Origin of the sequence: Nonomuraea sp. NPDC050022 (assembly GCF_044460705.1) — a bacterium.
Classification (GTDB): domain Bacteria; phylum Actinomycetota; class Actinomycetes; order Streptosporangiales; family Streptosporangiaceae; genus Nonomuraea.
Genome location: NZ_JBITKE010000018.1, coordinates 1 through 111,516, shown reverse-complemented (window position 1 = coordinate 111,516; position 111,516 = coordinate 1). Strand labels below are relative to the sequence as shown.

The 111,516-nt window shown below is 68.8% G+C and carries 111 protein-coding genes and 5 pseudogenes (1 of these 116 only partly in view); 62 read left to right on the top strand and 54 right to left on the bottom strand.

Going from position 1 to position 111,516, the window contains the following annotated elements:
- Nucleotides 1-419 carry the 5' portion of a TetR/AcrR family transcriptional regulator gene (locus tag ACIBO2_RS52220; RefSeq protein WP_397304783.1) on the bottom strand. The gene continues 319 nt to the left of window position 1, outside the view, so 419 of the gene's 738 nt are visible here — the first part of the coding sequence; its start codon is at nucleotides 417-419; its stop codon lies off the left edge, out of view.
- A gap of 327 nt (nucleotides 420-746) precedes the next feature.
- Between ACIBO2_RS52220 and ACIBO2_RS52215 the strand changes: the two genes are divergently transcribed.
- The 5 genes from ACIBO2_RS52215 (at nucleotide 747) to ACIBO2_RS52195 (ending at nucleotide 6,221) form a co-directional block, all read left to right on the top strand.
- Nucleotides 747-2,198, top strand: coding sequence for a serine hydrolase domain-containing protein (locus tag ACIBO2_RS52215; RefSeq protein ID WP_358548074.1), 1,452 nt, complete (start codon nucleotides 747-749; stop codon nucleotides 2,196-2,198).
- A gap of 177 nt (nucleotides 2,199-2,375) precedes the next feature.
- Entirely contained in the window at nucleotides 2,376-2,765 is a 390-nt protein-coding gene (locus ACIBO2_RS52210; protein WP_358548069.1) for a hypothetical protein, read from the top strand.
- Between the two features lie 608 nt (nucleotides 2,766-3,373).
- Entirely contained in the window at nucleotides 3,374-3,919 is a 546-nt protein-coding gene (locus ACIBO2_RS52205) for a GrpB family protein (protein ID WP_397304781.1), read from the top strand.
- 588 nt (nucleotides 3,920-4,507) lie between these two features.
- Nucleotides 4,508-5,335 (top strand): helix-turn-helix domain-containing protein, encoded by an 828-nt coding sequence (locus tag ACIBO2_RS52200; protein ID WP_358548063.1) that lies wholly within the window; start codon nucleotides 4,508-4,510, stop codon nucleotides 5,333-5,335.
- Between the two features lie 451 nt (nucleotides 5,336-5,786).
- Entirely contained in the window at nucleotides 5,787-6,221 is a 435-nt protein-coding gene (locus ACIBO2_RS52195) for an ester cyclase (protein WP_358548060.1), read from the top strand.
- 57 nt (nucleotides 6,222-6,278) lie between these two features.
- On the opposite strand, the gene ACIBO2_RS52190 is transcribed toward ACIBO2_RS52195, so the two are convergent.
- Nucleotides 6,279-6,542 carry a hypothetical protein gene (locus ACIBO2_RS52190; RefSeq protein WP_358548057.1) on the bottom strand — a complete coding sequence of 88 codons (264 nt, stop codon included), beginning with the start codon at nucleotides 6,540-6,542 and terminating at the stop codon, nucleotides 6,279-6,281.
- A 222-nt stretch (nucleotides 6,543-6,764) separates the two neighbouring features.
- On the opposite strand from ACIBO2_RS52190, the gene ACIBO2_RS52185 reads away from it, so the two are divergent.
- From ACIBO2_RS52185 to ACIBO2_RS52155, 7 genes are all read left to right on the top strand, one after another.
- On the top strand, nucleotides 6,765-6,998 hold the full coding sequence (locus ACIBO2_RS52185) for a winged helix-turn-helix domain-containing protein (protein ID WP_357955340.1): 234 nt from the start codon (nucleotides 6,765-6,767) through the stop codon (nucleotides 6,996-6,998).
- 5 nt (nucleotides 6,999-7,003) lie between these two features.
- A complete protein-coding gene (locus ACIBO2_RS52180; protein WP_358548412.1) occupies nucleotides 7,004-7,474 on the top strand; it encodes a Clp protease N-terminal domain-containing protein in 471 nt (156 codons plus the stop codon).
- Between the two features lie 238 nt (nucleotides 7,475-7,712).
- A complete protein-coding gene (locus tag ACIBO2_RS52175) occupies nucleotides 7,713-8,615 on the top strand; it encodes an ABC transporter ATP-binding protein (RefSeq protein ID WP_358548054.1) in 903 nt (300 codons plus the stop codon).
- Nucleotides 8,612-9,457: an ABC transporter permease gene (locus ACIBO2_RS52170; protein ID WP_397304780.1), complete on the top strand. Its 846-nt coding sequence runs from the start codon at nucleotides 8,612-8,614 to the stop codon at nucleotides 9,455-9,457. Before ACIBO2_RS52175 ends, ACIBO2_RS52170 begins: the two co-directional genes overlap by 4 nt.
- 248 nt (nucleotides 9,458-9,705) lie before the next feature.
- The gene (locus ACIBO2_RS52165; protein ID WP_397304779.1) at nucleotides 9,706-10,431 is read left to right on the top strand and encodes an SDR family NAD(P)-dependent oxidoreductase; all 726 of its coding nucleotides are present in this window, start codon (nucleotides 9,706-9,708) and stop codon (nucleotides 10,429-10,431) included.
- A 75-nt stretch (nucleotides 10,432-10,506) separates the two neighbouring features.
- On the top strand, nucleotides 10,507-11,376 hold the full coding sequence (locus ACIBO2_RS52160; protein ID WP_397304778.1) for an ABC transporter substrate-binding protein: 870 nt from the start codon (nucleotides 10,507-10,509) through the stop codon (nucleotides 11,374-11,376).
- A gap of 117 nt (nucleotides 11,377-11,493) precedes the next feature.
- Nucleotides 11,494-12,891 carry a hypothetical protein gene (locus tag ACIBO2_RS52155; RefSeq protein ID WP_397304777.1) on the top strand — a complete coding sequence of 466 codons (1,398 nt, stop codon included), beginning with the start codon at nucleotides 11,494-11,496 and terminating at the stop codon, nucleotides 12,889-12,891.
- An 18-nt stretch (nucleotides 12,892-12,909) separates the two neighbouring features.
- On the opposite strand, the gene ACIBO2_RS52150 is transcribed toward ACIBO2_RS52155, so the two are convergent.
- On the bottom strand, nucleotides 12,910-13,869 hold the full coding sequence (locus ACIBO2_RS52150; RefSeq protein WP_397304776.1) for a helix-turn-helix transcriptional regulator: 960 nt from the start codon (nucleotides 13,867-13,869) through the stop codon (nucleotides 12,910-12,912).
- Nucleotides 13,870-13,931: 62 nt separating this feature from the next.
- Here ACIBO2_RS52150 and ACIBO2_RS52145 point away from each other — a divergent pair, with 62 nt between their 5' ends.
- The 8 genes from ACIBO2_RS52145 (at nucleotide 13,932) to ACIBO2_RS52110 (ending at nucleotide 21,237) form a co-directional block, all read left to right on the top strand.
- The gene (locus tag ACIBO2_RS52145) at nucleotides 13,932-15,047 is read left to right on the top strand and encodes an epoxide hydrolase family protein (RefSeq protein ID WP_397304775.1); all 1,116 of its coding nucleotides are present in this window, start codon (nucleotides 13,932-13,934) and stop codon (nucleotides 15,045-15,047) included.
- 134 nt (nucleotides 15,048-15,181) lie between these two features.
- Nucleotides 15,182-15,586, top strand: a complete 405-nt coding sequence (locus ACIBO2_RS52140) for a GntR family transcriptional regulator (RefSeq protein ID WP_358548033.1) — start codon at nucleotides 15,182-15,184, stop codon at nucleotides 15,584-15,586.
- Entirely contained in the window at nucleotides 15,583-16,473 is an 891-nt protein-coding gene (locus ACIBO2_RS52135) for an ABC transporter ATP-binding protein (RefSeq protein WP_358548030.1), read from the top strand. Before ACIBO2_RS52140 ends, ACIBO2_RS52135 begins: the two co-directional genes overlap by 4 nt.
- Nucleotides 16,470-17,519, top strand: a complete 1,050-nt coding sequence (locus ACIBO2_RS52130; RefSeq protein ID WP_397304774.1) for an ABC transporter permease — start codon at nucleotides 16,470-16,472, stop codon at nucleotides 17,517-17,519. The genes ACIBO2_RS52135 and ACIBO2_RS52130 overlap by 4 nt, the downstream gene beginning before the upstream one ends.
- Nucleotides 17,516-18,934: a S41 family peptidase gene (locus tag ACIBO2_RS52125; protein ID WP_358548025.1), complete on the top strand. Its 1,419-nt coding sequence runs from the start codon at nucleotides 17,516-17,518 to the stop codon at nucleotides 18,932-18,934. The genes ACIBO2_RS52130 and ACIBO2_RS52125 overlap by 4 nt, the downstream gene beginning before the upstream one ends.
- 12 nt (nucleotides 18,935-18,946) lie before the next feature.
- Complete coding sequence (locus ACIBO2_RS52120; protein WP_397304773.1) at nucleotides 18,947-20,101, top strand: alpha/beta hydrolase family protein; 1,155 nt, start codon at nucleotides 18,947-18,949, stop codon at nucleotides 20,099-20,101.
- A 156-nt stretch (nucleotides 20,102-20,257) separates the two neighbouring features.
- Nucleotides 20,258-20,452: a hypothetical protein gene (locus ACIBO2_RS52115; protein WP_397304772.1), complete on the top strand. Its 195-nt coding sequence runs from the start codon at nucleotides 20,258-20,260 to the stop codon at nucleotides 20,450-20,452.
- On the top strand, nucleotides 20,419-21,237 hold the full coding sequence (locus ACIBO2_RS52110) for an MATE family efflux transporter (RefSeq protein WP_397304771.1): 819 nt from the start codon (nucleotides 20,419-20,421) through the stop codon (nucleotides 21,235-21,237). Before ACIBO2_RS52115 ends, ACIBO2_RS52110 begins: the two co-directional genes overlap by 34 nt.
- Before the next feature lie 16 nt (nucleotides 21,238-21,253).
- Here ACIBO2_RS52110 and ACIBO2_RS52105 read toward each other — a convergent pair whose 3' ends face one another.
- A complete protein-coding gene (locus ACIBO2_RS52105) occupies nucleotides 21,254-21,856 on the bottom strand; it encodes a TetR/AcrR family transcriptional regulator (RefSeq protein ID WP_397304770.1) in 603 nt (200 codons plus the stop codon).
- Nucleotides 21,857-21,974: 118 nt separating this feature from the next.
- Between ACIBO2_RS52105 and ACIBO2_RS52100 the strand changes: the two genes are divergently transcribed.
- Genes ACIBO2_RS52100 through ACIBO2_RS52090 form a run of 3 tightly spaced genes read left to right on the top strand, consistent with a single transcriptional unit; the run spans nucleotide 21,975 to nucleotide 24,168 of the window.
- On the top strand, nucleotides 21,975-22,367 hold the full coding sequence (locus ACIBO2_RS52100; RefSeq protein ID WP_357955352.1) for a GntR family transcriptional regulator: 393 nt from the start codon (nucleotides 21,975-21,977) through the stop codon (nucleotides 22,365-22,367).
- Complete coding sequence (locus ACIBO2_RS52095) at nucleotides 22,364-23,209, top strand: ABC transporter ATP-binding protein (RefSeq protein ID WP_358548011.1); 846 nt, start codon at nucleotides 22,364-22,366, stop codon at nucleotides 23,207-23,209. The genes ACIBO2_RS52100 and ACIBO2_RS52095 overlap by 4 nt, the downstream gene beginning before the upstream one ends.
- A complete protein-coding gene (locus ACIBO2_RS52090; protein ID WP_358548009.1) occupies nucleotides 23,206-24,168 on the top strand; it encodes a hypothetical protein in 963 nt (320 codons plus the stop codon). Before ACIBO2_RS52095 ends, ACIBO2_RS52090 begins: the two co-directional genes overlap by 4 nt.
- Nucleotides 24,169-24,181: 13 nt before the next feature.
- Here ACIBO2_RS52090 and ACIBO2_RS52085 read toward each other — a convergent pair whose 3' ends face one another.
- Nucleotides 24,182-25,300 carry an FAD-dependent oxidoreductase gene (locus tag ACIBO2_RS52085; RefSeq protein WP_397304769.1) on the bottom strand — a complete coding sequence of 373 codons (1,119 nt, stop codon included), beginning with the start codon at nucleotides 25,298-25,300 and terminating at the stop codon, nucleotides 24,182-24,184.
- 53 nt (nucleotides 25,301-25,353) lie between these two features.
- Here ACIBO2_RS52085 and ACIBO2_RS52080 point away from each other — a divergent pair, with 53 nt between their 5' ends.
- The 3 genes and pseudogenes from ACIBO2_RS52080 (at nucleotide 25,354) to ACIBO2_RS52070 (ending at nucleotide 26,976) form a co-directional block, all read left to right on the top strand.
- Complete coding sequence (locus tag ACIBO2_RS52080; protein ID WP_358548004.1) at nucleotides 25,354-26,046, top strand: TetR/AcrR family transcriptional regulator C-terminal domain-containing protein; 693 nt, start codon at nucleotides 25,354-25,356, stop codon at nucleotides 26,044-26,046.
- A 140-nt stretch (nucleotides 26,047-26,186) separates the two neighbouring features.
- Nucleotides 26,187-26,561: pseudogene (locus ACIBO2_RS52075) on the top strand (histidine kinase dimerization/phospho-acceptor domain-containing protein); the annotation flags it as partial.
- 166 nt (nucleotides 26,562-26,727) lie between these two features.
- Entirely contained in the window at nucleotides 26,728-26,976 is a 249-nt protein-coding gene (locus ACIBO2_RS52070; protein ID WP_358548410.1) for an ATP-binding protein, read from the top strand.
- Here the strand turns inward: ACIBO2_RS52070 and ACIBO2_RS52065 are convergent.
- From ACIBO2_RS52065 to ACIBO2_RS52055, 3 genes are all read right to left on the bottom strand, one after another.
- Nucleotides 26,954-28,201 (bottom strand): serine hydrolase domain-containing protein, encoded by a 1,248-nt coding sequence (locus ACIBO2_RS52065; protein ID WP_358548001.1) that lies wholly within the window; start codon nucleotides 28,199-28,201, stop codon nucleotides 26,954-26,956. The genes ACIBO2_RS52070 and ACIBO2_RS52065 overlap by 23 nt on opposite strands.
- Nucleotides 28,202-28,364: 163 nt before the next feature.
- Complete coding sequence (locus ACIBO2_RS52060; RefSeq protein WP_397304768.1) at nucleotides 28,365-28,655, bottom strand: hypothetical protein; 291 nt, start codon at nucleotides 28,653-28,655, stop codon at nucleotides 28,365-28,367.
- Entirely contained in the window at nucleotides 28,652-29,008 is a 357-nt protein-coding gene (locus ACIBO2_RS52055; protein WP_358547996.1) for a VOC family protein, read from the bottom strand. Before ACIBO2_RS52055 ends, ACIBO2_RS52060 begins: the two co-directional genes overlap by 4 nt.
- Nucleotides 29,009-29,186: 178 nt before the next feature.
- On the opposite strand from ACIBO2_RS52055, the gene ACIBO2_RS52050 reads away from it, so the two are divergent.
- Nucleotides 29,187-32,000 (top strand): ATP-binding protein, encoded by a 2,814-nt coding sequence (locus ACIBO2_RS52050; protein WP_397304767.1) that lies wholly within the window; start codon nucleotides 29,187-29,189, stop codon nucleotides 31,998-32,000.
- 688 nt (nucleotides 32,001-32,688) lie between these two features.
- Here ACIBO2_RS52050 and ACIBO2_RS52045 read toward each other — a convergent pair.
- Nucleotides 32,689-33,006, bottom strand: a complete 318-nt coding sequence (locus ACIBO2_RS52045; protein ID WP_397304847.1) for an STAS domain-containing protein — start codon at nucleotides 33,004-33,006, stop codon at nucleotides 32,689-32,691.
- Between ACIBO2_RS52045 and ACIBO2_RS52040 the strand changes: the two genes are divergently transcribed.
- A complete protein-coding gene (locus ACIBO2_RS52040; protein WP_397304851.1) occupies nucleotides 32,998-33,252 on the top strand; it encodes a hypothetical protein in 255 nt (84 codons plus the stop codon). The two genes, ACIBO2_RS52045 and ACIBO2_RS52040, sit on opposite strands and share 9 nt — an antisense overlap.
- 219 nt (nucleotides 33,253-33,471) lie before the next feature.
- On the opposite strand, the gene ACIBO2_RS52035 is transcribed toward ACIBO2_RS52040, so the two are convergent.
- Entirely contained in the window at nucleotides 33,472-34,137 is a 666-nt protein-coding gene (locus ACIBO2_RS52035) for an NAD(P)-dependent oxidoreductase (RefSeq protein WP_397304765.1), read from the bottom strand.
- A gap of 192 nt (nucleotides 34,138-34,329) precedes the next feature.
- Nucleotides 34,330-35,046: a DsbA family oxidoreductase gene (locus ACIBO2_RS52030; RefSeq protein ID WP_358547986.1), complete on the bottom strand. Its 717-nt coding sequence runs from the start codon at nucleotides 35,044-35,046 to the stop codon at nucleotides 34,330-34,332.
- A gap of 105 nt (nucleotides 35,047-35,151) precedes the next feature.
- On the opposite strand from ACIBO2_RS52030, the gene ACIBO2_RS52025 reads away from it, so the two are divergent.
- Nucleotides 35,152-35,565, top strand: coding sequence for a winged helix-turn-helix transcriptional regulator (locus ACIBO2_RS52025; RefSeq protein ID WP_397304764.1), 414 nt, complete (start codon nucleotides 35,152-35,154; stop codon nucleotides 35,563-35,565).
- Nucleotides 35,566-35,586: 21 nt separating this feature from the next.
- Here ACIBO2_RS52025 and ACIBO2_RS52020 read toward each other — a convergent pair whose 3' ends face one another.
- The gene (locus ACIBO2_RS52020; RefSeq protein WP_397304763.1) at nucleotides 35,587-36,525 is read right to left on the bottom strand and encodes an oxidoreductase; all 939 of its coding nucleotides are present in this window, start codon (nucleotides 36,523-36,525) and stop codon (nucleotides 35,587-35,589) included.
- Nucleotides 36,526-36,546: 21 nt separating this feature from the next.
- Between ACIBO2_RS52020 and ACIBO2_RS52015 the strand changes: the two genes are divergently transcribed.
- On the top strand, nucleotides 36,547-37,116 hold the full coding sequence (locus tag ACIBO2_RS52015) for a TetR family transcriptional regulator (protein WP_358547977.1): 570 nt from the start codon (nucleotides 36,547-36,549) through the stop codon (nucleotides 37,114-37,116).
- Nucleotides 37,117-37,241: 125 nt separating this feature from the next.
- On the opposite strand, the gene ACIBO2_RS52010 is transcribed toward ACIBO2_RS52015, so the two are convergent.
- Complete coding sequence (locus ACIBO2_RS52010) at nucleotides 37,242-37,826, bottom strand: TetR/AcrR family transcriptional regulator (RefSeq protein WP_358547974.1); 585 nt, start codon at nucleotides 37,824-37,826, stop codon at nucleotides 37,242-37,244.
- 140 nt (nucleotides 37,827-37,966) lie between these two features.
- Here ACIBO2_RS52010 and ACIBO2_RS52005 point away from each other — a divergent pair, with 140 nt between their 5' ends.
- The 4 genes from ACIBO2_RS52005 to ACIBO2_RS51990 all read left to right on the top strand — a co-directional run bounded on the left by ACIBO2_RS52005 (nucleotide 37,967) and on the right by ACIBO2_RS51990 (nucleotide 40,489).
- Nucleotides 37,967-38,431, top strand: a complete 465-nt coding sequence (locus tag ACIBO2_RS52005; RefSeq protein WP_358548408.1) for a nuclear transport factor 2 family protein — start codon at nucleotides 37,967-37,969, stop codon at nucleotides 38,429-38,431.
- A 26-nt stretch (nucleotides 38,432-38,457) separates the two neighbouring features.
- On the top strand, nucleotides 38,458-38,634 hold the full coding sequence (locus tag ACIBO2_RS52000; protein ID WP_358547972.1) for a hypothetical protein: 177 nt from the start codon (nucleotides 38,458-38,460) through the stop codon (nucleotides 38,632-38,634).
- Nucleotides 38,631-39,080: a carbonic anhydrase gene (locus ACIBO2_RS51995; RefSeq protein WP_397304762.1), complete on the top strand. Its 450-nt coding sequence runs from the start codon at nucleotides 38,631-38,633 to the stop codon at nucleotides 39,078-39,080. Before ACIBO2_RS52000 ends, ACIBO2_RS51995 begins: the two co-directional genes overlap by 4 nt.
- Before the next feature lie 473 nt (nucleotides 39,081-39,553).
- Entirely contained in the window at nucleotides 39,554-40,489 is a 936-nt protein-coding gene (locus ACIBO2_RS51990) for a tyrosine-type recombinase/integrase (RefSeq protein ID WP_397304761.1), read from the top strand.
- Between the two features lie 179 nt (nucleotides 40,490-40,668).
- Here ACIBO2_RS51990 and ACIBO2_RS51985 read toward each other — a convergent pair whose 3' ends face one another.
- On the bottom strand, nucleotides 40,669-42,975 hold the full coding sequence (locus tag ACIBO2_RS51985) for a ricin-type beta-trefoil lectin domain protein (protein ID WP_397304760.1): 2,307 nt from the start codon (nucleotides 42,973-42,975) through the stop codon (nucleotides 40,669-40,671).
- 84 nt (nucleotides 42,976-43,059) lie between these two features.
- Between ACIBO2_RS51985 and ACIBO2_RS51980 the strand changes: the two genes are divergently transcribed.
- Nucleotides 43,060-43,287: a hypothetical protein gene (locus ACIBO2_RS51980; RefSeq protein WP_358547964.1), complete on the top strand. Its 228-nt coding sequence runs from the start codon at nucleotides 43,060-43,062 to the stop codon at nucleotides 43,285-43,287.
- On the opposite strand, the gene ACIBO2_RS51975 is transcribed toward ACIBO2_RS51980, so the two are convergent.
- Nucleotides 43,272-43,859 carry a Tn3 family transposase gene (locus ACIBO2_RS51975; protein ID WP_397304846.1) on the bottom strand — a complete coding sequence of 196 codons (588 nt, stop codon included), beginning with the start codon at nucleotides 43,857-43,859 and terminating at the stop codon, nucleotides 43,272-43,274. The two genes, ACIBO2_RS51980 and ACIBO2_RS51975, sit on opposite strands and share 16 nt — an antisense overlap.
- A 23-nt stretch (nucleotides 43,860-43,882) precedes the next feature.
- On the bottom strand, nucleotides 43,883-44,791 hold the full coding sequence (locus ACIBO2_RS51970) for a Tn3 family transposase (RefSeq protein WP_397304759.1): 909 nt from the start codon (nucleotides 44,789-44,791) through the stop codon (nucleotides 43,883-43,885).
- 200 nt (nucleotides 44,792-44,991) lie between these two features.
- On the opposite strand from ACIBO2_RS51970, the gene ACIBO2_RS51965 reads away from it, so the two are divergent.
- The 3 genes from ACIBO2_RS51965 to ACIBO2_RS51955 are packed head-to-tail and all read left to right on the top strand — an operon-like array spanning nucleotide 44,992 to nucleotide 47,472.
- Nucleotides 44,992-45,645: a VanZ family protein gene (locus ACIBO2_RS51965; protein ID WP_358547955.1), complete on the top strand. Its 654-nt coding sequence runs from the start codon at nucleotides 44,992-44,994 to the stop codon at nucleotides 45,643-45,645.
- A gap of 26 nt (nucleotides 45,646-45,671) precedes the next feature.
- Nucleotides 45,672-46,367: a response regulator transcription factor gene (locus tag ACIBO2_RS51960; protein ID WP_358547952.1), complete on the top strand. Its 696-nt coding sequence runs from the start codon at nucleotides 45,672-45,674 to the stop codon at nucleotides 46,365-46,367.
- Between the two features lie 10 nt (nucleotides 46,368-46,377).
- Nucleotides 46,378-47,472 carry a sensor histidine kinase gene (locus ACIBO2_RS51955; RefSeq protein WP_397304758.1) on the top strand — a complete coding sequence of 365 codons (1,095 nt, stop codon included), beginning with the start codon at nucleotides 46,378-46,380 and terminating at the stop codon, nucleotides 47,470-47,472.
- Nucleotides 47,473-47,578: 106 nt separating this feature from the next.
- Here ACIBO2_RS51955 and ACIBO2_RS51950 read toward each other — a convergent pair whose 3' ends face one another.
- The 10 genes from ACIBO2_RS51950 to ACIBO2_RS51905 form a co-directional block, all read right to left on the bottom strand.
- Nucleotides 47,579-48,814, bottom strand: coding sequence for a hypothetical protein (locus ACIBO2_RS51950; protein ID WP_397304757.1), 1,236 nt, complete (start codon nucleotides 48,812-48,814; stop codon nucleotides 47,579-47,581).
- A 152-nt stretch (nucleotides 48,815-48,966) separates the two neighbouring features.
- Complete coding sequence (locus tag ACIBO2_RS51945; RefSeq protein ID WP_397304756.1) at nucleotides 48,967-49,638, bottom strand: nucleotidyltransferase domain-containing protein; 672 nt, start codon at nucleotides 49,636-49,638, stop codon at nucleotides 48,967-48,969.
- 226 nt (nucleotides 49,639-49,864) lie between these two features.
- Nucleotides 49,865-50,773: an IS30 family transposase gene (locus tag ACIBO2_RS51940; RefSeq protein ID WP_397304755.1), complete on the bottom strand. Its 909-nt coding sequence runs from the start codon at nucleotides 50,771-50,773 to the stop codon at nucleotides 49,865-49,867.
- Entirely contained in the window at nucleotides 50,761-51,900 is a 1,140-nt protein-coding gene (locus ACIBO2_RS51935; protein ID WP_397304754.1) for a beta-galactosidase, read from the bottom strand. Before ACIBO2_RS51935 ends, ACIBO2_RS51940 begins: the two co-directional genes overlap by 13 nt.
- Before the next feature lie 130 nt (nucleotides 51,901-52,030).
- Complete coding sequence (locus ACIBO2_RS51930) at nucleotides 52,031-52,246, bottom strand: hypothetical protein (RefSeq protein WP_397304753.1); 216 nt, start codon at nucleotides 52,244-52,246, stop codon at nucleotides 52,031-52,033.
- Nucleotides 52,216-53,526 (bottom strand): NAD-dependent epimerase/dehydratase family protein, encoded by a 1,311-nt coding sequence (locus ACIBO2_RS51925; protein WP_397304752.1) that lies wholly within the window; start codon nucleotides 53,524-53,526, stop codon nucleotides 52,216-52,218. The genes ACIBO2_RS51930 and ACIBO2_RS51925 overlap by 31 nt, the downstream gene beginning before the upstream one ends.
- Before the next feature lie 5 nt (nucleotides 53,527-53,531).
- On the bottom strand, nucleotides 53,532-55,748 hold the full coding sequence (locus tag ACIBO2_RS51920) for a glycoside hydrolase family 3 C-terminal domain-containing protein (RefSeq protein ID WP_358547933.1): 2,217 nt from the start codon (nucleotides 55,746-55,748) through the stop codon (nucleotides 53,532-53,534).
- On the bottom strand, nucleotides 55,745-56,626 hold the full coding sequence (locus tag ACIBO2_RS51915) for an alpha/beta hydrolase fold domain-containing protein (RefSeq protein ID WP_358547930.1): 882 nt from the start codon (nucleotides 56,624-56,626) through the stop codon (nucleotides 55,745-55,747). Before ACIBO2_RS51915 ends, ACIBO2_RS51920 begins: the two co-directional genes overlap by 4 nt.
- Nucleotides 56,623-59,106 (bottom strand): family 78 glycoside hydrolase catalytic domain, encoded by a 2,484-nt coding sequence (locus ACIBO2_RS51910; protein ID WP_397304751.1) that lies wholly within the window; start codon nucleotides 59,104-59,106, stop codon nucleotides 56,623-56,625. Before ACIBO2_RS51910 ends, ACIBO2_RS51915 begins: the two co-directional genes overlap by 4 nt.
- Nucleotides 59,107-59,153: 47 nt before the next feature.
- Complete coding sequence (locus tag ACIBO2_RS51905) at nucleotides 59,154-60,413, bottom strand: MFS transporter (protein ID WP_397304845.1); 1,260 nt, start codon at nucleotides 60,411-60,413, stop codon at nucleotides 59,154-59,156.
- Nucleotides 60,414-60,612: 199 nt separating this feature from the next.
- On the opposite strand from ACIBO2_RS51905, the gene ACIBO2_RS51900 reads away from it, so the two are divergent.
- The 3 genes and pseudogenes from ACIBO2_RS51900 to ACIBO2_RS51890 all read left to right on the top strand — a co-directional run bounded on the left by ACIBO2_RS51900 (nucleotide 60,613) and on the right by ACIBO2_RS51890 (nucleotide 62,892).
- Nucleotides 60,613-61,797 (top strand): family 1 glycosylhydrolase, encoded by a 1,185-nt coding sequence (locus ACIBO2_RS51900; RefSeq protein ID WP_358547924.1) that lies wholly within the window; start codon nucleotides 60,613-60,615, stop codon nucleotides 61,795-61,797.
- 84 nt (nucleotides 61,798-61,881) lie between these two features.
- Nucleotides 61,882-62,040 (top strand): annotated as a pseudogene (locus ACIBO2_RS51895) (LacI family DNA-binding transcriptional regulator); the annotation flags it as partial.
- A gap of 60 nt (nucleotides 62,041-62,100) precedes the next feature.
- Entirely contained in the window at nucleotides 62,101-62,892 is a 792-nt protein-coding gene (locus ACIBO2_RS51890) for a LacI family DNA-binding transcriptional regulator (protein ID WP_397304844.1), read from the top strand.
- Between the two features lie 18 nt (nucleotides 62,893-62,910).
- On the opposite strand, the gene ACIBO2_RS51885 is transcribed toward ACIBO2_RS51890, so the two are convergent.
- Nucleotides 62,911-63,090, bottom strand: coding sequence for a hypothetical protein (locus ACIBO2_RS51885; protein ID WP_358547918.1), 180 nt, complete (start codon nucleotides 63,088-63,090; stop codon nucleotides 62,911-62,913).
- Between ACIBO2_RS51885 and ACIBO2_RS51880 the strand changes: the two genes are divergently transcribed.
- Nucleotides 63,085-63,897 (top strand): hypothetical protein, encoded by an 813-nt coding sequence (locus tag ACIBO2_RS51880; protein WP_358547915.1) that lies wholly within the window; start codon nucleotides 63,085-63,087, stop codon nucleotides 63,895-63,897. The two genes, ACIBO2_RS51885 and ACIBO2_RS51880, sit on opposite strands and share 6 nt — an antisense overlap.
- Nucleotides 63,898-64,183: 286 nt before the next feature.
- Here ACIBO2_RS51880 and ACIBO2_RS51875 read toward each other — a convergent pair whose 3' ends face one another.
- A complete protein-coding gene (locus tag ACIBO2_RS51875) occupies nucleotides 64,184-64,498 on the bottom strand; it encodes a hypothetical protein (protein WP_397304750.1) in 315 nt (104 codons plus the stop codon).
- Nucleotides 64,499-64,679: 181 nt separating this feature from the next.
- Between ACIBO2_RS51875 and ACIBO2_RS51870 the strand changes: the two genes are divergently transcribed.
- Both ACIBO2_RS51870 and ACIBO2_RS51865 read left to right on the top strand, forming a co-directional pair.
- The gene (locus ACIBO2_RS51870) at nucleotides 64,680-64,991 is read left to right on the top strand and encodes a hypothetical protein (protein ID WP_397304749.1); all 312 of its coding nucleotides are present in this window, start codon (nucleotides 64,680-64,682) and stop codon (nucleotides 64,989-64,991) included.
- An 88-nt stretch (nucleotides 64,992-65,079) separates the two neighbouring features.
- Nucleotides 65,080-65,268: a hypothetical protein gene (locus ACIBO2_RS51865; protein WP_397304748.1), complete on the top strand. Its 189-nt coding sequence runs from the start codon at nucleotides 65,080-65,082 to the stop codon at nucleotides 65,266-65,268.
- A 284-nt stretch (nucleotides 65,269-65,552) separates the two neighbouring features.
- Here the strand turns inward: ACIBO2_RS51865 and ACIBO2_RS51860 are convergent, their stop codons facing one another.
- Both ACIBO2_RS51860 and ACIBO2_RS51855 read right to left on the bottom strand, forming a co-directional pair.
- Nucleotides 65,553-66,836 carry a hypothetical protein gene (locus ACIBO2_RS51860; RefSeq protein ID WP_397304747.1) on the bottom strand — a complete coding sequence of 428 codons (1,284 nt, stop codon included), beginning with the start codon at nucleotides 66,834-66,836 and terminating at the stop codon, nucleotides 65,553-65,555.
- Nucleotides 66,837-67,343: 507 nt separating this feature from the next.
- Nucleotides 67,344-68,012: an SMI1/KNR4 family protein gene (locus tag ACIBO2_RS51855; protein WP_358547903.1), complete on the bottom strand. Its 669-nt coding sequence runs from the start codon at nucleotides 68,010-68,012 to the stop codon at nucleotides 67,344-67,346.
- A 679-nt stretch (nucleotides 68,013-68,691) separates the two neighbouring features.
- On the opposite strand from ACIBO2_RS51855, the gene ACIBO2_RS51850 reads away from it, so the two are divergent.
- The gene (locus ACIBO2_RS51850; RefSeq protein WP_397304746.1) at nucleotides 68,692-69,285 is read left to right on the top strand and encodes a CAP domain-containing protein; all 594 of its coding nucleotides are present in this window, start codon (nucleotides 68,692-68,694) and stop codon (nucleotides 69,283-69,285) included.
- A gap of 200 nt (nucleotides 69,286-69,485) precedes the next feature.
- Here ACIBO2_RS51850 and ACIBO2_RS51845 read toward each other — a convergent pair whose 3' ends face one another.
- Both ACIBO2_RS51845 and ACIBO2_RS51840 read right to left on the bottom strand, forming a co-directional pair.
- Nucleotides 69,486-69,770 (bottom strand): DUF4193 domain-containing protein, encoded by a 285-nt coding sequence (locus ACIBO2_RS51845; RefSeq protein ID WP_397304745.1) that lies wholly within the window; start codon nucleotides 69,768-69,770, stop codon nucleotides 69,486-69,488.
- Nucleotides 69,771-69,937: 167 nt separating this feature from the next.
- A complete protein-coding gene (locus tag ACIBO2_RS51840) occupies nucleotides 69,938-70,090 on the bottom strand; it encodes a hypothetical protein (protein WP_358547892.1) in 153 nt (50 codons plus the stop codon).
- Nucleotides 70,091-70,640: 550 nt separating this feature from the next.
- On the opposite strand from ACIBO2_RS51840, the gene ACIBO2_RS51835 reads away from it, so the two are divergent.
- The gene (locus ACIBO2_RS51835) at nucleotides 70,641-72,704 is read left to right on the top strand and encodes an NACHT domain-containing protein (protein WP_397304744.1); all 2,064 of its coding nucleotides are present in this window, start codon (nucleotides 70,641-70,643) and stop codon (nucleotides 72,702-72,704) included.
- A 149-nt stretch (nucleotides 72,705-72,853) separates the two neighbouring features.
- Here ACIBO2_RS51835 and ACIBO2_RS51830 read toward each other — a convergent pair whose 3' ends face one another.
- Together ACIBO2_RS51830 and ACIBO2_RS51825 are read right to left on the bottom strand one after the other, a co-directional pair.
- Entirely contained in the window at nucleotides 72,854-73,576 is a 723-nt protein-coding gene (locus tag ACIBO2_RS51830; RefSeq protein WP_358434570.1) for a tyrosine-type recombinase/integrase, read from the bottom strand.
- A 539-nt stretch (nucleotides 73,577-74,115) separates the two neighbouring features.
- On the bottom strand, nucleotides 74,116-74,757 hold the full coding sequence (locus ACIBO2_RS51825) for a TetR/AcrR family transcriptional regulator (RefSeq protein ID WP_358547885.1): 642 nt from the start codon (nucleotides 74,755-74,757) through the stop codon (nucleotides 74,116-74,118).
- Between the two features lie 92 nt (nucleotides 74,758-74,849).
- On the opposite strand from ACIBO2_RS51825, the gene ACIBO2_RS51820 reads away from it, so the two are divergent.
- Nucleotides 74,850-75,083 carry a hypothetical protein gene (locus tag ACIBO2_RS51820; protein WP_358547882.1) on the top strand — a complete coding sequence of 78 codons (234 nt, stop codon included), beginning with the start codon at nucleotides 74,850-74,852 and terminating at the stop codon, nucleotides 75,081-75,083.
- Nucleotides 75,080-76,708, top strand: a complete 1,629-nt coding sequence (locus tag ACIBO2_RS51815; protein WP_358547879.1) for a carboxylesterase family protein — start codon at nucleotides 75,080-75,082, stop codon at nucleotides 76,706-76,708. Before ACIBO2_RS51820 ends, ACIBO2_RS51815 begins: the two co-directional genes overlap by 4 nt.
- Before the next feature lie 54 nt (nucleotides 76,709-76,762).
- Here ACIBO2_RS51815 and ACIBO2_RS51810 read toward each other — a convergent pair whose 3' ends face one another.
- The gene (locus ACIBO2_RS51810; RefSeq protein WP_397304743.1) at nucleotides 76,763-78,949 is read right to left on the bottom strand and encodes a Tn3 family transposase; all 2,187 of its coding nucleotides are present in this window, start codon (nucleotides 78,947-78,949) and stop codon (nucleotides 76,763-76,765) included.
- Nucleotides 78,950-80,000: 1,051 nt separating this feature from the next.
- On the opposite strand from ACIBO2_RS51810, the gene ACIBO2_RS51805 reads away from it, so the two are divergent.
- From ACIBO2_RS51805 to ACIBO2_RS51790, 4 genes are all read left to right on the top strand, one after another.
- Nucleotides 80,001-80,189 carry a DUF6229 family protein gene (locus ACIBO2_RS51805; protein WP_225302757.1) on the top strand — a complete coding sequence of 63 codons (189 nt, stop codon included), beginning with the start codon at nucleotides 80,001-80,003 and terminating at the stop codon, nucleotides 80,187-80,189.
- A 55-nt stretch (nucleotides 80,190-80,244) separates the two neighbouring features.
- The gene (locus ACIBO2_RS51800) at nucleotides 80,245-80,436 is read left to right on the top strand and encodes a DUF6229 family protein (RefSeq protein WP_225302756.1); all 192 of its coding nucleotides are present in this window, start codon (nucleotides 80,245-80,247) and stop codon (nucleotides 80,434-80,436) included.
- 18 nt (nucleotides 80,437-80,454) lie between these two features.
- Nucleotides 80,455-83,331 carry a type 2 lanthipeptide synthetase LanM family protein gene (locus tag ACIBO2_RS51795; protein ID WP_397304742.1) on the top strand — a complete coding sequence of 959 codons (2,877 nt, stop codon included), beginning with the start codon at nucleotides 80,455-80,457 and terminating at the stop codon, nucleotides 83,329-83,331.
- 164 nt (nucleotides 83,332-83,495) lie between these two features.
- Complete coding sequence (locus ACIBO2_RS51790) at nucleotides 83,496-85,283, top strand: ABC transporter ATP-binding protein (protein WP_358547870.1); 1,788 nt, start codon at nucleotides 83,496-83,498, stop codon at nucleotides 85,281-85,283.
- 234 nt (nucleotides 85,284-85,517) lie between these two features.
- Here ACIBO2_RS51790 and ACIBO2_RS51785 read toward each other — a convergent pair.
- From ACIBO2_RS51785 to ACIBO2_RS51755, 7 genes and pseudogenes are all read right to left on the bottom strand, one after another.
- A pseudogene (locus ACIBO2_RS51785) lies at nucleotides 85,518-86,483 on the bottom strand (NAD(P)/FAD-dependent oxidoreductase).
- Between the two features lie 62 nt (nucleotides 86,484-86,545).
- Nucleotides 86,546-87,823 (bottom strand): MFS transporter, encoded by a 1,278-nt coding sequence (locus ACIBO2_RS51780; protein ID WP_397304741.1) that lies wholly within the window; start codon nucleotides 87,821-87,823, stop codon nucleotides 86,546-86,548.
- 124 nt (nucleotides 87,824-87,947) lie between these two features.
- Nucleotides 87,948-88,481, bottom strand: coding sequence for a DinB family protein (locus tag ACIBO2_RS51775; RefSeq protein WP_397304740.1), 534 nt, complete (start codon nucleotides 88,479-88,481; stop codon nucleotides 87,948-87,950).
- Between the two features lie 3 nt (nucleotides 88,482-88,484).
- Complete coding sequence (locus ACIBO2_RS51770; protein WP_397304738.1) at nucleotides 88,485-89,009, bottom strand: universal stress protein; 525 nt, start codon at nucleotides 89,007-89,009, stop codon at nucleotides 88,485-88,487.
- 235 nt (nucleotides 89,010-89,244) lie between these two features.
- Nucleotides 89,245-91,998: a pyruvate dehydrogenase (acetyl-transferring), homodimeric type gene (gene aceE, locus ACIBO2_RS51765; RefSeq protein WP_397304737.1), complete on the bottom strand. Its 2,754-nt coding sequence runs from the start codon at nucleotides 91,996-91,998 to the stop codon at nucleotides 89,245-89,247.
- Nucleotides 91,999-92,281: 283 nt separating this feature from the next.
- Nucleotides 92,282-92,737: a hypothetical protein gene (locus ACIBO2_RS51760; protein ID WP_358547859.1), complete on the bottom strand. Its 456-nt coding sequence runs from the start codon at nucleotides 92,735-92,737 to the stop codon at nucleotides 92,282-92,284.
- On the bottom strand, nucleotides 92,734-93,480 hold the full coding sequence (locus tag ACIBO2_RS51755) for a helix-turn-helix transcriptional regulator (protein ID WP_397304735.1): 747 nt from the start codon (nucleotides 93,478-93,480) through the stop codon (nucleotides 92,734-92,736). Before ACIBO2_RS51755 ends, ACIBO2_RS51760 begins: the two co-directional genes overlap by 4 nt.
- A gap of 77 nt (nucleotides 93,481-93,557) precedes the next feature.
- Between ACIBO2_RS51755 and fdxA the strand changes: the two genes are divergently transcribed.
- The 4 genes from fdxA (at nucleotide 93,558) to ACIBO2_RS51735 (ending at nucleotide 95,544) form a co-directional block, all read left to right on the top strand.
- Entirely contained in the window at nucleotides 93,558-93,899 is a 342-nt protein-coding gene (gene fdxA / locus ACIBO2_RS51750; RefSeq protein ID WP_358547852.1) for a ferredoxin, read from the top strand.
- 100 nt (nucleotides 93,900-93,999) lie between these two features.
- Nucleotides 94,000-94,512, top strand: a complete 513-nt coding sequence (locus tag ACIBO2_RS51745; RefSeq protein WP_397304734.1) for a glyceraldehyde 3-phosphate dehydrogenase NAD-binding domain-containing protein — start codon at nucleotides 94,000-94,002, stop codon at nucleotides 94,510-94,512.
- Nucleotides 94,512-95,003, top strand: coding sequence for a hypothetical protein (locus tag ACIBO2_RS51740; RefSeq protein ID WP_397304733.1), 492 nt, complete (start codon nucleotides 94,512-94,514; stop codon nucleotides 95,001-95,003). Before ACIBO2_RS51745 ends, ACIBO2_RS51740 begins: the two co-directional genes overlap by 1 nt.
- Before the next feature lie 208 nt (nucleotides 95,004-95,211).
- Nucleotides 95,212-95,544: a cupin domain-containing protein gene (locus ACIBO2_RS51735; protein WP_397304842.1), complete on the top strand. Its 333-nt coding sequence runs from the start codon at nucleotides 95,212-95,214 to the stop codon at nucleotides 95,542-95,544.
- A 157-nt stretch (nucleotides 95,545-95,701) separates the two neighbouring features.
- Here ACIBO2_RS51735 and ACIBO2_RS51730 read toward each other — a convergent pair whose 3' ends face one another.
- Nucleotides 95,702-96,838 carry a helix-turn-helix domain-containing protein gene (locus ACIBO2_RS51730; RefSeq protein WP_358547843.1) on the bottom strand — a complete coding sequence of 379 codons (1,137 nt, stop codon included), beginning with the start codon at nucleotides 96,836-96,838 and terminating at the stop codon, nucleotides 95,702-95,704.
- 858 nt (nucleotides 96,839-97,696) lie between these two features.
- On the opposite strand from ACIBO2_RS51730, the gene ACIBO2_RS51725 reads away from it, so the two are divergent.
- The 3 genes and pseudogenes from ACIBO2_RS51725 to ACIBO2_RS51715 form a co-directional block, all read left to right on the top strand.
- Nucleotides 97,697-98,032, top strand: a complete 336-nt coding sequence (locus ACIBO2_RS51725) for a TraR/DksA C4-type zinc finger protein (RefSeq protein ID WP_358547840.1) — start codon at nucleotides 97,697-97,699, stop codon at nucleotides 98,030-98,032.
- Nucleotides 98,008-98,718: an STAS domain-containing protein gene (locus tag ACIBO2_RS51720; protein ID WP_397304732.1), complete on the top strand. Its 711-nt coding sequence runs from the start codon at nucleotides 98,008-98,010 to the stop codon at nucleotides 98,716-98,718. Before ACIBO2_RS51725 ends, ACIBO2_RS51720 begins: the two co-directional genes overlap by 25 nt.
- 157 nt (nucleotides 98,719-98,875) lie before the next feature.
- A pseudogene (locus ACIBO2_RS51715) lies at nucleotides 98,876-100,324 on the top strand (universal stress protein); the annotation flags it as partial.
- 93 nt (nucleotides 100,325-100,417) lie between these two features.
- Here ACIBO2_RS51715 and ACIBO2_RS51710 read toward each other — a convergent pair.
- From ACIBO2_RS51710 to ACIBO2_RS51685, 6 genes and pseudogenes are all read right to left on the bottom strand, one after another.
- Nucleotides 100,418-100,819, bottom strand: a pseudogene (locus ACIBO2_RS51710) (aconitase family protein); the annotation flags it as partial.
- 176 nt (nucleotides 100,820-100,995) lie between these two features.
- Entirely contained in the window at nucleotides 100,996-101,358 is a 363-nt protein-coding gene (locus tag ACIBO2_RS51705; RefSeq protein ID WP_358547836.1) for a DUF488 family protein, read from the bottom strand.
- A gap of 63 nt (nucleotides 101,359-101,421) precedes the next feature.
- Nucleotides 101,422-102,663, bottom strand: coding sequence for an NAD(P)/FAD-dependent oxidoreductase (locus ACIBO2_RS51700; protein ID WP_397304731.1), 1,242 nt, complete (start codon nucleotides 102,661-102,663; stop codon nucleotides 101,422-101,424).
- Nucleotides 102,653-103,780, bottom strand: coding sequence for a transaldolase (gene tal / locus ACIBO2_RS51695; protein WP_397304730.1), 1,128 nt, complete (start codon nucleotides 103,778-103,780; stop codon nucleotides 102,653-102,655). Before tal ends, ACIBO2_RS51700 begins: the two co-directional genes overlap by 11 nt.
- A 174-nt stretch (nucleotides 103,781-103,954) precedes the next feature.
- Nucleotides 103,955-104,872, bottom strand: a complete 918-nt coding sequence (locus ACIBO2_RS51690; protein ID WP_358547829.1) for a slipin family protein — start codon at nucleotides 104,870-104,872, stop codon at nucleotides 103,955-103,957.
- A gap of 77 nt (nucleotides 104,873-104,949) precedes the next feature.
- The gene (locus tag ACIBO2_RS51685; RefSeq protein ID WP_358547826.1) at nucleotides 104,950-105,240 is read right to left on the bottom strand and encodes a DUF3040 domain-containing protein; all 291 of its coding nucleotides are present in this window, start codon (nucleotides 105,238-105,240) and stop codon (nucleotides 104,950-104,952) included.
- Nucleotides 105,241-105,427: 187 nt separating this feature from the next.
- Between ACIBO2_RS51685 and ACIBO2_RS51680 the strand changes: the two genes are divergently transcribed.
- The 3 genes from ACIBO2_RS51680 to ctaD all read left to right on the top strand — a co-directional run bounded on the left by ACIBO2_RS51680 (nucleotide 105,428) and on the right by ctaD (nucleotide 108,559).
- Nucleotides 105,428-105,943, top strand: coding sequence for a MarR family winged helix-turn-helix transcriptional regulator (locus ACIBO2_RS51680; protein ID WP_358547824.1), 516 nt, complete (start codon nucleotides 105,428-105,430; stop codon nucleotides 105,941-105,943).
- A 292-nt stretch (nucleotides 105,944-106,235) separates the two neighbouring features.
- On the top strand, nucleotides 106,236-106,913 hold the full coding sequence (locus ACIBO2_RS51675; RefSeq protein WP_358547821.1) for a hemerythrin domain-containing protein: 678 nt from the start codon (nucleotides 106,236-106,238) through the stop codon (nucleotides 106,911-106,913).
- A 5-nt stretch (nucleotides 106,914-106,918) separates the two neighbouring features.
- Entirely contained in the window at nucleotides 106,919-108,559 is a 1,641-nt protein-coding gene (ctaD, locus tag ACIBO2_RS51670; RefSeq protein ID WP_358547818.1) for a cytochrome c oxidase subunit I, read from the top strand.
- An 84-nt stretch (nucleotides 108,560-108,643) separates the two neighbouring features.
- Here ctaD and ACIBO2_RS51665 read toward each other — a convergent pair whose 3' ends face one another.
- From ACIBO2_RS51665 to ACIBO2_RS51645, 5 genes are all read right to left on the bottom strand, one after another.
- A complete protein-coding gene (locus tag ACIBO2_RS51665) occupies nucleotides 108,644-108,775 on the bottom strand; it encodes a hypothetical protein (protein ID WP_358547816.1) in 132 nt (43 codons plus the stop codon).
- On the bottom strand, nucleotides 108,772-108,900 hold the full coding sequence (locus tag ACIBO2_RS51660; protein ID WP_358547814.1) for a DUF6245 family protein: 129 nt from the start codon (nucleotides 108,898-108,900) through the stop codon (nucleotides 108,772-108,774). The genes ACIBO2_RS51665 and ACIBO2_RS51660 overlap by 4 nt, the downstream gene beginning before the upstream one ends.
- 400 nt (nucleotides 108,901-109,300) lie before the next feature.
- Nucleotides 109,301-110,026, bottom strand: coding sequence for a Tn3 family transposase (locus ACIBO2_RS51655; protein ID WP_397304729.1), 726 nt, complete (start codon nucleotides 110,024-110,026; stop codon nucleotides 109,301-109,303).
- Nucleotides 110,023-110,229 carry a hypothetical protein gene (locus tag ACIBO2_RS51650; protein WP_397304728.1) on the bottom strand — a complete coding sequence of 69 codons (207 nt, stop codon included), beginning with the start codon at nucleotides 110,227-110,229 and terminating at the stop codon, nucleotides 110,023-110,025. The genes ACIBO2_RS51655 and ACIBO2_RS51650 overlap by 4 nt, the downstream gene beginning before the upstream one ends.
- A 266-nt stretch (nucleotides 110,230-110,495) precedes the next feature.
- A complete protein-coding gene (locus tag ACIBO2_RS51645) occupies nucleotides 110,496-110,954 on the bottom strand; it encodes a MerR family transcriptional regulator (protein ID WP_397304727.1) in 459 nt (152 codons plus the stop codon).
- Nucleotides 110,955-111,516 lie beyond the last annotated feature (562 nt).

The window sequence follows — 111,516 nt, the reverse complement described above, 5'->3', positions numbered from 1 at the left end:
AGGGCGAGCATGCGCTCCGACTGCCGCATCAGATTGGGCCCGAGGTAGGCGAGCCCGATCTGGCCGAGCACGGAGGCGACCCAGGGATGACGCAGCACCATCGAGCGCAGGCTGTGGGCGGATTCGGTGACGGCCGCCCGCCAGCGTGCGGGGTCGGCGGCGGGCACCCGTACCTCGCCGTAGATCTCGTCCACGACCAGCTCGATCAGCTCGTCCTTGTTGGCCACGTGCCGATAGAGAGATGTGGCTCCGGCGCCGAGCCGGACGCCGAGGCTGCGCATGCTCAGGGCGTCGATGCCCTCGGCGTCCAGCAGTTGGATGGCCTCGGACACGATCCGGTCGCGACTAAGCGACGGCTGCTCCCGCTTGGGACGCGGGCGAGCCCATACCGAGGGGATGGGCTGCTTCTCGGCTGGCATACAGGTCTCCTCGTTGCGGGACGCCCATGGTAGCGTACGGCGTTCGCAGCATGCGTACAGCGATCCCCTTCTGTGAGCATCGAAGGCTCGCCCCAAGTGCGTCGTGCGCCGAGAACGCGCACGTGCGCTACACGTTCGCTGGTAACCGCCAAGCTGCGCGGCCGCACGGCTGGATCGCCGCACCGCTGCGCTGCTACACAGCCGCGCCGCCGCCGGGTGGTGCCTCACGTCTGCTGACCGTCTCGGCCGTAGCAGCGTGCGCGGTTGCGTACATCGATCCACTATGCGTACAGTGTGCGCATCGGGGAACAGCGTACAGGAGGAAGCATGGCGACGAACGTGCAGTGGACCGAGCAGGGTGGCTGGACGGCCAGCGGCGACTGGGGAAGTGCCGGCTCGCAGGGGCAGACCTTTGACCTGGCCCGCTGGCAGGCGCGCTTCGACGAGCTGCGCCGGCGGCACCACGTGCCGGGCGCGTCACTGGCGGTGCTGGTCAACGGGCGGGTGCACGAGCTGGCGAGCGGCGTGCTGCACCGGGGCACCGGCGTGGAGGTGACGACTGACTCGGTGTTCCTGTCCGGCTCGATCGCCAAGGTCTACACGGCCACTCTGGTAATGCGGCTGATCGACGAGGGCCGGCTGACGCTGGACACCCGGGTGGCCGACGTCTTGCCCGAGTTCGCTACCCCCGACCCCGTCGCCACCCGGACGATCACCGTCCGCCAGCTCCTGTCGCACACCGGCGGCGTCACCAACGACTTCAATTACGACGGCGGGCGCGGCGACGACTGCCTGGCCCGCTACGTCGAGGCCGCCCGGGACGTGCCGCTGGACTGCCCGCCCGGCACCGCGATCTCCTACGGCGGGCTCGGCTACATCGTGCTGGGCCGCCTCATCGAGGTCCTCACCGGCCGCACCTGGGACCAGGCCCTCAAGGACCTGCTGTTCACCCCGCTCGGCCTGGAGCGCTCGATGACGCTGCCGGAGGAGGCGCTGCGCTTCCCGACCGCGATGAGCCACCTGGGCGAACCCGGCGCCGACCCCGACCCGGCCCCCGCCTGGGACCTCATGCCGCGCTCGGCCGGCCCCGCCGGCCGCGTCATCACCTCCGCCGGCGACATGGCCCGCCTGGCCGCCATGCATCTGGCCGGCGGCGGCCCGGTGCTGTCGGCCGAGGCGGTCGCCGCCATGCAGCGCCGCGAGACCGACGTGCCCGACAAGTGGACCGTCTCCGCCGACGGCTGGGGGCTCGGCTGGACCCTCTACGACTGGAACGGCGTGCCCGGCTACGGTCACGACGGCGCCGCCATCGGCCAGTACGCCTACCTGCGCGTCGTCCCGCACGCCGGCCTCGCCCTGGTCCTGCTGACCAACGGCGGCAGCGCCCGGCTCCTGTACGCCGACCTGTTCCGCGACCTGCTCGCCGAGCTCGCCGGCGTCACCATGCCCGCCCCCTTCGGCCCGCCCGCCGAACCCCCTACCGTGGACGTCACCCCGCTGCTCGGCACGTACCGGCGCGCCGGCGTCGTCATCACCATCAGCCAGGACAGCAGAGGCGCCGGTGACGGCCTGCGCATGCGTTACGAGTTCGTGGACGACATGAAGGACATGTCCCCGCCCCTGGACATGGAACTCCTCCCGGTGACCCAGACCGTCTTCGCGGCCACGGGGGCGGGCCCATCCTTCAGCGAGGACTACATGCCCGTCGTCTTCTCCACCCTGGCCGATGGCACGGCCTGCGTGTACGTCGGCATGCGCGCCACCCCCAAGATCGCCTGACGCCGGCGAGGCGGCATACGACCCGGCGGAGGTGATGCGGGCCACCGGACAGCCCGCTCATCCTCGCCGAGCACCCTCCGCGTTGGGCTCTCACCCGCTGCCTGGAGCACTACGCCCGACGTCGGTCTCGCGGGAGCGGCCGTACTCCACCGGGGTGGAGTCCACGCCCCATACACAGTGTCATACCCGCAACTGCTCACCCCCGAGGAGAAGCTCGCCGACGCGAAGAAGCTGTTGAGCCTTCCGCGTATCGTCGTGATCTGCGGCTCCACCCGCTTCATGGCCGAGATGAACGAGGCCGATCTGCGGGAGACCAAAGCCGGAAAGATTGTCGTCAAACCGGGCTGTGACATGAAGTCGCCGCACGAACTTCGGTCCGATCCTGTCGAGGCTGAGGCGCTAAAGGTTCGACTCGACGATCTGCACCGGGCGAAGATCCGGCTCGCTGATGAGTTGCTCGTAGTCGGCGACTACATCGGAGACAGCACCCGAGCCGAAATCGCCTACGCCCGGTCGCTGGGCAAGCCCGTGCGGTTCACGCACCCCGAAGTCGACCCTGACGCCTGACCGCCCGCTGCCGCCTCGACAACCAGGGCCGGCAGCCCGCCGCCTGACCGTCTCGCGGAGGCTTCGGCCGCCGCCCACCCCACACCCTCCGCAGGCATCCCTTGGAATTGATTATCTAGGTAGCACCGAGCGCCGTGAATTCTTCGCCCAAGCCGACTTTCTGAGCCTCGTTCAGGAGTTCGCCCAGCCGGTGCCACTTGTCGTGACGTGCTGGGACAGGACCGGCAACGCGGGACTCGGTTAGTCATGGGGCCTTTGCTCCGGAAGCTGTCGCCGAAGCGCAGGTGGAAGGCGTAGAAGCTGTGCACCACCGAAAGGTTGTGCGCGGCGCCTAGCCAGCCGCCACCATCGGCTTGCCAGTCTTGGGATTGACCGACCCGGCAGGGTAGCCCGCCTCGCGTCGCCGCTGCCGCTGCGGATTGCGCTCCGATCGCAACCACCCCACCGATGTGGCGGCCTCGGCCTCGGTGGCGTGTTCCCAGCCGACGTCAACCGCCCACAGCAGCCTTCTCTGCACCTTGTCGAGCTGAGCTTGTTGGCGGGTTGGGTGTGGGCCTTCGTGTGCTGGCCTCGGTGGTGGAGGTTCGGGAGGCTTGTAGGTTTCTCGTATGCCTGATCAGCGTGTGGAGATCGTTGAGTACGACCCGCAATGGCCTGCGAGGTTCGCCGACCAGCAAGGCAAGGTGTCGGCGGTGCTTGCTCAGTGGCTGGCCGCTCCGGTCGAGCACGTTGGCTCGACCTCGGTTCCGGGGCTTGGGGCCAAGCCGGTCATCGACATGCTGGCGCCGGTCCGCTCGCTGGCAGAGGCGCAGGATGCGGTGTGCGTGCTCGAGGCGGACGGCTGGTTGTTCTGGCCGGACGATCCCTGCCGTCACTATCGGCTGTGGTTCCTGCGCCCCAGGCCGGAAGCCAGAACTCACCATCTGCATCTGATCGAGCATGATCACCCAAATGCTCGCGCGTTGCTCGGCTTCCGAGACGCCCTGCGAGCCGACCAAGAACTGCGACAGGAATACGAACTGTTGAAGCTGGACCTCGCCGACCAGCACCACGACAACCGCAACGCCTACTCCAACGCCAAGAGCGCGTTCATCGAACGAGCACTGCGCGAAATAGGCATCGAGCCGCCGGCGCGGACCAGGCTGCGGGAATAGAACGCCGAGTCGACTCGCTCCGGGCGGACCTGCGCAGATCACGCCCGGCATCCCGAGGTCGACTGGAGCGACCCGGGCCAGGCTGCGGTGTGATCCCGTTTCTGCCGCAGGAAGGCGAGAGTGAGGTCGATGCTTCTCCGAGCCAGCCCTCGTGCTGAGTTCGGCTAACCGCGCGCTGGTCGAAATGTTCCTCGAACCCGAGGTACGCGCCTCGGTCGCCTTCGCCGTCGTTGGATGCTGTCGGCGGTTTCGAGGAACGGTGTCGCGGGCGCTTCCGCTGGGCCAGGCTCATCGGCGTACGTCCAAACCTGCGGACGTGGGCTCCTTACGCAGACGGATGGTCGATATGAGCTGTGGTGAGCACGGACCAAGTCTGGCCCAGCCAGCAACCAGACCGCGGCAACCGAGTCCGGGCGATACCCCGACGCTGTCCGGCAGAATCGACTGGGATTTATCGACCGGAGTTGTCGGATCTGGGCCGCGTTGTTCGTAGCTAGGGTGAGCGGTCGCCCACAAGGGCGCTGTCACGACCAGCTGTCACGACCAGCTGTCACGACCAGCTGTCACGACCAAGGGAGATGCCGAGCGATGCTGCAGCACCCACGGGCCAAGGTCCACCGCATGTTCGAGCTCGTCGAGCCGATCGCCACCGTCACCTTCTCCGAGGTGGTGAACGAGGCGTTCCTGGCCCTCGGTATGCGCAACTACTGGGACGGGTATTTCGCGGGCCGGGCCGCGCCGCTGGGGCCGGCACCGGCCGCGGTGGTGCACGCGGTCTTCTACAACTTCGCCGATGGCGAGGTGGCGCGCCACATCCCATGGGTGTGGGGGAAGGTCAGCCCGGAGGAGGCGATCGCCGTGCGCGAGCGGGGTAGCGCCGCCGCGCTGCGGCAGATGATCGGGGAGCTCGCCGACTCCCCTGGTCTGGTGCGGGTCGCCGACCTCGCCACCCGGGCAGCGGTCAGCGCGCCGGCCGAGGGTCGAGCGCTGTACGCCGGGCTCCAGGCGCTCGACGTGCCCGAGGAGCCAGTGGCCAGGCTATGGCACGCGGCGACGCTGTTGCGGGAGCATCGCGGGGACGGCCACAACGCCGCCCTTCTCGCCCACGGCATCGGCGGCACCGAGGCCCACGTCCTCATGGCTCTTTCCCTCGGGATGAGGGCGGAGGAGTTCGGCCGGATCCACCACCTGCCCAAGGCACAGCTGGCCGCCGTCGTCGATAGGCTGCGTGGCCGCGGCCTCGTGGACGCCGCCGGCGGGTTCACCGACGCCGGCCGGGAGACCAGGGAGCGGATCGATGCCCTCACCGACGAGCTGGCAGCGCCGGCGTACGACGTGCTCAGTGCGGACGAGCTCGACGAGCTGGTCACGGAGCTCGAGCCGATCGCCGCCGCGGTATGGGCCGTCGACAAGTGAGCGGGCATCATGCGGCAGCGACGGCCACACCCCCAGCACGGCCACCGAGGTGAGCAGGTCGTTGCGCGGGATCATCCGCTGGCCGCCATGAACGCCGAGGCGTAGCGACGACCGCTGTTCCTGGCGTCCTACCCTGTCAGCATCTGGGTGACGATGACGTAGAGCGCCCAGACCGACAGCCCGGCCATGATGATGATCTCGCGCCAGCCGAGGCCGGGCCTGGCCTGGATGGCGTACGACATGGTGATGCTGGGCGCCGCCGGCGCGGGGCGGTGTCGCGAGCCGCCCCGTCGGCGGTGAAGGGTGGCGCCAGGATCGGGGAAGCGGATCATCACAGCCGGCCGGCATCGGCGTCACACTCCGAGGGGCTATCTCGTCGGTAGGTATCGAGGCGCCGGTTTCATCGCCAGGCGTCCATGACCGCATGATCTCGATCCAAGGAGAAGGCGACGTGTCCACAGCTCAGGAAGCACGCAACAAGGAGACGTACCACCGCTTCCACGAGGCCATCAACAGCGGCGATCTGGAGGTCATCTCAAAGGCGATCGACGAGCTCATTCACCCGGACGGGCGCTTCCACACGGCGGAGCGGACCGCCGTGAACGCGGTGCAGGCGCAAAAGCGCATCTGGGAGGTCCTCCTGCGCGCGTATCCCGACATCCGTATAACGCTCGAGGACCTGATCGCCGAGGAAGACAAGATCGTCGCTCGGCAGACGGTCACCGGGACCAATTCCGGTGAATACCGGAGCATGCCCCCGACCGGCAAATCCGTCACCTACCACGAGATCTTCATCATCCGCTTCGCCGACGGCCAGATCACCGACATCTGGGGAGTCGTCGACCTCTACTCACAGCTGCGGCAACTCGGCCTCATCCCGGCATAGCGCGCCCACCGCCAGAAGGCCCGGGGACAACCGCCGAGCCGAGAGCCCGGACCGTCCTCAGCTCATGAAGACGACCTGGATGAGTACGGCGACCGCCGCCCCGGCCCCCATGACGGTGCCCACGACCGCGAAGGGGAATTCTTCGGTTCGCCGGTTCCTGACGTACCCGGACAAGCCACTGGCGAACTGGGCGGCGAACGCGCAGGCGGCGGCCCCCAGAACCCCGAGAACGCTCGTACCGCCCAGTTTGTCGGCGAAGACGGTGTAGTACAGGAGCTCGAAGGTGATGACCACGCCGGCCGCGGGCAGCCCCCAGGTCAACCAGAGATTGTCGGGGGCCTGGGGGCGGCGCGGTGCGTTGGCTGGGTACGGAGCTCTGCTGTCGCGTCGGCGATCCCGTTTCCGCGGGCGTCTCTTGCTGCTGTTGCTCCCCACCCCCGGTCAACGAACCCGATGATCGCGAGGTTCCACGAGCTGCCCGCGGCCTGAGACTCTAAGCAACCGATGTTGACTATCTACGGCTAGTCAACTACGGTTGCTTATATGCCGGTCGAAGACGTACCCGTTCCCAAGGATCCCGCCGACTCGCTGGCGGCCGTCGTGGCGCTGCGGCTCTTGGCCGATCGGCTGGAGGACGCCGCCGTGGAGCAGGCCATGCGCGCGGGCTGGAGCTGGCCGGATGTCGCCGAGGCCCTCGGCGTCACCCGCCAGGCGGTGCACAAGAAGCACGTCAAGCGGCTCATCGCCGCCGGAGTCGCGCTGAGGAGACGACAGTGAGTGCGATGGATCACTACATCAACGCGATCATGGAGCGGGGAGCGGCGGAGGCACAAGAGGATGGGTCCTCGGCGATCGAGGCCCACCATCTTCTGCTGGCGATCGCGGCCGACGAAGGCACCGCCGCCCACCGCGTCCTGGCCGCTGCCGGGCTCGGGCGGCAGGCGATCCGGGACGCGCTCGACAGGGAGTTCGAGCACAGCCTGAGTGCGGTCGGCGTGAGCGTCGCCGCCTTCGACCTCCCCAAGCCCGCCGCCGCCCCCGAGCCGCCGAAGCTCGGCGCTTCGGCGCGGCTCGCGATCGAACGCGGCTTCACCGCCGCCACCGGCAAGAAGGACCTGCGGCCGGCGCATCTGCTGCTCGGCGTCCTGGACACCGGGATCGGCACGGTCCCCCGCGCGCTCGCCCTGGCCGGTCTGGACCGGGTGGATCTGATGGCGCGCGCTCGGGAGGCGCTCGCCGGAAACAGCTGGTAGAGCCGGAAACAGCTGGTAGACCGGCCCACCGCTTCGCCAACTGAACGGTTGCGGCCAGGCGTTCCTTGACGCCACCTGATTCTCATTCCCTTTCCCTATGCCCCGGCCTGGTCCGCGGCCGCCCGCGCAGCGAAGCGGGCCGCTCGGCTCAGGCCGTGATCAGGCATGCCCTCGCAACGCCTCACACCGGCATGTGCGGCGAGGCCGAGGCGCTCAATGCACGAAGAAAGGTCATCTCATGACGACGAGCGACAAGGTCGTGCTCGACGTCGGCGGGCTGCGCATGCGCTACGGCTCGGTCGACGTCCTGCACGACGTCACCTTCCACGCCCGCCACGGCGAGGTGCTGGCCCTGCTGGGCCCGAACGGCGCCGGCAAGACCACCACGATCGAGATCCTGGAGGGCTTCCGCACCCGCTCACAGGGCCAGGTCAAGGTGCTCGGCACCGACCCCGCGGACGGCGACGAGCGGTGGCGGGCCCGGCTCGGGGTTGTGCTGCAGTCCTGGCGCGATCACGGCAAATGGCGCGTACGCGAGTTCCTAACCCACCTCGGCACCTACTACGCCCCGTACACCACCCCGCGCATACAGCGGCCCTGGCACCCCGACGAGCTGATCGAGGCGGTCGGCCTGACCGAGCACGCCGGCAAGAAGCTCAGGACGCTGTCCGGCGGACAGCGGCGCAGGCTGGACGTGGCGATCGGCCTGGTGGGCCGTCCGGAGCTGCTGTTCCTCGACGAGCCCACCGCCTCGTTCGACCCGCAGGCCAGACGCGAGTTCCACGATCTGGTACGACGCGTCGTCGGCACCGGCGAGACCACAGTCCTGCTCACCACCCACGATCTGGACGAGGCCGAGAAGCTGGCCGACCGCATCCTCGTACTCAACGGCGGGCGGATCATCGCCGACGGCACGGCCGGCGAACTCGCCCAGCGGATCACCGGTGAGGACGAGGTGCGCTGGCTGCGCGGCGGGCAGCGTTTCACGGAGCGGAGCACCGACTCGACCAAGCTCGCCCGCGAGCTGTTCGCCCGATACGGCGACGACATCCACGAGCTCGAAGTCCACCGTGCCTCGCTGGAACAGACCTACCTCTCCCTGGTCCGCCAGGCCGAATCTCCCCAGGAGGCCACCCGATGAACCCGGCCACGACCGTACTGCGCACCGGCTGGACTCGTGGCCGCATCGAGCTGCGGCAGTCGTTCACCAATGGCGCCGATCTGTTCTCCCACTTCCTCTGGCCCGGACTGATGGTGGCCACCATGTTCTTCATCCGGGACCTGCCCTTCGGATCCAGCGGGCTCCTGCTAGGAATGCTGGCGCTGCCGAGCATCCTGGGCATGAACGCCGCGACCGGCATGATCAGCATGAGCCAGCAGCTCACCGCCGACCGCGAGGACGGCACTCTGCTGCGTGCCAAGGCGACCCCGCACGGGATGCCCGCCTATCTCATCGGCAAGGTGATCTCGGTCGCCGGCGGTCTCTTAGCCGATCTGGTCATCTTCCTGGTGCCCGCCATGCTCCTCGTCGAGGGCCTGCGGATCGGCCCCGGTTCCTGGCCCACCCTGGCCTGGACGCTGGTGCTCGGCCTGGTCGCGACCCTGCCGCTCGGCGCGGTCCTGGGCTCGGTGTTCACCAGCGCACGCGCCCAAGGGCTCATCCAGCTACCGTTCCTGGCCGTGATCGGCATCTCCGGCATCTTCTACCCGATCACCGCGCTGCCCGAATGGCTGCAATGGATCGCCCAGACCTTCCCCATCTACTGGATGGGCCTGGGCATGCGGTCAGCCCTGCTGCCGGACTCGGCGGCGGCCATCGAGATCGGCCAATCCTGGCGACACCTGGAGACCGTCGGCGTACTCGGTGCCTGGGCGGTGCTCGGCCTGCTCCTGGCGCCGGTGGTGCTGCGCCGGATGGCACGCGGCGAGTCCGGCTCAACCATGACGGCACGCCGCGAGCGCGCCCTGCAGCGGGTCGGATGACGCCATGACCGGCAACCGACCGAAGCGATAGAACCCCATGTGACCGGGTATGCGGAGCTCATGGGGGAGCACAGCGAAGTCGAGCCGTTAGGCGACCACGGATAGCTCGCGCGCATCCGCCTCTTCGGAGCGATCCCCTTTTGACAGACCCCCGCCATCGACGATGTACGACTCCGGGCGGTCATGCCGACGCCCGCGATTGAGCAGGAGGTGGGCCCGTGACTGGGGTGACCAGCAGGGTGGCATTGGTGACAGGGTCCAGCAGCGGAATCGGCGCGGCCACCGCGCGCCTTCTGGCCGAGCGAGGGATGCGCGTGGTGGTCAACTACCTCCGCAGCGGCGCGGCAGCCGAGGAGATCGTGGCCGGCATCGAGGCCGCGGGCGGCCAGGCCATGGCCGTGCAGGCCGACGTACGCGAGGCGGCGGCGGTCGAGAGCCTGACCGAGCGGGTACGGGCGGCATGGGGCGGCATCGACGTGCTCGTGCACAACGCTCTCACCCCGTACGCGATCAAGCCGTTCCAGGACATGACGTGGGAAGAGCTGGGCGGCAAGCTCGACGACGAGATGCGCGCGGCGTACGTGATCACCAAAGCCGTCCTGCCCTCCATGACCGAACAGGGCTGGGGACGCATCGTCTACATCGGTACCGGCCTCAGCCACCGGCCCCGGAAGAACATGATCGCACTGGGCACGGCCAAGGCCGCGCTGGTGCAGTTCGCCCGCTACCTCGCCCAGGAGCTGGGCCCGCGGGGCATTACGGTCAACGTCGTCGAGCCCGGCCCGGTGGAGGACACCCGCATCGCGGCCAAGGCGCTTGACGAGGAGCAGAAGAGGCAGCAATTGGCCGCCACTCCCCTGGGCCGCCTGGCACAGACAAGCGACGTCGCCCAAGTGGTCGCCTTCTACGCCGGCGAGGACAACGGCTTCATGACCGGCACGACGGCCGCGGTCGACGGCGGGATGTCCATGTAGTTGACCCCCTCGGTCCGGCCGGCATCCGGTACACCGTCACGGCACGCGCGGTGACACGATCAAGGAAAGACGTCCATGGACACGATCGATCTCACCTTCGTCGGGCGGGGTCTGCACGAGGAACTGGCCGCCTACATCGCCGACCAGCAGGACTACTATGCCGACGAGGGCGTCCACGTCGCGCTGCGTGACGGCTGCGCCTGGGACAACGAGCGGGTGCGCCACGGCGCCACCATCGGGCTCGGCCGGGCACTGCTGACCCGGCTGGCCGATGGCATCCCCTGGGTCGCACTCAACGTCAACACCCACCGCCCGCTGTTCTGGTTCCTCGCCCGCTCCGGCCTGACCTGTCTGGCCGACCTGGCCGGCCGGCGGCTGGCGATACACGCCCCCCACACCGCACCTGGCTGCTTCGCCCGGATCGTCCTGCGCCAGGCCGGCCTCGACCCGGACCGCGACATCCAGACCATTGTCCGCCCGCCCGGCGACTACGGCATGGACCTGCGCCGGCTGCGTGACGGAACGATCGACGCCGCCTTGGTCGGCACCACCATGGCGCCGGAGGCGGTAGCCGCCGAGAACGGCTGGCAGGTGCTGGCCTGGATCGGCGACCACTTCCAGATCCCCACCGTGGGCGTGGCCGTCGATCCCACCTACGTCCAGCCTGACGACCCCGCGGTCCAGGCGGTCGTACGAGCCCACCGGCGCGCCCTGGAGACGATCCGCACCGAACCCGACATCACGCTGCGGCACATAAGGACGTTCATCGGCCGACACACCGCGGACGAAGTCCGGGCCCACTACGAGACGTTCATCGCACCGTATTTCAACCCTGACGGCCAAGTCGACCTCGACGTCGGCGCCACCGCGATCACCGCGGTCGCCGCCGAACTCGGCATCCCCGCCACCGTCACCGCGGCCGAGTTCTACCGCACCGCACCCTAGGAGCCCGGCGCCGGCTCACCTGGGCGAAGCAGGCGCGACCGCGTGGTGGGAATGGTCGCTGTCCGCCCTATAGTTCATGACCGCCGACCGTGCTCATGATCGACGATTGAGGGCCGAATGATCATCTACACCCACGGCGTCCGCGTCCTGAAGCTCGACGAGTGCCGCGTGCGGCTCCGCGTGTTCCTGGCCGACTACGATCCGTCCCAGTCTCACAGCGATCTTCTTCCTCAGGGGCGGATCTTCTTCTTCGGCGTGTTGTGGCAGGCCGCTGACGGGGAGGCGGGACGACGGCGCGGCCCGCTCAACGGCCGCGTCGCGCTTGAAGACACCCTCGACCTGGACTGGGTCGAAGCGAACGCAGGCCGCTTCATTGAGAGCGTGGAGAGAGTCAGTGCCCGGAACCTCCCTCCTGGCGATGAGCTCGCCAGCCTGTACGAAACCCACTACACGGAACTCGATCGGCGCCTCCACCGGTGGCACGAACGATGGGAACACGAGGACCTGCTCATCCAAGCCGACTACGACGTAGTTGTCACCGACAAGCGCTGGCTGGAGCCGCTCCGCGAGGGGCAGGGAATGGGCACCGGCTTCGCGTCATGGGGCCGGACGGTGGCGGGCGGTCAGTTGGTACGTCTCGGCCTGATCCTCAAGGACCAGGGCGACAGGGAAGGGGCGGCGCACGCGTTCCGGCGCGCGACCACCGTCGACGACCCCGAGGCCAGGGTACGGGCGCTGCTGGCCCTTGACGATCTCGACACCGATCTCGACGCCCTGCGCTTCGACGACCAGATCGCCCACGAGGCGAGGGCCGCCTTGGAGCTCTGCGTCCGGCTCTCCGGGGAGGGCCGGTACGCGGACGCGCGGGCCGCGTACCTGATCGGGCAGAAGTTCGGAACGCCGGAGTTCATGGGCGAGGCCCGAAGGCGCGCGGGAATGGTGTCCCCGGCCGAGCGCGCGCATCGGCTCATGCGTGAGGGTGACCGCCCCGGGGCGCTGAACGAATTAAGGCGGGCGTACGACGGCGGAGACGAGGTGATCGACTTCGCCGTGGCCCTGCTCGACGGCGACTTCGAGACCGCGGACGCGACGTGGGCCGGCGGCGACCTCGACCGCACCCGCATGGCGCTGATCGCCGCCGACCTGGTGTTCGTCCATGCCCGCGAGGGTCACGACGACATGGTGGCCGCCCTGCTGGAATTGCGTGTGACGGCCGAACTCGGGTCGACGATGTGGCGGTACGTGCTCGAAAGCGAGAACGCCTACCCGCAGGAGGTCGCCGCCGCCATCGGTGAGCGCCTGATGCGGATGACGATGGCCATGCATTTGCCCGAGGACGTGCGGTGCATCGCGGAAACGGCCGGTGCCCAGTTCCCGGAGTTGGCGGCAGCTGCTTACGCCGAGCTCGGCGATCACTATGCGACCTTTGGCGGACCCGAGGACGAGGCCGAGGCCCGGGCCTTGGCCGTCTACTGGACGGGCGCGGCCGAGGAGACGAAGTTTCCCGGAGGTTGAGCGGACACGGCAAAGCTGTCAGCCAGTCGCTCGTGCGTACCGGTCGGCGAGACGGCGCAGGTGCGTGCGGAGTTCCGGTGGCCCGGTGACGTCGAAGTCCGCGTCGAGCAGGCCCAGGTAGACGCCGAGGGTCTCGACCGTGTCCGCGCCGGTGTGCAGGACGCAGGTGCGTTCGTCGACGCGTTCCACTGTTCCGACCGCCGGGCTGATCCGATCGGCGATGACCTCGGCCGGCGCGTGCACGGTGACCCGCGCCCGGTAACGCCAGGCGGCGGCGGACACCCGGCGTGACACGTATGCGGCGACGTCGTCGTCGGGCAGGTCGCGCGGGGTGAAGCGGGGGCCGGTCGGGGTGCGGGGCCGGATCCGGTCGACGCGGAAGGTACGCCAGTCGTCCCGTTCGACGTCCCAGGCCAGCAGGTACCAGCGGCGTCCCCAGTTGACCAGCCGGTACGGCTCGACAGTGCGCTCAGTGGCCGCACCGGCATGGTCGTGGTAGTCGAACCGGAGCCGTTCCCGATCGCGGCAGACCGCGCTCAACGTGGTCAGGATCGACGGGTCGACGCTGGGACCGGGGTCGTCCCGGGGCACCGGCACGGTGTAGGTCTGCAGGGTGTTGACCCGGCGCCGCAGCCGTGACGGCAGCACCTGCTCCAGCTTGGCCAGCGCCCGCAAGGACGCCTCCTCGATCCCCGCGATGGCGCCACTCGTCGCGGTCCGCAGGCCGACCGTGACGGCGACCGCTTCCTCGTCGTCGAGCAGCAGCGGCGGCAGCGCGGCGCCGGCGCCGAGCCGGTAGCCGCCGGTGGCGCCGCGCGTGGCCAGCACTGGATAGCCGAGGCCGCGCAGGCGCTCCACGTCGGTCCGCACGGTCCGCCCGCTCACCCCGAGGCGCTCGGCAAGTTCGGTTCCGGTCCAGTCGCGTGGGGTTTGCAGGAGGGAGAGCAGCCGCAGGAGGCGGGCCGAGGTTTCCAACATTCCTCAAGGATCCCCGACAATTAGGAGCGATGTCTTCCTAATGGCCCGGCAGAGTCGATGACATGAACGAGATCCGCGATTTCCGCATCGACATCCCGCAGGCCGACCTGGACGATCTGACCGAGCGCCTGGCCAGGGTCCGCTGGGCCGACGAGCTGCCCGACGCCGGCAGCGACTACGGCGTCTCACTGCAGTACCTGCGAGGCCTTGTCCAGCGCTGGCGCGACGGCTACGACTGGCGCGCGTGGGAGGCGAAGCTCAACGCGTACCCGCAGTTCACCACCACCATCGACGGGCAGAACGTGCACTTCCTGCACGTCCGCTCACCCGAGCCGGACGCCACGCCATTGCTGCTCACGCACGGCTGGCCGACCACCATCGTGGAGTACCTCGATGTCATCGGCCCGCTGAGCGACCCCCGAGCCCACGGCGGCGACCCGGCCGACGCCTTCCACCTGGTGATCCCCTCGGTGCCCGGTTTCGGCTTCTCCGGCCCCACCACCGAGCGGGGCTGGAACCGGTACCGGATCGCGAAGGCGTGGGCCGAGCTGATGCGCCGGCTCGGCTACGAGCGCTACGGCGCGCACGGCAACGACGGCGGCTCGCTCATCTCCCCCGAAGTGGGCCGGAACGACCCCGAGCACGTCATCGGCGTGCACGTCACCCAGGTCTTCTCCTTCCCCTCCGGCGACCCGGCCGAGCTGGCCGACCTGTCGGAGGAGGACCAGAAGAAGGTCCAGTTCCTGCGGTGGTGGCTGGAGAACGGCGGCGCCTACGACAAGCTGCAGTCCACCGCGCCGCAGACCCTGGCACACGCGCTGGCCGACTCGCCGGTCGGGCAACTGGGCTGGAACGCGCAGTTGCTCGGCCCCAACCTCGACCCGGACTACGTCCTGACCAACACGATGATCTACTGGCTCACCAACACCGCCGCGTCATCGGCGCGCCTCTACTACGAGGACTTCCACGCGGAAGGCAAGCCGGCCGAACCCACGACCGTGCCGCTCGGGCTGGCGAACTTCGCCTGGGACTTCCAGTCGATCCGCCCCTTCGCCGAACGCGACCACAAGAACATCGTGTCCTGGAACGTCTACGACACCGGCAGCCACTTCGCCGCACACGACGCCCCCGACCTGCTGATCGACGACATCCGCGGCTTCTTCCGCCAACTCCGCTGACCCCGGTCGGACCGGTCCGGGGGATGTCATCGCGAAGTGGTACGACATCGGCCGTTCTCCACACCGCGTACCGAGACGGCGATCCTTATGATCCTTTAACATGTAGGAGTCTAAAGTACTAGCAGGCTAGATAAATGGAGAAGCCAGTGATCGAGTTCCATCTGGACGGCAGGTCGGGTGTTTCGCCGTACCTGCAGTTGGTCCAGCAGGTACGGCATGCGCTACGGCTCGGACTGTTGCGCGAGGGCGACCAACTACCGACCGTCAAGGAGGTGGTGGCGCACCTGGCGATCAACGCCAACACCGTCCTGAAGGCCTACCGGGAGCTCGAGCACGAGGGCCTGGTGGCCGCCCGGCCAGGGGTGGGGACGTTCGTGACGGCGACGCTCACCGACACCTCCCTGGCCGCGCACGGCCCGCTGCGGATGGAACTGCGGCGCTGGCTGGCCAAGGCCCGCCGGGCCGGCCTCGACGAGGAAAGCATCGAGGCCCTCTTCATGACCACCTTTCGGACCACCGCTCAGGAGGACATAGCGTGAACGCTGTCCTGCAGGCTCAGGGACTGGGCAAGAGATACGGCAAGCGCTGGGCGCTGCGCGAGTGCACCATCGACATCCCGGCGGGCCACGTCGTCGGACTGGTGGGGCCCAACGGGGCCGGTAAGACCACGCTGCTGAAGCTGGCCGGCGGCCAGCTGGAGCCGACGGCGGGCGGCATCACCGTGCTCGGCGGTCGGCCCGCGGCCACGCCCGCGCAGCTGGCCAGAGTCGGCTTCGTCGCCCAGGACACCCCTGTCTACGCGGCACTGACCGTCGCCGATCACCTGCGGTTAGGGACACGGCTCAACCCTCGCTGGGACGCCACCATGGCGCGGGAGCGTATCGCGCGACTCGGTCTCGATCCCGGCCATCGGGCGGGCAAGCTGTCCGGCGGGCAGCGCGCTCAGCTCGCCCTCACCCTGGGCCTGGCCAAGCGACCTGAACTGCTGATCCTGGACGAGCCGGTCGCCTCGCTCGACCCGCTGGCCCGCCGCGAGTTCCTGCAGAGCCTGATGGAGGCCACGGTCGAGCACAAGTTCAGCGTGCTGCTCTCCTCCCACCTGGTCTCCGACCTGGAACGCGTCTGCGACTTCCTGATCGTGCTCGTCGACTCCCGCGTCCAGGTCGCCGGGGAGGTCGACGAGCTGCTGGCCACCCATCACCGGCTTGTCGGCCCACGCCGCGATCCCGACCGGCTCCCCGCCGACCAGCAAGTCATCTCCGCGCGCCACACCGACCGGCAGAGCACGTTCATCATCCGTACCGACGCCCCGATCCACGACCCCGCCTGGACGGTCAGCCAGCTCAGCCTTGAGGACCTCGTCCTGGCCTACATGGAGAAGCGCACCGCCGAGAACCGGCACGTCGCCCTGGAGGTGCAGCGATGATCTGGCTGACCTGGCGCCAGCTACGCGGCTCGGCCGCGATGTTGGCCGCGCTGCTCGTCATCCTCGCCACCGCCCTGGCTCTGACCGGCCCGGACCTGGCCTCCGACTACTCCACCGGTATCGCCGCTTGCGTTCAGGACGACACCTGCGGCCGCTTCTACGACCGGTTCTTCGGCGCGCACGACATGCCCTTCATGGCCGTCAGCCTCGTCGTGCTGCTCCTGCCCGCTGTCGTCGGGCTCTTCTGGGGAGCACCGTTGATCACCCGCGAGCTGGAGACCGGCACGCACCTGCTGGTGTGGAACCAGACTGTCACTCGCGGCCGCTGGCTGGCGGTCAAGCTCGCGTTGACCGGCCTGGTCGCCATGGCCGCCGCCGGCCTGTGCGGCCTCGCGGTGACCTGGTGGTCCGATCCCCTGGACAAGTCGGCCCCGGGCGACCTGGCTTTGATGGCTCCCCTGGTGTTCGGCGCGCGCGGCATCGCCCCGATGGGGTACGCCGCGTTCGCCTTCGTCCTGGGCGTGACCGTGGGCATGCTGGTGCGCCGCACACTGCCCGCGATGGCCCTGACGCTGGCCGTCTTCGCCGCGATCCAGCTCGCTATGCCGCTGCTGGTTCGGCCCCACCTGATGCCCCCGGTCACGGGGACCTTCGAGCTCAGCGAGACGAACGTGGACGGCATCGGCATAAACCGGGATCAAGGCGGACAAGTGGAGCTTCGCCTGAATGCGGCTATTCCCGGCCACGCGGGCGCCTGGGTCCTGTCCAGCGGTCTCGTCGATCCCTCCGGACGTCCGACTGCCGGCCCAGAGCCCGGAATAGGCATCGTCAAGATCTCGACGACGTCGGGACCCTGCGCACCGTCGTCGTCGACAATGGGCGCCTGCCCGACGGAGATCAACCGGCTCGGCTACCGGCAGCAGGCGACCTACCAGCCCCTCGACCGCTTCTGGCCCTTCCAGTGGATCGAGACCGGGATCTACGCTCTGCTCACCCTCGGCCTCACCTGGCTCTCCTTCTGGTGGATCCGCAGGCGCCTGTCATGACCGCCGTCAAGATCGCGACCGCCGGGCTCGCCCTCCTGCTGGCGGCGGCCTGCACGGCGCCGGCGCCACCGCGCAGCCAGGCGAGCACGGCGGCCAGTACGGTCTGCGCGGCGCCCCAGGGACCCCCCGGGGCGGAGACGGCCACCACGGTCGACATCATCGAGCAGGCCTACTTCTGCATCCTCGGCAATTACTACAGCGGCCCCACCCTCGACGCCCGCGCGCTGCTGGCCGCCGGATTCGTCGCACTGACCCAAGAGCTCAACCGCAACGGCCGCGACCTGCCCGAGGCCACCATGCCCGCGCTGACCGGCGACCGCAAAGCCGACTGGACCGCCTTCGAGACCGCCTACCGCAAGGTCACCGACCGGGTCCCCGACCTCCGCGACAAGCTGGCGATCGTCACCCTCGAGGCCATCGTGGCCGCCCTCGGCGACAACCACGCCCGCTGGACACACGGCGTCAAGCGGCCGCCCGACTACTACGACGGCGACGGCTACGGCCTGGGCCTTTTCGCGAACATCGAAGGCCCGCAGGTGGACGGCAATCCCGGCGTCGCCCTGCCCCCGCTGTTCGTCACCACCGTGCAGGGCGGCGCGGCGCAGGCCGCCGGACTGCGCCCTGGCGACATCATCGAATCGATCAACGGATCGGCGCCCTTCATCGACGGCAAGCCCAGCCCCGCGATCGCCGCCCTCTACCCGCAATACCCCGAAGCGCGCCCGGTCCGGCTGCGGCTCCTGCGCCAGAGCACCGGCCGCCGCTGGAGCATGACGCTCAAGCCCGGCCTCTACCAACGGGACCTGGCCGCCCTGCAAGTGGTGCAGTCCAAACTGCTGGACGACAGCATCGCCTACGTACGGCTGCGCGGGTTCGCCCCCGACTCCGCGGACCGGGTACTCAAAGCGATCTCCAGGCTGCGCACCGGCCGCACCCTCACCGGCGTCGTACTGGACGTGCGCGGCAACGGCGGCGGCAGCCCCACCGAGGCGACCCGGCTGGTGAGCGCGTTCGGCCACGGCAAGGTCACCGCCTACCAGTGCACCGTGGACGGCAAGTGCGAGACCTCGCGGACCGACGACACCGTCGAGCTGGTCAACCTGCCGCTGGTGGTGCTCACCGACCGCGGCTGCGCCTCGGCGTGTGAGCATTTCAGCTCCGCGGTCAAGGACCATCGCCTTGGCCGGCTGGTCGGCACCAGAACCGCCGGAGTCATCTCCGGCCCGGCGCAGTCACACCTGCTCGGCAACAACACCCTGCTGGGCTTCCCCGCCAGGCACCACCTGGGGCCTGATCGCGAGGTGATCGACCGGATCGGCGTACCGCCCGATCACTACGTGCCCCTGAGCCCCGAGGACGCGGCCGCCGGGCGTGACCCCGCCCTGGCCAAGGCCCTGACCTTGCTGCACACCTGAACGGACCTCGCGATGAGACACCTTTTGGCAGTCGCCGCGGCACTGACCGTCCTGGCCACGTCCGCCTGCACGGCACCCGTCCCACCCCGTTCCGCCGCCCCCTCGGCCACACCGACCGGCCCCGCCACCCTGCCCGCCCCCACCGGCGCCCACCCGGTCGGCACCACCGCCCTGTATCTGAAGGACACCTCCCGCCCCGATCCGTGGAACCTCGACGTCGACGCCAGGGAGCTCAAGGTCACCCTGTGGTATCCGGCCAAGCAGCGGGACGGGAAGCGTGCGCCGTACATGACACCGAAGGAATCGGAGCTCGCCATAAGGCGCTATGGGGTCGGGGGCGTCCCGGACGACACGCTGAGCAAGACCCGCACGAACGCCATCAAAGACGCGAAACTCGCAGGGGAAAAGCTGCCGCTGGTGGTGCTGTCCCCCGGTTTCACCAACCCGATGAGCACGCTCACGTCGCTGGCCGAGGACCTGGCCAGCCGAGGGTACGTCGTGGTCGGCATCGACCACACCTACGAAAGCTACGCCACGACCCTGGCCGACGGGCGGGTCGCCGAATGCCTAGCCTGTGACAGCGACACCGACCCGGGCTTCGGCACGGGAGTGGTCGCGGGCCGGGCGGCCGACGTCTCCTTCGTACTCGACCAGTTGCCCGCGAAATGGGACGGCTCCAGCGTGATCGACCGCTCCAGAATCGCCATGGTCGGCCAGTCGATCGGCGGGGCCGGCGCCATGGCCGCCATGCTCAAGGACCCCCGCGTGCGGGCCGGAATCGACATGGACGGCACCACCTACGCCCGGATCCCCAAGAGCGGGTTCACCCGGCCGTTCATGTTCCTGGGCTCGGCGCAGCACGTCCCCGGTGGCCGCGACACCTCCTGGGACCGCGACTGGAAGCTGCTGACCGGGTGGAAGCGCTGGCTCGTGGTGACCGGCGCGGAACACTCGACCTTCACCGACGCCTCGCTGCTGGCGGGCGCCCTCGGCGTCAAGCCCGCCTACGGCGTTCCGCCTGCGGCGCGCGCCGCCGAGCTCACCCGCACATACGTGGCGGCCTTCCTCGACCAGCACCTGAAGTCCAAGCGGCAGCCCCTCCTGGACAAGCCGTCATCGCGCTACCCCGAGGTCAAATTCTGCCCCGCGACCTGCGCTCAATCCTGAGGCCTGGCACGTCCGCCGAAGCCATCGCGAGTTCTCGACCGGCTGTGCCCGTGCAGGACGTACAGGCTAATTCCGTCACCCCTGCCGGTTTCTTGTAGCATCCCTCGGCGGGCAATCGAGCCGCGGCACGGCAAGGGCGGCCGGATGGGAGTCCCGATGCAGAGCATCACGAAGAACCGGCAGCCGCTGAAGACGCTTCGGGCGATGATCGAGCGGGCCTATGGGACCGCCCGGGTGCCCGACGGCGACGACTTCGCCGAGGAGATCACACACGGCTGGTTCAACGTGGTGTATCGCATTCGGCTTCGTGACGAACCGTGCTGGTGCAGATCGCCCTCGATCCGCTGCTGATCTTCGTCTGCGGCCTGGGTGTCGCCGGCGCGGCTCTCGGCACGGTCGGTGGCCAGGCCGTGTCGGCCGGCATGGCGCTCTGGTTCTTCTTCCTCCAGCGCGCTCGGCCGTACCGGATCCGGCCGGCCGACCTGCGCCCGCACCCGGCGACGATCGGGGCCGTGCTCGCGGTGGGCGCCCCCTCCTTCCTCGCCGGCTTCGGTGCCACGTTGCTGGCAGCCCTGATCAACACGACTCTCGCCGCGAGCGGCGCGGTCGCTCTGGCCGCCTACGCGGTGTGCGCGCGGCTGCAGACCTTCGTGTTCACGCCGCAGATCGGCATCACCCAAGGGATCCAGCCGATCGTCGGCTACAACGCCGGCCGCCGGCTGACCGGCCGCGTCAACCGGACTCTCACGCTGGCCATGCGCGGCACCGTCAGCTACGGGGCGACGACCGCGACGCTCATCGCCCTGCTCGCGCGGCCGCTCGTAGGGCTGTTCATCAGTGATCCACACACCACGTCCGTCACGGTCGACGCGCTGCGCGTCATCGCGATCGGATTCGTCTTCGCCGGCGTCCCGCCGCTGATCTCCGCCTACTTCCAGTCCCTCGGCCGAGCCACGCCGTCGTACCTGATCTCGATCGGCACGCTCGTGATCATCAAGGCGCCGCTCGTCCTGGCGCTCGGGACGCGCGGGCCCACCGGAATCTGGATCAGCCTGCCGATCGGTGAAGTGATCTCGGTCGTGGCCGCCGCCGGCCTTTTGTGGAGGTTCGGCCGGCCCAAGACGCTGACGGCTTGAGTCGCGGCGCAGCCGGTCATCGGGGCACTTCGACCAGGAGCATCTCGCTGAGCCGCCGCCGGAAGCGGGCACCCATGTCCACGCTGGCCGGGTCGAGGAGCCACTGCACCTGCAGACCGTCGATCAACGCGATGAGATCCGATTCGGCGCCCGCGATGCTCATCCCCGGCCGCACGAGTCCTCGGGAGTGGAGTTCCACGAGCGCATCGCGAATATCCCGGCGGATGTGCGTATATCGGTCGACGAAGTACGCGTGCGCCGGATGCTCCGGATCAGCGGCCTCGACCGACAGCACGGCGTACAGGCTCACAAGCTCTGGGACTGTCGCGTTGTAGTCCACCAATCGCGCGAGCCGGGAGAAATAGTCCAGGCCATCCGCCGTCGCGTCGAATCCGGCGAAGAACAACTCGCCGTTGACTCGATCCCGTTCTTCCAGCACAGCGGCCAGGAGCGCTTCCTTCGTCGGAAAGTGATGCGCCAGGCCCATCCGTGACACCCCGCAGTCCGCGGCGATCCGCACCATGCTCGCGTTGCGGTACCCGACCGAGGCGAACTTGGCGAACGCGGCCTCGACGATCTCAGCACGCCGCCGTCGCCCCTTCGGATAGCCCGCTCTCATCGATCGACCCCCCTAGCTGCATGTGGGCAGCACCATCGAAGATATCGCCCCCAGGTTGACAACAGACGGTCGAATCCAACACCCTTTCACTATTCGAATAGTGAAAGGGTGCTTTCGGTTGATCGAGTTCAACCTGGACCGCGGCTCGGGGGTTTCGACGTACCTGCAGCTCGTTCACCAGGTCAAACAGGCGCTCCGGCTCGGTACGCTGCGGCCCGGCGACCAGTTGCCGACCGCTCGCGAGGTGGTCGAGACCTTGGCCATCAACCCCAACACCGTGCTCAAGGCGTACCGGGAACTGGAGCGCGAAGGGCTGGTCGAGGGACGCCCGGGGATGGGGACGTTCGTCCGGCAGGGCATCGCGGGTGCGACGCTCGCCGAGCACACGCGGCTGCGGCGCGGCCTGGAGGCGTGGGTGCGCGAGGCCCGCGGGGCCGGGCTTGATCAGGAAGACCTGCGGGCGCTGTTCAATGTGGTCCTGGCCGACGTCGCCAAGGAGGGCGTGGCATGAGTCCCGGACTGGAGGCCACCGGCCTGGGAGTCCGCTATCGCCGTACGTGGGCGTTGCGCGACTGTTCGCTGTCCGTGCCCACGGGACGTGTGGCGGCGCTCGTCGGGCCCAACGGCGCGGGCAAGACCACGCTCATGCACGCGGCCGTCGGCCTGCTGCGACCCGCGCGGGGAAGCGTCCGCGTGGCCGGCGAGGCGGCGTTCGTGGCGCAGGACAAGCCGCTGTACGACAACTTCACCGTCGCCGAGATGCTCACCTTCGGCCGCCGCATGAACACCCGCTGGGACGCCGCCGCCGCTGCCGACCGGCTCGCCGGGCTGGGCATCCCGCTGGAGCGGAAGGTGAGCGGCCTGTCGGGCGGGCAGCAGGCGCAGGTGGCGGTCACGCTGGCGCTGGCCTGCCGACCTGACCTGCTGGTGCTGGACGAACCGCTGGCCAATCTCGACCCCTTGGCCCGCCACGAGGTGATGCGCTCGATCATGGCGGAGGTGGCCGAGCGGGAGCTGACCGTACTGCTGTCCTCGCACGTCGTCTCCGACCTGGAGGAGACGTGCGACTGGCTGATCGTGCTGAACGGAGGCCGGCTGCAGGTCAGCGGTGACATCGAGGACCTGCTCGACGGGCATCTCGTGCTCACCGGGCCGGAGGAGGCGTCGGCGGCGGGGACGCGGGTGGTGGGCGCGAGCCGTACCGGCAGGCAGGTCAGCATGTTGATCAGGGGCGCGCCCCCGCTCGATCCGCGCTGGCAGGCGCGGCGCCCGGGGCTGGAAGAGCTCGTCATGGGCTACCTGCGCAGCCCCGAGTCGGCGGCGCTGCCGGGCCTGACGGGGGTGGGCGCGTGATCTGGGTGACGTGGCGCCAGCACCGGGCACAGCTCCTCGTGACGGCGGGCTTCCTGGCGCTGCTGGGAATACTGCTGCTGGGCTCGGCGCTGGAGGCGAGCCGGTACGTGGCCGAGCACGCCCCGCCCGGCTGCCCGGGGCCCGCTGTGGCGTGCGGAGACCTGGCGGTGGCCCTCGGGCAGCGTTACGACGCGGCCTACTCGGTGTTCGGCTGGATGCCGCTGGTGGCGCCGGCACTGATCGGGGCGTTCTGGGGCGCGCCGCTGCTGGGCCGTGAGTACGAGCGCGGCACCCACCGCCTGGCCTGGACCCAGTCCGTGCCCGTGTGGCGGTGGCTGGCGGTCAAGCTGTCGATCCTGGGCGGGGCGGTGGTGGCGGGTGGGCTGCTGCTGTCGCTCATGGTCAGCCTGTGGCGGCCGGTGTTCAGGGCGGGGGTCGACTCCACGTTCGGCAACATCGGCGTGTTCAACATGGTCGGGGTGGAGCCGGCGGCGTGGTGGCTGTACGCCTTCGCGCTCGGCACCGCCGCCGGCACCCTGTTCCGGCGTACGCTGCCCGCGATGGCACTGGTCGTGGCCGTGGTGGTGGTCACGATGGTCACGCTGTTCAAACTGAGCGACTTCTACGCCGAGCCGGCGCGTACCGAGTTGTCCGGCACGGTGCTGCTGGACGATCCCGACGCCCGGCTGGTGAGCGCCGCCTGGGTGGAGCCGTCCGGGAGAGAGGTCGCCGAGCCGGTCGGCAGCGGCTGCCCGCGGCGGGTGGATGTGGGGCAGAGCGACAAGAACGCCAGGGCGTGGCAGGCGTGCCTGTTCGGCAAGGGTTACCGGTACGCGGTCTACTACCATCCGTCGTCCAGGTTCTGGCGCTTCCAGTGGACCGAGGCGGCGATCCTGACGCTCGCGTCGGCGGCCCTCGGCGGTCTGGCCGTACGCCGCACCCTGCGCCGCCCCGGCTGACAGGCATCCTCCGTCAGGATGGCTGGACTTGGTCGAAGAGGGCGAGGGCTTCGGCGGGGTCCGGGCTCACGAGGCGTTCCAGACCGGCCGTCGTGATCTTCGCCCACTTGCCGGCCCGTGCCCACATCTGTTCCTCGAAGGCGCGGACGACCTCGTCCAGGTCGCCGGGGGCGGCGGCGATGGACTCGGCGAGTTCGGCGCCTTCCAGCATTGCGAGGTTCGCGCCGACCCCCAAGGGGGGCATCAGGTGGGCGGCGTCGCCCAGCAGCGTCACCCCGGGGACGTGGTCCCAGGTGTGGGAGACGGGCAGGACGTAGAAGGGGCGGTGGACGAAAGCGGTACCGTGGCGGAGGAGGTCGAGGACGGGAGCGGCCCAGCCGTCGAACAGAGCCAGCAGGCTCGATCGCATGGCCTCGACGTCGGCCGGGTCCAGGCCCGCGTACCAGTCCAGCGGCGCGCGGAACTTGGTGTAGACCTTGACGTGGCCGCCGCTGTTGCGCTGGGCGACGAGGGAGCGGTTCACGCCGTACACGGCCACCGAACCGTCGCCGATCAACCGGGCGAGGTCGGGGTGGCGGGTGTCGATGTCGTCCAGGGAGGTCTCGACCGAGCTGACGCCGGTGTAGTGCGGCGTCACCGGCGAGAGCGCCGGGCGGACCCGGGACCAGGCGCCGTCCGCGCCGACCACGAGGTCGAACCTCTCCTGTCGCCCGTCCGCGAAATGGACCAGCACGCCATCCCGGGTCCCCGGCACCACCTCCGTCACGCCCCGCCCCCACTGAACCTCCATGGGGCCGAGCAGCAGGTCACGGAGTTGCCCGCGGTCGATCTCGGGATTGGCCCGCTCATCCGGACCGGGTCGCCAGTCGCGCAGGACGGTCCCGTCCGTGTCCAGGATGCGCATGGCCTGCCCCTCGGGACGGGACAGCGCCTGGTACTCCCCCAGCAGCCCCGCCTTGTCCAGTGCACGCTGGCCCAGCCCTTCGTGCAGGTCCAGCGTGCCGCCCGGAGGACGGGCGTCGGGGGCGGGATCGCGTTCGAAGACGGTGGCGGGGTGATCGTGGCGGTGCAGGACGCGGGCGAAGGTAAGGCCGGCGGGGCCTCCCCCAATCACGGCGATACGATGGCTCATGTCGATACACTGTATTTGATGGATACAGCGTATCGCAACAGTACGATGTACCCATGACTGTGTGGGACCGGCCGGAGCCGCCGACACGACCCGTGCCGCTCGACCGGGAGCGAATCGTCGCCGCCGCCATCGCGCTGGCGGACGAGGGTGGGCTGGAGGCGGTGTCGTTGCGTAAGGTCGCCGCCCGGCTGGATGCCGGCCCGATGCGGCTGTACGGATACATCTCCACCAAGGAGGAGCTGTTCGACCTCATGGTGGACGAGGTGCACGCCGAGATCCTCCCCGAGGAGCAGCCCGCTGACTGGCGGGAGGCGCTGCGCGTCCGAGCCCACCGCACCAGGCAGGCAACCCGCCGTCACGAATGGCTGGCCGACCTGCTCGGCGGCCGTCCGGCCCTGGGCCCGAACGCCCTCGCCGTGACGGAGGCCACGCTGGCCGCCCTCGACGGCCTCGCCGACGTCGACACCGTCAGGCGCGCTGTGGAGACCGTCAGCGCCTACTTCACCGGCGCGATCAGGCGCGAGATCGCGGACGTGCGGGCCGAGCGCGCCACGGGCCTGTCCAAGCGCGACTGGCAGCGCGCCTCCGGCCCGCATGTGCGCAGGATGCTGGCCACGGGCCGCTTCCCGACGCTGGCCAAGGCCGTGCGCGACGGCACGGAGGTGGACGCCGAGACGTCCTTCGCGACCGGCCTGGAGTGGGTCCTGGACGCCGTGGCCGCCAAACTCGCCCCGCCGCCGGCGTGAAGCTCAGGCTGGGCGCCCGCATAGGTGGTCAGCTCGGAGTTCCGCTGCCCTTGCAGACCGCGCGGGCCAGGCTCGCGCTGCTGCAGACCGCCCTCGTACTGACCGCCGGCGCCGCGCTGACCGGGCTGACCTACCTGCTGATGCGGCGCCGCGCGCTCTTCACCTACCTGGACCCGACCGGCTCCGACCCACCGGAGGTCAAGGACCTCACCGAGCGGGTCCCGGTCACCACCCCGGCCGACGAGCTGTCGGCGCTGGCGGGCACGGTCAACGACATGCTGGACCGCATACAGCGCGGCATCGCCGAGCGCGACCGGATCCTGGACAGCCAGCGGCTGTTCACCGCCAACGCCGCCCACGAGCTGCGTACCCCGCTGACCACCGCCCGCGCCGCGATCGATGTCACCCTCGACGGACACCCCAGCCGCGCCGAGCTGCTCGCGATGGCCGGCGACGTACGCGACGCCGTCGAGCACATGCGACGCGTCCTGAACGGGCTGCTGCTGCTGGCCCGCAGCCAAGCCGGCCTGGCGGCGCGGCAACCGGCCGACCTGACCGCCATCGCGGCCACCGCCCTCGACGCCGTCCAAGCGCGAGCGGCGGCCGCCGGCATAACGGTGCGGCCCCGGCTCCGGCCGGCAGATCCCGCCCGAAGAGGCCGAGACGCTGCTGGAACCGTTCGTGCACGGGCAAGGCACCCGCGTCCGCACCCACGGCCTGGGGCTGGGACTGACGATCGTCCGCGCGATCACCCTCGCCCACCAGGGACGCATCGCGGTCACCGCCCGCAGCGGCGGCGGCCTCGACATCACCATCGACCTCCCGCGCGACCCGACGGCGACGGCGGATCGACCGGCACGATGGCGCGATGCGGTCCTTCGCGTGTCGGCCCGGCCGTGGCCGCGCGTCAGCCGCCGCCTGGTGGGTTGACCGGCGCGCCGGTGACGGCCGCAGCCTCCCGCAGGCAGATGTCCAGCAGCGGCACGCCATCGCAGTTGGTGAGGATGACGCCGACCCAGCCGGTGTCCCGGTAGATGCTCCAGTTGGCGCCGATGCCACCGGCCCCGCCGCCGCGCCCGATCACCCACTGGCCGTTGATGATGCTGATCGGCATCGTGTACGCCCCGTACGAGGTGGGCTCCGGGCCGGGGAGCTTGGCCCCGGCGAACAAGTCGGCGTAGGGCCGCTCCAGCACTGTGCCGTCGCGCAGCGCTTCGGCGAACCGGACCAGGTCCGGCGCGGTGGCGAAGCCGTCGCCCGAGGCGTAACCGATGAAGGCGCGGCCCGGATTCCTGCCTTGTGTGTTCGGGTCCAGGCTGCCCTTGTCCAGGTTGCGGACGGCGTCCACCAGGCTGCCGTCGGCTTGCAGCATGTACGGGTGCGCGATGTGCTTGTCGGTGAGCCACTGCTCCCTGGTGTAGAACGCCGAGCCGCTCATGCCGGAGCGCCCGAAGACATGCTGATGCACGTAATCCCAGAACGTCATGCCGGACACCGCCTCCACGATCAGCGCCGCCATGGCCAGGCCGACGCCGCCGCCGGGAAGGTGGCCGTTGGACCCCGCGCCGGGGACCCCCACCAGCGTCGCCTGCCGGGCCCACTGCTCCTTGTACTCGTGCACCTCCTCCCGGCTGTGGAAGACGCGTTGCCAGTCCGGCATCGGGGCGTCCAGCCCGGAGGTGCTGGTGAGCAGGTGGTGGATGGTCACCTTCTCGGCGATCTCCTTGGGAAAGCCCGTCAGGTGTTCGCCCACCGGGTCCGACAGAGCCACCCTGCCCTGCTGCACCAACTGCAAGACGGCCACCGATAAGAAAGGCTGGCTCCCCGAAGAGAGGTTGAACGCCACGTCCTCGTGATTGCGAATCCCCTTCTCCTTGTCGGCCATGCCGTAGCTGCGCGACAGCACCGTCCGGCCCTGGTACGCCAGCAGCACCACGCCGGAGAACTTGCCCTCGGCGGCCAGCTTCGCCACGTACCGGTCGTAGGCCCCGCCGGGCCGGGTATCCGGTGGGATCCGATCGTCCCCGGACGGGTCGGCGTGGCTGGGCTGGGCGCCTACCAACGGCGCGCCGGCCGCCACCAAGCCGGCGGCGGCGAGCCCGCCCCATTTGACAAGCCGCCGCCGGTCGATGCCACCTACCGAATCGCAGTCCATGATCACAATCCTTCCCGGTCGACGAACCTGGCGCTGACAGTGATGCGCTGTGGTCGACGTCCACTGAAGACGAATCACTGTTGCGGTGGCGTATGCGATTTTTGATACGCCCGCGATACAGCGGCGCGTTCGCGTACCCGGCAAGGACGACACAACGGAGGGATCAGAATTGGACGTTGGTCATCGTGTACCACGTCGGAACGAATGTCAGCAGGACCACTGCGCCCAGGACCGCGAACGACCTGAGTGCGCGTGAGGTGGTGAGGATCGCGGGTGCGATGGGCCTCAGGGGCGCCGCCGCGTACAGAGCTCCGTCGTACAGCAGCACTTTGCCGAAACCGCTGCCGGCGAAGAAGAAGCCGAACAGCGCTTGAAGTGACCAGAGTGCGCCGTTGAGCGTGAACCTCATTCCGCGCCCCTTGGGCTGCTGCTCAATGTCGACGTCGGCGTTCATCGGTCCTCAAGCAGTCCGAGGACGTTGCCGTCGAGGTCGGTGACGGTGGCCACCAGACGGCCGCCGCCGACGTCGTGCAGGGGCTCCCTCACGACGGCCCCCGCGGCGGTCACCTGGGCCAGCTTCGCCTCGAGGTCCGGCACGTGCCAGTAGGCCACCGGCGAGGTCATGCCCTGGGGTCCACCGCCCGGCACCAGCCCGATGTGCTGGCCCTCGGCCTCGAAGCCGACGTAGTAGGAGGAGTCGCTCTGTGGCGCGATACCGAGCAGGGCCGCGTACACCGCCTTGGCCTTCGCCAGGTCGGACACGGGGTGCAGCACGGTCTTGATGCCTTGCGTGGAAGAGCCGGTCATGGTCGCTCCTGTAGTCGTGGGTCATATCGACCCGCTGTGTGCGTGTGCACAGCCTCTCCTCCGGCCTGGCCGGTCCACATCCGTGGTGACCACGGAACCGCACACGGATCGACGGCACGGATCGCGTACGGCGGTCATCACGGAAGGGAGCACGGAAGGGATGCGGCAAACTTGCACAGTGGCGACAGAAGTGGAGACCTCGCCTCGGGAAGCCGAGGTGCTGGAACTGGTCGGAGCCCATCTCAGCAACGCCGAGATCGCGGCACGGCTGTGCATCTCGGTACGTACGGTGGAGAGCCATGTCTCCTCGCTGCTGCGCAAGCTGGAGGTGCCGGATCGGCGGGCGCTCGCCCAGCGCGCCCCCCAGCCGGCCGGCACGGGCCCGGCTCAACCGGCACCGGTGCTGCCGGACCCGCTGACCTCGTTCATCGGCCGGGTGAGTGAGCGGGCCGTGCTGAGCGAGCAGATCAGGACACACCGCCAGGTGACCGCGCTCGGCCCCGGCGGAGTGGGCAAGACCCGGCTCGCGCTGGCGGTGGCCACGCAGGCGGCCGGCGATTACGGCGACGGGGTGTGGTTCGTCGACCTGGTCCCGGTCACCGATCCGGGCATGATCGCGACCGCGGTCGCCGGGGCGCTCGGCCTCGGTGAGCCGCCCGGCCGCGACATGAGCGCGTCCGTGGTCGCCGCGCTGGCCGACCGCCATGCGCTGCTGGTCCTGGACAACTGCGAGCATGTGGCGGACGGGGTCGCGCTGTTCCTGGAGCGGCTGCTGGTGGCCTGCCCGCGCTTGACGGTGCTGGCGACCAGCCGGACGCGGCTGATGGTGCCGTTCGAACGGGTGTATCCGGTTCCGCCGCTGTCGCTGACCGTCGATGGCGGGTCGGACGCGGTCGCGCTGTTCATGGAACGGGCGGCGGCGGCCGGCCGGCCGCTCGACCCGCCGCCGCTCGACCAGGTCGTCTCGATCTGCGAGCGGCTGGACGGCATGGCGCTGGCGATCGAACTGGCCGCCGCCCGGTATCCCGCGCTCGGGCTGGACGGTATCGCCGCCGCTCTGTCCCACCCGCTCCGGATGCTCACCGGTGGCTCCCGCGCCGACGAACGGCACCGTTCGGTACGCGCCGCGCTCGACTGGAGCCATGCCCTGCTGGAGCCGGCCGACCGGGCGCTGCTGCGCCGGGTGTCGGTGTTCGTGGCGCCGTTCACCGCGGCCGCCGCGGCCGAGGTGACCGGGTCCGAGGAGGGCCTCGTCGCCGACGGGCTGGCCCGGCTGACCGAACAGAGCCTGCTGACGGTGACGGCGTCCCCCGGCGGGACCGAGTACCGCGCGCTGGAGACCATCCGCCAGTACGGCATGGAACGGCTCGCCGAGGCCGGCGAGCTGGTCGACGCTCGATCGCGGCACCTTCGCTGGTGCCTGACCAGAGCCGCCGGGCTGGAGACGGTACGAGCGGACTGGCGGGCCCGGTTCGACCTGGTGGCCGACGACCTCCGCGCGGCCCTGGCGTGGGCGGCCGACCTGCCGGAGCAGCGCGCGGACGCGTACCAGCTCGCCCGGCACCTGGCGGAACTGACCTTCACCCGCAACCTCGTCGGAGAGTCCCAGCGGCACTATGAGCAGGCGGCCGCGCTCGCGACCGACCCCACCGCCACCGCGTCGTTGCTGCGGCAGGCCTCAGCCGTGGCAGGCTGCCGGACGATCGGTGATGACATGTACCGTCTGCGCCGCGCGGCCGCGGACGCCGCCCGCGCCGGCGGTGACACCGCCGGCGCCGCCGCGGACCTGGCGAGCGCCGCCACCATCGCATTCCGGTTCTCGCCCACGTTCTTGCGGCTCCCGCCCCGGGAGGAGGCGCTCGCGCTGATCGCCGAGGCGCGAGAGTCGGCCGGCGACGATCCGGCCGCGCGGGCCGCGGTCGCATTGGCCGAGGCCGCGGTGGTCGCCGACGCGTTCGGCGCCGCCCAAGGGCCGCCCGGCAATGCCGTACCGGAGACGATCGCGCGCGCCGAACGCGCGGTCGAGCTCGCCCGCCGGACCGGCGACCCACTCGCCGAGTCGGCCGCGCTCGACGCGCTCACCGGCGCTCAGAGCTGGGCCGGCGACACGTTCGCCACCGCGACTACGGCCCGGCGCCGGATCACGATCCTGTCCTCCCTGCCGATCACGCCGGCCGGTACCCACGAGCTGATCGACGCGCTCGGCATCGTCGCCGAGGCTGATCTCGGCACCGGGGAGGTGCCAGGCGCCCGCCGATGGGCGCGCCAACTGGCCGACCACCCATCGCTGGCGGAGGCCGGTGACCGCGCCACCTGCCGGCTGCTGATGGTCGACGCGCTGGCGGGCAACGTCGACGAGGTGCTCACCGGCGGCGTCCGGTTCCTCGACTCGTGGCGGCGGGCAGGCAGCTCCGCCTGGTCGCTCCTTCGCCCGGCGGTGGCCGGGGTGGCGATGATCCACGGCCTCCGCGGTGATCAGGACGCCCGGCGCGAATGGCAGGAGATCCTGGATCGGCTCGACACCCCACCGGAGCGTGCTTACGGCTACGGGGCGGTCTTCGACGCGATACTTCAGCTGCACCGCGGTCAGGCGGCGGAGGCGCTGGAGCGGCTGGCCCCCGAGCCCAGGCAGGTGTGGAAGTGGGTCACCTGGATCTGGCACCACTGGTATGTCGCGCTGCGTGCCGAGGCCGCCGTGCTGGCCGGAACCCCCGACGCTCGCGACCGTGCGGTCGAGGCCCGGACCATCGTGGCCGGCAACCCAATCTCCGCCGCCATCGTGGAGCGAGCCGAAGCCCTGCTCAACGGCGATCAAAAGGCGTTGCTGGCCACAGCGGACGCGTTTGACACGGCCGGCTGTCGCTACCAGTCCGCACGGACCATGGTGCTCGCCGGCGGCCGGCATGCCGAGCGCGGCGCGGCGCTGCTCGCCGACCTGGGCCTCGCCCCGATGGCCCCAGCTCTGCCTCCGGGTTCCCGCACCAGAAGCTGACTGGCATGTACATGCTGTCCTTTACGGGCAACGCGCCCAACGAGCGGCTGCGGCGCCGAGGTCGGCGCTCTGGTGGCGCGCAACCGCATCCCCTGGCCAGCACCGCGCTGCAGGAGATCGTGCGCTTCGTCGGGGTGCACGCCGTCGGCCGCGTGCCGGCCGAGACCGCGTTTGACCGGCACGGTGACGGCCTACGGAGCCAGAGCGCTGAACTCCTCGGATGCCGCGTCGTCGCCGCTGGGCCAGCACGGGGTGTCTGTAGTCCTGGGGAAATTTTGGTCGGATATCGCTGACCTGCACTGATGCGCGGGTCCCTCTGATGACCCGGCAAGGGAAAGCCTCGTTTCGGGAATAGCCGGTACATGTACCCGGGCCGTATCAAGTGGGTTGAGGTCGTCGAGCAGGCCCGTCTGGCCAGCACCGCTTACGAGGGCGGAGTGACACTGCGGCAGTGCCTCTACCCGCCTCGCCGTCGCCGAGGTCATCCCGAACACGGCGGCGGCCTACCGCAAGCTCATCGCGGTGAGGAAGCAGGCCACGACGCCAGTTGGCTGGGTGCCGAGGCGGTGGGTCCGGGTGGCTGGCTACTTGGAACGGAATCCGGCGTTCAGCGGGGTTCTCCCGCGCGAGTGAGCCCCTGCCGTTGCGGCCGGAGCAATCCTGGTCGTGACGGCCAGGAACGGGGTGGTCAGCCGCCTGCTTCCAGCGGCTTGGGCGAGGGCCCCGAGGCGGGTGTCACGGCCCGTGTCACGGTCACGGTCTGGATGGCCTGTTCGAGTGACGGTGCTATCTGGAATGTGGTGCGCAGGCTGGTGATCGACAGGATGCGTTCCAGCGGGGCCGGCACCTGCGCCAGTACCAGGCCGGCCTGCTGCCGGCGGCTTTGCTGCAGCAGCAGGACCAGGACGCCGATGCCCGTGGAGTCGCAGAAGGTCACGCCGCTCAGGTCCACTACCAGCGCGCTGGACGGTGCCGCCTGCCAGGGATCTTTGACCTGGTGGTGCAGCAGGCCGGCGTGTTGGTGGTCGAGTTCGCCGGTCGCTCGGCCGCGATGTGGTCCTTGTGCACGGCGATGGAGACGGTGAAGCGCTCGGTGGAGCCGTGGTCCTCGGTCACGGGACGTTTTTCTCGAAAAACAGGGGTCCGTTTCAACGGCCGGCGTCGGGCGGGCCTGGCTGTCGTGGAATTGTCGTGGCGGCCCGGCGTTTCGGGCGCGGCTGGTCCTGATGGTGTGGTTCACCCGGTGAAGTGAGGACAGATCTCGCGCTGGGTGTAGCGGCCGGGCACGCCCTGGCCAGCGGCGGTCCAGAACGGCTCGGAGTCGCGGAAGTGGCCGCCGAGAGTGTGGCAGGACAGGCCCGGGTGTTCGGTGCGCAGCTGGGCCAGCGCGGGGCGGCGGTGAGCAGTGGCCTGGACGTGAGGCGGAGGGTTCCTGCTGATGAGGGGACCACCCGCGGCCTGGCGGGGCAGGTCAGCCGCGGGTGTTCCAGACCAGGGGCGCTTTGCGGGTCCATGTGTCGTCCTCGATCGTCTGGACGAGGAACTGGGCGAGGTCGGCGCGGTTGATCCGTGCGCCGGGCTTTTCGGTGCCCGCCTCGGCGGCCCGCACCGGGCCACCGGCGGGCTTGTCGGTCAGGGTTACGGCGCGGGCCAGGGTCCAGTCGATGCCGGACGAGGCGCGGATGACCTGGTCGACGCCGGTGTGGTCCGCGAAGCCTGCCTTGATGTTCGACAGCTTGATGAATGCCTTGACCAGCGGGTTGAGCCGGGCCCAGTCGTCGCCCGCGCCCTGCGTGGACGTCAGAACGATGCGGCGGATGCCCTGCTCGGCCATGACGGTGAGAGTGTGGCGGGCGGCGGCGGTCATGAACATCGGCGGGCTGACCGGCTTGGCCCAAGGGTTGTCGGAGGCGCGGCCGTTGTTCAGCACGCTGATCACCGCCTCGGTGCCTTCGGCAGCCCGGCGGATGTCGTCGATGTTCGCGGGGCTGCCCTGGATCAGCTCGACGCCGGCCGGTGCCTGCACCTTGTCGGGGTTGCGGACGAGGGCGCGGACGCGGTGGCCGCGCTGAGCCGCGTACGCCAGCACGTGAGCGCCGGTGCGGCCGCTGCCGCCGAAGACGAGGAGGTCACTCATGGTGATCAAATGCCTTTCGCGCAGTTCAGGGGTGGATCAGGCAGCCAGCCGACCGGTCAGGGCAGAGCCCAGGCGGCGCGCCTCGTCGTGCGACATGAGGGTTCTGAGCCTTTCCAGCGTCGGATGGTGGGTGTCGTGGTGCTGAGCCGTCGCGGACGGCGGATGTCCGCGGCTGCCTGAGGGCAGCCGGGATCAGGCGCGCTCGGGGACGGCACAGCCGTCCGGTCCGCAGACTGGGGCATCGCCGGCGTGGTCGGCGAGGGTGAGGGGGTGGCTGTCGTCCCACACCTTGCGCAGCAGCTCAAGGAGGCTGTCGCTGTCCTGGGCGCCGGGCACGCCGTAGCGGTCGTCGACGACGATGAACGGCGCGCCGGTCGCCCCCAAGCGCTGGGCGCGGGCCGCGTCGTCGCGGACCTGCCGGCGGTAGCGGCGCTCGGTGAGGGCCTGGCGGGTCTGCTCGCGGTCCAGGCCGAGCTCGTCGGAGAGCCCCAGGAGGTCGTCCAGGGAGAAGACCGGCTCGGCCCTGCCGAAGTAGGTGGTAAAGATCGCGTCCCAGGCCTCGCGGTTCTTGCCCTGGGCGCTGGCATGGGCGAGGAACTCGTGCGCCAGATCGGTGTTGCCGACCTGGTTGTCCAGCACCTGGTACGGGGTCAGCCCCTCGCTCTCGGCGAGCCTCTCGATCCGCCGGGTCGAGGTCTCGGCCTGGCTGCCGCCCATACCGTGCCGGCGGAGCAGGGCCTCGCGGACGGAGAAGGTGTCCCCCTCGGGGAAGCCGCTGCTGAGCGGGAACGAGTGGTGGACCAGTTCCACCTCGTCCGCGTGCTCAAACCGCTCGATGGCCTTGGCCACCCGGTGGTTCCCCAGGCCGCACCAGGGGCAGGTCACCTCGGCCCAAATAGCCACCTTCATCACGCACCTCCATTTCTTACAACTTGTGCGTAACGCCATGATGGACCAGCATGGAAAGCGATACAAAAGGCACACCGGTGTGCGTGCCGGAGAGGAATGTGCGTCATGGAGACAGCCGACGGAGCAGAGGTGACGGCAGCAGCGGCGGTCGGACCGTGCGCGGCCATCCCTGCCGAGCACATGGCCTTCATCCGCCAGACCCTCGACCGCGTCGGCGACAAGTGGAGCCTGCTGATCATCGCGGTCCTGGAGTCCGGACCGCTGCGCTACACCGACCTGCAACGCCAGGTCCCCGGCATCTCCCAGCGCATGCTCAGCCTCACCCTGCGCCAGCTCCAGCAGGACGGCCTGATCACCCGCACCGCCTACGCCGAGGTCCCCCCGCGCGTCGAGTACACCCTCGCCCCGCTCGGCCGCGACCTACACCAGATCGTCACCTCGCTGATCGGCTGGGCCGCCGACCACCACGACGAGATCCGGGCCAATCGCGAGCGCGCCGCCGAGGCTCCGGGCTCCTGACCGGTCGGCGCCGGGTGCCGCTCATGCCGAGGCGGGGAAGGCGTAGGAGACGCCGGTCAGGTCTTCGGACACTTCCCACAACCGGCCCGCGGTGGTCGGGTCCTCGGCGTTGGGGTCGGGGCGCACGACGGTGGGGCGGCCGCGCAATTCCCGCCAGCCGTCGGGGCCGTACAGCTGCCCGCCCTCGACGCCGGCCGCGGTCGCCGCATACAGCTGGGGTAGCACACCCTGTTCGACGTCCTGGGCGAAGAACCGGTGGACCAGGGCGCCGGCCAGCTTCATCCAACCGGTCGGGCCGCTGGTCTGCAGGCCGGTGGCCGAGACGCCGGGATGCGCGAGCACGCTGGTGACACGGCTGCCGGCCGAGCGCAGGCGCCGGTCGAGTTCGAGACCGAACAGGACGTTGGCGAACTTCGACTGGTCGTAGAACTCCACGCGCGCGTACTTCTTCGCGCCGGACAGGTCGTCGAAGTGGATGAATCCGCCGTGGTGCACGATGGAGGTGACGGTGACCACGCAGGGATCCCGGCCGTGCTGGAGCAGGTCCAGCAGCAGTCCGGTCAGGGCGAAGTGGCCCAGGTGATTGGCGGCGAACTGCGACTCATGACCCTGCGGGCTGAGACTGCGGGGCGGTGCCATCACCCCGGCGTTGTTGACCAGGACGTCGATACGGAGGCCGTCGGCGTGGGCGGCGGAGGCGAAGGCCGCGACCGAGTCCAGGTCGGCCAGGTCCAGGCAGCGCACCTCAAGGTCGGCATCCGGCTGGGCGGCCGTGATCCCTGCGGCGGCTGCCCGGCCCCGGTCCAGGTTGCGCATGGCCATCACCACGTGAGCGCCGCGCCGGGCGAGCTGCCGGGTGGTGGCCAGGCCGAGGCCGCTGTTGGCGCCGGTGACCACGAAGGTCCGGCCCGTCTGATCCGGAATGCTCTCGGCAGTCCATGCTTGAGCGCTCACATTCATACGACGCGCAAGCGCCGACTGGTGCGCGACGAGCTGGCCGAGGCCGCCTTCGCGCTACTGGCCTCGCAGGGGTTCGAGGAGACGACCGTCGACCAGATCGTCGCGGCGGTGGGCATGTCGCGGCGTACGTTCTCGCGCTACTTCCAGTCCAAGGAAGACGTGGTGGTCCACAAGCTCGCCGAAGCCGGTACTCAGCTGTGCGCGGAGCTGCGTGCCCGCCCCGCCAGCGAGCCGCCCGCTGCTGCACTGCGCCAGGCCCTGAGGGTGTTCACCCACATCGGCGGGGACGATCCCGCCAAGGCGCTGCGCATCGCCCAGCTGATCCTCGGCACTCCGGCCCTGCTGGCCCGGCTCTTGGAGCGGCAGTCCCACTGGCAGCAGGAGATGGCCGGCATCCTCGCCCAACGCGCCAGAACGGACGCCGAAGCCGGCCTGTATCCGTCCCTTGCCGCCGGGCTCACGCTCACCGCGTTCCAGACCGCGCTGCGCAGCTGGGCGGATGGCGACGGGGCCCAGAGCCTGGATGCGCTGATCGATCAGGTCTTTGCACCGCTCGCCTCGGCAATCGACCGCATCGCCGCCAAGCGCTGACAGCAGCCGAGTCCGCGGGCCGGGTCGTTTCATAGGTAGTCACCTATGAAACAAACCCCTTGCCGGGCTCCCCTATCGCCACTGCCGCCAACCCGGGCGGCTTGAGCGCCACCCTCAGCTACTTGTCATCGCCGCAGTTCTGGGAGATCAGGGCCGGGATGCGCGTGTATCAGGAGGCACGCAGCGTCTCGTGCCTGGTGTGCGATTTCGGGTGTGCCGAAGATTGCTGCGGTGGTGATCGCTCCTTCGGCGAGGAGCGCGAGCTGATCGGCCAGTTTGGCGGGCCGCCCAGATGCCGTCACGAGCCGGGCGAGGTAGTCGTGGAAGGCCCTCTTGTGGTGCTGGGCCTGCTCGGCGATCTCGGGCGAGACCGCGCCCAGCTCGCCGAAGGAGTTGATGAAGGCGCATCCGCGGTAATCCGGCTCACAGAACCACTTGTGCAGCCAGTCGAACACCGCGGCGATCCGCTCCTCGGGCGTCGGCTGCGCCTCGACGTAGTTGGCGAGAGCCCGCTGCCACCGTGAATCCCGCTGCTGCAGGAATTCCAGCACGAGCGCTTCCTTGGAGGGGAACAGCTGGTAGAGGCGCTTGAGAGACACCCCGGAGGCGTTTCGTACCGCATCCATCCCGACCGCCTGGATGCCCCGGCTGTAGAACAGCTCCTGGGCTGCGTCGAGCACCCGTTCCCGTGCCGCTTCCCGATCCACCATCTGTGCCCCCTTGCGCGGAGAACCAACGTTCTCTACTCTAGCAGGTAGTCGAGAGAACGAACGTTCTCCGATGTTTCCAGGGCTCACCGTACCTGCGGTGAGTCCCCAGAGTTCGAAGGAGTTGAGTCGACATGGCTGACATGACCCGCCCGCCGGTGCCGCCGTTCACCCGGGAGACCGCCATCCAAAAGGCCCGATTGGCCGAGGACGCGTGGAACACCCGCGACCCACAGAAGGTGTCGCTGGGCTACACGGTGGACTCCCGCTGGCGCAACCGCTCGGAGTTCGCCACGGGCCGAGACGAGATCGTCGCGTTGCTGACCCGCAAGTGGAACACCGAGCTCGACTACCGGCTGATCAAGGAGCTGTGGGCCTACGACGGCAACCGCATCGCCGTGCGCTTCGCCTACGAGCACCGCGACGACGCCGGGAACTGGTACCGCTCCTACGGTAACGAGAACTGGGAATACGACGAGCACGGCCTGATGCACACCCGCCACGCCTCCATCAACACCCTCCCCATCGCCGAATCCGAGCGCAAGTACTTCTGGCCGCTGGGCCGCCGTCCCGACGACCACCCCGGCCTCAGCGATCTCGGCTTCTGAGGACGCACCACCGAAGGGAGTGGCCCATGCGAGACCTCGCCGCGGGCGTTGCGCGTTTTCAGCGGGATGTTCTCCCGGCCAAGGTAGACCTGTTCGCCCACTTGGCCACGAACCACACGCCGCACACGCTGTTCATCGGCTGCTCGGACGCTCGCGTCGTCCCCGAGCTGATCACAGGGAGCGAGCCGGGGACCTTTTCGTGATCCGAACCGCCGGCAACCTCGTCCCCGCCTACCACCCCGGCGCCGACGGAGTGGCGGCCAGCATCGAGTACGCCGTCGCCGTCCTGGGCGTGTCCGACATCGTCGTCTGCGGTCATTCCGCCTGCGGCGCGATGACCGCTTTGGCCGACGACCACGACCTCACCGCCCTGCCGGCCGTCGCCCACTGGCTGCGACACGCGGACGCCTCCCTGGCCCGTGCGGCGCGCGCAGCCAGTGCCGAGCCCGGGGCCGGGGAGGACAAGGTGAGCGTTCTGGTACGGAGCAACGTGATCGCCCAGCTCGCGAACCTGGCGACGCATCCTTGCGTCGGCCGGGGCCTGGCGGCGAAGACGCTCACGCTGCGTGGCTGGGTCTACGACATTGCCACCGGCGCGGTCGACCAACTCGACCCCGGCACGGGCTCATCCGCCGCCCTCGCGGCCTGAGCCGCCCTGCCCCTCTTCTCCAGGCCGCCGTCCGGCGGTCTGGTCACCCGACCGTTCGAGTCCACTGTGCCCGCCGTGGTGCGGGCCGGCACGTAGGAAAGGAACACCTCATGGTGCACGCCCAGTTCGACCCCGCTGCTCGCCAGGCATGGCAGCGCTCCGTCGACACCGAACAGCGCGACATCACACGGCTGCGTCAGTTCATACGAAGCTGGCCGCAGACGCGATGACATCACCCAGCCAGGGGAGGTCCTCTGCGCGTATCCAGGGGTGGGAGCCGATTGCGCCGGCGGAGCAATCGCCCAGGCGGTGGGCGGCGTGAGGGGCCAGGGCGCGACGGGTTCTCAGATAACTGTTGTTATCTGGCAAGATAGTGATCACGGGCGTAGCGCGAGCTGGGCGGTCGTCGTCCAGCGCGCACGCTTCGTTTCCCGGTTATCTGGCAACCTGGCGGATCAGGGAGGGCGACCCCGGTGGATCCGGTCATCGTCGAGCAGCTCGGCCGCGCCCACCCGCTCGCGGCACACCTGAACGACTTCCTTACCGACCTGGCCAACGCCGGCGCCTCCGCCCACACCCGGCGCGCCTACCGCGGCGACCTGATCGCCTTCGCCGCCCACCACGGCGAGGAGATCGGCGAGCTGACCGCGACGCCGATCCGCGCCTACCTGGCCGAGCTCGCCGATCTGGCGCCGGCCAGCCGAAAGCGTAAGCGCGCCGCCATCGCTTCCTTTTGCAAGTGGGCGGTCCGCCACGACCTCCTGGCCGCCAACCCGATGGGCCGGATCGACACCGTCAAGGTGCCAAAAAATCTGCCGCGCCCGGCGGCGGCTGCCGATGTCGCCAAGGTCCTGGCCGTGATCTGCTCGCGGCGGCCGCGTAAGGATCTGCCGCTGGACCGGCTGCGCGATCGGGTGCTGTTCGAGACCGCTTACGTGTGCGGAGCCCGCGCCTCGGAGGTGTGCGGCCTGCATGTCGAGGACCTCGACCTGCGCCTGGACGACGAACACGTGCGCATCTGCGGCAAGGGCGGCAGCGTGCGTACTGTGCTGCTCGACGACCGCGGCTACGTCAGCCTGCTCAAGCTCTACCTGACCCGCGCCGGCTACGCCGCCGGACCGCTGTTCCGCGCCTCCATCAACGGCGCCGCCGGGCCGCTGTCCTACGACGCCGCCCACCACCGCTGGCAGACCTACTGCACCATCGCACGTGTCGAGATCGACATCCACCAACTCCGGCATGCCCACGCCACCGAGCTCATCAACGCCGGGGTGTCCATCGAGGCCGTTCGCCGCCGCCTGGGCCACGCCTCCACCGAGACGACGCAGCTGTACACGCTGCTGGACGACAAGGTCGCCGACACTGAGATCCGCGCTGCCCGTCGGCGCCGCGACCAAGCAACACGCTGAGTAACCTGCCTCGCCGCGGCGAAGATCCTTTCCACATCTCACCCAAGATCATCCTCGCCGCCAGCGGCTGTTCCTAGGTATCAACCCCCGGGGTATCCTCACGGCGGCGGCCAGGCAACCTCGGAGGTCGATGTCGGTGCGGCCGAGCAGCATGGCGATAGCCGTACCCCCGCGCGGGATCAGGTCTTGACCAGGCCGATCTGGGCCGACCCGCCAGCGTACGCCCCGGCGTGCACTCCCTGGTACCAGCCGAGCCCTTGGTTGCAGAGCGCTGGCGTGAGAGCGCAGCCGGACGTCGAGGACTGTTCGCTGATCCAGATCTTCGGGGGGTAGTAAACGCTGGTGCATTGCACGGACAGCTGGAAGTCCCCGCGCAGGAGCGTGTTCTCCAGGTCGCCGGCCGTGACCCGGTAGACGCCGGGGGCCATGTCCACCCAGCTGCTCTGGTATGGGCCGACGGTGAAGGTATACGGGGGTCTTTGGACGCTCACGCAATTCCCCTGCACCTGCACGTCGTCGGGCGTCTGATTAGTGAAGGTGAACCGGCTGTAGCCGTAGGAGCCGAACCAGTCCACCTGGTCCGTGGTCATGGGAAAGGCCCAGCCCGCGGCCGACAGGAAGAAGTCCGACTGCCGCACGCCGTTGTCCCAGACGTCCTGCTGCATGGCCTGGGAGCCCGGATACTCCTGCGGATTGCCGATGGCCGCGATCCAGTACAGGACCCCTTGCGAGTCGTACCACTGTGCGTAGCCAGGGATGTCGCTCGGGTGGTAACCGTTCGACGACGTGTAGATCTGGTACTTCGACGGCAGCAGCATCTGCATGACGGAGGCTTTGTAACCCGGGGTCGCGGCCTTGACCGCGTCCGCTGTCGTGGTCGGGCCCCAGTACAGCGAGTCGCCCCCGCTCGGCTTCTCCGTCAACTGGAAGACGCTCTGCATCTTTCCCCAGTCCTGCAGGATCGCGAGCTCCATGTCGCCCATGGAGCTCAGCACGGCGGTGTAGTTCTTGTTCAGCTCGTTCCAGAGTTCGGAGACTGTCACCTGGAACGGGTCGGGCGAGATGCTGCCGGAACCGTCGGACGAGGCGGCCAGGGCGACGCTGACGCCCATCTCCATCAGGTTCGCCGCGACCGCGAACCCATCCCCGGCGGCGCTCAGCCCGGTGTAGAGCAGGCCCTCGAAGACCGCAAGGATAACTCCGCCGACGATCGGCTCGTTCGTCCCCTCGCTGATCCCCGCGTCGGAGATGAGCTCCTGGGTGAGCTGGTCGTTGTTGGTGAACAGGGCGAGCTGGAATTCCTGGTAGTTGGCGAACAGGTCGCGGGTGGCGTCGGCGTACTGGATCTCGGTGGTGAGCTGGTGCCGAACCGCGTCCCAGGAATCCTGCGAGATGCCTTCGGGCGGCTGCGTCCATGTCGCGATCTGGTAGCCGTAGTCGGAAAGGGTGCGGTCGAGGTTGCAGTACTCAGCGCGCAGCGAGGTGACGCCGAGCCCTTGGCAGATAGCGGTGTACGCCTGGGCCTCCTCGCCGGTGAATTCCAGGAACGGTACCAGGGGCTGCGTCAGGACCGCGTCCAAAGGCGCGGAAGGGACGGCGTACCACGTGTAGGCCGCGCTGGAGGTGCCCGGCGCCGCCAGGACGGGGTCTCCGTCGGTCAGGACTCCCGGGCCCCCGGTCATGCCGGAGGGGACCAGGCAGTTCGCGGATGAGGCGTTGCGGATCTCGTTCGGCGTGTAAAGGTCCCAGTATCCCGTCATACCGTCCGGGTACGCGTCCACGTCCGTGTAGTTGCCGCCGCCGTCGAAGGGCGAGCCCAGCGCCAGGATGAGACCGCCGCCCTGCCGGCTCAGAATGCGCCCGTCCTGCGTAACCTGCCACAGCTCATTGTTCCCGACGCCGGTGCCCAGCGGCCATACGATCACCTGGGCGCCGGGAGTGGTCGAGCCCCCCTTAACGTTGAGCACGCAGGTGTTGCCGTCGGCGTCCTGGAGCGCGCTCTGGAAATAGACCCACCTGGGCTTCATGATCGTGACCGGCGGAGCCGTCGATGCCAGGAGCGTCCAGTGCTGCTGCCCCCACGGATCGGCGCCTGAGGGCGAGGCCAGAGCGAGTGTCCCTCTCCCCCACCCGTAGCGATCGGGCGCGGAGAGCACCTCGCCGTTCACTGACTGGTTCTCGATGTATCCGTCGTCGGTGATGGTCCAGAGCTGACACGGGTAAGAGGGGTCGCCCTCCTGCTGGGTCACGAGCAGGCTCTGGGTCTCGTCCCACGTGATCGCGCACGCGTTCAATTGGCTGATGATGTGCCCGTCGGCGGTCATCGTCCACAGTTGGCTCTGGCTTGTCTCCTGCGGGTAGAGGATGATGGGCGCTCCGGGCGCCGTGGCGTCCCCCTCGATCGCGAGCACATAGGGCTGCACAGAAGTGTTCGGCTGGATCCGGCTGGCGATGTAGAACACCGACCCCGGCGGAGGTGCCACCATCGTCTTCCTCCCGACATCACATCCCGTATATCGGGTGACCTACCGCACGTCTGCTTTGCCCTAACGGTCCACAGGGTCAAGAAGTTGCCCGCGCGCCCGCGGCCCGGTCAGTGGCCGTCTTCGCCACCCATATCGGTTCCGCGCTCGCTCGACATCGAGGTCGACCTGCATCAGGTGCGCTCGGCAGATATCGCCGCCCTCATACCAGGCCTCGCCCGAACCGGCCGCACCGTGGCGTTGCACGACGAGAACATGGCCTTCGCCTGCGGCGTGCTCCAGCTCCTGACCCTGATGACCTACATCAGCCCCTGAGCGATCACATCAGACTCGCGTCCGCCGTCAGCCGCAACGGCCGCCAGCCGCCAGCCGCCACCGTCCAGCTTGGCCAGCTCCGCCTCCACGTCCACGGTGATCACGCCGAAGAAGTTGACGTTCTCGCTGTGTGCCGGGGAGATGTGGGCCAGCAGTTCGTCGGGAATGTCCCGGCCAGCCGCCCGCAGCTGCCGTACGGCCAGGGAGTAGTACTCGGTTGTCCACGCGATGACAGAGTTGGTCAAAACGGTCAAACACCACGCCTGGTCCGTCTGATCGGCCAAGGCTGGCTTGGTGATGGCGCCCTGCTGGGCGTAGTGCAGGTCCCGCCGCAGCGCGTGCAGGCTCTCGCCTTTGTTCAGCTGGCGGGCGATCTTGCGGCGGTAGGCCGGGTCAGACAGATACTTCGCCGCGTGCAGCGTACGGCGCAGCATGCCCCATTCCTTCAACGCCGCGGCCAGGGTGTTCTGCCGGGAGGCGGCCGACCATTTGCCCACCACCAGCGAGGCGGTGGCCTGGCCGTATTTCAGCGACCCGGCCATGCGCAGCAGGTCGGGCCAGCACTCGGCGATGAGGTCTTCGTTCCAGCGGGCGCTCAGCAGGGGGCCAGCGTGCGGGTAGCGCTGACCGTGTCCGTGGGCGTCTCGTCCCGGATCAGGGTGATCTTGCCGAGGTCGCGGATGCGCGGGGAGAGCAGCTTGCCCACCAGGTCGAACAGGGCAAAGTTGATTAAGGTGACGCCGTGGGTATCGGTCGCGTGTTCGAACAGCGGTAGGTCGGTGGCGTTGCCCAGGAAGTCGTCCAGCACAAAGTGCGCCTCGCGGGCGTTCGGCACGATGATTTTCGTGCCGAACGTGGAGTGCTGGTCGGACACGTGCGTGTAGGAAGACAGCACCTGGCCGCCGTGGATGGTCATGTCCCGGGCGGTCGTGCTCTTGCCGCGCACTGGGAAGCGCTGGCCGTCTGAGCTGGACATGGTGCCGCCGCCGAACACCTTCGACAGATCCAGCCCGTGGTGGTGGTTGACGATGCAGGTGTTGGCCTCGCGCAGTGTCTCCTCCCGCACGTACCACTCCTGCGTCCAGCGCAGCACGTCGTACGGGATGCCGCAGGCCTCCGCCATCCTGGCCAACCCCAAATTCGTCGCGTTGGCGATCAAGACGCTGAGGATGTTGCGCTTGAGATCGGCCGAGCGGGCCTGCTTGCGGCCTCCGGCGTGAGTGAAGCAGTCCAGGAAATGCGTGCGCACATCCAGCTCGATCAGCAGCGAGGCGATCGGCGCGAACGGCAGCATCCCGGCCAACTCGGCCTTCAGTTCCTTGGCCTCGGCCGGCACGTTGGCCTGCCCTGGCCCTTCACCGTCCGTCATCCGGCCGCGCCGGCCACGGCGCTCGCCGAGTACGTCACCGCGCCCACCCTGGCCGTCGCCCGCTCTCATCCCGCACCGTAGCCGCCGACGCCTGTCACCCTGCCGCGCGGCGGCGTCATCGCCGCCGGTCACCATCGAGACGCGCATCTCCGCCCGGCAGCTGCGCGCGATCGAAGATGCGGGGGTCGACATCGACAGGGCGCCCCAGCTGGATCGAGCCGGCCAGGCGTGTATCGCGGATGTATGGAAAACCGCATACGCCACCGCAACGGCCCTCCGGCTTCGATGAACGCATGAACTCCCTGTCAGCACAGTCCCGCCGTAGGCGCAGGATCGTGCTCCTGAGTCTGGCGATCCTCGGCCTGGCGTGCGCCGCGTTCGTGGTGCGGCGGCCGCTCATGATGTCCGCTCCGCGGTGCATGGCCGGGCGGTGGCACGGCTGCTTCGACACCGAGAACGGTGTGGTGCTCATGACGCTGGTCGCGCTGCCGTTGGCCGCGCTGGTGGTGTGGGCTCTGGCGCGCCGCCGGTGTGCCGCCGGCCTCCCCTCGGCGTGGCGGATGTCGCTGGCCGAGGTGGGCCTGGTCTACGGGACGGTGCCGTTCGTATGGATGACCATGATGCCGGGTCCGGGCGCCGGCATCGTCCCCGGCCGGGTGAGCCTGGTCCCGCTGCGAGACCTGCTCACGATGGGATTTTTCGGGATCGGCGCCAACCTGCTGATCTTCGCGGCGCTGGGGTTCTTCGCTCCGATGCGTTTCGCGGCGCTGGCGTCCGTGCCACGAATCCTGGCGCTCGGGGCGAGCTGCTCGGTCCTGGTCGAAACCGCACAGTACGTTCTGCGGCTGGACCGGGTGTCCTCGGTGGATGACGTACTGGTCAACGCCGCCGGCGCCGCCCTGGCCGCGCTGGCGGCGCGCCCCTGGTGGCGCACCACGGCGGAGGTGCCGTCGGACCAGTCTCGCCCCGTGCCGGCACCGGCAGGCTGAGCCCAGTGTGGTCATAGTCTTCAGGCATGCGCGTACTGATCGTCGAGGACGAACCCCATCTGGCAGAAGCCGTCCGTGACGGTCTGCGACTGGAGGCGATCGCCGCCGACATCGCCGGCGACGGCGACACCGCGCTGGAAATGCTGGGCATCAACGCCTACGACATCGCGGTCCTTGACCGCGACATCCCGGGCCCCTCCGGCGACGAGATCGCCACCCGCATCGTCGCCTCCGGCAGCGGCATGCCCATCCTCATGCTCACCGCCGCCGACCGGATCGACGACAAGGCCTCAGGGTTCGAACTCGGCGCCGACGACTACCTCACGAAGCCCTTCGAGCTCCAAGAGCTGGTGCTCCGTATCAGGGCGCTCGACCGCAGGCGCGCCCACAGCAGGCCACCCGTGCGGGAGATCGCGGGTCTGCGTGTGGATCCGTTCCGCCGCGAGGTCTACCGCGACGGCCGCTACGTCGCGCTCACCCGGAAGCAGTTCGCCGTACTCGAGGTTCTCGTCGCCGCCGAAGGGGGTGTCGTCAGCGCCGAAGAACTCTTGGCGCGGGCATGGGACGAGAACGCCGACCCGTTCACCAACGCCGTGCGCATCACTGTGTCGGCACTGCGCAAACGGCTCGGCGAACCCGGGATCATCGCGACGGTTGCCGGGGCCGGCTACCGCATCGACACAGCACCCGACACCGCACGCGAGGGAGGAGGCCGTGAATAGGGCGCCTGGCTTGAGTGTCCGCCTCAAACTCACCCTCAGCTACGCCGGATTCCTCATGCTCGCGGGTGTCCTGCTGCTCGCCACCGTGTGGGTGTTCCTCCTGCGCTACGTACCCGACCCACCACGTGGAAGTCTCGCCCCCAACCCACTCGGATCCCACATACCACTCCTTCGAAATCCCACCCGCGACGACCTCCTGCGGGCCTTCGCTCCGCGGGCGGCCCAAGCGCTGGTGTTCCTGCTGGTGTTCGGGCTCGCGGGAGGGTGGATTCTCGCCGGCCGCATGCTCGCACCACTCACGCAGATCACCGATGCGGTACGGATGGCCGCGAACGGGTCGCTGTCCCACCGGATTCGCATGAAGGGCCGCCAGGACGAATTCCGTGAACACTCCGACGCGTTCGACTCGATGCTCGAACAACTCGAGTCTCACGTCGCCGAGCAGCAGAGGTTCGCCGCGAACGCCTCCCACGAACTGCGTACCCCGCTGGCGATCTCGCGGACGATGCTCGACGTCGCCCGCAAGGACCCCACTCAGGACCGGAACGAACTCATCGAACGCCTGCACGCCGCCAACACGCGGGCGATCGACCTCACCGAGGCCCTCCTGCTGCTCAGCCGCGGCGGCCGCGGAAATTTCACCCGCGTGAGCGTCGACCTCTCCCTCATCGCCGAAGAAGCCGCCGAAACGCTGCTCCCCCTCGCCGAACAGCGCCGGATCACGCTGGATGTCACCGGCGAGGCCGCCCAGACCAGCGGCTCCGCCGAGCTCCTGTCGCGGATGGTGACGAACCTTGTCCAGAACGCCATCGTCCACAACCTCCCCGCCGACGGCGCCGTGACAGTCCACACCGAGGCGCACGGCGACACGAGCGTGCTGCGGGTCGAGAACACGGGTCGCCCGCTCCCACCGGAGCTCATACCGACCCTCATCGAACCGTTCCAGCGCGGAACAGAACGCGTACGCACCGACGAGCACGCCGGCGTCGGCCTCGGCCTGGCCATCGTGCACACCATCGTCCGCGCCCACGACGGGACCCTCGACCTCGCCCCCGGCCCCAACGGCGGTCTCTTGGTCACGGTCCGGCTTCCCGGCACGCCGTAGGATCGCGTTCGGGCCGGCGCCGTTCTCGGCGATCAGGTCGAGTTCCGGCAGTGGAGAAGGGCCCGTGCCTGATCGGATGGCGCAGCCCCGGGGCGCTGGCCAGACCTCAGCCCGCGCGCAGCTCCGCCGCGACCGCCCGCTCCCGCAGCTGGGTGGCCTCCGCCCGAGCCGCCTCCAGCTGAACACGGGCGTCCTCCAGCCGAGCCCGCTCCAGCCGTAGCTCCCCTCGCAACCGATCCCGCTCCTCCACCGCGCCCTGCGCCGTCTCGCGCGCCTGGGCGATCTCCGCGGCGGCCAGTTCCCGAGCCTTCGCCGCGTCGTTCAGGGCGACGGCGCGGTCTCGTTGCGCCTCGGCCGCGGCACGTTCTGCGCTCTCCGCTCGGGCGACGGCCCGTTCCCGCTCCTGTCCGGCCGCCTCCGCCCTGGCCTCGGCCGCGGCCAAGTCCCGCTCGGCCAGCTGCCTGGCCCGCCTGGCTTCCGCCGCCTCCTCACGTGCGCGATCACTCTCCGCCCGCGCCGCCGCCGCCTCCTTCCGGGCCTGTTCGGCTCGCGCCTGCCCGTCCTTTTCCGCCCGTACGGCGCGGGCTTCGGCTTCCTTCCGCACCTGTACGACCTGCGCCTGCGCCTCCTTCTCGGCGCGTACCACCCGAGCCTCTGCCGCTGTCTCAGCCCGTACGGCCTGCGCTTGCGCTTCAGCGGCCCGCTCATCGGCGGCCTCGACCCGCTCCGCCAGCTCCTGGAGCGCCTGATCCCTGGCCCGCTCGGTCAGCTCCGCCCGCCGTACCGCCTCATCGGCCTGCCGCTCGGCCAGATCGGCCCGGCGCCCGGCCTCCTCGGCCGACTGCAGAGCCTGCCGCTCGGTGCTGGCCGCCTCCCGCAGCGCGGCCAGTGCCTGCTCGCGAGCCCGCTCACCGTCAGCCTGCGCCGTATCCCGCTCGGCCTCGGCCTCCTCCACGCGCAGCCGCATCACGCCGGCCTCCCTGCGCGCGTGCTCGGCGGCCTCTCGCGACAGCCGTACCTGCTCGAATGCCTGCTCCCGCTCGGTACGCGCGATGGCGACCCGCGTGTGCGCCTCAGCCTGTACGGCGCTCAGCTTCGCCTCGACCCCGGCCGGACTCAGTTCCTGGGCCAGCGCCCTGGCCAGTGGCTCGATGGCGGCGGCCAGCCCGTTCTCCATCCGGTCGTACAGTTGCTCGGCCCGCGCCAGCGCCCCCTCCAGCCCGGGGGTCGCGCGCCGCATCTCCCGCTCACGCTTGGCGGCGGCCTGGCAGTCGCCCTCAGGGCAGTACGCCTTGGGCCGCCCCCTCCCCCGCCGCTGCTCGATCGGGGCACCACAGTGCAAACACGGCGTAACCACTGTGGCTTCTGTGCTGATCTGTCGAGCGCTGCCCTGCCGCTCGCCCTGTGTATCCGGGATGGTCACTGGTCTTGCCTTCTCATGTGAAGTGGCGGATTTCGCGGAACGAGACGTCGGCTGCGGCCTTACGCGCAGAATCACGCGATTTCACGACGCCGCACGTCATCAGGCCCATCGGGCCCATCGGGCGCGTCTGGTGCGTCTGACGCAAGGCGCTCGCGCCAGAGATGCGTGGTGTGCTCGATCTCCAGCGCCTCCGCCAGCCAGCGCCGCTCCCCCTCGCCCAACAGCGGCAGGACCGCCTCGAAGTCGGCCTCGTCCTTCGGCCGCAGTCCCTTGGACTTGTAGAGCAATTGCACCTCCGGGACGATCCTCCGGAAACCATCCTGCTCGACGGTCAACCCGGCCGGCGGGCGGCGGATCCGAGGATCACGCCGGAAGATCCATTCCTCGTCGTCGGCCTCGTCCAGCATGAGCTGGAACCGCCAGGGGCCGTCCGGATGCTCGCGTACCCAGATGTCGTGCGCCTGTTCGGGCAACACCTCGCCAAGCGCCCATGGCCGCAGCGTCTGGGGCACGACCGCGGCGTGTACGTCCCAGCCGTCCAGCAGCCGCCGCACCGCGAGTTGGTCCCGGCGCAGCAGCGCGATATCGACGTCCCCGTGCTCGCGGTACGCATGACCCACGGCCAGCTCGATGGCGTAGCCGCCGGCCACCCACCACGGCGCCGCCAGCCCGCGCATCAGCGTGACTACCTCGCCAAGCGGCGCGGCCTCCCAGGGACCCCACGGTGTCTCGATCCTCATCATCGGCACATCATGCGCTATCACCGCCTCCGTCGTCAGCGCTCGTGGCGCTGCGCCACGCCAACGGCATGCCCGGTTCCACTTGGCGTGCGCGGCTTCTAGGGAGACCGGACTTCACGCGGTCATCCTCTCCGCTTCGGATGCGAGCCCCGCACATTACGTCCGCCCATCTCAGTCGTCACGCTCAGACTCTAGCATTTTCGATTTTCTAGAAATTCAAATTCAATAATTAAGATCTGTTGCGTCGCGACGAATCTTGGCAACTTGCGAGAAGGTGAAATTCCCGCAAGTTTCGGCTGACTGGATCTCCCCGGGCGCCGGGCACGGCCCGGTCCTCGACCTCGGCGGGCCGGTCGGAGATCATCACCATCTCCTGCACGAATCGGTGCTGCCGCTGGCCGGGCTGCCGGTGGGGCTTGCGGCGGGTCCGGCCGGTTCGCAGCGCGCTCTGGACCTCGCGTTTGAGCCCGCCGCGGGCCTGGAAGTAGAGCGCTTGGTAGATCGTCTCGTGACTCACGCGCATGCTCTCGTCGTCGGGGAAGTCCTTGACGAGCCTGCGGGAGATCTGCTCGGGAGACAACTTCCGTTCCAGACCGTGTTCGACCTGCTCCCGTAACGCGGTGTGTTCTACCAGCTTGGACGGCTTCGGCCAGGTTCGTCTGGCGGCGGCGGCCTGGTGGGCTTGATACGGCAGGTAGACGCCCTCGACCGAGCGGCCGCTGACCTCGCGGGAGACCGTCGACTTGTGCTTGCCCAGCCGCGCGGCGATCTCGGTGACGGACTGCTTGTTGATCAACCCGTCGGCGATCGCCAGCCGGTCCTGCAGTGACAGGTACCGGCTGCTGATCGCAGCAGCTTCGGCCTCTTTGATCATGGAGGTCTTGTATCGGGTCCCCGAACTCGAGTCCACGACCGTCCCGTCGGGGTAGGCCCGCGTCCCGTTGGACTTACGGACGCCCCGATGCCAGTCCTGCGCGGTACGCGGGTGGATCCCCACCTCGCGCGCGGCGCGAGCCGAGGACCAGCCCTCACCGACGAGCTGAAGGAACCGCTGTTTGGCCTCCTGCTTGCCCCGCGCTTCCAGCACCCCGGCCTCGACCAGGACCCGCCGGGCGGCTGCGTGACTCAGGCCGGCCATCTTCGCCAGGCGTCAACGCCGAAGAACGATACCCCCACGGCGCGGTGCCCACCGACGGCGGCGAACATCTGGGCCATGCCCTCAGCATCGGCCCGCAGTTCCGGCACGAACAGGCGGTCTCGGCGGGAGCGGTACGCGGCGAAGACGGGCTCGGCATCCTTCACGTACGCGTCGACGGCGAGGAAGTGCAAGGACGGTGCCAAGGCCTCCCAGATCGCGGCGACAGGCATGACTGGCCCGCCGCTCGGGTACTGTCCGGGTCGCTTCCCGCCCGCCAGCGCCACCGTGCCATCGAGCACGCTGTCGGCGTCGAGCCAGGCGTTCACGAACAGGGGGACGTCGTATTCTGCCGCCCCGGCGGCGGCGACGACCTCGGTATATGTAGCGAAGGCTGCGGCCATGAAGGCCTCGTCCACGCGGTCGCCAGGGGGGAAGAGCTCCGCCCAGGTACCCTCTCGGCGAGCGCCCACGCCTAGCCATTCGGCATGGATTGGGGCGCTCTCGTCCCCGGCGATCGCCTCGATGACCGTAGCGGGGACCGGCGCTGCGAATGCGCGCTCCGCGCCCGCGCTGCGATCCCGGCAGTCGCCCAACAGGCCGATCTCGTTCTCCACCTGGACGGCGATCACGGTCCTATCGGCGTCCACCTCGCGGATATGGCGCAGCAACGCCGCGAACGCGCGCGCGTCGGCGTCGCGCGCTGCCATCCCGAACGGCGTGACCTGCTCGACCCTCGACCCGTCTGACAGCTCACTTCTCGGGAACCGCGCCACGTCGGTCTTGACCCACGCGGGCACATAGGTCGAGACAGCGTTCTTCCACGATCCAAACCAAAGCGGGATGAGTCGAAGGCCCCGCTCGCGCGCCGCGCCGATCATCCGGTCGAGAAGCGTGAAGTCGAACGTGCCCTCAGACGGCTCGAGCAGGTCCCACGCCACCGGTGCGAGGACGGTGTTAGCGCCGAGTTCCTGCACCGTCGTGAACGAGGCCTCAATGGCGGGGATGCTGCTCGAACTCGAGTTATGCACCTCTGCTCCGATGACCGGGAAAGGCTTACCTTCGACGGCGAGGTAGCCACCAGCCCACGACCCGGCGCTCCCAGTGTTCTCGCGCGCTATCGCGCTCAACCAGGCCGGGCCCAGTTTCGGATGGCGTTCGAGCGTTTCCCGGACTCGATGATTCGATCGACATGAAGGGCTCCCTAGAAGGTCAGCGGATGGGGCCGGATGCGGAGGACGACGGCTCCCGCGAGGTTCATTAGGACGGCTGCGCGAACCGAGCGGATCGCGTTGAGGCGGAGTAGAGCTGGGCGAAGAACGGGTTGCGCTCAGCCTGGCGCTCGTAACCGGCGCTGTCGCGCGTGCAGTCCGGGCACCAGTGGCCGCCGGCGAGGATGAGGAACGGGCTGGCGGCGAAGATGTGCCCGAAGGCGCAGCTCCAGATCAGGGGCTCGCGCGGCTGTCCCTGCTGCACGGAAGGCGACACGAGTTCGCCGCCGCGGAACTGTGCGCGCGCACGTAGTCGTCGCGATCCCAGTCGCTGGCCGCCGTGTTCTCATCGAACCCGTGGTCGAGGTACGACGGAGTGCGTGAAGGCTCCGGCACAACAAACGTCATCCAGTCGCCGATCGCCCGCCACTCCTCGAGCGAACCGAAGTGCGCTCGGATGGCGGCCTCATCGTGGTGGGCGATCGCGTGCATCGTCCCGCGGGGCTTTCGGGTGAGCGGGCGCATGACGAGGTTCTTCACCATCCACCCTGGCACGCGACCGGCCGACCGCACGGAGTCCGGGAGCGTCGCGACAGCTCGCTCAAGAGCCTGATTGAACGTGTCCCGCCGGAACGGAACGAGATCATTGAGCCGGTCGCTGTCGGTGTACCAGTGGCCGTGGAAGTTGCGGGTGGCGAACCAGTTGCGGTTGTACCAGCCACGCACGTCGGCGACGCCGAGGGCACCGCTGATCGCGGTCTGCAGTCGCCAGTTCGTCAGCCGCCACTCCTCCCCGCCGCCGATGTTGTAGATGCTGCCCCAGAACTCCTCGGGCAGGTCGCGTTCGGCGATGCCAACGAGCAGTCGTGCCGAGTCCTCGGCGGTCGTCCACTCCATGACGCCGCCCAGGGTGGAGTGGGTCATGATCGGGTCACGGAGGGCGAGCATCCCCGGGTGGAAGATGCCGGTCTGGCGCAACCATGCCCACTTGGGCAGCCCTGACTCGATCAGCAGCTTGTCGGCGACGACCTTCGTCTGCCCGTACTCGTCGAACTGCGACACACGGATCGGGTCGCCGACCCGGCCCCAGTGGGTCGGCGGCGTGCGGTCGCCGGTCTCGGCCACCGAGCCGATGCCCACGACCCCGACCGACCCTGGGTCGGGCAGAGCCGCCACCGCGCGGATGATGTTCTGCATGCTGCCGATGTTCACGCGCTGCGCGAGTTCGGGATGCTGGTCGGCGAGCGGTGAGACGACGGCGCCGACGTGGAGGATCAGGTCGACATCGCGGATGGCGCGCTGCACGTCTGCGAGGTTCAGCAGATCGCCCCAGAAGACTTCGAGGTTCTCCATGTCGGCGAACTCGTCGAGGATGGCCCGGTCCAGCTCGGTGTCCAGCGCGAACGCGACGACGCGCATCCGGTCACCACGCTCACGGAACTCGCGGAGCGCGGCGCGCCCCCAGTTGCCGGTTGCCCCGGTGAGGAGGACGCGGGTCCTCGTGAACCTCGGAAACCGCGCCTCCGATTCGTGACTTCCCCGCACGCCGACTAGACCTCAGCGGGCTGTCGGCTCAGAGCGATCAGCATGTCGAGGGTCTCGTCGGGCAGACCGACGCCGGGGAACCGTGCGAACTGGTCCATCGGCATGGAATCGACCATCCGCAGCATGTCCGCTCCCGCTTCGGCCGCCTCGCGCTGCTCAGGGGTGGCGTTGGCGAGCATCCCCTCCATGAGCGCGGGCCCGACAACCGGGTGGGCGAAGAACTCCTTCACCGTCGAGGTGCGAGTCAGCTCCGGAGGTGCTTCCGTGTCGCCTTCCAGCTCGACCTCGACGCGCGCGACGATGTCCGTCGCGGAGCGGCCGATCTCGACCCCGTAGCTGCCGGGTTCCACCCACCAGCGGTGGCCTCCGGCGTCCCAGAATCGGAACGTCGTCCGATCCAGTTCGAGGTCGATTCTCGTCGACTCTCCGGGCTCCAGAGTCACCTTGGCGAACGCACCCAGCTCACGAACGGGTCGCCGGACGCGCGATGCGGGCGGTGCGACGTACACCTGCACGACGTCGGCACCGGCGACGGAGCCGGTGTTCGTGACTGTGACGTGGACCACGGCACCATCGGCCCCGGACGCTTCGACGCTCAGATCGCTGACGTCGAATGTGGTGTATGACAGGCCGTGGCCGAACGGATAGCGCGCGCCCTGCCCGGAGGTTACGTGCGCCCGGTAGCCGACGAAGACACCCTCGCCATACCGCACGACTTCCTGCTCGCCTGGGAAGTTGAAGTACGACGGCGCGTCAGCGAGCGCCACCGGGATGGTCTCCGCAAGGCGCCCCGACGGGTTGGTGACGCCCGTGACCACGTCCGTGATCGCCCCGCCGATCGCCTGTCCGAGCGTCCAGCCCTCGACGATGGCGTCGACGGAGTCGTGCCACGGTTCGAGGCTGACCACTCCGCCGTTGGCGAGCACCACGACGGTCCGAGGTGCGACGGCGGCGACGGCCTGGATGAGTTCCACCTGTCCTGCCGGCAGTTGCAGATCTACTCGGTCGAACCCCTCCGACTGCTCGCTCTCCCAGAGCCCTGCGAAGACGATCGCGACGTCCGCGTCGCGGGCAATGTCTCGTGCCTCCTGCAGCTGTTCCTCGTCGGTGCCGGCGGAGGTGTAACCGGTGGCGAATGCGACGTCGCCGAACACAGTCCGCAGTTCCTCAAGCGGGATGTCGACCCGTGTCGGATTCACATGGGAGGACCCACCGCCCTGGAACTGCGATTCAACAGCCAGCGCACCCAGGACGGCAAGCTTGGTCCCCGGCTTCAGCGGAAGCGTGCTGTTCTCATTTCGGAGGAGAACGACGGACTCGGCTGCAGCCCGCCGCGCGAGCTGGTGATGAGTCTCGATATCGAAGGACGCACCTCGCTCGGCGGTCCGCTCGATCAGCTGCCGGAGCCTCTCGATGCTGACATCGATGACGTCCTCGCTGAGTCGGCCTTCCCTCACGGCGGTGACGATGTCCCTGGTTCCCGCGCCGTTGCTCGAGGGCATCTCCAGATCGAGCCCGGCGGCGAGTGCGACTACCCGGTCCTTGATCGCGCCCCAGTCGGAGACCACGAGGCCGTCGAAGCCCCACTCATCGCGCAGCAGGTCGGTCAGCAACCAGCGGTTCTCGGAGGAGTAAACACCATTGATGGCGTTGTACGAGCTCATCACCGTCCACGGGGTCGCTTCCGTCACGATCCGTTCGAAGACCGCCAAGTAGAGTTCCCGGAGAGTGCGCTCGTCCACTTCGGCGCTGACGCGCATGCGGTCGGTCTCTTGATTGTTGACGGCGAAGTGCTTCACAGAGGCTGCGACGCCTTGGCTCTGGACGCCTTTCACCCACTCTGCGCCCAGTACGCCGGCGAGCAGCGGATCCTCGGAGAAATACTCGAAGTTGCGGCCGCCGAGAGGTGAACGCTTGAGGTTGACCGCGGGGCCCAGAAGCACCTGTACGTCGCGCGCCCGGGCCTCGCGCCCGAGCGCGACGCCGATTTCACGGACGAGCTGCGGGTTCCAGCTGGAGGCGATCGCCGATCCGGTCGGGAAACATGTCGCCGGTTCGCTGTCGTAGACGCCGAGGTTGTCACCGGTCCGGCCCTGCCTGCGCACACCGTGCGGCCCGTCGCTCAAAACGATTGCGGGAAGACCTGCCGCGGCGGTGGAGCCGGTGAAGTCCTGGCCGCCGAGCGCCGACGCGCGTTCCTCGATGCTGTAGTGGTCGCTCATTGGACTGCTCCTCTGGTCGTCTGTGTCACAGGTTGCTGAATAAGATGCGCTGTGCGGGTGAGCCAGCCGCTGATCGTTGCCATTCCGGTGGCGAAGTAGCCGGATTCCGGTCGGTTGAGAAAGCCGTGCGGCGCCTCTGCGACGATCTCGTAGTCGACCGGGACGTTGAAGCGGTCGAGCTCGGCGGCGAAGGCGCCGCCGGAAGCGCGGAGCGAATCGCGGTCGGCGTCCACGAGAAGGCTCCGTGGGAACCCACTGAGGTCGTGACCACCAGGGAATGCGGTGGCGTCGGCCATTGCTTCTCGCCTTCCCGTGTAGTTGCGGTTCATGCGCTCGACCGTTTGAGGTCTGAACTGGGCGATCGCGTGTCGTCCGCGGATCCTGGCTCGGAGCTCATCCGGGATGGAAGGCAGGGCGGCATGGAAGGTGCCATAGGCCAAGACCAAAGCGGCCGGACCGGGCCTGTTCTCGCGGATGAGCCGGAGAGTGGCCGCGGCGGCCAGGCAGGCGCCCGCGCTTGCTCCGCCGAGAATGATCCGCCCATCCATTGCCTCGGAACGGATGCTGTCGACGGCATCCAGAACGTCCTCCAGCGGGATCGGGAATCGTATCCCTTCCAAGACCCCTGGCTTCGTCTTGCGGATGGAACTCCATCGGGGAACTCGTCGGTAGTCGACGGCGACGACCGGTCGCCCGGTCGCAGCGAGGGCCAGGGCTGGCGCGTGCGACTCCGGCTGATCGAGGCCGCCGAAGGAGAACGCTCCCCCATGCAGCCACACCAACGGATCGGCTCCTGCTACCGGTGTCTCGGGTCGGTAGCGGCGAATCGGTATCGGGCCGTGGCGACCTCGAACGACGTCATTCTCGATTGCGGTCACGCCGGCACGCTCGCCCTCGTGACAGCCTGCTCGAGGTCCTCCCGGAGCTCGGGGGCTGCGCCGGGGATGTATTGCAGGAGGAGCTCCAGGGTCATGCCGGCGGCTTCCGGCGCGTTGCCGTCGATAGGGATTCCGGGCAGATGCTTGGCGAAGACTTCGGCCAGGCTCCGCCACACGATCGGGTCTGCGGCGAGGACTTTGCGTGCGGTGTCCATCGAGTACTCGGGACGCTCGGCCCCCGGGGCGCTGTATCGCCATGAGTGCGTGCCGGCTTCGACGGTGACCTCCGCCGCCTCCGGGTGGAGGGGAAGCCGCACGAGTGCTTCCGTCGCGTGAGGAACGGTCACGTCCACCGTCATGACGCCCTCTTCGATGCGCCACGTCACGGCGACCTCGCCGTGTACGGTCACGTGACAAGCCGAGGCATGGGTGAGACCGCCGCCGGGCTGCGGTGCGATCAGGAGGCGCCGGTAACCGGGCTCCGCGGCCTGAATGCCGCCGACGACCCGATGCAGCCACGAGCACACCGCGCCGAATGCGTAGTGATTCAGAGAGGTCATCCCCGACGGGTTGATGGTGCCGTCCGGACGGATGGAGTCCCACCGTTCCCAGATCGTCGTCGCACCCATGGTGACCGGGTAGAGGAAGGAGGGACATCGGGTCTCGGTGAGCAGCGCGTACGCTTCCGCGAGATGTCCGGTGCTGGAAAGCGCGTCGGTGACCATGGGCGTTCCTGCGAACCCGGTCGAGATGGTGAAGCCTGCTTTGGCGACCAACCGGGCGAGCTCGTCGCCGGCGTGCTGACGCTGGTCCTCATCGAGGAGGCCGAAGCAGATCGCCAGTGCGTACGCTGTCGCGGTCTCGTTCGTCACACGACCGGCGGCAGTCACGTACTCGCGTCGGAAGGCGGCGCGAACGCGGTCGGCGAGAGCCGCGAAGTGGCGTGCGTCGTCGTCCTCTCCGAGGATCGCAGCCGTCTCCGCCATCTCCCGGGTGGTCTTTGCGAGGTATGCGGATGCAACCAGGTGGCGGTCGGTCTTGCCGCCGGCCGGGTTGTCCATCGGCGCGTCAGGGTCGAGCCAGTCGCCGTACTGGAAGCCGCTGGACCACAAGCCGTTCTCGTCAAGAACGGCCTCGACGCTGCGGATGAAGGTCGTCATCGACGGATAGGCGCGACGGAGTATCCCTTGGTCGCCGTACTCCTGATAGAGAGCCCACGGCAGGCTCACTGCGACGTCGCTCCACAGCGCGGTCGGCGGCGACGGGGTAGAGAGGATGTCCGGAACAACCCACGGGACATATCCCTTTTCGGCCTGTTCGGCGGCAAGGTCGTCCAGCCAGGAGCCGATGACCGCGCGCACGTCGTAGAGGTACGCTGCGGTCGGACCGAATGCGTTCAGGTCGCCGGTCCATCCCAGACGCTCATCGCGCTGCGGACAGTCGGTGGGGACGCCGACGAAGTTGTCACGCATCGACCACACGGCGTTCTGATGCATGCGGTTGATCAGCTCGTTGGAGGTTTCGAACCAGCCGGTACGGCGCATGTCGCTGTGCACGACGACCGCGCGCAGATCCTCGTCTCGAAGCTCCCCCGGCCACCCGTCGACCTCGGCATAGCGGAAGCCGTGGAAGGTGAATCGCGGTTCGAAGGTCTCGGGCCCGCCGCCGGCCGCGGTGAAGGTATCCGTCGCCTTCGCTGTACGCAACGTCTCGGTGTCGAGTTCACCCTCGGTCAGGGTCTCCGCATGTCGCAGCGTGATCGTGTCGCCTTCCGAAGCTCTCACCGTGAAGCGGACCCAACCGGAGATGTTCTGGCCGAAGTCGACGATCGTCCGACCGGACGGGCTCTTGGTGATCTCGACCGGGGCAAGCTGCTCCACGCGACGGATCGGGTCGGCGGTGCGGTCGAACAGTGCTTCCGACGGCCATTCGAACGTTTCCACCTTCGACCAAGCGGAGTCGTCGAATCCCGGCTCGGACCACCCATTCGGTTCGAGCCGGGCGTCCACGCTTTCACCGTCGTAAATCGATGATGAGAGGATCGCGCCGGTCGAGGCACGGAAGTCCTCGTCGGTGACGACGAGCTGCGAGCCGTTGGCGTACTCGATGGTGAGTTCAGCCCAGAGGGCGGGGCGTTCGCTGTAGTGGTTGCGCTTGTTCTCCCAACCGAGCCGCCCGAGCGCCCAGCCGTCGCCGACGATCGCGCCCAAGACGTTCTCGCCAGGCGTGATGAGATCCGTCACGTCGTGGGTGCTCACGGCGAGCCTGTTCCGGTAGGAGGTCCAGCCAGGCGCCAGGACCTCGTCTCCGACGCGGTTGCCGTTGATCCACGGCTCGACGAGCCCGACCGCGGTGATGCGCAGCGTCGCCTTGATCGGGCTGCTCGGTGCCGTGAAGCTTCGACGGAAGTACGGTGCGGGGTCTCCCTCCTTCCCGGTCGGGAAAGTCGGGGTGATGAAGTTCGCAGTTGAGTGGGGCATGGCTCCAGTACCTGCCTGTGAGGGAACGTCCGAGGAATGATGCGGGTTCAGCGGACGGATCGGACGCGTAGAACGACGATTCCGCCGAGCAGTACACAGGCGGCAGCGACGATAAACAGCAGCGTGTAGTTCTTGCCGCCCGCGGCGACCCCGATCGCAAGGAAGAGCGGGGCGATCAGGGGAGCGACGGCCTGCGGGATTGATGCAGCGAACCCGACGATGCCCATGTATCGGCCGGCATCCGTCTCGCGCTCTGGGAGGACGTCGAGCAACAGCGCCTGATCCACGGCAGCGAATCCACCAAGACCGAGGGAGACGATGAGCGAGCCGGCAATGAGAACAGGCACGGCGGTGGAGAATGCCATCGTGAGCATGCCGACCGCCATCACAGCCCCGGAGAGGACGACGAACGGCTTCCGCCGCTTGACCTTGTCGGAGAGGAATCCGCCGCCGATGGCTCCGATCGTCGTGGCCAGCACACCGATGCCCCCAGCGGCGGCGATGACGCCGCCGACCTTGTCGACGGAGACGCCCATGCGGGCGGCGAAGAAGAACGCAGTGAACGTGGTGTTGAAGGTGAGGCCGAAGTAGAACAGGAAGCGGCCCAGCCAGTTCCAGGAGAAGTCCGGGAACTTTCGCGGGTTGAACACGTACTTCGCGAGCAGCGTCTTGACGGTGAGTCGGTCTTCGAAGCGCAGACCCCGGCTGTCGTCCTCGTGGACGAAGATCACGAAAAGAAGAACCGAGATGACGCCGATCACTCCGGGGATCAGGAACAGCAGGAGCGGGTTGCCGGAAAGGCCACCCGCGATCACCACACCGAACACGGGAGCGATCTGAGTGGCGAATCCTCCGAGACCAGCCACCTTGCCACGCTGCGACTCGGGAAGACGATCTGCTTGCGAGTTGGTCAGGCCACCCAGAGCCTGTCCCCAGCCGAGTTGCGCCAGGATCCATCCAAGACCGAGTACCACGACGGATGGCGCCAGCGCCATGACGAGGAGGGAGATGACGCCGAGGAGCGTGCCGACGATGATGAACGGGCGTCGGCGACCCAACCGCGTGCGGGTGCGGTCGCTCGCGACTCCCAGCAGCGGCCCCGTGAGCATGACAACCAGGGCGCCGATGCCGGTGATGTATCCGAGGTATTCCTCGTGTCCCGGAGCCAAGGCGTTTACGCGGATTGAGAGCGAGATCGCAAGCGGTGTGATGAAGGCCATGAACACACCGAACTGGGCGAGCACAAGCAGCCAGATGTAGCGGTTGCCGACCTTCGGGAGCTCCTTGGCCGGCGCAGCCTCTGCCATGATCACCGCCGGGTCAGCAGACGCGGCAGGGAGCGGGGCGCAACGATGGGTATCTCGCCGGACTGTTCATGAAGACTCCATTGTCGTGAGGTCAAGCCGGGTGGTACTAGCGCGGGCTAGTCGCAAGGACGCTACAGTGCCTAACTAGCGCGCGCAAGTAAATGGCTGGGCAGCAATAGGACTGTTCGAAGGAGAACCTGTGTCTGCAACCGACGCATTCCTGTGGGGCGCATCCACCGCGCCGCATCAGATCGAAGGAAACAACATCAACGCGGATTGGTGGGAGATCGAGAACACCCCCGGGGTGCCGTTCCCGGACCGGAGCGGGGACGCACTCGACAGCTTCCATCGTTATGGTGAGGACATGAGGCTGCTGGCCGGAGCCGGGTTGAACGCCTACCGCTTCGGGTTCGAGTGGGCCCGCATCCAGCCCGAGGAAGACATGTTCTCCCGTGCGATGCTCGACCACTACCGCCGGATGGTCGACACTGCCCTTGAGCTGGGAATCCAGCCGGTGGTCACGCTGCAGCACTTCACGAGCCCTCGCTGGTTCGCTCATGATGGCGGCTGGGAGAACCCTCGGGCCGTTGATCGGTTCCGCGGCTACATCGAGTACGTCAGTCCCGCATTGGACAACGTTGATTGGGTCTGCACGATCAACGAGCCCAACATGATGGCGCTCTTCAACGTGCTCGCCAAGCTTCATAACCCCGATGCGAAGCTTCCCGAAGTCCAGAACCCGGCCTCGCCGCTCCCCGACCTTCGTATCGGCGAGATCTTCGCGAATGCGCATCGCGCCGCGCGCGATGTCCTCCACGAGCACACGGACGCGAACGTCGGATGGACCATCGCGCAGCAAGCCCTCGAGCCGACTCCCGGTAATGAAGATGTCTTCGACCGCGTGCACCACCAGTGGGAGGGCTTCTACCTCAGCGTGTCTCGCGAGGACGACTTCGTCGGTGTTCAGTCGTACACCAGCCAGACGGTCGGCCCGGATGGCGTAACCCCGCATTCGCCGAGCGAGGACAACACGATCACCGGCTGGGCCTACCGCCCAGATGCGCTCGGAATCTCGCTGCGCCGAGCATGGGACGAAGCCGGCGGTGTTCCGCTGCTCATCACAGAGAACGGCATCGCCACCGCGGACGACGATCGCCGCATCGCCTACACCACCGAAGCGCTGCGTCACCTGAAGTCCGCGGTCAACGACGGCATCGACGTCCGCGGGTACCTTCACTGGACACTACTCGACAACTACGAGTGGGGAGACTACGGGCCAACCTTCGGCCTGATCGAGGTCGACCGGCAGACGTTCGTCCGCACACCGAAGCCGTCCCTGGCATGGCTCGGGAGCATGGCCAACGGAGGCTTCGCACGCCTCTGACCTTCACCGGGCTGGGCGGGCGGTTACGTTACCGCAGGTAACCGCCCGCCCCAACTACACTGCTATTTAGCCACTTAGGGAGCCATGACGTCAGAGCACCTTACTCGCCGCCCCACAGCAGCGGACATTGCCCGCTCGCTGGGCATATCGCGGGCCACCGTGGGCTTCGTCCTGAACAACACTCCGGGGCAGACGATCTCGGAACCCACTCGTGCCCGTGTCCTGGCTGAGGCCAAGCGTCTCGGGTACCAACCTCACTCAGCGGCACGAGCGCTGGCCAGCGGGCGCAGCCACATCATCCTGATGATCCTGCCGGACTGGCCCCTGGACTTCGCCCTGCGCCGGAACATCGAGGAAGCGTCCCTGACGCTCGACGAAGCCGGCTACACCCTTGTCACCTATACGTCCCACCCCACCGGATTGGCGCGGCCGCTCTGGGAGACCTTGCAGCCCGATGTCGTCATGTCGATGACACCCATCTCAGCCGAGGACGTCGCCTCCATACGTGCCGCCGGGATCGTAAACCTGATTCCCGATCCCGAACGGGCCAACGGCACGGTATACGTTGACGAGGGGCCACGTCTGCAGGTGGAGCATCTGCACAGCCTTGGTCACAGACGGATCGCTTTCGCAGGCTCCACTGATCCACGTATTGCCGAGCTCGTCGCGGAGCGACGGGAGCATTCATTTAGCGCCGCTCAGCACCTGGGTATGGAGATAGCAGCGGAAGTGCAGGTGGATCTCTTCGACCAGCAGGCCTCCGCCGATCTGGTACTCCAATGGCACGCCTCGGGCATCACAGCCGTAGCGGCCTACAACGACGATGTCGCCGCGTCTCTCGTGGGCGCAGCACTTCGGAGTGGGCTCGACGTGCCGAAGGATGTTTCGGTCATCGGCCACGACGACACCCCGCTCGCAGGCTTCTTCCATCCGCAGCTCACCACAATCCGTACCGACACTGCGGGTCTTGGACGGTACAGTGCCGCCCTGGCAATCAGCGCGGCGACGGGGACCACTCCCCCAACTGTCGGGCCGGAATTCAGCTCGGAGGTCGTTGTCCGGGCTTCTACTGGCCCAGCGGGTCTATCTGATTGACGGTGGATCTGGCCCGACTCATTCGAATTCGATCTTGGAGAGGTCCTTGTTGAAATGTCCGCCCTGCTGCATCGCCACCGCGGGGATCGGCGCGTACAACGACCAGGCCCACTCCAGGCTGACTGCAGCGTTCACCTGACTCCCGCCGAACGTCAGCGCCGCGACGTGCTGCGCGCAGCGCAAGACCGGCAGATGCACGCCGTCCAGGACGCACTCGAGGAGCAGCGCCTGGCCTTGGCCGCCACCTGGATCAACCGTTACGGAAGCCGCCCCCACCGGCTGGACCTGCCCAGCCCGCCGAGCCGACCGCGCCGTGTCGCCGCCCTTGACGGCGCCGTCGGGCTGCGGCCCGGCAAGGAGGAGCAGGCCATGCTCGCCCTGTATGACAGCGGCTGGCTGGAGCTGTGCCCGCGCGCCGCGGAAATCATCGGTGTCCTGCTGGACTGCCCGTGCGCCACCAGGGGCCGCCTCGCCGAGCTCGCCGCTGGCCAGGCGCCGGATCGCTGGCTGAGCGCCGAGCAGTGGCTGGAATCGAGCATCTGGGACGGTATCCGACCGCCCCTGCTTGCTCTGCCCCCCGTCGGCCATACTCCGGACCTCGATGAGTGCCCGCCTTTCCACATGCTGCGCCACCACATGGACGAGAACCTGGGCGCATGGGAGAGGTGGAGCGCCGGATTTTCCGCCCTGGTGGAGGCCTGCGACGACCCGCCCGTGGAAACCATGGCCGAACTGATCGCCTTCTGGCAGGACGTCGGCATCCTGGTCGGCTGCGGCGGCGACGGCGACCATCCCCTCTGGACCGTCAACGCCTCACTGTCCTCCCCGTGGCGCATGGTGTACACCAGAGGGCCTCTTGTCCCTGTCCCCGCCCTGGCTGCCGCGCTCGATTGGCTACTTGAGGAAAACGCGCCCCTGGACGAGGAACTCCTACCACGCGAAGTCTTCAACCTGATTGTCACCTCACCCGGGCACAACACCAACGCCGGCATCATCGCCAGCTGAGCCTCCGACGCAGCGGCGCAAAAGACCTGCTTGCAGGTGCCCTCGAACGGCCCCACCGCGCAGCGCGGATCATTCGCGCGGCCGTTGCGCACAACGCCGATTATCGGCGTACGGGTTCACGTGCACAGCCGCGTACGGATAGTCATTCGTACGCGGCTCCGCACCTAGATATGTACGCCGACACCGATTGCGCCTGAAGTCCGAGGAGTCCTGGCCCTGCACTCCTCGGAGCGGGAATGAAGCCTTCGCCGGAGAAAAAGCGATGGGGTGCGGGGTTGATCCGCAGTCATGGGTCGATGGGGTATGGGCCCGCCATCTCCGCGCGGGAACGCAACGATGGACGCAGGGCGGCGCGCTGGGCGACCTTGTAGGAGGCGCCGCTCACCTCGGCGGCGAACACCTCGATGAACACCTGCGCCGACATGATGAGCGGGTGCCGGTGACCATGGCGGGTGGGGTCCACGAAGTTGTGCAGCGATCGAAGGTACAGAATCCGGGCGTCTGCCAGGCCGAGCGGGTGCACAAGGTCGGCGATCTGCTGATCCTGCAAACTGATGAGCGCGTCCCAGCCATAGGCGTCGGCCTTATCTGAAGTGCTCATATGGAAGTGAACACCTTGAGTGGCCATCGCGCTTCGACCAACTGCCCGACAGCGTGCTGGAGCCTGGCCCCGGCTGGCCGGCCCTGTATGGCTCCTTCGAAGAGATGGTGCAGGCCAATCGGACGGCAAGCCTCCCATCAGCTCCCGACGCCGACGGCGGACCGACCCACGGCGGACAACGGTGACCGTAGACCGGCCGTTCCGGCTCGGTCTGGGTGGCGGCCGCCGGGCTGTCACCGCCGTCACACTGACGAAGGCGCTGGAGCGGGCCGCCCGCGCCTTCGATGAGTATGCCGACGTCGTTTCCCTCACGCTCGAGCACGGGCCGGCCGATGTCCGGCTTCGGGTGTGCACGCTGATCGCTGACCGCGAGCGCCGCACCTTGTCGGTGGATGCGTCCGGCAGCCGCAAGCCGTCTCTGGCCGCTCAGGTCGCGGATCGGTTGCGCGCTGGCCAGTCCGGCGCGGCGGGGTCTGCCGCCTTGGGACGCTGACCGGCCAGCAGGGTCCTGCCGTCACCCCGCGCGCCGAGCAGGCATTGCGGCATACCCTGGCCGACATCGCCGACGGCCACCTGTCGCTGTGGGTGAAGTCGCCTACTACGACCCGGTTAGCGGCGCCCGGCTGGCCGAGCCGCAGGTCCTGCGCGTCACCCCGGATCGCCAGCCGTACTCCGGCGTGCCCGAGGCCGGTGGCACCTGGTGGACGGCGCTGATCGAGCGCAGCTGGCTGCAACTGCCGCCCCCAGATCGTGGCCAGCAGAAAGCCTGAGCCATTGTGGTGAAGCTCAAGCTTCTGGCGTGGCCGGGTGCCCCTTGGGTGGAGGGCATGCCACGAAGCTCATGACCTAGAACGGGAGTCTCCGCCACACAGGGGACTGTACGGTCGGATTACCTGGACGGACCCAGAGCGCCCATGTAGCGGAACTGGGGTGAGCGACCTGCGCCGCGCCTTTGACGGCCGCGGGCGCTGAACGTCGGTGCGGGCCGGTGCGACAACGGGTCCGGCAACGTTGCCCGGCGCGGCGCCTTGGCCCGAAGACGCCGCCTGGCCCGTTAGGGGAAGAACTCGGGGTCGTCCTCGTCGGAGTCAACTCCTTGCGGGTTCTTCAGCCAGGAGGCGACGCGGGCCTGCATGGCCTTGACCTCTTCCTGCGTCACCGTGATCCCGAGTTTCTTGAGGCGTTGCTGCGTGATTGTGCCCGACTCGGGTCGCTGCCCGTATGCGTCGCTGTATTGCTGATACCAGCCTTGGATGAACTGGTCGGCGTGGCCATGGGCAATGGAGGTGTTGAGGCGATCCAGCCGGGTTGTGCCCGTATCCTTGTAACGCCAGCGGGGCGCCTTCACAGCCCGCGCTTCTCCGGTCTCGGGGTCCACCGCGGTGCAGCAGTCCTTGTCCGCGGACACCTTGTCCCAGAGGTTGTCGAAGATCTCGCCGCTCTTGAGCTCCACGACCTCCACCGCCAGGACGAAGCTGACGCAGTCGAGCTCGCCCTTCTCGGCCGCACGGTCGACCGCGAGCGAGACATGGCGCTGGGAGGCGTTGCACAGCTCGAACAGGGCGCTTTTGAAGCAGGCCCAGTAGTCGGCGGAAAGCGACCCATCCGTGTCGTGGACATTCTGGATCTCGATGGTGTGGGTGATGGAATTGTAGGTGGCAGGGCCTATGTCGTCCTCGCCATCCGGGAAACCGTTCCTGTCGACGACCGCGATGCTCGCGCTTTTTTCGACGCCTTCCAGCCTGTCGAGGACGCTCTCATCGATGGAGCGCTTGTTCTCGGGCAGCTTTCGTTGTTCCCGTGCTGTCTGCCGCCAATCGGGCTTCTGGCCGGCCACCCCCTGCAAGAAAGTTTTGAAGATCTTGTTGGTGGAGATCTTCTGCAGTACCTGGTAGATGTACGACTTCTTGACGGCCGACTCGGATGCGGCCTTGTACGTCAACAGGGCGATGTTCGCGGGGCCGACGGTGATCGCGTTCGTTCCGCCAACGTACGGTTCCTCGAGCTCGGACTCATCCGAGCTCGAGGCGGAATCATCGTCCTTCACCGGGACGGGGCTTTGCCCGCGCTTCGTTTTTCTCCAGGGCTGCTTGTCTGCGGCCGGCCCTGACGAACCGCGCTGAGACGAAACAGGCTGGGACGAGGGCGGTGCCTTCCAGAATTCCTGGGGAGGCAGCTTCTTGCGTACCGGATAGCGGGGGGCGGGGCCGGGGCCGTCTGTCGCCGGGGACTCATCGGAGGATCCCTCCTCCGCGCCGGAGCGATCGCCCTCCTCACGGCTGTCCTGGCGCCGCCGTTTGCTCTTGACGCTCCGCGACGATGGCTTACGCTTTCCCATCAGATCGCCCTTCCAGCGGTGGGGCGGCGCCTGACGCGTCGCGCGACACCCACCAGGATGAGCCACGTACCACGGACTGTCATCTCCGCTCGGCAAACACCACTGCCGCAGGGGCGCGGGCAGAGCCGACCTGTAGGTGCCCATGCACGCTCGGCGATCTCACTGCCGATGGCGGCCGACCGTCAAGCCAAGAGGTCCGGGGTGTTCGCCGGATAGCGTGGTTCCGCATGAGGTGATCGCGGTGTTACTGTCCGCAGATGGCCGGTGATCACGCAGTGAAGTTCCGTGCCGTTGAGGGGCCCATGCCTTCCTGCTCACGCTGCGCAGGACGGGCACTGATGACGATGGATCTTCGACGCTACAGCCGGGCGTCGTCGAGCTGGTGGCTCCCGAGGGCTGAGCCCGGGATCCCCGTGGCCGACGACGACCCGAATGATGGATCTTCAGAAAGGAGGCGAGCTTGGCCAGATGTCCCGCCACGGTCGCGGTGGACGGCGGGATGAGGGTCTAACCCTTGTAGCGCCAGTCCAGGCGGCCTTTCTCCACGCCGGGCTGCCAACCGCGCACCGGCTCGCCCCGTTCCAGGGCGCGGGCGGTGACCTTGAGCAGAGCCAGGAAAGAGGGCCAGATGTCGCCGTCGTCCGTGTGCAGGCCGTCCTCGCTGTGGAAGCTGCCGGTGCGGCCGGTGTCCGGGTCGACGAACAGGCTGCCGCCGGTGCTGTCGTAGCCGAAGGGGATCAGGCGGCCGTGCCACCAGTACGGGCTCAGCTCCGGGTCGTCGAGTGTGATGTCGCAGTTCACCTGCCAGTCGCGCTGCATGCCGCGTACCGACATGGCGTTGTAGATCGGCGGGAAGGAGAAGCCCCCGTCGCTCGCCCCGTCGTGGCGTAGCAGCGACGCCCGCAGGTCGTCGGGGAAGCGCGCGCCCATGGCGGCCTCGGCCCGCGCGATCGCCAGGGGCGTGGCCGGCGTGCGCAGGCTCTTGTACGTGCCGGGCGCGTGCCGGGCGAGCCAGCGCTCGATGCGCCGCCAGGGGGCGTTCACCTGGGCCGTGACGGCGGCTCGCGGGGTGCGCACGACGGGGGCTCGGTGGTCGGGCAGGCAGCCGGTGGCGCGCTTCTCCGCGTTGGTCGGCGCCGACAGATCGCCGGGGCGCGGCCTCTGGTCTTGGCCCATGGCCTTCGTCGTAGCCACGGGCGCCACCGGCAAGCTTGGCTCGCGGCGCCGGGCGGGGGCGGGATGGCGGACCGCAAAGTCCCACACAATCCCTTCCAGATCAGCCAGTAGGGCCTCGTCATCGTCGTGAGCAAGCGCATCACCATCCTCGCGGCCTATGTCGCGGTTGTCCGACATTCGGTCAAGGAACCGCTGAAGCGTTTCCGATCTGCTTCGTGCCGGGAGACCGCAGCCGCTCAAGTCGAAGTCGAGCAGGGGTGGCGCCGTGAGGGCGGCGGGTGGTCAACCATGCCGCCTTGCACGCGCATTGCGCGCTCTTGGCTCAGACCGTGTGCGAAGGGCTGACGCTCCGAACCGCGAGACGTGTCGTTCCCAACCGGAGCGCGACGGCCACGGCGTTGGGCTGGCCCGCTCTCGGGCTCACGGTCGCGATCGGCGTCTGGTGGCTGGTCACCTCGGCGTTCCCCCTCCTGCATCCGGCGGTGCTCCCACCGCTCACCGAGGTCCTGGCCGCTTTCCCGGCAAAGTCCGCGGAACTGCTCGGCGGACTGGCCACGACAACGCTGGAGACGGTGGCCGGCCCATCGCCGCGGCTGAGTAAGGGGCTACTCATGCACGCACCCGGGGGCCGCCCTTTAGCTAGAAGGGCATGAGCATCCCATCGCCAAAGGAGATCACTATGATTCGCACCATAGCTCTGGCTGCCTTAATGGCCGTCCCGTTCGTGAGCGCCGCCCCGGCGTACGCGGCCGCGCCGGGGTGCGCCGCCGCGGCAGCGTACTACGACGTGGCTCCGACCAGCGGCAATCTCGCCATGGTCGGCCAGGCGGTGCACTGCCTCGTCGACGCCGAACGCGCCAAGGTCGGGCTGGCCGCGCTCACCCGCAACAGCTCGCTCGACTCGGCGGCGACGTCGCACGCCGCTGCGGCGGCGAGCCTGAAGTGGTGGCGGCCCGGCGCCGACTCGCACACCAACCCGCAGACCGGCTCTACGCCGTACAGTCGTATCACCGGCGCAGGTTACTGCCCGAACCCGGTGTCGTGGGCCTACTCCGAGACCACCTACACAGGCTGGGGCACCGGCTATGGCACCGCGCGGGCCGCCGTCAACTGGTGGGTGAACGTCAGCACGTACGGCCACCGCCAGATCGTCCTGAGCCCGACGCTGACAGACCTCGGCATCGGGGTCGCGGCCGGGTCGGCGGATCCGGCCGGCGCGGGGGCCGCAGGCGGCGGGACGTACGTTGTCGACTTCGGACGTTGCCAGCGATAGGCGGGCGACGGAGTGGCGACGGCGCAGCATCCGTCACCGAGGGCGCAAGGGATGAAGGCACCTTGAAGATCACCTCATCGGGCGGCAGCACATTGGGCCGGCGACGTGCCGACAGCCGCCTCGGTGTCCACACGATCGCCGTTGGAGCGGATCCGGAAGCGGCCATGGGCGGCGCGGCCGTGGCCTCATCGTCGTCCCGGTCAGGCGGCGCACTCCAGGCAGACCTGCTGACCGTTCCGCTCAGAGGCGCGCTGGCTACGGTTGTGCACCAGGAAGCAGCTCGAGCAGGTGAACTCGTCCGCCTGAGGCGGGATCACCCGCACGGACAGCTCTTCATTCGACAGATCCGCGCCAGGCAGTTCGATCGACTCAGCCAGGTCGGTCTCGTCGACGTCGACGCTGCCGGACGAGGTGTCGGCGCGGCGAGTCTGGAGTTCTTGAAGGCTCCCCTCTCCGGAGTCGTCGTCGATGGCCGACCAGGCCATGGCGGAACTGCGCGATAGAGCAGCCGAGTAGGCGCGGGGCGGGTGGATCTACCGTCTTGCCCCATTTCGGCGGTGAGCCTGTCGAGGAAGGGACACGTGATCCACTCACCGGCATGGCGCACGTCTGCCGACATGGTTCTCTCGCATCGGCGGGTGGGGGCGCTGTTCTATGTCGCGCTGGCCAGCCAGGTGGTCCAGGCGCGCTCGTCGGTATAGGCCTCGGGAGCGATGCCGAGGGCGGCCAACGACCCGGGGTAGGCGCGGTTGTAGGTGGCGGCCCCGGCGATGGCCTGCTCGGGATGTACTGAGGCCGCGCCCACCTGGACGAGCACATCGCCTCGACCGGGCAGCGGTAGCCCGGACCTCGGACGACTCGAGCGCTGAGGGCAGGCCGTAGCGGTGCTGGCCGGCGGCCCGCATCGTCGTCGCCCCGGCCGGACTCGCCCCCGGCACCAGGCATGCTCCGGCACTCGATCGCTGTTCGATTCCCACAGTTATCTTGTGTGACTCTTAGTAGTCAGTCATGTGTGGTAAGTAGGGTTGGCGCGTACTTGCCACACCAGTATTCAGGGGTCTTTGGGCATGTCAGGCATGTCAGGTGCGCTGCCTCGGTACTACCGCCCTCAGCGGGCGGTGGCGCCGAGGCATGTCGGCCCTGTTCTGGACCCCACCTGAAACTCTACTGGCGTTGAAGCTCAACATGAATTGAACGCCATCTGGAGCTGAAAACCGCGGTTGTCGGTCCGCATGTGGGCGAACCCCTCGCCCCGCCGCGGTCAATTCCAGACGCGGCGTCGGCAGAGAGTTCATGATGTGGTCATGAGGCGCCGGCGGAAGTACGGGCGGTGGCTGGTTGCGGGCGGGCTGCTGGTGGCCTCGATCGGCTGGGCGTACAGTGCTTTGTTCGGTAGCGACGCCGAGTTGAGCAAGGCGGCGAGCCAGGGACAGATCTACGGCGTGGTACTGACCGCGATCGGCATCGTGGTCACCCTGTTCGTCGCGGAACGGGACCCTGTTGACCAGCACACGTCGGCCTCGGCCCGGATCGTGCTGGCTACAGACGTATACAAGAAGGAGTGCCGGGTACGCACCGCGCTGCTGGGAGGCGTCGTCTTAGCCGACGTCGGCTTCCACACCTCCGCGCGCTCCCCCCGCGAGGGACTGACCCTGCGCGTGCGCCAGGTGGCCGCACGGCTGCTGTCGTGGCAGGAGGAAGGCCGCGCCTCGGCCGGAAGCCTGAGCGACATCGCCGACTACTACCGCGGCCTGCCCGAGGGGCGCCTGCTGATCGTGGGCGAGAAGGGCTCGGGCAAGACGATCCTCGCGATGGAACTGGTGATCGCCCTGGCCGAGGCGGCGAAGGACAACCCGGACACGGGCTGGCCGGTCCCGGTACGGCTCAGCGCCGTCTCCTGGACCGTCGACCGTGACCTGCCTGGCTGGCTGACCGAGCACCTGAGCCAGGCCTACGACGTCCCGCGGGCCGAGGCTGCCCAGCTCGTGGATGATCGTCAGATCCTGCCGGTGCTGGACGGATTGGACGAAATGGACGGCGACGACGCCCCGCCAGCGCGCGCCGCAGCTCTGATCGGCCAGCTCAACCGGTACTATGCGGGCCGCGCCTTCGCCCCCGTGGTGGTGACCACACGGGCAGACTCCCACAGCCGGCTCGACCGCCTCGATGTAGCGCTCGACCACGCACACACCATCCGCGTCCTTCCCCTGGGCACCGGGCAGATCACCGGTTACCTGGCCGCACGCCACCGCGACCAGGCCGGGCAACGCCGCGCGTGGCAACCCGTCCTTGATGGGCTGAAGCAGCCCGGCCACGCGAGCGTGCGCGCGTTGCTGTCGACGCCGTGGCGGCTCATGCTGGCGGTCACGATGATCGATGACGACCCGGTTGCCGCCGCCCACCTCGCGCCCCGGCCCGGCGAGACCGGGCGGGACGCGCAAGCCCGGATGGAGAGCACGCTGCTGTCCGCCTTCATCCCCGCGGCCACCCGCAAGAGCGACCACCACGACAGCCGCTACCGGCCTGAGGACGTGCGCCGTTGGCTGACCCACGTCGCCCGCCACCTGGATTGGCAGGCCAGCGAGGCGAAGATGTCGCCGGTGGACATCGTGCCGCACCTGATCTGGCCGATCGGCGGCCGGTACCTGCCCCGGCTGCTACATGTCGCGGCGGTAGCGGGGCTCCTCCTGATCGGTGCGATTTTGTATGTTCCCAAGGTTCTGGAGGAGAAGGACCCGTACCCGTTTTGGCCGATAGGGGTCGCAGCATGCCTTTGGTGCGTCGGGTGGATGCTGTCCGTCGCGGTCGGCTGGTGGCCCGAGCCCGGGATCTGGAGGCGGCGCAGACGCGTCGATCGGTATCGCGCGGGCTCCTGGTGGTTGGTGTGCGGGGTCACCGTCGGCCTCCTGTCGCTGAGGTCAGTCTCCGACATCTGGCGCAGCACCGAGGTAGTGGCGATCGCCTTTATGTGCGCTGTTCTTCTGGCGTTCTTCGGCTTGATATGGGAGTACGACGATCGACGGCGGTGGGATGAAGCCGACACCCTGACGCCGCATGAGGCGGTGCGCACCGATCTCGTGTGGGGACTCACAAGAGCGGTGACTTTCGCGTCTATATTCGGGCTTCTCATTCTGCCTGGGGGCGGGCTGGTCTACGGGTTCGGGTCACAGATCCTCTTCGGGGCCGCCCTCGGTCTCGCGCTGGGGGCGGGGGGAGCGAGATATGTGTGCGGACTGGCGAGCGCCGCGCTGAGGGGGCGGTTGCCTTGGCGGTTCGCGGCCTTCTGCAGGTGGGCCTGCAGCGCCGGACTGCTGCGCGAAGCCGGCGTGGCCTACCAGTTCCGCCACCGCGAACTTCAGGAGGCGTTGTGGGCGCCGACGGTCTTCAAAGGCCAACCGCAGGAAGGATCAGAAGTCTGAGGACTCCAGGCGCGGCCGTTGTCCGGGGCCACCGGCAGTCCAGCACATGCCCACGCCGAGCCCGGGGGTGAGGAACCGGCGGACAGCCGTTGGCGCTGAGAAGGATCTTGGTCGCAGCGAGTGAGGTCGCTCTTGGTCGTGAAGGTTCTTCAGCGCGTTGCCCGGTCGCGGCGTCGGCGGGCGGCGCGGATCTCGGCGTCGGCGACCTTATCGTCGAGCAACGCGTACAGCTGGGTGGTTTCGGTGGAGGCGTGGCCGAGGCGGCGGCGGACGGCCTCGATGGACACCCCGGCGTTGATGAGTTCGGTGGCGTGGGCGTGGCGCAGCTGGTGGATGTCGATCTCGACGCGTGCGGCGGTGCAGTAGCCCTGCCAGCGGTGGTGGGCGGCGTCGTAGGACAGGGGCCCGCCGTAGCCGTTGATGGAGGCGCGAAACAGCGGCCCGGCGGTGTAGTCGGCGCGGGCTAGGTAGAGCTTGAGCAGGGCGACGTAGCCGCGGTCGTCCAACAGGACGGTGCGCACGCTGCCGCCTTTGCCGTGGATGCGGACGTGTTCGTCGTCCATACGCAGGTCGAGGTCTTCGACGTACAGGCCGCACACTTCGGCGGCGCGGGCGCCGCAGACGTAGGCGGTCTCGAACAGCGCCCGGTCGCGCAGCCGGTCCAGTGGCAGGTCCTTGCGCGGCCGCCGCGAGCAGATCGCGGCCAGGACCTTGGCGACGTCGGCGGCCGCGGCCGGGCGGGGCAGCGTCTTGGGCACCTTGATGGTGTCGATGCGGTCCATGGGGTTGGCGTCGAGCAGGTCGTGCCTGACGGCCCAGCGGCAGAAGGAGGCGATCGCGGCCCGCTTGCGCTTGCGGGTGGCGGCCGACAACTGGCCGAGGTCGGCGAGGAAGGCCCGGATAGGCGCGGCGCTCAGCTCGCCGAGCTCGCCGTCGCAGTAGGCGGTGAACTGCAGGAGGTCGCCGCGTTAGGCGCGGATCGTCTGGCCGGAGGCGCCGGCGTTGCGCTTGTCGGTGAGGAAGTCGTCCAGGTGCGTGGCGAGCGGATGGCCGCGGCCGAGCTGCTCGGCGATCACCTCGTTCACGCCGTCGCCCTCCATCGCCTATGTAGTTGCCAGATAACCGGGAAACGAAGCCTGAGTGCCGGAAGCGCTCCGCCCAGCTCGCGCCTGGTCTGTGATCGCTATCTTGCCAGATAACGAAGGTTATCCCGCAATCATTGGTCTCCATCCTGCTGATTCGCACCGCAAGGCCCGCTCGCATAGAGCAACCGGCTGAGGGTCGCTGCGGACGCCGGCGGTGAAGAACATCACACGCCAAGCGTGACGGTGAACGTCTGGCGCCTCTGGAAGGCGTCTTGGCGTACGTGGTGTGACGGACGCAGCGCTGGTGCCGCGCTCGCAAGGCACCCTCAGGTGATTGCGGTCGATGAGGCCGGTCGGCTTGGCCGGGATGGCTGCATGAGCAGGCCGTCGATACGACGAGTCAGCGTGTCGTGGGCGGGTACGGTGGCGCGGTGTCCGAGCAGGGCGAGTGAGGTCAGCCCTTCGACGAGTGGCAGGAGGGTCTCGGCCTCCAGGTCGGCGTCGAGGTCGTCGCGGAACTCGCCGGTTCGCTGGCCATAGCGGATCAGCCAGACCAGCAGGTCGCGCGTTTTGGCGTGGGCCTGGCGCAGGATTTCCGCCAGGGACGGGATGGCCGTGGCGTGGGCGGTGAAGGCCGCCAGGATCCTGGCGTCGCGTCGCTGGTGCGGCTCGATCAGGGTGAGCGTACGCAGGGTGGCGGTGAGCAGGGTCACCGCCGACTCCTTGGCGGCGGAGGCGTCGATCTCCTCCTGGCCCTGCGCGGTGATGCGTTCGGTGATGTGGTGCAGTGCGAAGGCGAGCATCTCGTCCTTGGTGGCGAAGCATCGCTGCACTGCTCCCATGGACACCCCAGCCTGCTGCGCCACGTCCCGGAGGGTCGCGCCTTCGGGGCCGTGCCGGTCGATCAGGTCGCAGACCGCTTCGGCGATGTGGCGGCGTCGCGTCTCGTAGTCGACCTGCTTGGGCATGGGGTTCCTTCCGACAGCATTTCGATGCGGTTGCATCGTATCAACTTTTCCGGTTTATTTGATGCGTACGCATCGGAACAAGGGAGGACGCCATGAGTCGTTCGCAAACACGCAACCGCACAGCCGATAAGGCGCTGTGGCTGGCCGGAGCTCTGTTCACCGTGCAGGGGTTCGGCTCGGCGATCACCGAGGCGCAGTGGGACACCAGCTTCGGAATCGCCGGCATCCTGCACGCCGTCGGCGTCCCCGGCTGGGCCGATCTCGCCCTGGGCACCCTCGGAGCCGCGTTCCTGCTCATCGCGACGTATCGGGCGGTGCGCCGATGAAACCCCGAGGAACGGCGCGCAGGACGGCGCGCGTGCGGCTGGTCACGGCGGTGGCCGGTCTGTCCGTCGTCGCGGCCTGCGCGAGCGCCACCGGCCCCGCATCGAGCTCGCGCCAGTCTGTCGCGCACACCTCGTCCGGCGCCGTCACCGGCGCTCACATCGGCCGGGACGTGCAGCGGTTCAACGCCATCCCCTATGCCGCGCCACCGACCGGAACGCTGCGCTGGCAGCCGCCCCAGCCCGTCCAAGCGTGGAAAGGCGTCAAGGACGGCACCCGCACGGCCCCGCGCTGCCCGCAGAACGCCAATCCCGCCGACTCCAACCCGGCCAGCACCACCGAGGACTGCCTGTACCTGAACGTCACCGCCCCCCGGACCGTGCCCGCCGGACAACGGCTGCCGGTGATGGTCTGGCTGCACGGCGGCGGCTTCACCCAGGGCGCCGGCGGCGACTACGACACCCAGCGGCTGGCGAAGGCGGGCGTGGTCGTCGTGACCGTCAACTACCGGCTGGGCATCTTCGGCTTCCTCGGCCACCCCGCCCTGCCCGGCTCGGGCGCATTCGGCCTGCTCGACCAGCAGGCCGCGCTGCGCTGGATACGGCACAACGCGGCGGCCTTCGGCGGCGACCCGCGCAACATCACCCTGTTCGGCGAGTCCGCGGGCGCGTTCAGCACCTGCGCCCAGCTGACATCCCCCACGGCGGCGGGGCTGTTCGACAAGGCGATCATCCAAAGCGGCACATGCTCGATGCGCCAGATGGGCATCGACCCCGCCGGCGGCGACACCGTGTGGCCATCACGGCAGTCCGGCGAACAGATCGCCGCAGCCGCCGCCGAACAGATCGGATGCACCGACGCCGCCCAGACGATGGCCTGCCTGCGCCAGGCCCCGGTCCCGGCCCTGCTCGCCGCGCAGCAGAAGATGCCCGCCACCTGGGCGCCCTCGTACGGAAGCGACACGCTGCCGCTCGACCCGCGCCGGGCGGTGGCCGAGGGACGCCTCCACCCGGTGCCGCTCATGGCCGGCACCACCGCGCACGAGGCCCGATACTTCGTGGCCATGTACTTCGACGGTCCCGGCCAGCCTCTGACCCGGCAGACCTATCAGCAGTTCCTGCGCACCGCCTTCGGCACCGACGCCCGGCGGGTCGCGGCCAGGTATCCCCTCAGCGCACATGGCTCCCCCTCCCTGGCATGGGCCGCCATCGCCACCGACCGCGGCTGGACCTGCCCCACCCAGGCGGGCAACCGCCTGCTCGCCCGCAAGACCCCCGTCTACCAATACGAATTCGCCGACGATCCCGCTCCCAGACCATCCGGGTTTCCCATCCCCGCCGCCTTCCCTCTGGGCGCCTACCACGGCGGAGAACTGCCCTACCTCTTCGACGGCCCCGGCGCCGCCACCGCCCAGCCCCTCTCGACAAGCCAACGCCGGCTGGCCGACCAGATGATCGCCTACTGGACCCGCTTCGCCGCCACCGGCAATCCCAACGACCCGAGCCTGCCCCGATGGAAGCCCCTGACCAGCAAGAGCGCGAACCGCGTCCGCTCCCTTTCCTCGGCCCGAAGCAATGGCGACGGCTCCACCGAACACCACTGCCGCTTTTGGGACACACGCAAGTGAAAGAGCTCCAGCCCATGAGCTGAGCCGTCATTCAGACGGTCATCGGTCAGCGGTTCAGACACCGTCATCGTCCACGACAGCGGCACTGGCAGCACTGACCTCGGGCAGCGCCGCCGCGCCGAGCGGCCGCAGGCCCTTGTCCGGGGCCGAGGAAGCAATCGCGTAGCGGCCCAGGCAGTTGAGGTGGGCGTGGCCCAGCGGGGACAACCGTGCCACGTCCTCGTCCTTGACCGGCACACCCTGGGCGCGCAACTGGTCCACGATCGCCGACAGATACCGTGAGTTCCACAACACGACGGCATTGACGACAAGTCCAAGAGCCGCGAGTTGATCCTCCTGGCCTTCCCGATATGCCTGTCGGATCCGGCCCGAGTTGCCGTGGCAGATCTTGCGGGCCAGGCGGTGCCGGGACTCCTGGACCGACAACTGCTTACCCAGGCTCCGACGGTAGCTGGAATCCATCGGGTCCAGCATGCTCAGCAGGTGCATCGTCTTGTCGATACGGCCGTACTCGGCGAACGCCTGCCCCAGCGGCGTCGGAGAACCCTGGCGGGCGAACATGCGCAGCAGGTCGTAGGCGCGCACCTGGTTGGTCACCAGCGATCCGGCGACGCGGAGCATGTCCGGCCACTGGGTGATCACCTTCTTGGTGTTCAGCTTGTTCCGGGCGATCGCCTCCAGCACCCCGTATGCGCTGGTGGTGCCGTCGGGCAGCTCGGCGCGCCAGAACCGCTGGTCGCCCAGGTCGGCGAAGCGGGGCGCGAACCGGTAGCCGAGCATGGAGAAGATCCCGAACACCATGTCGCTTTCGCTGGCCTGGTCCGTCGTGACCAGCTCGGGTTTCGGCCCGGCGTCCAGGTTGATCAGGCAGTCCAGGATGTAGAGCGAATCGCGGGGAGTGCCCGGCACCACCATCTGCCCGATCCCCGCCACCTGATCATTTACTGCGTTGAGCCAGGTGATACCGCGCTTGTAGCCGTAGTACTTGGGTGAAGGTCCGGCGTTGATCGTCTTGACCGGGACGACGAACCGCAGCCCGTCTACCGAGGCCAGCAAGCCGCCGCCCCACGAGGCGACGATCGGCACCTTGCCCTGGTGTGCGATCAGGATCGCGTTGGCCGCGGCGTGCGTCTCGGCGCGCACGTAGTTCTGATCCACGTGGGACAGCCGGCCACGGGTCAGCGCCTCGTCCCCGGCCTTGATCACAGGGGTCAGTCCGACGTTGCAGGCCTCGCTGATCAGCAGCGCCACCAGCGATGTCGGCAGGTGGTTCATGCGGGTGGAGATGTCGGCCAGGTGCACGTAGGCGTCCAGAAACCCGGTCCAGGCGTGCACCTCCAGCAGCAGTTCTGGCAGGTCGATGCGGGGCAGCATGGCCTGGCAGGCGGCCCTCAGCCACGCCAGGGACTCGCTCTCGCCGAGCGCGCCGAGTTTCTCCACCGACAGCCGGGCCCGCCCGCCCCTGGCCGGGGTTACCACCGAGACCAGCGCGTCCTCGCCCGCCTCCTCCAGCCGGGCGGCCATCTGCTTCCAGGCCGCGTCCAGGGCCAGGACTTTGCCGTTCAGGTGCTCCTGGACTGGGTCGGTGAGCGACAAGGATGCCAGCACATCCTCGGCGATCGACTCCCACCGCGCCCCGGCCAGCAGGTGCGCGCGCGGATCGGCCCAGCGCAGCGACGGCGAGGCGAACACGTCCCTGATCGTCAGGGCCTGCATCAGGTGCTCCAGCACGGTCACTCCGGGCAGCAGCACGCGATGCCGCCGCAGCCACGCCACCGACTGCTCGAACAACGCCACCGGCCCCTCGGCATGCGTCCACGCCCGGCCATGCAGAAAGGTCCGGAACTGGCGCGTCAGCTGCCGATCGCTCCAGCTGCTGGTGTCATCGAAGGCGTGGTAACCGTAGGCGTCCCGGATCATCCACGCGTGCTCGTACGTCGTCTTGGGCCGTTCGGCGTATTTCTTGACCTGCGACGCGTCGCCGATCCCGAGCTGCTCGGCCAGGTGGTCCACCACCGGCCAGGGCACCGCCAGCGGATCCTCCAGGAACAGCCCCTTGTACCGGACGGTCCCGATCTGGACGGCGACGCCCAGCCGGTGAGAATCGGCTCTCGACTGCGCGATCACATTCCGGTCGAAGCTGTCCAGGAAGAAGAACTTCTCCAGGTCTGACAGCGACGGCACCTCGATGAACGAGACGTAGGCAGCCCTGTGCTCGGCAGACAGAAATTCCGCAGGCATAGCCCGCACGGTAGGACCATATCGGCGGGGATCAACTCATAGTGATCGACGCGTTACAAGTGAGGATGTTTCACCCGTGAGTGCGTCTTGATCGTTCTCAGCGCCAACGGCTGTCCGCCGGCTCCTCGCCCCCGGAGCCACTGCGTGCTGTTCATCAATCGCCGGTGGTGCTCGCGCCGGTCGGTGGCTGTCCGATGTTCAAGCAGGACCCCTTCGCTCGGCGGGAACGGATCGTCAAGATCATCCCGCAGGTGCGACGGAACCGGCCAGGCCATCCGCGGATACCCGCCGTCGAGACCCGCGCTCGTTCCCACAACATGCTGTGAGAGCCGGTCCTGTGCCTTACGTGCCTGACAAGATCATTGCGCTCTGACCTGCGAGAAGAGACCAAGAACCCAAGATAACCGGCGCGGTGGCGGCGGCCCAGGAGTTGCGGCCCGGCGTCGTGCTGGCGGTCAAACGATCAAGGGCCTGGCTCTCGATCTTGAGAACCAGGCCCTAACCTCGGGAACCCTGTCAGGGCGGCGGGCTTGAACCCACAGCCTTCTTCGTCCCGAAGCAGGCTCCCCCTCGCGGTCGGCCTTTCCCTGGGGTCGCATTCACAAATCGAAATAACTGTCGTCCGCAATGCCAGGCAAACTGTATACCAGCTGGGAATATCGTGAGACGGTCACGCCTCCGGGGTTATTCGTCACCTGTTATCGGCACCTCCGATCTGGCGAAATCATTCCCGGCTTCCCTTCCTGCGGGGAAGAGCGATTCCCGAGCCGTCCGCCCGCGCAAATGATCGCCGTCGCCGGAGCGAGGATTACGGCCATCACCGGTCGAGTCTCTGACGTGCGGGACCGTCGTCCCGTCCTGCCCGCACAGGTGACGTGAACGGCGTGCCGCGTGGCCCCGCTGGACGTCGGTGCAAGATTGGCCGCAGTCAATGGCAATTTTCGACATTTCTCCGGAATGTAGCCAAGTGCACATTACGCCCGATATGTGTTGATTTTCTGGAGCGGCTGATTAGCGTGGGTCGAGACGTCCGGTCATGAAGGGAGTAAGCATGCCTGTCACCCTGGGACGCTCCGAGGAGATCGTCGCTGCTTGGCGCGGCGGAACAGCGACCATCGAGGACAACCCGGCCGGCCCGCTGTTCATGAGCGAGTACGCCGAGTCGGAGATCACGATGGTTCGCGACGACACCCGGCGGCCGAGCTCGTGCACCGGCAACCGCACCATCCCCTGCTGCTGACCTCGAACCCCCCGGTCAACGCAGGACAGCACACCTGTCCACGAAAGGAGTAAGCATGCCCGTCACGCTGGGACGCTCCGAGGAGATCGTCGCTGCTTGGCGCAGCGGAACGGCGACCATTGAGGACAACCCGGCCGGCCCGCTGCTCACAGGTGAGTACGCCGAGTCGGAGATCACGCTGGCCCTCATGGACACCACCAAGAGGGCCAGCGCCTGCACCGCAGGTCGCACCGGCCTCTGCTGCTGATCAAGGAAGGTTGGACGTATGGCCGGGGAATTCGACCCGTCGCTGGAGTATTTGACCGCACCGGCGCTGGCCGGGCTGTCGGCCACGCTGGGATCGATCCCCGGCCTCACGCCTGCGGAGACCCAAGTGATCCACCAGGCGGCCGCCGAAGCATTGGAGGAGACCGTCCGTCTCAAGGTCAACCGCGTACTGCTGCTGGAACTCAACGCGGCCAGGATCAGTGGAAGGCTGACCGCGCAGACTCCACAGCTGCGGTGGCAGGAATGGAAGGCGACGGCCGCGAGGCCCGAGTTCTGGCGATCCATGGGGCAGCACTACCCCCCGATGCCGTCCAGGCTTGCCACGATCATCAGCAACCGGTGTGCCGCGGCCGAGGAACTGGCCCGCCGGTTCGCCGCCGACCGGGCGGCGCTCGCCGCGCTGCCGGGTGGCCTCCGCGGTGACCTGGTCCGGGTCGATTTCGGGGCGGGAGACAGCCATCGTGGCGGGCGCACCGTCGCCGTCCTGCACGGTTCGCAGGGGCAGGTCGTCTACAAGCCCCGCTCCCTCGCCGTGGACGAGGCACTGGCCCGGCTGATCGCCCGCCTGGCCGCCGAGTTGCCCGCCGGGACCGACATCCGCGTACCTGACGTGCTGGTCCGTGAGGGGTACGGGTGGGCGGAGCACATCGGGCACCGCTACTGCGCGGACGACGCGGAGCTGCGGTCCTTCTACCGCGGCATCGGGCACTGGCTGGCGCTGATGCGCCTGATCGGCGGCAGCGACCTGCACGCGGAGAACCTCATCGCGGCCGGATCTGCCCCCGTCGTCATCGACTGCGAGACGCTGTTCACCCCGCACGCCCCCGCCAAGCCCTCGGGGTACGGCGAGGCCGTGGACCTGGCGACCGACCTGCTCGGCGGGTCGGTGCTGCGCACCGGTCTTCTCCCCGGACGGGGCGTCTCGCTCGGCTGGCGCGGCGTCGACATGTCGGCCGCCGGCGCGCTGCCCGGCCAGCAGCCGTACACCGAGGTACCCGTCGTCGTCGACGCGGGCACGGACATGGCCAGAGTGGGGATGGCGCGGGCCGAGATGGGAGCGGTGGCCAACCACCCGAGCCCTGACCCGGTCCTCGCCCGCTACTGGGACCGGGTCCTGTTGGGATTCGTCGAGCTGACCGAGCGGCTCGACGCGCTGGACCGGGCGGGCGAGCTGGCCGGGCTGCTCGAGGACTTCGCCGACCGTCCCATCCGGGTCGTGCTCCGCGCGACCGAGGCCTACGCCGAGCTGGCCCGCATGCTGTGGCACCCGGTATCACTGCACGACGAGGTCACTGCGGTCGCCAAGGCCGCGCGGCTGCTGGCGCAGCACGCCGAGAACCTGCCCGGAGCACCGTCGGACCCCGAGGTGATCGACGCCGAGGTGGTCGAGCTGCTGACCGGCGACATCCCCTTCTTCGCCACATCGCCCGCCCGTGGTCGTCTGGACGGCCCCGGCGGAACCTCGTATGGAGACGAGCAGGACCTCATAGCGGACGCGCTGCGGCGCTGGCGCGATCGCGACGCCGCCCTCGATCGCGAGGTGATCCGGGCGGCCCTGGTCAGCGCTTACCTCAACGAGGGGTGGATGCCCGACAACAAGCCGATGGCCGCGCCCGTCATCCGGCAGCAGGACCTCGACGTGCGCCGGCGCCGGGTGGCCGCCGCCATCGCCCGCAGCGTGCTGGACGCGGCGGTTCACGGCGACGACGGCACGGTCACCTGGATCGCGCCGGTGCTCACCTCCACCGGCTGGTTCGTGCAGTCGCTGAGCCCTGACGTGTACGGCGGCGCGTACGGGGTCGCCATCCTGCTGGCCGCCTACGCGAGCGAGACCGAGGAGGGAAGGGCCGACAAGATGCCCGGCCTGGACAAGTTGTTGGCCGGTCTGCTCCGCACGATCACGATGGCCGAGGACCGGGACGCCGAAGAACGGCACACCGGGCCGCGGCGTCGCCCCGACCCGCCGGGCGGCTACGTCGGCATCGGCTCGCAGATCTGGAGCTGGCTGCTGCTGAGTGGGCTCGGCGCCGTCGGTTCCGCCGAAGCGGTCGCCCGGGCCTGTGCCCTGGCGGAGGAACTGCCCGAGGCGGTGGCCGCCGACGAAGGCTACGACCTGCTCACCGGCATGGCCGGCGCCATCGTGCCGTTGCTCCGCCTGTCCGAACGCACCGGCGACCAGCGGTGGTTCACCGAGGCCCGTCGCATCGGGGAGCGCCTGGTCGCACTGGCCCGCGTCGAGGACCGTGGAGCGTCCTGGCCCAGCGCCGCGTTCCCCCAGGGGATAGGCGGGGTCTCGCACGGCGCCACCGGGATCGGCTGGGCGCTGGCCCGGCTCTCCGACGCCGCCACGTCCGGCGGCGCCGAGTTCGGCACCCTGGCGGGCAAGGCGTTCATCTTCGAGGAGTCGCTGTACGACCCGGAGGGTAACGGATGGCGGGACCTGCGCGAAGTCGACGACCCCCGTGTCACCTCCAGCGCGTGGTGCCACGGAGGCGGCGGCATCGGCCTCGTCGCGGCCGACCGGCTGGCCCGCGAGGGCGACCCGCGCTGGCGGGACGTACTCCGCCGCGCCGCCGCGTCGTCCTGGTCGATAGGTCTCGGCTGGAGTCACACGCTCTGCCACGGAGACTTCGGCAACTGGGAGATCCTTTACCGCGCGATCGAGGCGGGTGTCGGGCCCGAACGGTTGACCCGTGAGACCCTCACCGCGCGGATGATCGGCGGCATCGACGAGCACGGGCCGGTCAGTGGCCTCGCCCGCGACGCCTTCACCCCGGGGCTGATGCCGGGCGTCGGCGGCATGGTCTACCAGCTGCTGCGGATGCATCCGGACAGCCCGCTCCCGTCCGTCCTGCTGCCCGACCCGGAGGGGTGAGCTGCGCTGAGAGTCGACTGTCCGTGGTGCTGGCCGACCCAGAGGGGTGAGCTGCTCTGAGCACCGACGACGAGCTGAACTCGCCGTACTGGCACCTGGCGGACCCCGACCGCGACGGCGGGCCCTGGCGGAACCTGCGGCGGCTGCCGCGCACCGTCCGCCCGGTGTTCGACATCGTCTGGCGGGCCGGACGGCGGCCCGCCCTCGCCATCCTCCTGCTGCTCACGGTGTCGGGCGTGGCGACGGCGTCCGGGCTGCTGGCCACCACCGCTGTGCTGGAAGAACTCCTCTCCGGAGGGCCGACCCCGGACCGGGTCATGGCGGCGCTCCCTGGCCTGGCGCTGCTGGTCGGCGTGTACGCGCTGCGCGGCGGCGTGGAGGCGGCCGTCACGCTGGCCCGGGCGCGCCTCGACCCCGCGGTGCGCAGAGCGGCCGAAGACGGACTGTTCTCCGCGAGCCTCGCGGTCGAGCTGACCGCGTTCGACGACGACGGCTTCTACGACCGGATGCACCGTGCCCGCGACCGGGGGCTGTACTACCTCGAACGGGCCACCGGCAACGTCGTCGAGCTGATCGGCGCCGCCTTCGCTGTCGCCGCGACCGCCATCGGCATCGGCGTGCTCCACCCAGTGCTGCTCGCCGTGCTCGTCCTCAGCGTGCTGCCCGAAGGCTGGGCCGTGCTGCGCGCGGCCCAGCAGGGCTACGAGGCGACCGCGCGCATGGTCACGCTCAACCGGCGGATCCTGATGCTGGCCGACCTCGCCACCGAGCGGGAGCCTGCGGCGGAGATCCGCGCCTGCCAGGCGCAGCCGTTCCTGCTGGAGGAGTACCGGCGGGTGGGGGACGTCCTGCGCGAGGAGGAGGTGCGTGTCGCCCTGGCCCAGGCGCGCACCCGCACGGCGGGCCGCGTGCTCGCGGGCGTGGCCACCGGGGCCACTCTCGTGCTGCTCGGGGTGCTGCTCCACATCGGCTGGATCCCGCTCGCCGTCGCCGGCACCGCCGTCATCGCGATCCGGACCGCCACCGCGGCGCTGAACCGTCTCGTCCTGGCTGCAAACCAGTTGTTCGAGCAGGCGCTCTACGTGAGCGACTACGAGACCTTCCTAGAGGACGCACGCACCCGCCGTCCCGTCGTGGGGGGCCTGCCCGTCCCGGCCGCACCCCGACGGATCGGTCTGCGTGGCGTCGCCTTCTCCTACGCGGGAGCGGGTGACGGCCGGCTCGCGCTGAGTGACATCGACCTGACCATCGACGCGGGGCAGACCATCGCGCTCGTCGGAGAGAACGGCTCGGGCAAGACCACGCTCGCCAAACTCATCGCCGGGCTCTACCGCCCCACGCGCGGCACCGTCACCTGGGACGGCCTTGACCTCGCCGAAATGGACGCCGCCGAGGTGGTCTCGCATGTCGTCATGGTCCTGCAGCATCCGGTCCGATGGCCACACGACGCCAGGGTCAACGTTCGGGTCGGACGCCACGACAAGGACGATCCCGGCGACGTCGCGTTGCGCACCGCTGCCGACCTCGCCTCCGCCAGCGAGGTCATCGACGGGCTCCCGCGCGGCTGGGACACCCTGATGTCGAAGAAGTTCCGCGGCGGCCAGGACCTGTCAGGCGGCCAGTGGCAGCGGCTGGCCGTCGCCCGCGGACTGTTCCGCGACGGTCACCTGCTGATCTGGGACGAGCCGACCGCCCCGCTCGACGCCAAGGCCGAATACGCCGTCTACGAGACACTGCGCCGCGTCGCCGCGGGCCGCACGGTCGTCCTGATCACCCACAGACTCTCCAGCGTCCGCAACGCCGACCGCATCTATCTGCTGCACGAGGGCCGGATCGCCGAACAGGGCACCCACGAGCAACTACTGGCCGCAGGCGGCCGCTACGCCGACCTGTACCACCTGCAAGCCCAGATGTACGGCACGTCACCCCCCATAACTCTCCCAACCCCCTGACCCCGGCGGCTTCCCCGCCCACCGCCGACCCCGCGTCCGTCCGGGGTGGGCCGACGGGGTGCCGTTCGTGGTGGCGCGTGCGCGGGGGCGTGGGATATGCCCTATGACCGTCCGGCGTTATAACGGCCTCGCTGTAGTCCCGGGGAAATTTCCAACAGATTTGCCTGACCTGCGGCGATACACAGGGCCTTCATGTTGATCACGATCTGGACGGGTGGGCGGGTCTGCCGACGCTCAACCCACGGTGTGGGCTGCGGCCGACCGCGCGGCGCTGGTGTGGAGGCGCGGCAGCACTGCGAGGTAGTGCTCGGAGTCCAGGACGGCCACCGCGCCGGAGCCGGTGGCGGTGGCGGCCTGCTTGTAGGTGGGGTCGATCACGTCACCGGCGGCGAAGACTTCGGGCAGGTTCGTGCGCGAGGAGGGAAGCTCAACCGCGATGGTGCCGTGCGGGGTGAGGGTGAGCTGGCCGTGCACCAGGTGCGTGCGAGGTCTGCGCCGATGGCAACGTAGACTCCGTCGACCGGCGGCGAGTGCCGGCTGCCGTCAGCGGTGTCGGTCAGCGTCAGGTCCTGCACGCGCTGCTCGCCGTCGATGGCGGTCACCATGGTGTTCCAGCGGAAGGTGATCTTCGGGTGGGCGAGTGCGCGGTCTTGCAGGGCAGCGCTGGCGCGTAGCCGGTCGCGGCGGTGGATCACAGTCACGGTGGCGGCGAAGCGGGTCCGGAACGTCGCCTCTTCCAGGGCCGAGTCGCCGCCGGCGACCGCGACGTGCTTGCCGCGGAAGAGCGCACCGTCGCAGGTGGCGCACCAGGACACGCCATGGCCGGACAGTCGCTCCTCGCTGGGGACGCCGAGTTTGCGGTAGGCCGAGCCGGTGGCGTAGATGACGGTGCGGGCCTCGTGAGTGCCGCCACTGCCCAGATGGGCGCGTTTGACGTCACCGGCCAGGTTGAGGGCGTGACGTCGTGATAGACGATCTCGGCGCCGAACCGTTCAGCCTGCTGCTGCAGGCGCTCCATCGGGTCGGGGCCCATGATGGGGTCGGGAAGCCGGGGACGTTCTCCACCTCCGTGGTCTTCATCAGCTCGCCTCCGGCGTCGACGGAGCTGGCGATCACGAGGGGACGCATATTCGCGCGGGCGGCGTAGATGGCGGCGGTCAGTCGGGCCGGGCCGGAGCCGACGATGAGGACATGGCGCATGGCCAGGAGACCTCCTGCCAGGTGAGGCGAAACGGAATAGGGGGGAGAGAGTGCAGGGGATGTCAGGCGGGGTCGCGCCGGGCCCACAGCAGCACCGGGATGAGCAGCAGGGACAGGATCCCGCCGGTGAGCGCCATGCTCGGGTAGCCGGTGGCGGCCATGACCATGCCGGAGGCGGCGCCGCCGCCGGCGCCGGACAGGGCGATGAGCACGTCGATGGTGCCCTGGACGCGGGGACGGTTGTGCGGCACGGTGGCGTCGACCACGAGGGCGGTACCGGCGATGAGCCCGAAGTTCCAGCCCAGCCCGAGCAGCGCGAGCGCGACGATCAGTAGGCCGAGGCAGTCGCCGGGCGCGAGGGCGGCGGTGATTCCGGCGGCCAGCAGGGTGATGCCGGAGGCGATCGCCATCGGGGTGCGGCCGATGCGATCGACCAGGATGCCGGTGACCAGCGACGGCAGGTACATGGCGCCGATGTGGACGCCGATGACGAGTCCGACCTGGCCCAGCCCGTGATGGTGGGCGCGCATGTGTACCGGGGTCATCGTCATGATGGCGACCATCGCGATCTGGGTGAGCGCCATGACGGTGGCGCCGACGTAGGCGCCCGTGCCGGGTTTGGGCACGCCGCCCTCGCCCGGTGTGCTGGAATGTTGGGCGGCGGCCGCCTCCAGCCGACGGGCCAGCAGCAGCGGATCGGGGCGCAGCAGGGCGACCAGCGCCGCCCCGGCGGCCGTATAGGCCACACCGGCCAGCAGGAACGGGCCGGCGAGGGCGGGGATACCCCAGCCGGCCGCCATTGAGCCGAGCGGTTCGACCAGGTTGGGGCCGGCCACGGCGCCGAGGGTGGTGGAGACCATCGCGACGCTGATGGCCTTGCCGCGCTGGGCGGGCAGCGCCAGGTCGGTTCCCGCGTAGCGGGCCTGCAGGTTGGTCGCCGTGCCGGCCCCGTACACCAGCAGTGCGCCGAACAGCAGCGGCACGCTGCCGGTCACCGCCGCGGCCACGACGCCGAACGCGCCGAGTCCGCCGGCGGTGAACCCGAGCCCCAGGCCGATGCGCCGGCCCCATCGCTGGCTGAAGCGCCCGACCAGGTAGGCCGCCAGTGCGGATCCGAGCGTGAACAGGGCCGCCGGGAGCCCGGCGAGGCTGTCGGTGCCGAGCATCTGCTGGGCCAGCAGCGCCCCGACGGTGACCCCGGCCGCCAGCCCCGCGCCGCCGAAAACCTGGCTGATCACGACCACGGTCAGGGTGCGCCGGTGCACCCGCCGACGCGCCGCCTCATCCACCTCGTCCAGCTCGCTCGCCGTGGCGGGCCGGGTACCAGGGTGCGGTGTCATGCTCGATCTCCTTACTCACGTGCCGATCGTGCGTGCCGGTGCCAGAGATCGGCGGCCTCGGTGGCCGGTTGGGGTGGTCCTGGTGTTCACAGGGTGATCGATGGGCGGGTCGCGGCCGGACGGCTCACGCGAGGGCGTTGAGGACGAGGTAGCCGTCCAGGCGGGAGACCTGGCCGGTGTCCGGGTCGGGCGGCAGGGGGTGGCCGAGGTCGCCTGCGCGGACTTCGCTGATCCACTGGTCGTGCTGGTACTCGTGGTTGATCAGGGCGACCAGGAGGTGGGTGGCGACGACGGTGAGCTGGGCCGGGGCGGCGACGCGGCCGGCGGCGATGTTGTTCATCCGGGCGTGTACGCGTTCGGCGACGGTGTCGCGGAAGGTGGTGAGCCGTTTGACGGTCGGCAGTGCGCCGCGGAACTTCTCGGGCTGTGCGGAGTCCATCAGCGCGTCCAGTTCCGGGTCGGGGCTGGGCTCGGCCGCGGTGAGGTTGCGGATCATGAAGTGGGCGACGTGGGCCTGGTGGCCGAGGTGCCAGCCGATGGCGCTGGAGTTCTCGCTGGGCCGCCAGGTCACCTCGTCCGGGCTGAGGTCCTTCCATAGTTCGTCGGTGTAGGCGCGGGCGCGATCGTACTCGCGCAGCAGTACTGCTACCTCGTGCATGGGTTACCTTCGCGTGATCAGAGCGGCGGTCTGCCCGTGGCCGGGAGTGTTCGCCGCCGGGGCGGACAGGGCGGTCAGGATGGCGCGGGCCGCGCGCTCGCCGGCGGCCAGCGCGCCTTCGACATGTCCGGCGTAGCCGGTGGCGGTCTCCGTGGACGCCCAGTGCAGCCGCCCATTCAGGGTCGGCTGCTGATATCGGGTGTGTCCGAAGAGGCTGTAGTCGGTCAGCCGGTGCACAGCGGGGGGGCGCCGTCGATTTGCACGTCCGCGCGGGCCCAGAACGATCACGTTTTCTGTCAGCAGCTCGGTGCTCACCTCTATGTCCGGCGCCAACGCGCGTGCTTTGTCGGCGGCAGCCTCCAGCGCCCCGGCGCAGTACTGCGTCTTTTCCATGCTGAACAGCAATTGCTCGCATACGTGCACGACCCGCAGGGCCAGCTTCCGGCGCCGGGCATCGGCGGCGGCCCATTCCACTGCCGCTATGGCTGGCGCGGACCCGTCCGTCCCGGCCACAATCGGTTTGGCCATCGCCCATCTCCTCACGAAGTGGGATCCGTTCCACTTCCAGCCTCCCCCAACATCGCTCCCTACATCCTGGGTACGAAGTCCCGGATGGAGGCGACCATGGGTCCCTACCTGCACAGATGGTGCGGGCGCTGAGGCCACTACCGCGGCCGACAGCCATCGCCTGGCCGACCTGAGCCCAGTGGCAGCCCGCGCGCTTCCCCCTGCCCCCATCAGCGGTGGACGACAGTCCGGGTCTCTACTCGGCGGAGCCTTCGGTGTTGCCGGGCGCGGCGGCGGTGACCTCGTTCAGCCGGTACAGCTCGACGGCCTTGCCGGGCGCGGAGGCGTCAAGCTCACCACGCTCGGCCAGTTGGGTGAGCACCCGCAGCACGATGGAGGGCGCGTCGATGTGGAAGTGGCGGCGCAGCGCCCCACGGGTGTCGGAGTGTCCGAAGCCGTCGGTGCCCAGGGAGGACCAGGGGGCGGGGACGAACGGTGCGATCTGGTCGGGCACCGTCCGCATCCAGTCGGACACGGCCGTCACCGGGCCCGGTTCGGTGGCCAGGCGGCTGGTGACGTACGGGATCTTGCGCGGTCGGCCGGGGTGGGCGAGGTTCCAGGCGTCGGTGGCGAGGGCTTCGCGGCGCAGTTCGGTCCATGAGGTCACTGACCAGACGTCGGCGCCGACGCCCCAGTCGTCGCGCAGCAGGTGCTGGGCCTGCAATGCCCATTGCACAGCGATGCCGGAGGCCAGGATCTGCGCTCGGGGCCCGTCGGTCTTCTCAGCTGGACGGTAGCGGTGCATTCCAGCGAGGATGCCGTCGATGTCGACGTCGGCCGGCTGCGCCGGCTGGGTGATGGGTTCGTTGTAGAGGGTGAGGTAGTAGAAGACGTTCTGATCCTCACCGTCGCGGGGTTCGCCGTACATCCGGCGCAGGCCGTCGCGGACGATGTGGCCGAGTTCGAAGGCGAAGGCGGCGTCGTAGGCGAGGCAGGCGGGGTTGGTGGAGGCCAGCAGCAGCGAGTGGCCGTCCTCGTGTTGCAGGCCCTCGCCGTTCAGGGTGGTCCGGCCGGCGGTGGCGCCGAGCAGGAAGCCACGGGTCATCTGGTCGGCGGCCGCCCACAGGCCGTCGCCGGTGCGTTGGAAGCCGAACATGGAGTAGAAGATGTAGATCGGGATCATCGTTTCGCCGTGGGTGGCGTAGGAGGTGCCGGCCGCTGTCCACGACGCCGTCGAGCCGGCTTCGGTGATGCCCTCGTGCAGGAGGACACCCTTGGTGTCCTCCTGGTAGCTGAGCATTAGTTCCCGGTCCACGGCGAGGTAGGTGTGCCCGTGCGGGGAGTAGATCTTCGCGGTCGGGAAGAGCGCGTCCATGCCGAAGGTGCGGGCCTCGTCCGGGATGATCGGCACGAACCGGTGGCCGATGCCGGGGTCTTTCATCAGGTCCTTGAGCAGCCGGACGAACGCCATCGTGGTGGCGACTTCCTGCCGGCCCGAGCCGCGGCCGGCGACCGCGTACGCCGCGGCGTCCGGCAGGCTCAGCAGGGGCTGGCGGGGCACGGTACGGGCGGGCAGATAGCCGCCCAGCGCATGGCGCCGCTCTCGCAGATACTCCAGTTCCGGCGCGTTCTCGGGCGGCCGATGGTAGGGCGGCAGTTTCTCGTCGAGGGCCGAGTCGGGGATGTCGAGGTAGAGCCTGTCGCGAAATGACCTGAGGTCGTCGAGGGTGAGTTTCTTCATCTGGTGGGTGGCGTTGCGGCCCTCGAAGTGCGAGCCGAGGGTCCAGCCCTTGATGGTCTTGGCCAGGATCACGGTCGGCTGGCCGGTGTGCTCCACGGCAGCCTTGTAGGCCGCGTACAGCTTGCGGTAGTCGTGCCCGCCGCGCTTGAGCCCCCAGATCTCCTCATCGGACAGGTGCGCGACCATGGCGGCCGTGCGCGGGTCGCGGCCGAAGAAGTGCTCCCGGACGAACGCCCCGGACTCGGCCTTGTAGGTCTGGTAGTCCCCGTCCGGCGTGCGGTTCATCAGGTTGACCAGCGCGCCGTCGGTGTCGGCGGCCAGCAGGGGGTCCCACTCGCGGCCCCAGATCACCTTGATGACGTTCCAGCCGGCGCCGCGGAAGAAGGCCTCCAGCTCCTGGATGATTTTTCCGTTGCCGCGGACCGGGCCGTCCAGGCGCTGCAGATTGCAGTTGATGACGAAGGTGAGGTTGTCGAGTTCCTCGCGGGCGGCCACGCCGATCGCGCCGAGCGCCTCGACCTCGTCCATTTCCCCGTCGCCGAGGAACGCCCACACCCGCTGTCGGCTGGTGTCCTTGATCCCGCGGTGGTGCAGGTAGCGGTTGAACCTGGCTTGGTAGATCGCGTTGATGGCGCCCAGGCCCATCGAGACGGTGGGGAACTCCCAGAAGTCCGGCATGAGCCGGGGATGGGGATAGGACGGCAGACCGCCGCCTGGGTAGGAGAGTTCCTGACGGAATCCGTCAAGCTGGTCGGCGGACAGCCTACCCTCCAGGAAGGCGCGTGCGTACATGCCCGGCGAGGCGTGGCCCTGGAAGTAGATCTGGTCGCCGCCGCCCTCGGCGGCGTGGCCGCGGAAGAAGTGGTTGAACCCCACCTCATACAGCGACGCGGCTGAGGCGTAGGTGGAGATGTGCCCGCCGACCCCAATGCCGGGCCGCTGCGCCCGGTGCACCATGATCGCGGCGTTCCACCGGATGTAGGCGCGGATGCGCCGTTCGATCTGCTCGTCGCCGGGAAACGGCGGCTCCAACTGCGGCGCGATGGTGTTGATGTAGTCGGTGCTGTGCAGGCTGGGCACCCCGACCTGGCGCTGCCGGGCGCGCTGCAGCATGCTGAGCATCAGGTATCGGGCCCGATTCGATCCGGCGTGGTCCACTACCGCGTCGAAGGACTCCAACCATTCCTGCGTTTCGGCGGGGTCCAGGTCGAGAAGCTGGCTGGGCAACCCGTCGCTGATCAGCGGTGGGCGCTGCATTTCTGAGGTCATGACGTCGGCCCTTTCTCTGAAAGCGTTGACCTTGCGACGTTCACCGGCACTGATGCGCACAACACCGGCCCGGACGGGGGCCGGGCTGCTCCGCTCGTGCTGCGAGACGGCAAAGCGCAGCCGGACCGGCGCCCGCGCCACGAGCGTGCGGCGCCGAAAAGGCGCCGGGCACTCTTTGACACGGTCCGGCATGCCAGGCCGCGATGCCGTGGCCTGGACCTGCGGCGGGTGCGGACGGCGGACCGGCCCGGTCGGTTACCTGTCGGCGTCTCCTGGCAGGCGATCATGGCAGGAGCCGATCAGCGAGGAGGATGCCGAGGGCGGGCAGGAGCACGACCTTGGCGCATTCAGCGGCGATGTAGGCCAGGTGGTGGTGCGATCGCGGTGGGCTCTGCCCCTGGATGAGATGTCGCGCCCGGCGATCCAGACCGGGCCGCAGAACGGCCACCTGGATGACCAGCAGCGTCCAGATGGCGATCAGCACCGTCGTCACGATGCCACCGAGGGTGACCTTGCCGGCGTTGCCGGCGAGCAGCGTAAGGGTGAGGGTGACGGCCAGGGCGAGTTCCGCGACGTTGAGGGCCCGGAAGACCAACCGGCCGATGCCAAGCCCGAGCGGCACGGTGATGCCGGGCGCGCGGAACTTCAGTGGGGTCTCCAGGAACGAGATCGCCAGCACCATGCCAAGCCAGAGGAACGGGACGGCGATCTGCGCCACGGCGGCAAGATGGGTGTTCACGGCTGACTCCCGACGTCGGGGGGCGGTGGGGCCTGCTGGCCGTGGACCGGCCCGGCCGCAGGGGCGATCTGTGCTAGGCACAGGTGAGGCCGGACGAAGGGCTGCAGACTGACCGTCGTGGGCGGGGCATCGACGTCGGCCAGGGCCCGGCGCAGCATGCCCAGGTGGATCGAGCAGACCACCTCCGGATGCGTCGCGGCGATGGCGCGAAACGGGCAGGCATGCAGGCGAATCAGCGTGCTGTCCCCGTCATGGGCGAGTTCGGGGTCGAAGCCGAGCTCGGCGAACACGGCGTTCACATGGACCGCTGCCTCGCTCAGCGTCGCCGTTGCGGCTGTCGGCGCGGGAAGGAGTTCGCGTTGTCCGCTCCAGGCCCAGCCGGCCTGTTCGGCCCGTTGCGCGCGTTCGTCGCGGTCGCCGGCCCAGTGCGCGGCAAGGAGCGCGGACAGCAGCTCGTAGCCGGTGTGCCCGCCGGGTGCGACGGCGTGGTTGGCCGGGCTGTAGAGCCGTCGCGGTCGTCCTCGCGCACCGGACTGGCCGGCCTGGCTTCGCACCAGCCCCGCATCGATCAGGACGTCGAGGTGGAAGCGGGCGGTGGTGACGTGCAGGCCGCATGCCGCGGCCAGCTCCCGCACATCCAACGGACCCTCGCTGGCCCGCAACACGTCCAGCAGCCGCAGCCGGCTGGCGACGGCGAGTGCCCCGTGCGTCTGGGTTCGTTCGATCGCTTGATTGTTGTCCACCCCTCCACCGTATTAAAAATGATGCTGATAGTCTAAAAATGGTTCGCTAGCGCGATGTCTGGCAGGAGGAGACCTATATGACCTATGTGATCGCGGAGCCGTGCATCGATGTCCTCGACCGGGCTTGCGTCGAGGAGTGCCCGGTCGACTGCATCTACGAGGGTGCGCGAGCGCTGTACATCCACCCCGATGAGTGCGTGGACTGCGGTGCGTGCGAGCCGGTCTGCCCGGTGGAGGCGATCTTCTACGAGGAAGACGTGCCGGCGGCCTGGTCGGAGTTCACCGCCGACAACGCCAGATTCTTCACCGAACCGCTGCCTGGTGCGGTCGCGGCGTTGGGCTCCCCGGGCGGGGCAGCCAAGCTCGGCCGAGTAGGGGTGGATACCCCGCTGGTCGCCCGGCGCCCGAGTCACGCCTGAGACCGATTCACTGCGCACCGGTTAGGGCATCGGTTGCGGGTGTCGCCGGTTCGCCGCAGCTCCTGCATGCTGACGAGACTCAAGATGAAGGTGGTGTGAGATGCCACGCGTGGCCATCAACGGACTGGGCCGCATCGGCCGGGCAGCGTTGAAGATCCTGCTGGACGGCGACGGGCTCGACCTCGTCGTGGTCAACGACATCGCCGACGTCGGCAACCTGGCCTACCTGCTCAGATACGACACCGTCTACGGGCGCTACCACCGAAAGGTCGACGCCGTGGACGGAGCGCTGCTCATCGACGACCGGCGGATCCCGGCGTTCGCCGAACATCACCCGGCGTACCTGCCGTGGGCCGACTTCGGCGTCGACCTGGTGCTGGAATGCACCGGCGTCTTCAAGACCGAGGACGACCTGAAAAAACACCTTCAAGCAGGCGCCTCGTACGTGATCCTGTCCGCGCCGACAACCGCGGAGAGCGTGCCCACGGTGGTGCACGGCGTGAACCACCCCGACGGAGAACCGCAGATCATTTCCTGCGCCAGCTGCACCACCAACTGCATCACCCCGTCATCGAGGTCGCCCACCGGCACATCGGGGTCCAACGGGCGGTGATGACGACCATCCACGCCTACACCGCCGGCCAGCAGCTCGTTGACGGCCCCAGCAAGAGTTTCCGGCGCGGCCGGGCCGGAGCGGCCAACCTGGTACCCACCTCGACCGGAGCGGCACGAGCCACCACCCGCGCCGTCCCCGAACTGGCCGGCAGGTTCGACGGGATCGCGGTGCGCGCCCCTATCCCGGTGGGCTCGATCGCCGACATCGTGTTCGTCGCCAGCCGGCCCACCACCGTCGAGGAGGTCAACAACGCCTACCGGCAGGAGGCCGCATCCGGCCGCTACTACGGCATCCTCGGGGTCTCGGAGGATCCGCTGGTCTCCGCCGACATCGTCGGCGACCCCCGTGCGGCCGTCATCGACCTTGACCTGACCCGGGTCGTGGACGCCACCCTGGTCAAGGTGATGGCCTGGTACGACAACGAATGGGGGTTCACCCACCAGATGATCCGCGAGGCTCGCACCACGCTCGGCCTGGCCGCAACCTGATGCCCTGTTCAAGGACGGTTGCGGCACTTTCGTTCTGGACCCGGAAACCGCGGTCCTCGGCGATAAGCCGGCCGGTAACTGAAGACGCCGCGGCCCAGGGGCGCCGCACCGGTGTGAGAGACAATTCACGTTGCAGGGCGGCGACTCCCAAAACTCCAGAGGCGGTCCCACGCCTGTGGCAGCAGTCGAACCCGGAGGCAAGGACGGCATGCAGAAAATCTCGCTCACAGCCCTGGCCCGCCAACAAGTCGACCGGGCAATCGCGGCCAGTGGCGGTCATGCCGCCGGCACCGTCTACGGCGGCCATGAGAAGGTGCTCCGTCAGACGGTCATCGGCATGAGCCAAGGCGCGAGCCTCGCCGAGCACGAGAACCCCGGCGAGGCCACGGTGCAGGTGCTCCACGGCCGTGTCCGCATGATCGCAGGTACGCAGTCGTGGGAGGCACGCACCGGAGATCTGCTCATCGTGCCCGACGCCCGCCACAGCCTCGAGGCGTTGGAGGACTCCGCGCTCTTGCTGACCGTTGCCAAGCTGCCCTGATCCGATGGCGGTGGGGCGGCCACCGGCAGGCCGGCCGAAACGCCCCCGCACCGGCGCTGGGGGCGTCCGTGCGGGCTGAAGCGGGCCCGCTCACCGTGGCCACCACGCCCAGGCCATGTCCCGGTCATCGCAGGAGGGCACCGCGTCTGCGTTCAGGCTAGGCCGACGTGGGCAAGGGTTGTTCCGGCCAGTTGAGGACTTTGGCGCCGAGCACCGCCGCTTGCAGGGTGAAGCGGTGAGCAGGGTCGGCGGGGTTGTAGCCGGTCAGTGTCTTGACCCGGTTCAGTCGGTAAGTGACGGTACGCACCGACACGTGCAGTCGCTTGGCCGATTCGGTGGCCACCTCTCCGGTGTCGAAGTAGGCCTCCAGGGTGGTCAGTAGCGGCTGGGCGCCACCGCGGGCCTGCACCAGGGGGCTGAGCACGGCGTGTACCAGGTCGACGATGGCGGGTTGGTCGCGTAGCAGAACCCGGTAAATGAGCAGGTCGTGGGCGTTGACGACCGGAGTGTCGACATGCAACCGGCCGGCCATGGTGAGCGCTTCGCGGGCTTCTTCGTAGGAGCGGGCGATGCCGTACAGGCCCGGATAGGCACGGCCGACAGCCACCCGCCAAGGGCGCCCGCGCGGTCGGCGGCTGAGTTCGCGGTGCATGAGCCGCCCGAGATCGTCTCCAGGATCGTCGGTGGGCGCTACCCTGCCGGCCAGGGCGGGGTCGGCGGGTGCCAGCACGACGAGGAGACCGTCCTTGGTAGCGACGAGCACGTCCCGGTCACCGAGCCGGTCGAACACGACTGCCTCCAGGGCGCTGATCGCCGCGTCGGCATCGGGCAGCCGCCGGCTTGGCGCCGCGAGGGCGACCTGGTGGACGCGGGCGAGGTCGAGCCCGAAAGGCTCGGCGCGTTCCACCAAGGCGCCCAGGTCGGAGTCGCCGCGCAGGAGGTCGTCGATCAGTTCGCGGCGCAGCGTCTCCTCCCGGCGGACCAGGTCGCGGCGCGCGTCCGCGTAGCCTTCGGCGAGCCTCGCGACCGCGAGGTCGACAACGAGCAGCACCGCGGTGGCGGCGGCGCGCACCTCCTCACGGTCGCGGGAGCGCACCGCCATCGGCAGGTCCTGCCACAGCCGCCGCGCCGCCGACAAGTACAGCTGAACCACCCGCCCGGCGGAAATGCCCTGTTCCGCGGCCCGCCGGCCGAGCAGACCCACCGCCTCCAGCTCGCCGCGCTTGGGCCGGCGTCCGTCCACGGCGGCGTCGGCCAGCAGCGGCAGGTACTCACCGAGCAACTCCACCGGCACGCCTCCAGCATCCCGACTGGCCCCTTCGGCAACACTGACGAGCCACGCGTCATCCGCATCAGATTCCGACGGTGAGCGCTCGCTGCGCCCCCGGGTGCTGTCGGCCATGCCCACCTCCGTACCCGTCTCGCCTCCCGAACCACGGACGCCTTCGATGCACCGTGTGCGGTGCCCGGCGGCAGCGGCTGGAATTCCACCGGCTGGCTTGGTCGGCCCTGCTGGTCGACGGTTCCCGATGACGGTGACGGGGCGCCTGCTTCGCCAGCCCGTCCTTGCCGGACGTCGGCAGTTTAGACCTGGCCGTACCTGTGCGCCTGGCACCTGCCCGCTACCGCGAGACTCAACCACCACGACGGGCGCATCCGAGAAACCCGCCACGGCCCATCATTGGAAGCCTCACTCGTGCTGTGGCCAGCGTCGCCGCTGTCGACGTGACCAGAGAAGGGGCAGGTCGCGACCGGCGGTCGGCGTTGACGTACCGTCTACCGGGGCACGCAGCTGCCAGGCCGACCTGCTGGGACGATCGCTGGTCACCGGTGCCTTCATCATGTTGACCGTACGGTGTGCGGTCCTCGCCGGCCGGGTGAGCGCGGTGACGCGATGGTTGCCGACGGTCGGCAACCACGCCGCCGGCATGTTGGCCGGTGGCACCCCCTGCCTTTCGCCTCATGACGACATAGGTTGGCAGTAGAAGGTGATGCCGGATCGAGCGAGGAGGCAGGCCATGACGGCCTGCCGGGATCCCGCCGCGGCTGCCCAGTTCATTGGCTCGCAGCCGCCGCCAACGCATCACTAAGACCCGCGGCGCGGACATCTGCCGCGCCTGCCACCGCAAACCTTGAGAAAGGGGCCAGTTACGTGACCAGCACTGTGCACGATCCGACTGTGCATGATCCGGTCGAGGACCTGCGCACCACGCTAGAGGAGCAGTTCCAGCGGCACAGCGACCAGCTCGCACACCTTACCGTGTGCGGCCGGCAGCCCGACCGCGGCGGCTTCGACGACGACATCCTCGAAGCTCTGATCACCTCCTCCCGCCAGGTGGTGGCCGACACCGCGCAGGCGTTGCGGCGCATGGCTGAGGGCACCTACGGGACCTGCGAAAGCTGCGCCACCGACATCCCGTTGCAACGGCTGGAAGTCCTGCCGCACGCCCGGTTCTGCGTGCCATGCCAGCGCAAGCGGACCGGCTGACCGGCCGGCACCTGGCCGGGATGCACCGGCCCGAACTCGGCCACAACTGCACTGAACGGAGACCACTGATGCGTTTCTCATCGACCCGACACTCGGCCGGCGACGGGGTCGTCACGCTGATCCCTGCGGGCGAGATCGATCTGCTCACCGCCGGTGCGCTGCGAGCCGCCATCGAGGACACACTGCATGCACCAGGCCACATCGACATCGTCGACCTGGCCAGGGTGACATTCCTCGATTGTGCGGGAATCAGCGCCCTGGTGGCCGGCCGTAACATCGCCATCCGGCGTGGACGCGGCTACACGGTAATCAATCCGCAGCGGCGCGTGCGCCGGGCCCTGGACCTTACCGGTGTTTCGGAGGAGCTCACGTACCTCCCGCAGCGAGCACCGTCGAGCAGTCGGCCGGCACGATCACCACGGCCCGGGCGGCGCCGACTCGACCAGTGGGCAGAGCTGGCACCACCTGCAGCCGCCGAGCTGAGGCATGTTTCGAGTGGCCTTGACAGCGCTCGCCGATGGCCGACCGCCACACGCGCGACGATCGTCACACGACCGCAGCAGGCAAACCATCCACGGTGGCCGCGAGCACCGCCTGTCGCAGACTGTGATCGCGTTTTCTGCAGCCCAGAGAGGAGCAGGAGAACCCAGGCGAGGCCTGCCTGCACCTGCTGCGCGGCCAGATAGGGCCGGACGTAACCGCTCACCAAGGTGCAGGCGCCGAGATCACCATCCACCGCCGGACCCGCAACGCTCATACCTGAGCATCGACTGATCGGGCCGACCACCAGATCACCCAGCTGCGGCAGCCGCCGCCGCTCACACCCGGAAGGGGACCGAGAGCATGACCATCAACCCAGCCGCTGTGATCGTTGTGGGAGTCGATGGCTCTCCGCAGAGCCTGTCCGCGGTGGACTGGGCAGCCCGGGAAGCGGCCGCCCGGCAGTGCCGGCTGCGGATCGTGCACGCGTTCCTGTGGCCACTGATGGGCGTACCGCTGGAACCGCCGGTGATGGGGCCGCCCTATGCCGGGCTCCAGCAGGCAGCCGAACAACTCCTTCGCGCCGCCACCGACCGAGCCCGCCAGGCCGCCCCCGCCCTGGACATCAGCACCGATCTTCCGGTGTGCGCCCCCGCTGCGGCGTTGATCGACGCCTCCCACGACGCTGCCCTGGTGGTGGTCGGTCACCGCGGCCTGGGTGGGTTCACCGGGCTGCTCGTCGGGTCCGTCGGCGTCCAGACCGCTGCGCACGCCGCCTGCCCCGTCGTCGTCGTGCGCGACAGCCCATCCGGTGCCCCCGATGAAACCGGCCCGGCTACCGGTCAGGTGGTGGTTGGCGTGGACGGCTCGGGCCAGTCGAATCTCGCCGTCGACTTCGCCTTCGCGCACGCGGCGCTGCACCGCCTGGGCGTCGTCGCCGTTCACGCCTACCAGTGGCGGATCGGGAGCTACCACGTGGATTACTTGTACCCAGGGCCTGCCCGGCTGCTCACCGAAGCCGTTGCCGGATACCGCGAGAAGTACCCCGATGTTCCGGTACAGCAGAAGGTCGTCCAGGGAGAGTCCGCCGATGTCCTGGTCGCCGAATCCGCGGGTGCCGCCCTGACCGTCGTAGGATCCCGTGGCCGCGGCGGCTTCACCGGCCTCCTGCTCGGCTCCACCAGCCAGCGCGTGCTGCACCACGCGCCCGGCACAGTGGCCATCGTCCGTACCCAAGCCACCCATGGCGGCGACACGACCCGACCTCGGCAGGGCGTGTCGGACGCCCCGCAACCTGCGCGAGTAGCCACCAGTCCCACCGCACCGGCAGCGCCCCAACCAACCGCCGCCGCGCAACCCGCAGCACGAGACCGGACCGGCGCCGACGCAGCGGGCACGGGCGCACCGCCGGTGTCGTCGTTCGCCAAGTCGCTGTTCACGGGCCGGCTGCCGGCCGCGATGGTGATGCCGTATCCGCGGCTGGCCCGTGACGAGCAGCGCCGCGTCGACGGCCTGATCGGCGACGCCCGGGACTTTCTGGACGCGTGCTACGACCCGATCAAGGTCGAGCAGGAACGGTGGGTGGGCGACGACATTGTGCGCGGGCTCGGTGAACGCGGTCTGCTCGGCCTGTATGTGGCGCCCGAGTACGGCGGGCAGGGCCTGTCGCAGACCGGCTACTGCCGGGTGATGGAGGAGTTCGGCGGCTACGACGGGAGCCTGTCGGTGGTCATGGGGGTGCACCAGTCGATCGGGATGAAACCGATTCACCTGTTCGGATCCGACGATCAGAAGGCCCGTTTCTTGCCCGATCTGGCCGCCGGTCGAAAGCTTGCCGGGTTCGCGTTGACCGAGCCCGGCGCCGGCTCCGACATGCGTGGCATCACCGCCTACGCCGAGCGGCAGGCCGATCGCCAGCATCCCCAGCGAACCCGCCGCCGGCGTGTGGCTGTCGGAGCCGGCCAGCGTCTTGCCGGGGATGCCGAAGCGCTGCATGTGGGTCGGGTGGGAGACACCGTTGCCCGGCTTGGAGTACCACAGTCCGAATCGATGGCAGGCCGAACGCAGGAAGGTATGGTCCTCTGCGTTCTTGCTGTCAGTCTGCAGCAGATTGTGGTCGACGTACTGCACCGACACCTCGGTGCGTGCTCGATCCAGGCCGAGCGCTTCCAGTTCGAGCATCACCAAAGTGCCGGTCGCGTCCTGGGTGAGGGTTTGGTCGATCCGCAGGGCTATCTCTTGCCCCGCGGTCATCTCGCCGGACACCAGGTGGGTGGCGATCAGTTTCTGCGCGACGTTGTGCCCCATGCTGCGCCTCCCGGCTTTCCTCAAGAGTTTGTCGCCACCCGGGCGCTACTCCTGCCACGATGACTCCTCAGCCTGCTGTCGGCCGTCAGCAGGCTGAGCCCGATTGCGGAGGTCCGGAGCGTGCGCCCGCGCATAACGGCCTGTTCCATCACGAACTGCCTTGCCGATTGCCGTGGTCAGCGCTGGAGCAGTTCGGCGAGCACTGCTGCCTCGCTGATCTCAGGCTGTTTGGTCGCGGTGAGGAGCGTCAGCATGCCGTCTTGCGCGAGCTTGCGCAGGTGCGTCACCGCGTCCGTCCGTTCGGGGGCTTGGAGCTCGCTGCGATAGCGGCGTCCGAACTCGGCGAAGAGTTCGGGGTCGTGGTGATACCAGGTGCGCAGCTCTGTTGAGGGGGCGACCTGTTTGCACCATTCGTCGAGGCCGGCCTTGGCTTTGGTCAGCCCTCGCGGCCAGATCCGATCGACCAGCACCCGGGTGCCGTCGTCTGCCGCCGGTTCTTCATAGACCCGACGCACCTGAATCTTGCTCTTGGCTGTCATTGTTCTGCCTCCTCGCGTTCGTGCGAGTTCCTGGATGGTTCAACGTCTTGACCCGCCGTTGGTTCAGGGCGAAGCGCCGACCAGCGAGCCCAGAGGTGTCCTGGGATCGCCCAGCGCGCTGGTGTCCACCCGTCCGCCCGCGCGCACGAGATCCTGGATGGCGTCGTTGACGTCCCAGATGTTGACGTTCATACCGGCCAGCACCCGCCCGCCGCGTAGCCAGAACGCGACGAACTGGCGTGCCTTGACGTCACCGCGGAAGATCACCTCGTCATATCCATCAGGTTCGACGTAGCCGGAATACTCCATTCCGAGGTCGTACTGATCGGTGAAGAAATACGGCAGCCGGTCGTAGCGGACGTCCTGGCCGAGCATGGCCTTGGCCGCGACCTGCGGTTGGTGCAGCGCGTTGGCCCAGTGCTCGACGCGGATGTGCTTACCCAGCAGATGGTGGAAGGCGTTGGCGACGTCGCCGGCGGCGTAGATGTCCAGGTCGGAGGTGCGTAGTCGCGCGGTAACTTGGACGCCGTTGTCCACCTTTAGCCCCGCGGAGAGCGCGAGCCCGCTGTTGGGGATGATGCCGATTCCGACGATGATCGCGTCGGCGTCGATCCGGGTGCCGTCGGCCAGCCGTACGCCCACGGCCTGGCCGCCGCGGCCGACGATCTCGGCGACCCGCACGCCGCAGCGCAGGTCGACCCCGCGCTCGCGGTGCAGGTCGGCGAAGACCTCGGCGACCTCGCGGCCGAGCACCCGCAGCAGCGGCAACTCCGCGCTCTCCAGGACGGTCACCTCGGCTCCGGCGGCGCGGGCGGCGGCCGCGGTCTCCAGCCCGATCCAGCCGGCGCCAATGATCGCGACCCGGGACGCGGTTGGGAAGACCGCCTTGAGCCGGTCGCTGTCTTCGACCCGGCGCAGGTAGAGCACACCATCCAGGTCGGCGCCCGGAATCGGTAGCTGCCGTGGGGAGGAGCCGGTGGCCAGCAGCAGCTTGGCGTAGCCGATCCGGCTGCCGTCGGACAGCCTCACCTCGTGCTCGGCGGGGTCGATGCCGGTGACCGCCGTGCCGAGGAGCAGATCGACGTCGTGCTCGCCGTACCACGGCTGCGGGTGGACGTAGATCTCCTCCCGCTCGGTGTGGCCCAGCAGGTAGCCCTTCGACAGCGGCGGCCGCTCGTAGGGGCGTTCGCTCTCCTCACCGACCAGCACGATCCGCCCCTGGAAGCCCTCCTCGCGCAGGGTCTGGGCGGCCTTGGCCCCCGCCAGACCTGCTCCGGCGATCAGGTACGTCATGTCAACGGCCATGTCCAGCACCTCTGTCGGTTGCTCGTAGGGTGATGGTCAGCTGCTCGCGCAGCCGGTCCCAGCTCGCCTCGAACGCGGCCACTCCCTCGTCTTCGAGCCTTTGCACGACGTCGTCGTAGTCGATGCCCAGCCGTCGCAGCCGCTCGAGTACCTGCTGGGCGTGCTGGTAGTGCCCGTGTACCGAGTCGGGCGGCACCTGGCCGTGGTCGGCGACCGCGCGCAAGGTGGCCTCGGGCATGGTGTTGACCACACCGGGCGCGACCAGATCGACCACGTAGCGCGTGTCGGGGAAGGCGGGGTCCTTGGTCGAGGTCGAGGCCCACAGCGGACGCTGCGGGCGCGCGCCCGCAGCGTCCAACGCCGTCCAGCGTGGCGAGGCGAGCACCTGCTCGTAGCGTTGATAGGCGAGCCGCGCGTTGGCCAGGGCGGCCTGGCCGCGCAGCCCGGCCGCCTCGACGGTCCCGATCTTGTCCAATCGCGCGTCGACCTCGGTGTCGAGGCGGGAGACAAAGAATGAGGCCACCGAGGCGAGCGCTGACAAATCCCGTCCGGCCCGCAGGGCGCGTTCCATCCCGTCGAGGAAGGCGTTCATCACCGCTTCGTACCGGGACAGGGAGAAGATCAGCGTGACGTTGACGCTGATTCCGTCGGCCAGGCACGCGGCGATCGCCGGCAACCCCTGACGAGCGGCCGGGATCTTGATGAACAGGTTGGGCCGGTCGACCAGCCACCACAGTGCGCGTGCCTCGGCGATCGTCGCCTCGGTGTTGTGGGCGAGTTGGGGGTCGACCTCGATCGACACCCGGCCGTCCACCCCATCGGTGGCGTCATAGACCGGCCGCAGAACATCGCAGGCGGCGCGGACGTCGAACGTGGTCAGCGCCCGCAGGGCCTCCGCGGCATCGACGCCACGCGCCGCCAGGTCGCTCATCTGTGCGTTGTAGGCATCACCGCGCGATATGGCTTTGGCGAAGATGGTGGGATTGGTGGTGACCCCCACCACGTGGTCCCGCGCGACCAGATCCGCCAAACTGCCTGAAACCAGCCGTTCCCGGCTCAGGTCGTCCAGCCAGATCGACACCCCGCGGGCAGTAAGTTCGGCTAGTGGATCGGCCATGGCATGGCTCCCTTTCCTTTTCGTGCGGTGATCTACATCCGCTTTCGTTTAGGACTCCACCAGGGCCGCCAGACCTCTTATGACACCGACGCTACGCCGGTGGACGTCAAGCCGAGTTCAGGTGGTTTCCATGACGATGGAGGCCTTCGTCCACCTCCCAGGAAGCACTGAGACCTACCGTTCAGCCAGCACTCCGCTGGACGTGACAGGGTCAAGATGTTGGCTGTCTTGCAGAGGCCGCTCGACCGGTATGGACAGCTCCTCCGCTCGCGCGGCGATGGACGGCGGGGTGGACGTGCCAGTAGTGGCCGGCGCCGGGGCGGCCTCGGGCGGCGTCGCGCGTTCCAGGAAGCGGAGCAACTCGACGGGGAAGGGCAGGACAAGGGTGGAGTTCTTCTCGGCGGCGACTTCGACGACGGTCTGAAGCAGCCGCAACTGCAGCGCCGCGGGGTGCTCGGTCATCGTCTCGGCGGCCTGGGCCAGCTTCTCCGAGGCTTGGAGTTCGCCCTCGGCGGTGATGACCCGTGAGCGCCGTTCCCGTTCGGCTTCAGCCTGGCGTGACATGGATCGCTTCATCGTCTCGGGAAGGGCCACGTCCTTGATCTCGACACGGTCGATGTGCACGCCCCAGCCCACGGCCGGGCTGTCGATCATCAGCTCGAGGCCCTGATTGAGATGCTCCCGGTTGGACAGGAGATCGTCCAGCTCGCTCTTTCCGATGATCGAACGCAGCGAGGCCAGCGCGACCTGCTGGATGGCGGACTCGTAGTCCTGAACATCGACGATCACCCGCACCGGATCGATGACCCGGAAGTAGATGACGGCGTCCACCCGGACGGTCACGTTGTCGCGGGTGATGCCGTCCTGAGGGGGCACCGGCATGGTGATGATCTGCATGTTGACCTTGTGCAGCCGGTCGGCGATCGGCGCGATCAGCGTCAGCCCGGGACCGCGGATTTCGGCGCGGACCTGCCCGAACCGCAAGACGACGCCTCGTTCGAACTGTTTGATGACCCGGACACTCGCGCCGAGCACGATCGCCCCCAGCGTAAGGAGCGCGATCAGCGCGGAGATGACGATGATGTCGATCATTGCATCCTCCGATGCTCTGCCCTCAGCCGGCTTTATCGACGAGGGCCTTCTCTATCTCCTGCCGGGCGCCGTCGGCATCACGGCCGTCCACGGCTACTCTCCCGGCGGTGAGCGCGTGCGTAGCAGACCCACATGGTCAACGCGGCGAACAGCAAAGCGATGAACGGCGATCCGGCCAGCAGCAGAATCACCCCGAACACCGAACTGAAGACGAGCATGACCGTGTACGCCCGCCTGGACAGGTCAGGCGCCGCCGCCCGGCGCAGGCATCGCGCGTCGGTGTCGAAGGACTGGGCGAACTCAGGATCCTCGACCAGCAACCTGCGCTGGATCTCACGCAGTGCTTCGCGTTCGTAGTCGTCGAGCACGACACACCTCCAGGGCGCTGTCGCCAGGTGCGATCTCATCCTCCATCTACCTGGACATTTATATCGTAGCACGATATAAATGGAAGTCCAGACCCCGTTGCCGCAGGCACCCCGCACGTGTGGGAAGGTGCACTTATATCGCATCGCGATATGATTGTGAGAGATTCGAGAGAGGGGCGGCACGGTCGTGGAGGACGAAGCAACGCAACCCGAGCCCCTGACCAAGCAGGACTTCGAGGCGCTGGCCCGGTTCCGTTTCGGGATCCGCACCTATCTGCGCTTCAGCGAGGAGGCGGTGCGCGCTGCCGGCCTGACCCCGCAGCAATACCAGCTACTGCTGGCTCTGAAAGGGTTCCCCGGCCGCGACTGGGCGAGCGTACGGGAACTCGCCGACCGGCTGCTGTTGCGCCACCACAGCGTGGTCGAACTCATCAGCCGAGCGCACAAACAGGGCCTCGTACACCGGGGCGCGCATCCCAGCGACGGCCGGGCGGTGCGGGTGATGCTGACGCCCGAAGGCGAGCGCGTCATGGCGCGCCTGGGCGAGCTACACCGCGACGAACTGCGGCGCATGAACACCGCGATTCTCCCCCCGGTATGGGACAGCGACTCGCAGCCGGACACGCTGTCCCCCCATGCGGCGGCCCGGACGGAGTCCGCCCTACCACGCCACCGCGGCGATCTTGGCGGAGAACTGATCTAAGGCTCGGCCACGCGTCGTCGCCGGCGCGACGCACGCCTTTGGCGGTACGTAAAGGAACGGCATGGACAGGAATGACGCACCAGGCATCAGGGGAAGACGAGCGGCAAGGGCCGTGATCGCCACTCAGGGAGTGGTGCACCATGCACGCGTCGGGAAAGACCCAGGTGGACTGGCTCCACCGGGCCGCAAAGAGTAGGTCATTCCAGACGAACGCATGTATGGCCGGCGCACGCAAGCTGAACCACCAAGTTACGGCATCGGCCTCGCCCAGATCCGGTCAAAGGAAGCGACCATGAATACTCAGACCACGTTGACCATGGAACACGCTCACCTCCTGACCCAGATCACCGACCGAGCCCGGGTCGTCCTGCAGCTCGCCTCGCAAGACCGATGGCCCAGCCAGGAGCTGACGGCGCTGGCCCGCTATCTACGCGCGGAGCTCATCAGGCAGTTCACCGACGAAGAACGGCTACTCTTCCCCGCCCACGAAGCCACCCCCGAACTGTCCCGGCTGGCCCGCGACCACGCACGGCTGCGCGCCTGCGTGGACACCATCGCCGCCGCGGCCCGCGAGCGCGGCACCCGCTCCCCCGCCCAGATCGCCACCACCGTCCGCGACCTGCTCACCCAGCTACACAACCACCTCGCCACCGAGCAGGCCACCCTGACCGCGCCTGGCAGGCCGACGATCTCCACCGCCGCCCTCGGCGCCTGCCCGCACCGCTGGTATCCGCTCACCGAAGGCCCCACGATCGACCTGGACGCGCTGCCCGCCGAGCGGCTGCTCGATGCCATCGGCGACCGGCTGCACAGGCTGCCCCGCGGGGAACACCTCGACCTGTATTCCCGCACCGACCCGGGCAAACTCTGCGACGCCCTGGCGACCAGCCAAGACGACTACGGCTTCACCTTCCTGGCCTACGGGCCGGACCAGTGGCGGGTACGCGTCACCCGCCGACTCGAAAGGTGATCCGCATGGCCGTCACCGAGCACGTCACCTCTGCCGCCCTGACTCGCACCGCGAAGGGTCGGCTCCTGGTGTCCTGGCTATCATCGACGGACCACAAGGTCATCGGCTATCTCTACCTGATCACCTCATTCGGCTTCTTCCTGATCGGCGGGGCCATGGCCATGGTGATCCGGGCCGAGCTGACCCGGCCGGGACTGCAGTTCGTCACCACCGAGCAGTACAACCAGCTCTTCACCATGCACGGCACCATCATGCTGCTGCTGTTCGCCACCCCGCTGTTTGCCGGATTCACCAACGTCATCATGCCGCTGCAGATCGGCGCACCCGACGTGGCCTTCCCCCGCCTCAACGCGGTCAGCTACTGGCTGTTCCTGTTCGGCGGACTGATCGCCATCAGCGGGTTCATTACCCCAGGAGGCGCGGCAGCCTTCGGCTGGTTCGCCTACACACCCCTGTCCAGCGCGATCAGCTCGCCGGGAATCGGCGGCGACCTGTGGATCATGGGCTTGAGCCTGGCCGGTCTCGGCACGATCCTGGGATCCGTCAACTTCATCACCACGATCGTGGGCATGCGGGCGCCGGGCATGACCATGTTCCGGATGCCGATCTTCACCTGGAACGTGCTGCTGACCTCGATGATGGTGCTGATGGCCTTCCCCGTACTCGCCGCCGCACTGCTGGCCCTGGAAGCCGACCGGAAACTGGGCACGCACATCTACGACGCGAGCAACGGCGGCGCGATGCTCTGGCAGCACCTGTTCTGGTTCTTCGGCCACCCCGAGGTCTACATCATCGCGCTGCCGTTCTTCGGCATCATCACCGAGGTCCTCCCGGTCTTCAGCCGCAAGCCCGTATTCGGCTACATCGGGCTGGTGTCGGCCACGATCGCGATCGCCGGACTATCGATGACCGTGTGGGCGCACCACATGTTCGGCACGGGCCAGGTGCTGCTGCCGTTCTTCTCGTTCATGAGCTTCCTCATCGCAGTGCCCACCGGGGTGAAATTCTTCAACTGGACCGGCACCATGTGGCGAGGACATCTCAGCTTCGAAACCCCGATGCTGTTCGCGCTCGGCTTTTTGATCACCTTCCTGTTCGGCGGACTAACCGGCGTGATTATGGCCTCCCCGCCGCTGGACTTCCACGTCACCGACAGCTACTTCGTGGTCGCGCACTTCCACTACGTCGTGTTCGGAACCGTGGTGTTCGCGATGTTCGCCGGCTTCTACTTCTGGTGGCCGAAAATGACGGGCAGGCTACTCAACGAGACCTGGGGAAAGCTTCACTTCTGGACGCTGTTCGTCGGCTTCCACACCACCTTCCTGATCCAGCACTGGCTCGGCGCACTCGGCATGCCCCGGCGTTACGCCGACTACAGCCCCGCCGACGGCTTCACCACGCTCAACGCCGTATCATCAGCGGGCGCATTCCTGCTCGGGGCGTCCACACTGCCCTTCCTCTACAACGTCTGGCGCACAGCACGCGGCGCGCGCCGCCCACTGCCGGATGACCCCTGGGGATTCGGCAACTCACTGGAGTGGGCCACCTCGTGCCCGCCACCGCGGCACAACTTCACCGCCCTCCCGCGCATCCGATCCGAACGCCCCGCCTTCGACCTCCACTACCCACACGAGCCCCCGAGCTGATCTGTATGGCTCTTCCCAGGTCCCCTTCTCGTACGGTTGACCCGCCGATACTTGGTGATCAACTGCGATGACGCCGATGCGGCTCTAGCAGTCACTCCTCCCCGAGGACGGTGTGCAGACGAGCATGTCGAGCAGGATGTCGATGTTGCCGATCGCATGGACAAAGCACTCGCGGGCGGCTTCTATCGCCGCGACGTGCCCCGCGGCCTGCTTCACGCTGGGCACCTGACCTGCCGCGACAACGCCGGGCAACCGATCGAGCCCTCGGCAGCTTGCGCGGCGGCCACCGGAATGGGACCGGTGCTCGGGTCCTGGGCGATCAGCCGTAGTGGCCCGAGCACCCGCAGCGTCTGCCACTGCAGGAAGCCGGTCAGCTTGACCGGGTGTCAGTGACGCCCACGCTGACCAGCTGCTGATCGTGCGCCTCGGCCAGGTCCACCGCGCCGTCGGCGAGCGTCTCGGCGAGCATCGCCTCGACCTGAGCCGCTCCGAGCAGCGTTGGCCAGCCGCACCTGGTAGCGCCGGTGGCCGAGCCGGGCCTGTTCGGCCTCGTGTTCAGCCTGGCTGCCCTTCCCCTTGTATATGCCCAAGGCCATCAGGGCGGCAGCCAGCTGCTGCACGGAGGCGGACTGCTCCGAACGGGGCGTGGCGGCGCTCATGGCGCTCACCGTAGTGCCGCCGGAATCCCGGCGGGGACATATCCGGGCAACTGCCGGTTCACCGCTCGATCGCGACGCACGCTCAGGCCGGGCCGGCGGGGAACAACACGCGCGACTCCAGGTCCAGACGGGTCACCGGAGCCTGCTCCGGCGGGGTCAGGTTGATGATCCAGTTGCCGAACCAGCGGACGGTGTGGGTGATGTAAGGGGAGACAGTGGCCAGGTCGTCAACGTCCACACTCTCGCCCTCGGCGGCGAGCTGGTTGGCAGCGTCGGTGATGTCGCAGGCGGTCGAGTAGATCACACAATTCGCGATCAGCTCGTTAAATTTGATCACCTTCTCCTGGTAGTCGGGGTCGTTGTGGCCGATCAGCTTGCCGCCGAACATCAGCCAGTCGGCGAAGCCGTGGAAGGCTTCGGTGCGGTTGGTGATCGCGGTGATCTGCTCGCGAAGCTCGGGCTGCGACAGATAGCGCAGCAGCGTGATCGTGCGGATCGCCCGCCCCAGCTCGCGAAAGGCCCGATACAGCCGGTTCTTTCGCGAGTGGTTGCCCAGGCGGCGCAGCAGCGTCACCGATGACAACCGGCTCTCCCGGATGGAGATCGCGGTACGCAGCAAGTCCGTCCAATGCGTCTGGATCAGCGCCCAGTCGGTCACCTCCTGCCCGAACAACGGCTCGATGTGGGTGTAGCGGATACGCTCATCAGGCCGATAGAAAATCAGGTCGTGCCAGTTGCGGATGCGCGGCAACAGATCGAAGCACGGCAGCGCGGCGTCCAGGCTGCAATAGAAGTGGGCGGAGATCATCCCTCGGCGGGTGGCGTGTGGGCGCTGCTGTCGAACATCGCCTCCACCAGAGCGCGGGCCCGCTCGATGTCGGGGCCGTCGAAGTCGCGGGTGACCAGTACGACGCACCGGGCCTCGTCGGCGGGGCCATAGGCGGGGGTGCTGCGCTGCAGCCGGGCAGGCCGTACTCCGGCCCGTTCGATCTCGGGCGCGGCCGCGTCCACCTCCTGTTTCCAGCTCAGGTCCTGTCGGCGGGCGTCGTCCCGGTCGGTGAGCGCAGCAGGGTGTCACCGTCGTCCGCCGGCCAGGACCGCGTACGAACGCAGCCCCGCACCGGTCCACGGCCGTGCCTGCCACGCCACCGCGATGGCCTGCACCACGGCCTCCTGCCGCTGCGGCGAGCCCACCCTCTAGACGCCGAACAACGCCATGCCATCGTCGGACCTCAACCGCGGTAGAGGTCCAGGCCGCAGGCGAGCTCGGGCGCCGGTCAGGCAGCGCCGCCCGCCAGCTGGCCGGCGCGCCGCTGCAGGTCGGCGCCGAACTCCTCGGCCCTGGCCAGCTGAGTGCACAGCGCCTCGCAGCGCTCGCGGGTGGCCTGCTCGAAGTGGCCGAGCCTGGCCAGCATCTGCTCGCGCTCGGCCGCCTCCAGGGCCGCCGCGCCGGTGTCGTCGAGCCGGTCGGTGATGGACAACAGCTCGCCCATCTCCTCCAGCGTGAAGCCGAGCGGCTTCATCCGGCGGATCACCATCAGCCGGGCCACGTCGGCCTCGGTGTAGAGGCGGAAACCCCCCTGGCTGCGGGCGGAGGGCCGCACCAGACCCACCTCGTCGTAGTGCCGGATGGTCCGCAGCGAAAGCCCGGTGCGGGTCGCCACCTCCCCGATGTGCAGGTGATCCGCCGAAGCCGGAGCTTCGCCCTCGGCGGCGGGGAGCGCCGATCCGTCCATCTTCCGTACGACCTCACTGCTCGGACTGGTTGGGCGGTGCTGGGCCCGCCGAATCTCTACCCTAACGTTAGGGTAAAGTTCCTGGTGACCGGACCGCATGAAGATGTCCCGGCACAGACCGGACACATCCCCCCGGCCCATGACGTGCACCAGCGCCGCACGAGCGCCGGCCCATCACGAGGTAAGGAACATCGACGCGCGCATGCCTTTGATCGCCCCCTGCTGCCCGCCGTGACCTACCCGCGGTAGCGCCACTCGCATCCCCGGCCGATCGCCTCCATCAACTCGGGCACGCTCGCAAGCGCGCCCCGCGGCCCTTGCGGGCCGCTCCCTCGTCTGCTGCCGCCGTGCCCCTCGCCGGCGGCATGTTGCCCGCGGCCCCATGCGAGGCCGAGCCATGCCTTGAAGGACGCCTGTTGCCTAGCTCATCCACACCAGCCCACCCATCCACGACGCTCGCCGGCCGCCTGCGGCCGGGCAGGCCCGCCTGGTTGAGCCCGTCGGTGGCCCGGACCGAGATCCTGTCCGGACTGGTCGTCGCCCTCGCCCTGATCCCCGAGGC

Coding starts and splice junctions, on each gene's coding strand:
- ACIBO2_RS52215 (WP_358548074.1), top strand. CDS start 747: ATGGCGACGAACGTGCAGTGGACCGAGCAGGGTGGCTGGACGGCCAGC.
- ACIBO2_RS52205 (WP_397304781.1), top strand. CDS start 3,374: ATGCCTGATCAGCGTGTGGAGATCGTTGAGTACGACCCGCAATGGCCT.
- ACIBO2_RS52200 (WP_358548063.1), top strand. CDS start 4,508: ATGCTGCAGCACCCACGGGCCAAGGTCCACCGCATGTTCGAGCTCGTC.
- ACIBO2_RS52185 (WP_357955340.1), top strand. CDS start 6,765: ATGCCGGTCGAAGACGTACCCGTTCCCAAGGATCCCGCCGACTCGCTG.
- ACIBO2_RS52180 (WP_358548412.1), top strand. CDS start 7,004: ATGGATCACTACATCAACGCGATCATGGAGCGGGGAGCGGCGGAGGCA.
- ACIBO2_RS52175 (WP_358548054.1), top strand. CDS start 7,713: ATGACGACGAGCGACAAGGTCGTGCTCGACGTCGGCGGGCTGCGCATG.
- ACIBO2_RS52170 (WP_397304780.1), top strand. CDS start 8,612: ATGAACCCGGCCACGACCGTACTGCGCACCGGCTGGACTCGTGGCCGC.
- ACIBO2_RS52160 (WP_397304778.1), top strand. CDS start 10,507: ATGGACACGATCGATCTCACCTTCGTCGGGCGGGGTCTGCACGAGGAA.
- ACIBO2_RS52155 (WP_397304777.1), top strand. CDS start 11,494: ATGATCATCTACACCCACGGCGTCCGCGTCCTGAAGCTCGACGAGTGC.
- ACIBO2_RS52150 (WP_397304776.1), bottom strand. CDS start 13,869: ATGTTGGAAACCTCGGCCCGCCTCCTGCGGCTGCTCTCCCTCCTGCAA.
- ACIBO2_RS52145 (WP_397304775.1), top strand. CDS start 13,932: ATGAACGAGATCCGCGATTTCCGCATCGACATCCCGCAGGCCGACCTG.
- ACIBO2_RS52140 (WP_358548033.1), top strand. CDS start 15,182: ATGGAGAAGCCAGTGATCGAGTTCCATCTGGACGGCAGGTCGGGTGTT.
- ACIBO2_RS52130 (WP_397304774.1), top strand. CDS start 16,470: ATGATCTGGCTGACCTGGCGCCAGCTACGCGGCTCGGCCGCGATGTTG.
- ACIBO2_RS52125 (WP_358548025.1), top strand. CDS start 17,516: ATGACCGCCGTCAAGATCGCGACCGCCGGGCTCGCCCTCCTGCTGGCG.
- ACIBO2_RS52120 (WP_397304773.1), top strand. CDS start 18,947: ATGAGACACCTTTTGGCAGTCGCCGCGGCACTGACCGTCCTGGCCACG.
- ACIBO2_RS52115 (WP_397304772.1), top strand. CDS start 20,258: ATGCAGAGCATCACGAAGAACCGGCAGCCGCTGAAGACGCTTCGGGCG.
- ACIBO2_RS52105 (WP_397304770.1), bottom strand. CDS start 21,856: ATGAGAGCGGGCTATCCGAAGGGGCGACGGCGGCGTGCTGAGATCGTC.
- ACIBO2_RS52095 (WP_358548011.1), top strand. CDS start 22,364: ATGAGTCCCGGACTGGAGGCCACCGGCCTGGGAGTCCGCTATCGCCGT.
- ACIBO2_RS52085 (WP_397304769.1), bottom strand. CDS start 25,300: ATGAGCCATCGTATCGCCGTGATTGGGGGAGGCCCCGCCGGCCTTACC.
- ACIBO2_RS52080 (WP_358548004.1), top strand. CDS start 25,354: ATGACTGTGTGGGACCGGCCGGAGCCGCCGACACGACCCGTGCCGCTC.
- ACIBO2_RS52065 (WP_358548001.1), bottom strand. CDS start 28,201: ATGGACTGCGATTCGGTAGGTGGCATCGACCGGCGGCGGCTTGTCAAA.
- ACIBO2_RS52060 (WP_397304768.1), bottom strand. CDS start 28,655: ATGAACGCCGACGTCGACATTGAGCAGCAGCCCAAGGGGCGCGGAATG.
- ACIBO2_RS52055 (WP_358547996.1), bottom strand. CDS start 29,008: ATGACCGGCTCTTCCACGCAAGGCATCAAGACCGTGCTGCACCCCGTG.
- ACIBO2_RS52035 (WP_397304765.1), bottom strand. CDS start 34,137: ATGAGTGACCTCCTCGTCTTCGGCGGCAGCGGCCGCACCGGCGCTCAC.
- ACIBO2_RS52030 (WP_358547986.1), bottom strand. CDS start 35,046: ATGAAGGTGGCTATTTGGGCCGAGGTGACCTGCCCCTGGTGCGGCCTG.
- ACIBO2_RS52025 (WP_397304764.1), top strand. CDS start 35,152: ATGGAGACAGCCGACGGAGCAGAGGTGACGGCAGCAGCGGCGGTCGGA.
- ACIBO2_RS52020 (WP_397304763.1), bottom strand. CDS start 36,525: ATGAATGTGAGCGCTCAAGCATGGACTGCCGAGAGCATTCCGGATCAG.
- ACIBO2_RS52010 (WP_358547974.1), bottom strand. CDS start 37,826: ATGGTGGATCGGGAAGCGGCACGGGAACGGGTGCTCGACGCAGCCCAG.
- ACIBO2_RS52005 (WP_358548408.1), top strand. CDS start 37,967: ATGACCCGCCCGCCGGTGCCGCCGTTCACCCGGGAGACCGCCATCCAA.
- ACIBO2_RS52000 (WP_358547972.1), top strand. CDS start 38,458: ATGCGAGACCTCGCCGCGGGCGTTGCGCGTTTTCAGCGGGATGTTCTC.
- ACIBO2_RS51985 (WP_397304760.1), bottom strand. CDS start 42,975: ATGGTGGCACCTCCGCCGGGGTCGGTGTTCTACATCGCCAGCCGGATC.
- ACIBO2_RS51970 (WP_397304759.1), bottom strand. CDS start 44,791: ATGGTGACCGGCGGCGATGACGCCGCCGCGCGGCAGGGTGACAGGCGT.
- ACIBO2_RS51960 (WP_358547952.1), top strand. CDS start 45,672: ATGCGCGTACTGATCGTCGAGGACGAACCCCATCTGGCAGAAGCCGTC.
- ACIBO2_RS51945 (WP_397304756.1), bottom strand. CDS start 49,638: ATGATGAGGATCGAGACACCGTGGGGTCCCTGGGAGGCCGCGCCGCTT.
- ACIBO2_RS51940 (WP_397304755.1), bottom strand. CDS start 50,773: ATGGCCGGCCTGAGTCACGCAGCCGCCCGGCGGGTCCTGGTCGAGGCC.
- ACIBO2_RS51920 (WP_358547933.1), bottom strand. CDS start 55,748: ATGAGCGACCACTACAGCATCGAGGAACGCGCGTCGGCGCTCGGCGGC.
- ACIBO2_RS51910 (WP_397304751.1), bottom strand. CDS start 59,106: ATGCCCCACTCAACTGCGAACTTCATCACCCCGACTTTCCCGACCGGG.
- ACIBO2_RS51905 (WP_397304845.1), bottom strand. CDS start 60,413: ATGGCAGAGGCTGCGCCGGCCAAGGAGCTCCCGAAGGTCGGCAACCGC.
- ACIBO2_RS51890 (WP_397304844.1), top strand. CDS start 62,101: ATGATCCTGCCGGACTGGCCCCTGGACTTCGCCCTGCGCCGGAACATC.
- ACIBO2_RS51880 (WP_358547915.1), top strand. CDS start 63,085: ATGCACGCCGTCCAGGACGCACTCGAGGAGCAGCGCCTGGCCTTGGCC.
- ACIBO2_RS51875 (WP_397304750.1), bottom strand. CDS start 64,498: ATGAGCACTTCAGATAAGGCCGACGCCTATGGCTGGGACGCGCTCATC.
- ACIBO2_RS51860 (WP_397304747.1), bottom strand. CDS start 66,836: ATGGGAAAGCGTAAGCCATCGTCGCGGAGCGTCAAGAGCAAACGGCGG.
- ACIBO2_RS51855 (WP_358547903.1), bottom strand. CDS start 68,012: ATGGGCCAAGACCAGAGGCCGCGCCCCGGCGATCTGTCGGCGCCGACC.
- ACIBO2_RS51850 (WP_397304746.1), top strand. CDS start 68,692: ATGATTCGCACCATAGCTCTGGCTGCCTTAATGGCCGTCCCGTTCGTG.
- ACIBO2_RS51845 (WP_397304745.1), bottom strand. CDS start 69,770: ATGGCCTGGTCGGCCATCGACGACGACTCCGGAGAGGGGAGCCTTCAA.
- ACIBO2_RS51825 (WP_358547885.1), bottom strand. CDS start 74,757: ATGCCCAAGCAGGTCGACTACGAGACGCGACGCCGCCACATCGCCGAA.
- ACIBO2_RS51820 (WP_358547882.1), top strand. CDS start 74,850: ATGAGTCGTTCGCAAACACGCAACCGCACAGCCGATAAGGCGCTGTGG.
- ACIBO2_RS51815 (WP_358547879.1), top strand. CDS start 75,080: ATGAAACCCCGAGGAACGGCGCGCAGGACGGCGCGCGTGCGGCTGGTC.
- ACIBO2_RS51810 (WP_397304743.1), bottom strand. CDS start 78,949: ATGCCTGCGGAATTTCTGTCTGCCGAGCACAGGGCTGCCTACGTCTCG.
- ACIBO2_RS51805 (WP_225302757.1), top strand. CDS start 80,001: ATGCCTGTCACCCTGGGACGCTCCGAGGAGATCGTCGCTGCTTGGCGC.
- ACIBO2_RS51800 (WP_225302756.1), top strand. CDS start 80,245: ATGCCCGTCACGCTGGGACGCTCCGAGGAGATCGTCGCTGCTTGGCGC.
- ACIBO2_RS51795 (WP_397304742.1), top strand. CDS start 80,455: ATGGCCGGGGAATTCGACCCGTCGCTGGAGTATTTGACCGCACCGGCG.
- ACIBO2_RS51780 (WP_397304741.1), bottom strand. CDS start 87,823: ATGACACCGCACCCTGGTACCCGGCCCGCCACGGCGAGCGAGCTGGAC.
- ACIBO2_RS51775 (WP_397304740.1), bottom strand. CDS start 88,481: ATGCACGAGGTAGCAGTACTGCTGCGCGAGTACGATCGCGCCCGCGCC.
- ACIBO2_RS51770 (WP_397304738.1), bottom strand. CDS start 89,009: ATGGCCAAACCGATTGTGGCCGGGACGGACGGGTCCGCGCCAGCCATA.
- aceE (WP_397304737.1), bottom strand. CDS start 91,998: ATGACCTCAGAAATGCAGCGCCCACCGCTGATCAGCGACGGGTTGCCC.
- fdxA (WP_358547852.1), top strand. CDS start 93,558: ATGACCTATGTGATCGCGGAGCCGTGCATCGATGTCCTCGACCGGGCT.
- ACIBO2_RS51745 (WP_397304734.1), top strand. CDS start 94,000: ATGCCACGCGTGGCCATCAACGGACTGGGCCGCATCGGCCGGGCAGCG.
- ACIBO2_RS51740 (WP_397304733.1), top strand. CDS start 94,512: ATGACGACCATCCACGCCTACACCGCCGGCCAGCAGCTCGTTGACGGC.
- ACIBO2_RS51735 (WP_397304842.1), top strand. CDS start 95,212: ATGCAGAAAATCTCGCTCACAGCCCTGGCCCGCCAACAAGTCGACCGG.
- ACIBO2_RS51720 (WP_397304732.1), top strand. CDS start 98,008: ATGCCAGCGCAAGCGGACCGGCTGACCGGCCGGCACCTGGCCGGGATG.
- ACIBO2_RS51705 (WP_358547836.1), bottom strand. CDS start 101,358: ATGACAGCCAAGAGCAAGATTCAGGTGCGTCGGGTCTATGAAGAACCG.
- ACIBO2_RS51700 (WP_397304731.1), bottom strand. CDS start 102,663: ATGGCCGTTGACATGACGTACCTGATCGCCGGAGCAGGTCTGGCGGGG.
- tal (WP_397304730.1), bottom strand. CDS start 103,780: ATGGCCGATCCACTAGCCGAACTTACTGCCCGCGGGGTGTCGATCTGG.
- ACIBO2_RS51690 (WP_358547829.1), bottom strand. CDS start 104,872: ATGATCGACATCATCGTCATCTCCGCGCTGATCGCGCTCCTTACGCTG.
- ACIBO2_RS51675 (WP_358547821.1), top strand. CDS start 106,236: ATGAATACTCAGACCACGTTGACCATGGAACACGCTCACCTCCTGACC.
- ctaD (WP_358547818.1), top strand. CDS start 106,919: ATGGCCGTCACCGAGCACGTCACCTCTGCCGCCCTGACTCGCACCGCG.
- ACIBO2_RS51655 (WP_397304729.1), bottom strand. CDS start 110,026: ATGATCTCCGCCCACTTCTATTGCAGCCTGGACGCCGCGCTGCCGTGC.
- ACIBO2_RS51645 (WP_397304727.1), bottom strand. CDS start 110,954: ATGGACGGATCGGCGCTCCCCGCCGCCGAGGGCGAAGCTCCGGCTTCG.